General features: G+C 56.2%; 110 protein-coding genes and 1 riboswitch (2 of these 111 running past the window's edge). Of the genes, 52 read left to right on the forward strand and 58 right to left on the reverse strand.

What is annotated here, in order from left to right; translation table 11 throughout:
* Nucleotides 1–1149: the 3' portion of an amino acid permease gene (locus PGR29_RS09345; RefSeq protein WP_316424434.1), read on the forward strand. Its footprint begins 234 nt before the window's first position; 1149 of the gene's 1383 nt are visible here — the last part of the coding sequence; the start codon falls outside the window, past its left edge; the stop codon is at nucleotides 1147–1149.
* A gap of 513 nt (nucleotides 1150–1662) precedes the next feature.
* Here the strand turns inward: PGR29_RS09345 and PGR29_RS09350 are convergent.
* Nucleotides 1663–2139 (reverse strand): kinase inhibitor, encoded by a 477-nt coding sequence (locus PGR29_RS09350; RefSeq protein WP_015704792.1) that lies wholly within the window; start codon nucleotides 2137–2139, stop codon nucleotides 1663–1665.
* A gap of 70 nt (nucleotides 2140–2209) precedes the next feature.
* A complete protein-coding gene (bioA, locus tag PGR29_RS09355; protein WP_316424435.1) occupies nucleotides 2210–3499 on the reverse strand; it encodes an adenosylmethionine--8-amino-7-oxononanoate transaminase in 1290 nt (429 codons plus the stop codon).
* An 85-nt stretch (nucleotides 3500–3584) separates the two neighbouring features.
* Between bioA and bioB the strand changes: the two genes are divergently transcribed.
* From bioB to uvrB, 5 genes are all read left to right on the forward strand, one after another.
* On the forward strand, nucleotides 3585–4625 hold the full coding sequence (bioB, locus tag PGR29_RS09360; protein WP_008805734.1) for a biotin synthase BioB: 1041 nt from the start codon (nucleotides 3585–3587) through the stop codon (nucleotides 4623–4625).
* Nucleotides 4622–5779, forward strand: coding sequence for an 8-amino-7-oxononanoate synthase (gene bioF, locus PGR29_RS09365; RefSeq protein WP_087860043.1), 1158 nt, complete (start codon nucleotides 4622–4624; stop codon nucleotides 5777–5779). Before bioB ends, bioF begins: the two co-directional genes overlap by 4 nt.
* Entirely contained in the window at nucleotides 5763–6518 is a 756-nt protein-coding gene (bioC, locus tag PGR29_RS09370; RefSeq protein WP_316424436.1) for a malonyl-ACP O-methyltransferase BioC, read from the forward strand. Before bioF ends, bioC begins: the two co-directional genes overlap by 17 nt.
* Entirely contained in the window at nucleotides 6511–7191 is a 681-nt protein-coding gene (bioD, locus tag PGR29_RS09375; protein ID WP_113373895.1) for a dethiobiotin synthase, read from the forward strand. Before bioC ends, bioD begins: the two co-directional genes overlap by 8 nt.
* A gap of 609 nt (nucleotides 7192–7800) precedes the next feature.
* Entirely contained in the window at nucleotides 7801–9816 is a 2016-nt protein-coding gene (gene uvrB, locus PGR29_RS09380; protein WP_087860040.1) for an excinuclease ABC subunit UvrB, read from the forward strand.
* A gap of 205 nt (nucleotides 9817–10021) precedes the next feature.
* Here the strand turns inward: uvrB and pmrB are convergent, their stop codons facing one another.
* The 4 genes from pmrB to yvcK form a co-directional block, all read right to left on the reverse strand.
* Nucleotides 10022–11119: a two-component system sensor histidine kinase PmrB gene (pmrB, locus tag PGR29_RS09385; RefSeq protein ID WP_113373896.1), complete on the reverse strand. Its 1098-nt coding sequence runs from the start codon at nucleotides 11117–11119 to the stop codon at nucleotides 10022–10024.
* A gap of 4 nt (nucleotides 11120–11123) precedes the next feature.
* Entirely contained in the window at nucleotides 11124–11795 is a 672-nt protein-coding gene (gene pmrA, locus PGR29_RS09390; protein ID WP_032705592.1) for a two-component system response regulator PmrA, read from the reverse strand.
* Nucleotides 11792–13435, reverse strand: a complete 1644-nt coding sequence (gene eptA, locus PGR29_RS09395; RefSeq protein ID WP_213317777.1) for a phosphoethanolamine transferase EptA — start codon at nucleotides 13433–13435, stop codon at nucleotides 11792–11794. Before eptA ends, pmrA begins: the two co-directional genes overlap by 4 nt.
* 110 nt (nucleotides 13436–13545) lie before the next feature.
* The gene (gene yvcK, locus PGR29_RS09400) at nucleotides 13546–14451 is read right to left on the reverse strand and encodes a uridine diphosphate-N-acetylglucosamine-binding protein YvcK (protein WP_087860037.1); all 906 of its coding nucleotides are present in this window, start codon (nucleotides 14449–14451) and stop codon (nucleotides 13546–13548) included.
* Between the two features lie 208 nt (nucleotides 14452–14659).
* A riboswitch (molybdenum cofactor riboswitch) is annotated at nucleotides 14660–14797 on the forward strand.
* Between yvcK and moaA the strand changes: the two genes are divergently transcribed.
* The 6 genes from moaA (at nucleotide 14785) to PGR29_RS09430 (ending at nucleotide 18246) form a co-directional block, all read left to right on the forward strand.
* Nucleotides 14785–15774 (forward strand): GTP 3',8-cyclase MoaA, encoded by a 990-nt coding sequence (gene moaA, locus PGR29_RS09405; protein WP_059304916.1) that lies wholly within the window; start codon nucleotides 14785–14787, stop codon nucleotides 15772–15774. Its footprint overlaps the riboswitch before it by 13 nt.
* Nucleotides 15775–15797: 23 nt before the next feature.
* Nucleotides 15798–16310: a molybdenum cofactor biosynthesis protein B gene (gene moaB, locus PGR29_RS09410; RefSeq protein ID WP_316424437.1), complete on the forward strand. Its 513-nt coding sequence runs from the start codon at nucleotides 15798–15800 to the stop codon at nucleotides 16308–16310.
* A gap of 3 nt (nucleotides 16311–16313) precedes the next feature.
* A complete protein-coding gene (moaC, locus tag PGR29_RS09415) occupies nucleotides 16314–16802 on the forward strand; it encodes a cyclic pyranopterin monophosphate synthase MoaC (RefSeq protein ID WP_015367605.1) in 489 nt (162 codons plus the stop codon).
* Nucleotides 16795–17043 (forward strand): molybdopterin synthase sulfur carrier subunit, encoded by a 249-nt coding sequence (moaD, locus tag PGR29_RS09420; protein WP_015367604.1) that lies wholly within the window; start codon nucleotides 16795–16797, stop codon nucleotides 17041–17043. Before moaC ends, moaD begins: the two co-directional genes overlap by 8 nt.
* Before the next feature lies 1 nt (nucleotide 17044).
* On the forward strand, nucleotides 17045–17497 hold the full coding sequence (gene moaE / locus PGR29_RS09425) for a molybdopterin synthase catalytic subunit MoaE (protein WP_015367603.1): 453 nt from the start codon (nucleotides 17045–17047) through the stop codon (nucleotides 17495–17497).
* Nucleotides 17498–17541: 44 nt separating this feature from the next.
* Nucleotides 17542–18246 carry a Bax inhibitor-1/YccA family protein gene (locus PGR29_RS09430; RefSeq protein WP_015367602.1) on the forward strand — a complete coding sequence of 235 codons (705 nt, stop codon included), beginning with the start codon at nucleotides 17542–17544 and terminating at the stop codon, nucleotides 18244–18246.
* Between the two features lie 93 nt (nucleotides 18247–18339).
* Here PGR29_RS09430 and PGR29_RS09435 read toward each other — a convergent pair whose 3' ends face one another.
* The 3 genes from PGR29_RS09435 to PGR29_RS09445 are packed head-to-tail and all read right to left on the reverse strand — an operon-like array spanning nucleotide 18340 to nucleotide 21304.
* On the reverse strand, nucleotides 18340–19305 hold the full coding sequence (locus PGR29_RS09435; RefSeq protein ID WP_213317774.1) for a lysylphosphatidylglycerol synthase domain-containing protein: 966 nt from the start codon (nucleotides 19303–19305) through the stop codon (nucleotides 18340–18342).
* Nucleotides 19302–20546 carry a cardiolipin synthase ClsB gene (clsB, locus tag PGR29_RS09440; protein ID WP_113373900.1) on the reverse strand — a complete coding sequence of 415 codons (1245 nt, stop codon included), beginning with the start codon at nucleotides 20544–20546 and terminating at the stop codon, nucleotides 19302–19304. Before clsB ends, PGR29_RS09435 begins: the two co-directional genes overlap by 4 nt.
* Nucleotides 20543–21304 carry an endonuclease/exonuclease/phosphatase family protein gene (locus PGR29_RS09445; protein WP_087860032.1) on the reverse strand — a complete coding sequence of 254 codons (762 nt, stop codon included), beginning with the start codon at nucleotides 21302–21304 and terminating at the stop codon, nucleotides 20543–20545. The genes clsB and PGR29_RS09445 overlap by 4 nt, the downstream gene beginning before the upstream one ends.
* 131 nt (nucleotides 21305–21435) lie before the next feature.
* On the opposite strand from PGR29_RS09445, the gene PGR29_RS09450 reads away from it, so the two are divergent.
* Nucleotides 21436–21846 (forward strand): YbhQ family protein, encoded by a 411-nt coding sequence (locus PGR29_RS09450; RefSeq protein WP_087860031.1) that lies wholly within the window; start codon nucleotides 21436–21438, stop codon nucleotides 21844–21846.
* Here PGR29_RS09450 and PGR29_RS09455 read toward each other — a convergent pair.
* The 5 genes from PGR29_RS09455 to cecR form a co-directional block, all read right to left on the reverse strand.
* Nucleotides 21808–22914 (reverse strand): ABC transporter permease, encoded by a 1107-nt coding sequence (locus tag PGR29_RS09455; protein ID WP_316424438.1) that lies wholly within the window; start codon nucleotides 22912–22914, stop codon nucleotides 21808–21810. The genes PGR29_RS09450 and PGR29_RS09455 overlap by 39 nt on opposite strands.
* Before the next feature lie 89 nt (nucleotides 22915–23003).
* Complete coding sequence (locus PGR29_RS09460; protein ID WP_316424439.1) at nucleotides 23004–24137, reverse strand: ABC transporter permease; 1134 nt, start codon at nucleotides 24135–24137, stop codon at nucleotides 23004–23006.
* Complete coding sequence (locus tag PGR29_RS09465; RefSeq protein ID WP_316424440.1) at nucleotides 24127–25866, reverse strand: ATP-binding cassette domain-containing protein; 1740 nt, start codon at nucleotides 25864–25866, stop codon at nucleotides 24127–24129. The genes PGR29_RS09460 and PGR29_RS09465 overlap by 11 nt, the downstream gene beginning before the upstream one ends.
* Nucleotides 25859–26851, reverse strand: a complete 993-nt coding sequence (hlyD, locus tag PGR29_RS09470; RefSeq protein ID WP_316424441.1) for a secretion protein HlyD — start codon at nucleotides 26849–26851, stop codon at nucleotides 25859–25861. Before hlyD ends, PGR29_RS09465 begins: the two co-directional genes overlap by 8 nt.
* Nucleotides 26848–27525, reverse strand: a complete 678-nt coding sequence (gene cecR / locus PGR29_RS09475; protein ID WP_316424442.1) for a transcriptional regulator CecR — start codon at nucleotides 27523–27525, stop codon at nucleotides 26848–26850. The genes hlyD and cecR overlap by 4 nt, the downstream gene beginning before the upstream one ends.
* 259 nt (nucleotides 27526–27784) lie before the next feature.
* Between cecR and rhlE the strand changes: the two genes are divergently transcribed.
* From rhlE to ybiB, 3 genes are all read left to right on the forward strand, one after another.
* Nucleotides 27785–29128 carry an ATP-dependent RNA helicase RhlE gene (gene rhlE / locus PGR29_RS09480; protein ID WP_087860027.1) on the forward strand — a complete coding sequence of 448 codons (1344 nt, stop codon included), beginning with the start codon at nucleotides 27785–27787 and terminating at the stop codon, nucleotides 29126–29128.
* A 195-nt stretch (nucleotides 29129–29323) separates the two neighbouring features.
* On the forward strand, nucleotides 29324–31468 hold the full coding sequence (dinG, locus tag PGR29_RS09485) for an ATP-dependent DNA helicase DinG (RefSeq protein ID WP_015367590.1): 2145 nt from the start codon (nucleotides 29324–29326) through the stop codon (nucleotides 31466–31468).
* Nucleotides 31469–31518: 50 nt separating this feature from the next.
* Nucleotides 31519–32487 carry a DNA-binding protein YbiB gene (gene ybiB / locus PGR29_RS09490; protein ID WP_316424443.1) on the forward strand — a complete coding sequence of 323 codons (969 nt, stop codon included), beginning with the start codon at nucleotides 31519–31521 and terminating at the stop codon, nucleotides 32485–32487.
* 102 nt (nucleotides 32488–32589) lie between these two features.
* On the opposite strand, the gene ybiJ is transcribed toward ybiB, so the two are convergent.
* The 4 genes from ybiJ to PGR29_RS09510 all read right to left on the reverse strand — a co-directional run bounded on the left by ybiJ (nucleotide 32590) and on the right by PGR29_RS09510 (nucleotide 34557).
* Nucleotides 32590–32850 carry a DUF1471 family protein YbiJ gene (gene ybiJ, locus PGR29_RS09495; RefSeq protein WP_045395040.1) on the reverse strand — a complete coding sequence of 87 codons (261 nt, stop codon included), beginning with the start codon at nucleotides 32848–32850 and terminating at the stop codon, nucleotides 32590–32592.
* Nucleotides 32851–33134: 284 nt separating this feature from the next.
* Nucleotides 33135–33401, reverse strand: coding sequence for a DksA/TraR family C4-type zinc finger protein (locus PGR29_RS09500; RefSeq protein ID WP_045395039.1), 267 nt, complete (start codon nucleotides 33399–33401; stop codon nucleotides 33135–33137).
* A gap of 119 nt (nucleotides 33402–33520) precedes the next feature.
* Nucleotides 33521–33784, reverse strand: coding sequence for a DUF1471 domain-containing protein (locus PGR29_RS09505; protein ID WP_087860025.1), 264 nt, complete (start codon nucleotides 33782–33784; stop codon nucleotides 33521–33523).
* Nucleotides 33785–33942: 158 nt separating this feature from the next.
* Complete coding sequence (locus PGR29_RS09510; RefSeq protein ID WP_087860024.1) at nucleotides 33943–34557, reverse strand: flavin reductase family protein; 615 nt, start codon at nucleotides 34555–34557, stop codon at nucleotides 33943–33945.
* Nucleotides 34558–34654: 97 nt separating this feature from the next.
* On the opposite strand from PGR29_RS09510, the gene rlmF reads away from it, so the two are divergent.
* Nucleotides 34655–35569, forward strand: a complete 915-nt coding sequence (gene rlmF / locus PGR29_RS09515) for a 23S rRNA (adenine(1618)-N(6))-methyltransferase RlmF (RefSeq protein ID WP_113373910.1) — start codon at nucleotides 34655–34657, stop codon at nucleotides 35567–35569.
* On the opposite strand, the gene ybiO is transcribed toward rlmF, so the two are convergent.
* The 6 genes from ybiO to rhtA form a co-directional block, all read right to left on the reverse strand.
* On the reverse strand, nucleotides 35566–37764 hold the full coding sequence (gene ybiO, locus PGR29_RS09520) for a mechanosensitive channel protein (RefSeq protein WP_316424445.1): 2199 nt from the start codon (nucleotides 37762–37764) through the stop codon (nucleotides 35566–35568). The two genes, rlmF and ybiO, sit on opposite strands and share 4 nt — an antisense overlap.
* Nucleotides 37765–37875: 111 nt before the next feature.
* Nucleotides 37876–38598 (reverse strand): glutamine ABC transporter ATP-binding protein GlnQ, encoded by a 723-nt coding sequence (gene glnQ / locus PGR29_RS09525; RefSeq protein ID WP_015367582.1) that lies wholly within the window; start codon nucleotides 38596–38598, stop codon nucleotides 37876–37878.
* A complete protein-coding gene (gene glnP / locus PGR29_RS09530; RefSeq protein ID WP_045364618.1) occupies nucleotides 38595–39254 on the reverse strand; it encodes a glutamine ABC transporter permease GlnP in 660 nt (219 codons plus the stop codon). The genes glnQ and glnP overlap by 4 nt, the downstream gene beginning before the upstream one ends.
* A gap of 125 nt (nucleotides 39255–39379) precedes the next feature.
* Nucleotides 39380–40126 carry a glutamine ABC transporter substrate-binding protein GlnH gene (gene glnH, locus PGR29_RS09535; RefSeq protein WP_015367580.1) on the reverse strand — a complete coding sequence of 249 codons (747 nt, stop codon included), beginning with the start codon at nucleotides 40124–40126 and terminating at the stop codon, nucleotides 39380–39382.
* A gap of 379 nt (nucleotides 40127–40505) precedes the next feature.
* The gene (dps, locus tag PGR29_RS09540) at nucleotides 40506–41009 is read right to left on the reverse strand and encodes a DNA starvation/stationary phase protection protein Dps (protein ID WP_015367579.1); all 504 of its coding nucleotides are present in this window, start codon (nucleotides 41007–41009) and stop codon (nucleotides 40506–40508) included.
* A 238-nt stretch (nucleotides 41010–41247) separates the two neighbouring features.
* The gene (gene rhtA / locus PGR29_RS09545) at nucleotides 41248–42135 is read right to left on the reverse strand and encodes a threonine/homoserine exporter RhtA (protein ID WP_316424446.1); all 888 of its coding nucleotides are present in this window, start codon (nucleotides 42133–42135) and stop codon (nucleotides 41248–41250) included.
* 352 nt (nucleotides 42136–42487) lie between these two features.
* Between rhtA and ompX the strand changes: the two genes are divergently transcribed.
* The gene (gene ompX / locus PGR29_RS09550) at nucleotides 42488–43003 is read left to right on the forward strand and encodes an outer membrane protein OmpX (protein ID WP_015367577.1); all 516 of its coding nucleotides are present in this window, start codon (nucleotides 42488–42490) and stop codon (nucleotides 43001–43003) included.
* A 67-nt stretch (nucleotides 43004–43070) separates the two neighbouring features.
* Here ompX and PGR29_RS09555 read toward each other — a convergent pair whose 3' ends face one another.
* Both PGR29_RS09555 and mntS read right to left on the reverse strand, forming a co-directional pair.
* Nucleotides 43071–44648: a phosphoethanolamine transferase gene (locus PGR29_RS09555; protein ID WP_316424447.1), complete on the reverse strand. Its 1578-nt coding sequence runs from the start codon at nucleotides 44646–44648 to the stop codon at nucleotides 43071–43073.
* A gap of 268 nt (nucleotides 44649–44916) precedes the next feature.
* Nucleotides 44917–45042 carry a manganase accumulation protein MntS gene (mntS, locus tag PGR29_RS09560; protein ID WP_015367575.1) on the reverse strand — a complete coding sequence of 42 codons (126 nt, stop codon included), beginning with the start codon at nucleotides 45040–45042 and terminating at the stop codon, nucleotides 44917–44919.
* Between the two features lie 186 nt (nucleotides 45043–45228).
* On the opposite strand from mntS, the gene mntR reads away from it, so the two are divergent.
* The 5 genes from mntR to PGR29_RS09585 all read left to right on the forward strand — a co-directional run bounded on the left by mntR (nucleotide 45229) and on the right by PGR29_RS09585 (nucleotide 50263).
* Nucleotides 45229–45696, forward strand: coding sequence for a manganese-binding transcriptional regulator MntR (mntR, locus tag PGR29_RS09565; RefSeq protein ID WP_113373913.1), 468 nt, complete (start codon nucleotides 45229–45231; stop codon nucleotides 45694–45696).
* Nucleotides 45693–46805, forward strand: a complete 1113-nt coding sequence (locus tag PGR29_RS09570; RefSeq protein WP_316424448.1) for an anion transporter — start codon at nucleotides 45693–45695, stop codon at nucleotides 46803–46805. Before mntR ends, PGR29_RS09570 begins: the two co-directional genes overlap by 4 nt.
* A 107-nt stretch (nucleotides 46806–46912) precedes the next feature.
* Nucleotides 46913–47953 carry an aldo/keto reductase gene (locus PGR29_RS09575; RefSeq protein ID WP_032712937.1) on the forward strand — a complete coding sequence of 347 codons (1041 nt, stop codon included), beginning with the start codon at nucleotides 46913–46915 and terminating at the stop codon, nucleotides 47951–47953.
* A gap of 156 nt (nucleotides 47954–48109) precedes the next feature.
* Nucleotides 48110–49486, forward strand: a complete 1377-nt coding sequence (locus PGR29_RS09580; protein ID WP_316424449.1) for a glycoside hydrolase family 1 protein — start codon at nucleotides 48110–48112, stop codon at nucleotides 49484–49486.
* Nucleotides 49487–49546: 60 nt separating this feature from the next.
* A complete protein-coding gene (locus tag PGR29_RS09585; protein ID WP_087860015.1) occupies nucleotides 49547–50263 on the forward strand; it encodes a GntR family transcriptional regulator in 717 nt (238 codons plus the stop codon).
* A gap of 91 nt (nucleotides 50264–50354) precedes the next feature.
* Here PGR29_RS09585 and ldtB read toward each other — a convergent pair whose 3' ends face one another.
* Complete coding sequence (gene ldtB, locus PGR29_RS09590; protein WP_015367569.1) at nucleotides 50355–51269, reverse strand: L,D-transpeptidase; 915 nt, start codon at nucleotides 51267–51269, stop codon at nucleotides 50355–50357.
* Between the two features lie 198 nt (nucleotides 51270–51467).
* Nucleotides 51468–52250 carry a tyrosine-protein phosphatase gene (locus PGR29_RS09595; protein WP_047049100.1) on the reverse strand — a complete coding sequence of 261 codons (783 nt, stop codon included), beginning with the start codon at nucleotides 52248–52250 and terminating at the stop codon, nucleotides 51468–51470.
* 179 nt (nucleotides 52251–52429) lie between these two features.
* On the opposite strand from PGR29_RS09595, the gene PGR29_RS09600 reads away from it, so the two are divergent.
* The gene (locus tag PGR29_RS09600) at nucleotides 52430–54022 is read left to right on the forward strand and encodes an ABC-F family ATPase (protein ID WP_015367567.1); all 1593 of its coding nucleotides are present in this window, start codon (nucleotides 52430–52432) and stop codon (nucleotides 54020–54022) included.
* A 133-nt stretch (nucleotides 54023–54155) separates the two neighbouring features.
* Here the strand turns inward: PGR29_RS09600 and PGR29_RS09605 are convergent, their stop codons facing one another.
* Both PGR29_RS09605 and PGR29_RS09610 read right to left on the reverse strand, forming a co-directional pair.
* A complete protein-coding gene (locus PGR29_RS09605; protein WP_316424450.1) occupies nucleotides 54156–56519 on the reverse strand; it encodes a glycoside hydrolase family 31 protein in 2364 nt (787 codons plus the stop codon).
* A 15-nt stretch (nucleotides 56520–56534) separates the two neighbouring features.
* The gene (locus PGR29_RS09610) at nucleotides 56535–57836 is read right to left on the reverse strand and encodes an MFS transporter (protein ID WP_113374838.1); all 1302 of its coding nucleotides are present in this window, start codon (nucleotides 57834–57836) and stop codon (nucleotides 56535–56537) included.
* Between the two features lie 296 nt (nucleotides 57837–58132).
* Between PGR29_RS09610 and PGR29_RS09615 the strand changes: the two genes are divergently transcribed.
* Complete coding sequence (locus tag PGR29_RS09615; RefSeq protein ID WP_316424451.1) at nucleotides 58133–59206, forward strand: LacI family DNA-binding transcriptional regulator; 1074 nt, start codon at nucleotides 58133–58135, stop codon at nucleotides 59204–59206.
* On the opposite strand, the gene PGR29_RS09620 is transcribed toward PGR29_RS09615, so the two are convergent.
* From PGR29_RS09620 to moeA, 6 genes are all read right to left on the reverse strand, one after another.
* On the reverse strand, nucleotides 59203–60468 hold the full coding sequence (locus PGR29_RS09620; protein ID WP_316424452.1) for a DUF1479 domain-containing protein: 1266 nt from the start codon (nucleotides 60466–60468) through the stop codon (nucleotides 59203–59205). The genes PGR29_RS09615 and PGR29_RS09620 overlap by 4 nt on opposite strands.
* 139 nt (nucleotides 60469–60607) lie before the next feature.
* Nucleotides 60608–61423, reverse strand: a complete 816-nt coding sequence (locus PGR29_RS09625) for a Cof-type HAD-IIB family hydrolase (protein WP_015367562.1) — start codon at nucleotides 61421–61423, stop codon at nucleotides 60608–60610.
* A gap of 150 nt (nucleotides 61424–61573) precedes the next feature.
* Nucleotides 61574–64006: a formate C-acetyltransferase/glycerol dehydratase family glycyl radical enzyme gene (locus PGR29_RS09630; RefSeq protein ID WP_308957817.1), complete on the reverse strand. Its 2433-nt coding sequence runs from the start codon at nucleotides 64004–64006 to the stop codon at nucleotides 61574–61576.
* 3 nt (nucleotides 64007–64009) lie between these two features.
* Complete coding sequence (locus tag PGR29_RS09635) at nucleotides 64010–64909, reverse strand: glycyl-radical enzyme activating protein (protein ID WP_316424453.1); 900 nt, start codon at nucleotides 64907–64909, stop codon at nucleotides 64010–64012.
* Nucleotides 64910–65065: 156 nt separating this feature from the next.
* Nucleotides 65066–65821, reverse strand: a complete 756-nt coding sequence (moeB, locus tag PGR29_RS09640; protein WP_316424454.1) for a molybdopterin-synthase adenylyltransferase MoeB — start codon at nucleotides 65819–65821, stop codon at nucleotides 65066–65068.
* Entirely contained in the window at nucleotides 65821–67056 is a 1236-nt protein-coding gene (gene moeA, locus PGR29_RS09645; protein WP_316424455.1) for a molybdopterin molybdotransferase MoeA, read from the reverse strand. Before moeA ends, moeB begins: the two co-directional genes overlap by 1 nt.
* 179 nt (nucleotides 67057–67235) lie before the next feature.
* Here moeA and iaaA point away from each other — a divergent pair, with 179 nt between their 5' ends.
* The 5 genes from iaaA to gsiD are packed head-to-tail and all read left to right on the forward strand — an operon-like array spanning nucleotide 67236 to nucleotide 73500.
* Nucleotides 67236–68177, forward strand: a complete 942-nt coding sequence (gene iaaA / locus PGR29_RS09650; protein ID WP_087860004.1) for a beta-aspartyl-peptidase — start codon at nucleotides 67236–67238, stop codon at nucleotides 68175–68177.
* A 14-nt stretch (nucleotides 68178–68191) separates the two neighbouring features.
* A complete protein-coding gene (gene gsiA, locus PGR29_RS09655; protein ID WP_213317759.1) occupies nucleotides 68192–70045 on the forward strand; it encodes a glutathione ABC transporter ATP-binding protein GsiA in 1854 nt (617 codons plus the stop codon).
* A 33-nt stretch (nucleotides 70046–70078) separates the two neighbouring features.
* Nucleotides 70079–71620, forward strand: coding sequence for a glutathione ABC transporter substrate-binding protein GsiB (gsiB, locus tag PGR29_RS09660; protein ID WP_113374843.1), 1542 nt, complete (start codon nucleotides 70079–70081; stop codon nucleotides 71618–71620).
* A 46-nt stretch (nucleotides 71621–71666) separates the two neighbouring features.
* Nucleotides 71667–72587: a glutathione ABC transporter permease GsiC gene (gene gsiC, locus PGR29_RS09665; RefSeq protein ID WP_020079290.1), complete on the forward strand. Its 921-nt coding sequence runs from the start codon at nucleotides 71667–71669 to the stop codon at nucleotides 72585–72587.
* A 1-nt stretch (nucleotide 72588) separates the two neighbouring features.
* The gene (gene gsiD / locus PGR29_RS09670) at nucleotides 72589–73500 is read left to right on the forward strand and encodes a glutathione ABC transporter permease GsiD (RefSeq protein ID WP_087860000.1); all 912 of its coding nucleotides are present in this window, start codon (nucleotides 72589–72591) and stop codon (nucleotides 73498–73500) included.
* Between the two features lie 121 nt (nucleotides 73501–73621).
* On the opposite strand, the gene rimO is transcribed toward gsiD, so the two are convergent.
* Entirely contained in the window at nucleotides 73622–74947 is a 1326-nt protein-coding gene (gene rimO / locus PGR29_RS09675) for a 30S ribosomal protein S12 methylthiotransferase RimO (protein WP_047049075.1), read from the reverse strand.
* A 236-nt stretch (nucleotides 74948–75183) separates the two neighbouring features.
* On the opposite strand from rimO, the gene PGR29_RS09680 reads away from it, so the two are divergent.
* From PGR29_RS09680 to PGR29_RS09690, 3 genes are all read left to right on the forward strand, one after another.
* Nucleotides 75184–76074 (forward strand): Kdo hydroxylase family protein, encoded by an 891-nt coding sequence (locus PGR29_RS09680; protein ID WP_087859999.1) that lies wholly within the window; start codon nucleotides 75184–75186, stop codon nucleotides 76072–76074.
* A gap of 136 nt (nucleotides 76075–76210) precedes the next feature.
* Nucleotides 76211–76594: a biofilm formation regulator BssR gene (gene bssR / locus PGR29_RS09685; RefSeq protein ID WP_045364588.1), complete on the forward strand. Its 384-nt coding sequence runs from the start codon at nucleotides 76211–76213 to the stop codon at nucleotides 76592–76594.
* Nucleotides 76595–76698: 104 nt separating this feature from the next.
* Nucleotides 76699–77802 carry a PQQ-dependent sugar dehydrogenase gene (locus PGR29_RS09690; RefSeq protein ID WP_316424456.1) on the forward strand — a complete coding sequence of 368 codons (1104 nt, stop codon included), beginning with the start codon at nucleotides 76699–76701 and terminating at the stop codon, nucleotides 77800–77802.
* A 5-nt stretch (nucleotides 77803–77807) separates the two neighbouring features.
* Here the strand turns inward: PGR29_RS09690 and PGR29_RS09695 are convergent, their stop codons facing one another.
* Nucleotides 77808–78434 (reverse strand): glutathione S-transferase family protein, encoded by a 627-nt coding sequence (locus PGR29_RS09695; RefSeq protein WP_087859996.1) that lies wholly within the window; start codon nucleotides 78432–78434, stop codon nucleotides 77808–77810.
* Nucleotides 78435–78690: 256 nt separating this feature from the next.
* On the opposite strand from PGR29_RS09695, the gene dacC reads away from it, so the two are divergent.
* Nucleotides 78691–79893, forward strand: a complete 1203-nt coding sequence (dacC, locus tag PGR29_RS09700; RefSeq protein ID WP_045396363.1) for a serine-type D-Ala-D-Ala carboxypeptidase — start codon at nucleotides 78691–78693, stop codon at nucleotides 79891–79893.
* Between the two features lie 28 nt (nucleotides 79894–79921).
* On the opposite strand, the gene deoR is transcribed toward dacC, so the two are convergent.
* Nucleotides 79922–80680 carry a DNA-binding transcriptional repressor DeoR gene (deoR, locus tag PGR29_RS09705; protein WP_316424457.1) on the reverse strand — a complete coding sequence of 253 codons (759 nt, stop codon included), beginning with the start codon at nucleotides 80678–80680 and terminating at the stop codon, nucleotides 79922–79924.
* An 86-nt stretch (nucleotides 80681–80766) separates the two neighbouring features.
* Nucleotides 80767–81360 (reverse strand): undecaprenyl-diphosphate phosphatase, encoded by a 594-nt coding sequence (ybjG, locus tag PGR29_RS09710; RefSeq protein WP_045359985.1) that lies wholly within the window; start codon nucleotides 81358–81360, stop codon nucleotides 80767–80769.
* A 303-nt stretch (nucleotides 81361–81663) separates the two neighbouring features.
* Between ybjG and kdeA the strand changes: the two genes are divergently transcribed.
* Entirely contained in the window at nucleotides 81664–82896 is a 1233-nt protein-coding gene (gene kdeA, locus PGR29_RS09715; protein ID WP_032714142.1) for a multidrug efflux MFS transporter KdeA, read from the forward strand.
* Between the two features lie 40 nt (nucleotides 82897–82936).
* Here the strand turns inward: kdeA and PGR29_RS09720 are convergent, their stop codons facing one another.
* Nucleotides 82937–83749, reverse strand: coding sequence for a Cof-type HAD-IIB family hydrolase (locus PGR29_RS09720; protein ID WP_316424458.1), 813 nt, complete (start codon nucleotides 83747–83749; stop codon nucleotides 82937–82939).
* The gene (locus PGR29_RS09725; RefSeq protein ID WP_015704846.1) at nucleotides 83749–84951 is read right to left on the reverse strand and encodes an MFS transporter; all 1203 of its coding nucleotides are present in this window, start codon (nucleotides 84949–84951) and stop codon (nucleotides 83749–83751) included. The genes PGR29_RS09720 and PGR29_RS09725 overlap by 1 nt, the downstream gene beginning before the upstream one ends.
* 113 nt (nucleotides 84952–85064) lie before the next feature.
* On the opposite strand from PGR29_RS09725, the gene PGR29_RS09730 reads away from it, so the two are divergent.
* Nucleotides 85065–85637 (forward strand): TetR/AcrR family transcriptional regulator, encoded by a 573-nt coding sequence (locus PGR29_RS09730; protein ID WP_316424459.1) that lies wholly within the window; start codon nucleotides 85065–85067, stop codon nucleotides 85635–85637.
* On the opposite strand, the gene PGR29_RS09735 is transcribed toward PGR29_RS09730, so the two are convergent.
* Nucleotides 85612–86409: an SDR family NAD(P)-dependent oxidoreductase gene (locus PGR29_RS09735; protein WP_316424460.1), complete on the reverse strand. Its 798-nt coding sequence runs from the start codon at nucleotides 86407–86409 to the stop codon at nucleotides 85612–85614. The genes PGR29_RS09730 and PGR29_RS09735 overlap by 26 nt on opposite strands.
* A gap of 210 nt (nucleotides 86410–86619) precedes the next feature.
* On the opposite strand from PGR29_RS09735, the gene PGR29_RS09740 reads away from it, so the two are divergent.
* A complete protein-coding gene (locus PGR29_RS09740; RefSeq protein WP_271032246.1) occupies nucleotides 86620–86841 on the forward strand; it encodes a hypothetical protein in 222 nt (73 codons plus the stop codon).
* A 75-nt stretch (nucleotides 86842–86916) separates the two neighbouring features.
* Here PGR29_RS09740 and PGR29_RS09745 read toward each other — a convergent pair whose 3' ends face one another.
* The 3 genes from PGR29_RS09745 to PGR29_RS09755 form a co-directional block, all read right to left on the reverse strand.
* Nucleotides 86917–87252, reverse strand: coding sequence for a hypothetical protein (locus PGR29_RS09745; protein WP_316424461.1), 336 nt, complete (start codon nucleotides 87250–87252; stop codon nucleotides 86917–86919).
* Between the two features lie 173 nt (nucleotides 87253–87425).
* The gene (locus PGR29_RS09750) at nucleotides 87426–88124 is read right to left on the reverse strand and encodes a DUF6216 family protein (protein WP_316424462.1); all 699 of its coding nucleotides are present in this window, start codon (nucleotides 88122–88124) and stop codon (nucleotides 87426–87428) included.
* Between the two features lie 396 nt (nucleotides 88125–88520).
* Entirely contained in the window at nucleotides 88521–90206 is a 1686-nt protein-coding gene (locus PGR29_RS09755; protein ID WP_101704156.1) for an aspartate:alanine antiporter, read from the reverse strand.
* A 266-nt stretch (nucleotides 90207–90472) separates the two neighbouring features.
* On the opposite strand from PGR29_RS09755, the gene PGR29_RS09760 reads away from it, so the two are divergent.
* Complete coding sequence (locus PGR29_RS09760; RefSeq protein WP_047065001.1) at nucleotides 90473–90856, forward strand: inner membrane protein YbjM; 384 nt, start codon at nucleotides 90473–90475, stop codon at nucleotides 90854–90856.
* Nucleotides 90857–90862: 6 nt separating this feature from the next.
* On the opposite strand, the gene PGR29_RS09765 is transcribed toward PGR29_RS09760, so the two are convergent.
* Nucleotides 90863–91126, reverse strand: a complete 264-nt coding sequence (locus tag PGR29_RS09765; RefSeq protein WP_015367533.1) for a GrxA family glutaredoxin — start codon at nucleotides 91124–91126, stop codon at nucleotides 90863–90865.
* Nucleotides 91127–91312: 186 nt separating this feature from the next.
* On the opposite strand from PGR29_RS09765, the gene PGR29_RS09770 reads away from it, so the two are divergent.
* The 12 genes from PGR29_RS09770 to PGR29_RS09825 all read left to right on the forward strand — a co-directional run bounded on the left by PGR29_RS09770 (nucleotide 91313) and on the right by PGR29_RS09825 (nucleotide 102338).
* Complete coding sequence (locus tag PGR29_RS09770) at nucleotides 91313–91603, forward strand: YbjC family protein (RefSeq protein ID WP_047065002.1); 291 nt, start codon at nucleotides 91313–91315, stop codon at nucleotides 91601–91603.
* On the forward strand, nucleotides 91587–92309 hold the full coding sequence (nfsA, locus tag PGR29_RS09775) for a nitroreductase NfsA (protein ID WP_087859984.1): 723 nt from the start codon (nucleotides 91587–91589) through the stop codon (nucleotides 92307–92309). Before PGR29_RS09770 ends, nfsA begins: the two co-directional genes overlap by 17 nt.
* Before the next feature lie 66 nt (nucleotides 92310–92375).
* The gene (gene rimK / locus PGR29_RS09780) at nucleotides 92376–93278 is read left to right on the forward strand and encodes a 30S ribosomal protein S6--L-glutamate ligase (RefSeq protein WP_015367529.1); all 903 of its coding nucleotides are present in this window, start codon (nucleotides 92376–92378) and stop codon (nucleotides 93276–93278) included.
* Nucleotides 93279–93366: 88 nt separating this feature from the next.
* On the forward strand, nucleotides 93367–93852 hold the full coding sequence (locus PGR29_RS09785) for a YbjN domain-containing protein (protein ID WP_015367528.1): 486 nt from the start codon (nucleotides 93367–93369) through the stop codon (nucleotides 93850–93852).
* 330 nt (nucleotides 93853–94182) lie between these two features.
* The gene (gene potF, locus PGR29_RS09790; protein WP_032711260.1) at nucleotides 94183–95295 is read left to right on the forward strand and encodes a spermidine/putrescine ABC transporter substrate-binding protein PotF; all 1113 of its coding nucleotides are present in this window, start codon (nucleotides 94183–94185) and stop codon (nucleotides 95293–95295) included.
* Nucleotides 95296–95418: 123 nt separating this feature from the next.
* Nucleotides 95419–96552, forward strand: coding sequence for a putrescine ABC transporter ATP-binding subunit PotG (gene potG / locus PGR29_RS09795; RefSeq protein ID WP_015367526.1), 1134 nt, complete (start codon nucleotides 95419–95421; stop codon nucleotides 96550–96552).
* A gap of 10 nt (nucleotides 96553–96562) precedes the next feature.
* Nucleotides 96563–97516 (forward strand): putrescine ABC transporter permease PotH, encoded by a 954-nt coding sequence (gene potH, locus PGR29_RS09800; RefSeq protein ID WP_015367525.1) that lies wholly within the window; start codon nucleotides 96563–96565, stop codon nucleotides 97514–97516.
* Nucleotides 97513–98358, forward strand: a complete 846-nt coding sequence (gene potI, locus PGR29_RS09805; RefSeq protein WP_015367524.1) for a putrescine ABC transporter permease PotI — start codon at nucleotides 97513–97515, stop codon at nucleotides 98356–98358. The genes potH and potI overlap by 4 nt, the downstream gene beginning before the upstream one ends.
* A 58-nt stretch (nucleotides 98359–98416) precedes the next feature.
* Nucleotides 98417–98905 carry a YbjO family protein gene (locus PGR29_RS09810; protein WP_045396319.1) on the forward strand — a complete coding sequence of 163 codons (489 nt, stop codon included), beginning with the start codon at nucleotides 98417–98419 and terminating at the stop codon, nucleotides 98903–98905.
* 42 nt (nucleotides 98906–98947) lie between these two features.
* On the forward strand, nucleotides 98948–100075 hold the full coding sequence (gene rlmC, locus PGR29_RS09815; protein WP_015704856.1) for a 23S rRNA (uracil(747)-C(5))-methyltransferase RlmC: 1128 nt from the start codon (nucleotides 98948–98950) through the stop codon (nucleotides 100073–100075).
* A 77-nt stretch (nucleotides 100076–100152) separates the two neighbouring features.
* On the forward strand, nucleotides 100153–100869 hold the full coding sequence (locus PGR29_RS09820; RefSeq protein ID WP_015704857.1) for a response regulator transcription factor: 717 nt from the start codon (nucleotides 100153–100155) through the stop codon (nucleotides 100867–100869).
* Nucleotides 100866–102338 carry a sensor histidine kinase gene (locus tag PGR29_RS09825; protein WP_213317750.1) on the forward strand — a complete coding sequence of 491 codons (1473 nt, stop codon included), beginning with the start codon at nucleotides 100866–100868 and terminating at the stop codon, nucleotides 102336–102338. The genes PGR29_RS09820 and PGR29_RS09825 overlap by 4 nt, the downstream gene beginning before the upstream one ends.
* A gap of 62 nt (nucleotides 102339–102400) precedes the next feature.
* On the opposite strand, the gene artJ is transcribed toward PGR29_RS09825, so the two are convergent.
* From artJ to yahO, 8 genes are all read right to left on the reverse strand, one after another.
* Nucleotides 102401–103132, reverse strand: a complete 732-nt coding sequence (gene artJ, locus PGR29_RS09830) for an arginine ABC transporter substrate-binding protein ArtJ (RefSeq protein ID WP_015367519.1) — start codon at nucleotides 103130–103132, stop codon at nucleotides 102401–102403.
* A 179-nt stretch (nucleotides 103133–103311) separates the two neighbouring features.
* Complete coding sequence (artM, locus tag PGR29_RS09835) at nucleotides 103312–103980, reverse strand: arginine ABC transporter permease ArtM (RefSeq protein ID WP_015704859.1); 669 nt, start codon at nucleotides 103978–103980, stop codon at nucleotides 103312–103314.
* Nucleotides 103980–104696, reverse strand: coding sequence for an arginine ABC transporter permease ArtQ (gene artQ, locus PGR29_RS09840; protein ID WP_015367517.1), 717 nt, complete (start codon nucleotides 104694–104696; stop codon nucleotides 103980–103982). The genes artM and artQ overlap by 1 nt, the downstream gene beginning before the upstream one ends.
* Nucleotides 104697–104702: 6 nt before the next feature.
* Nucleotides 104703–105434 (reverse strand): arginine ABC transporter substrate-binding protein ArtI, encoded by a 732-nt coding sequence (gene artI, locus PGR29_RS09845; RefSeq protein ID WP_015367516.1) that lies wholly within the window; start codon nucleotides 105432–105434, stop codon nucleotides 104703–104705.
* 19 nt (nucleotides 105435–105453) lie between these two features.
* Nucleotides 105454–106182: an arginine ABC transporter ATP-binding protein ArtP gene (artP, locus tag PGR29_RS09850; RefSeq protein WP_015367515.1), complete on the reverse strand. Its 729-nt coding sequence runs from the start codon at nucleotides 106180–106182 to the stop codon at nucleotides 105454–105456.
* 226 nt (nucleotides 106183–106408) lie between these two features.
* Entirely contained in the window at nucleotides 106409–106924 is a 516-nt protein-coding gene (locus PGR29_RS09855; RefSeq protein WP_015367514.1) for a lipoprotein, read from the reverse strand.
* 145 nt (nucleotides 106925–107069) lie between these two features.
* The gene (locus tag PGR29_RS09860) at nucleotides 107070–108257 is read right to left on the reverse strand and encodes an OmpP1/FadL family transporter (RefSeq protein WP_087859981.1); all 1188 of its coding nucleotides are present in this window, start codon (nucleotides 108255–108257) and stop codon (nucleotides 107070–107072) included.
* A 301-nt stretch (nucleotides 108258–108558) separates the two neighbouring features.
* Complete coding sequence (yahO, locus tag PGR29_RS09865) at nucleotides 108559–108831, reverse strand: DUF1471 family periplasmic protein YahO (RefSeq protein ID WP_045396302.1); 273 nt, start codon at nucleotides 108829–108831, stop codon at nucleotides 108559–108561.
* A gap of 364 nt (nucleotides 108832–109195) precedes the next feature.
* Between yahO and PGR29_RS09870 the strand changes: the two genes are divergently transcribed.
* Both PGR29_RS09870 and PGR29_RS09875 read left to right on the forward strand, forming a co-directional pair.
* On the forward strand, nucleotides 109196–110335 hold the full coding sequence (locus tag PGR29_RS09870) for a GGDEF domain-containing protein (RefSeq protein WP_316424463.1): 1140 nt from the start codon (nucleotides 109196–109198) through the stop codon (nucleotides 110333–110335).
* Nucleotides 110323–111165 (forward strand): N-acetylmuramoyl-L-alanine amidase, encoded by an 843-nt coding sequence (locus PGR29_RS09875; protein ID WP_087859979.1) that lies wholly within the window; start codon nucleotides 110323–110325, stop codon nucleotides 111163–111165. The genes PGR29_RS09870 and PGR29_RS09875 overlap by 13 nt, the downstream gene beginning before the upstream one ends.
* Before the next feature lie 45 nt (nucleotides 111166–111210).
* Here PGR29_RS09875 and PGR29_RS09880 read toward each other — a convergent pair whose 3' ends face one another.
* The 3 genes from PGR29_RS09880 to ltaE all read right to left on the reverse strand — a co-directional run.
* Nucleotides 111211–112224, reverse strand: coding sequence for an NAD-dependent epimerase/dehydratase family protein (locus tag PGR29_RS09880; protein WP_087859978.1), 1014 nt, complete (start codon nucleotides 112222–112224; stop codon nucleotides 111211–111213).
* Between the two features lie 87 nt (nucleotides 112225–112311).
* A complete protein-coding gene (locus tag PGR29_RS09885; protein ID WP_087859977.1) occupies nucleotides 112312–113754 on the reverse strand; it encodes an SDR family oxidoreductase in 1443 nt (480 codons plus the stop codon).
* A 10-nt stretch (nucleotides 113755–113764) separates the two neighbouring features.
* On the reverse strand, nucleotides 113765–113973 hold the 3' end of the coding sequence (ltaE, locus tag PGR29_RS09890) for a low-specificity L-threonine aldolase (RefSeq protein ID WP_087859976.1). 793 nt of this gene lie beyond the right edge of the window; the window shows 209 of its 1002 coding nt (coding positions 794–1002); its start codon lies beyond the right edge, outside the window; its stop codon occupies nucleotides 113765–113767.

Consider the following 113973-nt stretch of genomic DNA (forward strand, 5'->3'; position numbering starts at 1 on the left):
AGCTACGCTCGCCAGTATCTCGGGCCGCTGGCCGGATTTATTACCGGCTGGACCTACACCTTTGAAATGGTGATCGTGGCGCTGGCCGACGTCACCGCGTTCGGTATCTATATGGGGTTGTGGTATCCCGATGTGCCGCGCTGGATCTGGATCCTTAGTATCATCTTCTTTATTGGCGCGATGAACCTGTGCAACGTACGGGTGTTCGGCGAGATGGAGTTCTGGCTGTCGCTGATTAAAGTGGTGGCGATTATCGCCATGATGGCGGCGGGCGCGGGGATCATCTTCTTTGGCTTTGGCCATAGTTTCCCGGCCACCGGGCTGGAAAATCTGTGGAGCCATGGCGGCTTTGCGCCAAATGGCTGGCAGGGGGTCATCGCCTCGCTTGGCATCGTGATGTTCGCTTTTGGCGGTGTGGAAATTATCGGCGTCACCGCGGCGGAAGCGCAGAACCCGAAGAAGGTTATCCCACAGGCCATCAACACCATTCCGCTGCGTATTATCCTGTTTTACGTCTGCACCCTGGCGGTGCTGATGGCGATATTCCCGTGGAATAGTTTTGGCGAGCAGGGCAGCCCGTTTGTGCTGATCTTCGATGGCCTCGGGATCCCGGCGGCGGCGACCGTGCTGAATATCATCGTGATTAGCGCCAGTATCTCGGCGATTAACAGCGATATTTTTGGCGCCGGACGCATGATGTACGGTATGTCGAAAGAGGGGCTGGCGCCGAAGTGCTTCCAGCGGATCGCCAGCAACGGCGTACCCTGGATGACGGTCGTGGTGATGGGCGTGGCGCTGCTGGTGGCGGTGGTGCTTAACTATCTGATGCCGGAACAGGTCTTTGTCCTGATTGCCTCGCTGGCGGCGTTCGCCACCGTCTGGGTGTGGTTGATGATCCTGCTCTCTCATTTCTCGATGCGCCGCGGTTTGTCGGCCGAAGAGCGCAGTAAGATTGAATTCCCGATCCCCTTCTGGCCGGTTGGCCCGCTGTTGACGCTACTGTTTATGGGGCTGGTGATCGCCGTGCTGGGAATGGTGGAAGAGACGCGCGTGGCGCTGTTAGCCGGGCTGGTCTGGCTGGGGCTGCTGACGGTGGTGTGGTACGCTCGCGTGCGTAAAACCGCGCTGCAGGTAGCCACTGAACAGTAAGGTTAATCTCCCCGGTGGCGCTGCGCTTACCGGGGCTACGTTTGGACCGTAGATACTGTTATCGGTTTGCAACGGTTTTGGTCGGGGAAAACATGTGCTTTGTGTTAATTCCGACACATTGCGCTCCCAATATTTCTTCTGCGTTATGTCCCTCATGGCGCAGGGAGCGCACAGGGGGCGGCCAGTCGCCGCCGCCCCCTGTACCCCCGGGCTCTGGCCGCCAAAATCGCCACTTCGTGGTACCTTCGACTTATCCCTGCAGGCTTCGGGTCGGGCCGAGGCAGCGTCCTTGCAAAACACGGCCCTCAGCCCGCATCCATGCGGGCTGCCCCGGCCTTCCGGGAACGTCTCAGCGATTTTGAGGCCGCCAACAACGGCAGTTTCAGCAAGCATGGTGAATAAATTAAAGGCAGGCCGCACGGACCGTAGGTCGGGTAAGCGCAGCGCCACCCGACAATATACCGGTGCCGCGAGTAGCCCGGATAAGGCGCAAGCCGCTATCCGGGGGGATAATTAACTGAACAGGGCGGTGATGGAAGCGCTGGCGAGCGAATGGAAATGGACATTAAAGCCGACCATCGCGCCGCTCGCCTCGGCATCGACATCAATCTTATCGATATCCAGCGCGTGCACGGTAAAAATGTAGCGGTGGGTTTCACCCTTCGGCGGCGCGGCGCCGCCGTAGCCTGCCTTACCAAAATCGGTGCGGGTCTGAATGGCCTCTTCCGGTAGCTCCGCCTGACCGGAACCGGCCCCCTGCGGCAAAACCCGAGTATCGGCAGGCAGGTTGGCTACCACCCAGTGCCACCAGCCGGAGCCGGTCGGCGCATCCGGGTCGTAGCAGGTAACGACAAAGCTTTTAGTTCCCGCAGGGACGTCGTCCCACATCAGATGCGGCGAAAGATTATCGCCATCGTACCCCATACCGTTGAATACGTGACGATTAGGCAGCTTGCCGCCGTCTTGCAGATCGTGACTGGTCAGTTTCATGCTTCATCCTCGTTGATAATACGCTGATTAACAAAGAAGTGTAGCCTTCCCGACGGCGCAATTCCGCTGTTTATTCGCTAAAAAATGTTTCTTCCCGTACCGCCGCGTTGACCGCACGGGTCAGGCGAGTCAGCTGTTGTGGGCTGATGACATACGGCGGCATCAGGTAAATCAGCCGGCCAAACGGGCGGATCCACACCCCTTGTTCAACGAAAAAGCGCTGCAGAGCGGCCATGTTGACCGGATGCCGGGTTTCAACCACGCCAATCGCGCCCAGTACGCGCACGTCGGCGACCCATTCTGACTCTCGTGCCGGAGCCAGCTCGGCCTTCAGCTGGGCTTCAATCGCCGCCACCTGCTGTTGCCATTCGCCGCTCTCCAGCAGGCGCAGGCTTTCGCTTGCCACCGCACAGGCCAGCGGATTGCCCATAAAGGTGGGGCCGTGCATAAAGCAACCGGCTTCACCATCGCTGATGGTTTTAGCTACCGTTCGGGTGGTTATAGCGGCGGAAAGGGTCATGGTACCGCCGGTCAGCGCTTTACCCAGACACAAAATATCGGCGGAAATGCCAGCGTGTTCACAGGCGAACAGTTTGCCGGTACGGCCAAAGCCGGTGGCAATCTCATCGGCGATCAGCAAAATCCCTTCCCGGTCGCACATTTTACGCACTCGCTTCAACCACTCCGGGTGGTACATGCGCATCCCGCCGGCGCCCTGGACTACCGGTTCGAGGATCACCGCGGCGATTTCGTGGCGATGCGCGGCCATCAGGCGGGCAAACGGCACCATATCCATCTCATCCCACTCGCCATCGAAGCGGCTTTGCGGCGCGGGGGCAAACAGATTATCCGGCAGGTAGCCCTGCCACAGGCTGTGCATCGAGTTCTGCGGATCGCAGACCGACATCGCGCCGAAGGTGTCACCGTGATAGCCGTTGCGGAAGGTCAGGAAACGACGGCGCGGTTGGCCTTTAGCCTGCCAGTACTGCAGCGCCATTTTCATCGCCACTTCTACCGCCACCGAACCGGAATCGGCGAGGAAAACGCACTCCAGCGATTCCGGCGTCATCGCCACCAGTTGGCGACATAGCGCCACCGCCGACGGATGGGTGATCCCGCCGAACATCACGTGCGACATCTGGTCGATCTGCGCTTTCATCGCCGCATTCAGGCGCGGGTGATTGTAGCCGTGGATCGCCGCCCACCAGGAGGACATGCCATCAATCAGCTGTTCGCCGCCGGCGAGGGACAGCTCGCAACCGTGGGCGGAAACCACCGGGTAGACCGGCAGGGGGGAAGTCATAGAGGTGTAGGGGTGCCAGATGTGGCGCCGATCGAAAGCGAGATCGTCCAGTGTCATAAGCGACTTGTAAACCATTTTGAAAACATTTAGGTTTACGAGTATAAACCGAACCGCAAATTAACAAAACCTTTTGGAGAGGCCAATGGCTCACCACGCACGCTGGACAATGTCGCAAGTTACTGAGTTATTTAATAAACCACTCATCGATCTGCTCTTTGAAGCGCAGCAAATCCACCGCCAGCATTTTGACCCGCGTCAGGTGCAGGTCAGTACGTTGCTGTCGATTAAAACCGGCGCTTGTCCGGAAGACTGTAAATATTGCCCGCAAAGCGCACGCTACAAAACCGGTCTTGAATCCGAGCGCCTGATGGAAGTCGAGCAGGTGCTGGAATCAGCGCGTCAGGCGAAAAACGCCGGCTCGACCCGCTTCTGCATGGGCGCGGCGTGGAAGAATCCCAATGACCGCGATATGCCGTATCTGGAGCAGATGGTCAAAGGCGTGAAGGCGCTTGGGCTAGAGTCGTGCATGACGCTCGGTACCCTTACCGATAGTCAGGCGCAGCGCCTGGCCGGCGCGGGGCTTGATTACTACAACCATAACCTCGACACCTCACCGGAATTTTACGGCAACATCATCACCACCCGTACCTATCAGGAACGTCTGGATACGCTGGATAAGGTACGCGATGCCGGGATTAAAGTGTGCTCCGGCGGCATTGTCGGGTTGGGGGAAACCGTGAAAGATCGCGCCGGGCTGCTGCTGCAGTTGGCTAATCTGCCAACGCCGCCGGAAAGCGTGCCAATCAATATGCTGGTGAAGGTTAAGGGTACGCCGCTGGCGGATAACGACGATGTCGACGCCTTCGATTTCATCCGCACGATCGCCATTGCGCGCATCATGATGCCAACCTCCTACGTGCGTCTGTCCGCCGGGCGCGAGCAGATGAACGAGCAGACCCAGGCGATGTGCTTTATGGCCGGGGCTAACTCGATTTTCTATGGCTGCAAGCTGCTGACGACGCCTAACCCGGAAGAAGATAAAGACCTGCAGCTGTTCCGCAAGCTGGGGATCAATCCGCAGCAGACGGCGGTACTGGAAGGTGATAATGAGCAGCAGCAGCGCCTGGAGCAGGCCTTACTCACCCCCGACACTGAGGAATACTACAACGCGGCGGCGCTATGAGCTGGCAGCAACGAATCGATCGGGCGCTGGACGAACGGCGGGCGGCGGATGCTTTCCGCCGCCGCCTGCCGGTAAGCCACGGCGCCGGACGCTGGCTGGAGCGAGAAGGGGAGCGCTGGCTCAACTTCTCCAGTAATGACTACCTGGGCCTGAGCCAGCATGATGCGATTATCGCCGCCTGGCAGCAGGGGGCGGAACGTTATGGCGTCGGTTCTGGCGGATCGGGTCACGTTAGCGGCTATAGTCAGGCACATCGCGAGCTGGAAGAAGAACTTGCCGACTGGCTGGGCTACCCGCGCGCGTTGCTGTTTATCTCCGGCTTTGCCGCGAATCAGGCGTTGATTGCTGCGCTTGCGGAAAAAGACGATCGGATTGTGGCCGATCGCCTGAGCCATGCCTCCCTGCTGGAGGCGGCAAGCCTCAGCCCGGCGCAGCTGCGCCGCTTTATTCACAATGACCCGCAACAGCTTGCTCAATTGCTGGCGAAACCGCTGGACGGCCAGCAGTTAGTCGTTACCGAAGGGATTTTCAGCATGGACGGCGACAGCGCGCCGCTCGCTGATATTCAGGCGGCAGCCCGCAGCGCCGGAGCATTATTTCTGGTTGATGATGCGCATGGAATCGGGGCGATTGGCGATGAAGGACGAGGAAGCTGTCATACGCAGGCGGTTCGTCCGGAGCTGCTGGTGGTCACCTTCGGCAAGGCGTTTGGGGTGAGCGGCGCGGCGGTACTGTGCAGTGAATCGATGGCCGATTATCTGCTGCAGTTTGCCCGTCATCTCATCTACAGCACCGCGATGCCGCCGGCGCAGGCGGTAGCGTTAAGCGCGGCGTTGCGGATCATTCGTAGCGATGAGGGCCAGCAGCGGCGGGAAATCTTGAGCGCCCGCATCCGTCAGTTCCGCGCAGGAATGGGCGATGTTTCGCTGGGCCTGACCGATTCCCGGAGCGCGATTCAGCCGTTGATCGTCGGCGATAACGCGCGAGCGCTGGCTCTGGCATCCAGCCTACGCGAGGCCGGCTGTTGGGCTACCGCCATTCGTCCGCCGACGGTTCCTGTCGGCGGCGCGCGTCTGCGCCTCACTTTGACCGCCGCTCATCAGGCTGAAGACATTGCGCGTTTACTGGAGGTGCTGCATGGCTACGGTGAATAAGCAGGCGGTGGCCGCGGCGTTTGGTCGGGCGGCCAGCGGCTATACGCAACATGATGAGCTGCAGCGCCGCAGCGCCGAATTGCTACTGCGCCAGTTGGCGAAAGGTGATTTCCCCCAGGTGCTGGACGCCGGTTGCGGCCCTGGCAGCATGAGCCGTTACTGGCGCGAAGCAGGAAGCGAAGTTACCGCGCTGGATCTTTCCGCCGGGATGTTGGCGCAGGCGCAACGCAACGTCGCCGCGCAGCATTATCTGCAGGGCGATATCGAAGCGCTGCCGCTGCCGGATGCCTGCTTCGATCTGGCATGGAGCAACCTGGCGGTGCAGTGGTGTGACGATTTGAGCGCGGCAATCGGCGAACTGTGCCGGGTGGTGCGGCCCGGCGGACGGGTGGCGTTCACCACGCTGCTCGCCGGATCGCTACCGGAACTCAATCAAGCGTGGCGGGCAGTCGACGACCATCCCCATGCCAACCGTTTTCTTAGCGAACGGGCGGTAAGGGCGACGCTGAGCGGCCTGCGCGCCGAAGGCGTCGTGCATCAGATTAGCTTACCGTTCGCCGACGCGCTAAGCGCCATGCGCTCGCTAAAGGGCATTGGCGCAACCCACTTACATCAGGGCCGGACGTCTGCGCCGCTTAGCCGCGGCAAGCTGCGCGAACTGCAGCTTGCCTGGCCGCAACAGCAGGGCCAGTGCCCGCTGACGTATCATCTTTTTACAGGAGTCATTGAACGTGACTAAACGTTTCTTCGTCACCGGAACCGATACTGAAGTCGGTAAAACCGTCGCCAGCAGCGCGCTGCTGCAGGCGGCGAATCAGCTGGGATTTAACACCGCAGGCTATAAGCCGGTGGCTTCCGGTAGCGACATGACCGCAAATGGGTTACGCAATGAAGATGCGCTGGCCCTGCAGCGCAATAGCCGGGTGGCGCTGCGCTATGAACAGGTTAACCCTTATACCTTTGCCGAGCCGACCTCGCCGCATATTATTAGCGCCGATGAAGGGCGACCAATCGCCGCGACGACGCTTTCCAACGGCTTGCGCGAACTTGAGCGCCTGGCAGACTGGGTGCTGGTGGAAGGGGCGGGCGGCTGGTTTACGCCGCTCTCGGAAACCCTGACCTTCGCCGACTGGGCGCAGCAGGAGCAATTGCCGGTGATTTTAGTGGTTGGCGTCAAACTCGGCTGTATCAATCACGCGATGCTCACCGCCCAGGCGGTACGCGAAGCCGGGCTGCCGCTCGTGGGCTGGATCGCCAACGATATCCAGCCGCCGGGTAAACGCCATCGCGAATATCTGCAAACCTTAACGCGGGTATTGCCAGCGCCGCTGCTGGGGGAAATTCCCTGGCTTGCCGACGCATCGCAGCGTAAGGAACTCGCGCAGTACCTGGATCTGAGCCCACTGCAATAACCCCCATAAGCCTGCGAGACGGCTCTATTTTTTGTTGACAGGACGATGAAATGTGGTCCAGGAAACGCAAAAAATCCAGCCGTCTTTAGCTGATAAATATCAAAAAAAATTCGATAATTTTTTTTAGCCGCGGGCTTTGGTCCGATGAGACTTTTCTGCCGGGTGGCAGACCTCGCGGCCTGCAGACAGTTATCCACTATTCCTGTGGATAACCTTGTGTATTAGAGTTAGAAAACTTGCGGTAAGCTAGAGAGTACGCGGCCTGCGAGCAAATTGGCGCGAAACCCGTCTTTTGGTAAATTATGTTTTATTTCAGCAAGTTAAATAAAAGCAATGGCTGTCAGAAAAGTGTCACCGGCTGCCATAAAAGATTCATTACCTTGCTTGACAAATGTTAAATGATAAATGTTTCTGGGGATAACCACACAGGCTGGTGGATTATTCCGCAAAGCGCGCATTTTACGCCCGCCCTCAGAGTACAACGCGTCCGTTTACCGCCATACAATAATGCGATACTGTTTTTATATCCAGTGTTATTTATTGGCAAAAGTCAAACTGAAGGGTAGAATTAAACACCTGCTGGCCAATCCCATCTTCAGGTCCTGAAATATGAGCAAACCGTTCAAGCTGCACTCCGCATTCCGTCCTTCCGGCGATCAGCCCGAAGCCATCCGCCGCCTGGAAGAGGGGCTGGAAGATGGCCTTGCGCATCAGACCCTGCTTGGGGTAACCGGTTCGGGGAAAACCTTCACCATCGCCAACGTTATCGCTGATTTACAGCGCCCGACGATGGTGCTGGCGCCGAACAAAACCCTGGCGGCGCAGCTGTATGGCGAGATGAAAGAGTTCTTTCCCGAGAATGCGGTGGAGTATTTTGTCTCCTACTACGATTATTACCAGCCTGAAGCCTACGTTCCGAGCTCGGATACCTTTATCGAAAAAGACGCCTCGGTGAACGAACACATTGAGCAGATGCGTCTGTCGGCCACCAAAGCGCTGCTTGAACGGCGCGACGTGGTGGTGGTGGCTTCGGTTTCCGCCATCTACGGTCTTGGCGATCCGGATCTGTATCTGAAGATGATGCTGCATCTGACCACCGGCATGCTGATCGACCAGCGGGCGATCCTGCGTCGGCTGGCGGAACTGCAATACACCCGCAACGATCAGGCCTTCCAGCGCGGCACTTTCCGCGTGCGCGGCGAGGTTATCGATGTCTTCCCGGCGGAATCCGATGATATTGCGCTGCGTATTGAACTGTTTGACGAAGAGGTCGAACGGCTATCGCTGTTTGATCCGCTGACCGGCCACGTGGAATCGTCCATTCCACGCTATACCATCTATCCGAAGACCCACTATGTTACGCCGCGTGAGCGTATCGTTCAGGCGATGGAAGAGATCAAAGACGAGCTGGCTGACCGCCGCAAGGTACTGCTGGCGAACAACAAACTGCTTGAAGAGCAGCGGCTGAGCCAGCGCACTCAGTTCGATCTCGAAATGATGAACGAGCTGGGATACTGCTCGGGAATTGAGAACTACTCGCGCTTTCTCTCCGGCCGCGGGCCGGGCGAGCCGCCGCCGACGCTGTTCGACTACCTGCCGGCGGATGGTCTGCTGGTTATCGATGAATCGCACGTGACTATCCCGCAAATCGGCGGTATGTACCGCGGCGACCGGGCGCGTAAAGAGACGCTGGTGGAATATGGCTTCCGCCTGCCGTCTGCGCTGGATAACCGGCCGATGAAGTTCGAAGAGTTTGAAGCGCTGGCGCCGCAGACTATCTACGTTTCGGCGACGCCGGGCGCCTATGAGCTGGAAAAATCCGGCGATGAGGTGGTAGATCAGGTCGTCCGCCCAACCGGGCTGCTGGATCCGGTTATCGAGGTGCGGCCGGTGGCGACGCAGGTCGACGATCTGTTATCTGAAATCCGTACCCGTGCGGCGATTAATGAGCGCGTACTGGTGACGACGCTGACCAAACGCATGGCGGAAGATTTAACCGAATATCTGGAAGAGCACGGCGAGCGGGTGCGCTATCTGCACTCAGATATCGATACCGTCGAGCGCATGGAAATTATTCGCGATTTGCGTCTTGGCGAGTTCGACGTGCTGGTGGGTATCAACCTGCTGCGTGAAGGGCTGGATATGCCGGAAGTATCGCTGGTGGCGATACTTGATGCCGATAAAGAGGGTTTCCTGCGTTCCGAGCGATCGCTTATCCAGACCATCGGCCGCGCGGCGCGTAACGTGAACGGCAAGGCGATCCTTTACGGTGATAAAATTACGCCATCGATGGCGAAGGCGATCGGTGAAACCGAACGCCGCCGCGAGAAGCAGCAGCGTTATAACGAAGAGCACGGTATTGTGCCGCAGGGGCTGAATAAGAAAGTGGTCGATATTCTGGCGCTGGGTCAGAACATCGCGAAGACCAAAACCAAAGGCCGCGGCAAAGCCCGTTCTCCGGTGGAAGCCGATAGCGTCGAACTGACGCCGAAAGCGCTGCAGCAGAAGATCCACGAGCTGGAAGGGCAAATGATGCAGCACGCGCAGAACCTTGAGTTTGAGGAAGCGGCACAGATTCGCGATCAATTGCATCAGCTACGCGAACTGTTTATTGCGGCATCGTGAGGGCGATACGAGGAACGGTTAAACAATGACGGCAATGCGTAATTTGCAATTGCCGTCACGCTATTATCTTAGGATCTTAATGTTGGCTTAATTTTCTTCAGCCAAACTATCCTCAGTTTAATGAGGATAGCGCCATGCAAAAACTGACCAACCGTGAATATCTGGCCATTGCGACCGCCTTTGTGATTGTGGTCGCCTTCTTACATCAATGGGTATTAACCTTCTGACGCGAACTGCGTGGGAACAGCACCCAGGCGCGGACGCCCGGTCCGGGTTGACGGTTATGTAAAAAGAATTGCGCATCGTGCAGTTGAGCGATGCGGGTGACAATGCTTAAACCGAGGCCTATTCCACCATAGCGGCTATCCATACGGACAAACGCTTTACTCAGTTCGCCGCTCTTGGCCTCATCAATGCCCGGCCCTTCATCTTCAACTGCCAGAATCGGCGTATTTCCCGGTTTTACCGAAATCTTAATCTTCGACCCCACGGGGCTATAGCGGTGCGCATTCTCCACCAGATTGCGTAAAATCACCCGCGCTAACGTCGCATCCCCGGAAATGAGATCCTCGCCGGCGCCGCTTTCTATCTCCAGCGTCTGCTGGCGCGCTTCGAGCATTGTTTTCAGCTCATCCTGCAGAGGCTCCACCACATCTTCGTGCAAATGCACCTGCTGGTAACTCCCGGCGGAAAACGACTGCCCGACGCGCGCCAGTTGTAGCAGCTGCGAAATGCTGTTGGTCATCTGATCGAGGCGTTGAATTAACGGATCAACGCTGACGCCGTGAACCTTCGCCAGCAGTTCCAGATGCAGGCGCAGCCCGGCAAGAGGGGTACGCAGTTCGTGGGCGACGTCGGCGGTAAACAGACGCTCGCGATCGAGCGTCAGGGTCAGCCGCGACACCAGTTGGTTAATCGCCATGGTTACTGCGGTTACTTCCGGCACCGACTCCTGCAGAATAATGGGTTGCAGATTATCCGGCGTCCGGCTTTCCAGCTCGCTCTGCAGATTTGATAGCGGACGGGTGATTTTCTTCACCGCCACCAGGCTGATATACAGCGCCAGACCGATGATCAGCAGGCTTGGCACCAGCAGGCTGGCGACCGCCTCGCGTACCTCATGCTCGACGTGCCTTTGATTGTTATGACCCTCAATGGCGCTGGCAACCAGCAGCTGGATTTGCTCTTTGCTTTCATGCCATAGCCAAAATACGCTGATCAGCTGGCAGACCACCAGAATCGCGCCGATGGTCAGCAGCAGGCGGTGGCGCATGGTCCAGGTTTCGGTCGCAAACAGTGCCATAGCGTTATTCTGACTCCGTATTATTCACCAGCATGTAACCAAAGCCGCGGACGGTGCGGATCCGCGCTTTACCAATCTTGTCGCGCAGATTATGGATATGCACTTCGAGGGTATTGGTGGCCGGTTCGTTATCCCAGCTGTAGATATCATTGTAGAGAATTTCGCGATGCACCGGGCTGCCGGCCTTCATCATCAGGCGCGAGAGCAGGGCATACTCTTTTGGCGTCAGCTCCAGCGATTCGCCGGCCAGCCACACCTGACGGCGGGTAACATTAAGGCGCAGGTTGCCGACGGTCAGCTCATTATCGCCCTGATTATTATGGCGACGCAGCAGCGCGCGAATACGGGCGTTGAGCTCTTCAAGCGCGAAAGGTTTCACCAGGTAATCGTCAGCGCCGGTATCCAGCCCGCTGATGCGGTCGCCCACGGTATCGCGAGCGGTGAGGATGAGCACCGGCTGGGTGAATTTCTCCCGGCGCATACGCGCCAGGAAATGCAGACCGTCTTCATCCGGCAGGCCCAGGTCGAGCACCACCAGACTGTAATGGTTGCTGGCTAACGACAGCGCGGCTTCGTGCGCGGTGGCGACGCCATCACAGACGTAGCCTTCGCTTTGCATGGCCAGGATTAACCCTTGTAACAGGAGCGCATCGTCTTCAATGACTAAGATTTTCATCTGCCGGTCTCTCTACATGGCGTTAAAAGGTCGTCTTTTGCCTGATACTCGCGGGTGTCTACCCCGAGCAGGCCAAGCAGGGTAGAGAACAGATTATCTTGAGAATAATCGTTCGTCTTAGCCTGTTGTTGCAAACACTGGCTGGATACGCCATAGCGTTGCTGATAATCCGGTGACAGCCACAGCAGCATCGGCACGTGTTTTTGCGTGTCCGGCGCTATGGAGTACGGCAGACCATGTAAATACACGCCGTCTTCACCCAGCGATTCGCCGTGGTCAGACAAATACACCAGACTGGTGGTAAATTTATCCTGTTTTGATTGCAGCAATTTTATCGCTTTATCAACTACATAGTCGACATACAAAATGGTGTTGTCGTAGGTATTGGTCAACTGTTGTTGCGTACAACTTTGGATTTCATTGGTATCGCAGGTCGGAGTGAATTTTTTGAATTCAGCCGGATAGCGGTTGTAGTAGGTTGGGCCATGGCTACCAATGGTGTGCAGAACGATAATGCCATCCTGCTGTAAATTATCGATATAGCTATCCAGATTATGGAACAGCACGTCATCGTAGCACTCGCCATCAATGCACTGGCCGCTGAGGTTCAGGTTGGTGACGTTTTGGTGCGGCACGCGGTCGCAGGCGCCTTTACAGCCGCCATCGTTGTCGTTCCACAGCACCTGCACACCGGCGCGTTGCAGAATATCCAGAACGCCTTCCTGATGGTGCGCCAGTTCTTCATCGTAATGCGCGCGCGGCATATTGGAGAACATGCAGGGGACGGAAACCGCGGTTGCGGTGCCGCAGGAGGTGGTTTTCGGGAAGTACACCACATCGTCCTGCTTCAGGCGCGGGTTAGTCTCGCGATCGTAGCCGCCCAGCGAGAAATTCTCGGCGCGTGAGGTTTCTCCAAGCACCACGATGGTCAGATTTTTACGCGCGCCGTTATGCATCACCGCTTTCTGTTTGGCATCTTCGCCAATCTTCACCAGCGGCAGGTTATCCATCCGATTATGCGCATACCATGAGTTCAGCGCCACAATGCTGTTGGATGGACTCAATGATTTCACCAGCTCTTTATTGTTACGGAATACCGACGCGTAATCTTTGTAGAACAGCGCCGCCACCAGCACAATGAGCAGCGCTGAAACGGCGATATTGAGCAGGCGCATCGCCGCGCCGCGCCAGAAAGAGGCCGGTTTGCGAATTTTAATCCACCAGGCGACCAGAACCATCAATATCCCGGAGAGACCCAGCACGATGACCATTTTCGTCGACAGCAGGGCAAAACTTTCCGCAGGCGTCGTATCGAAGATATTAGCGATCATCGAACGGTCAATCACCACGCCGAAGGTCCAGATAAAGTACTGCGCCGAGGCGCTCAGCAGAATAAACAGGCTGATGACCACCCGGTCGAGTTTTAAGAACGAGGCGAGGGTGGTGATGATGTTCATCACGCAAATTGCCACGATCGGCATGCTGAGGAAAACCAGCCAGTTATGGAGATTGTTTACCGGCAGTAGCGGGAAAACCTGGCGATAAAAGGCCAGGTTAAGAAAGATACCGATATAGCAAGCAAAGAGAATCAAATAAGCCGTGCGGCCGAGTACCGGCCGACGTAAAGAAATAAACGACATAACGAATACCCGTAGTAGGAGATGCTCGTTATGTTGACAGCGTTATTTTAAGACAACCTTAAGATTTTAATCTGAGGCGTCATCTTGTTTAAAAGGGGGCCGGTTGAGGATTAACCTAATGCCTGAATAGCGTGTTCCAGCGCCTGGCGCAGCAGCACGCGGTCATGACGATAGGTGACATCGCTGGCGTCCAGCGCGGTCTGAATCACCAGTCGTTCTTCCATACCCTTAACATCGGCTTTCGGCCCGACGATGGCGGCATCAATCACTTTTTTGCCGACGTAATGTTCCAGAATAGTCATTCTGTCCGCCAGCGTCAGATTGGCGGCTGGGCTATGTTCCTTGCCCAGGTTATCGATAAACACCATGGGCGCCGGGGTCCGCCGCAGCGCCTGGGCCATTTCGTCGAGCAGTAAAATCGGCAGCAGGCTGGTGTAGAAGCTCCCTGGCCCAATCAGGATCAGATCGGCCTCGGCGATGGCCTCAACCGCTTCGCGAGTCGCCGGTACCGGTGGGCTGAGCATCAGTTCTTGCGGGACGTGATCCAACTGATCGATATTCACTTCACCATACACTTCATGGCCTTCATGATCGAGCGCCACCAGATCGACCGGTTGTTCCGACATCGGAATCAGGAAAGCATCTACTTTAAGCAGATTTCTGATCAAATTGATGGCCTCTAAAGGCCGTACACTCAGGTGATCCAGCGCCTTTAACATCAAATTTCCGAGGTTATGTCCGGAAAGCTCGCCATTACCGCCAAAACGATATTCAAACATCGCAGAAGCGACGCTGGGTTCGGCGATTAATTGATTAATGCAGTTGCGCATATCACCCCAGGCGATCCCACCTTCCGAGCGGCGAATTCGCCCCGTTGATCCGCCGTTATCGGTGGTGGTCACGATGCCTGTCAGGCGTGAGCCGAGCGACGAGAGCGACGACATCACCCGCCCCAGACCATGGCCTCCGCCAAGGGCGACGACGCGGTCCAGATCGGCGAAAGTGCGATTGCGCATACGAATTCCTTCTGTTCAATGTTCGGGTTTAGCGTATCCGATCTACCCCTAAAAGATAATGCCCGGTTTCCGTCAAACTGACCGATATCAATGTTAAAGTGTGATTTTTGGCTATTCTGTACTGAAAATGCAAGATATTAGCGATATATAGATGATTATATAGCGAAAATGAAAATGGCGAAACCATCGTGAAAGCGCTACTATCGGCATAACCCACTAACACTCTAGCCTTAGTACCTGTGTCGCAAGATATGGTGCTCTGGCCGCGGCAGCCGCGCTGTCGCCAGGGCGTGGAAAGAAATGACCACGCCTCCCGTACTTGGAAAGGTGTATATGGCCTCACAGCTTACTGATGCATTTGCGCGTAAGTTTTATTACTTGCGCCTGTCGATTACCGACGTGTGTAACTTTCGTTGCACCTACTGTCTGCCGGACGGCTACAAGCCCGGCGCCGTGACCAACAAGGGCTTTCTTAGCGTAGACGAAGTGCGCCGCGTGACGCGCGCTTTTTCCGCCCTTGGCACGGAAAAAGTCCGCCTCACCGGCGGCGAACCCTCTTTACGTCGCGACTTTACCGAGATTATTGCCGCCGTGCGTGAAAACAGCGCGATTCGTCAGATTGCGGTGACCACCAACGGTTATCGTCTGGCGCGCGATGTCGAACGCTGGCGCGATGCCGGGCTGACGGCGATTAACGTCAGCGTCGATAGCCTCGACGCTCGCCAGTTCCATGCCATTACCGGTCAGGATAAATTCCAGCAGGTGATGGACGGTATTGACGCCGCCTTTGCCGCCGGTTTTGAAAAGGTTAAGGTCAACACCGTGCTGATGCGTGATGTCAACCATCACCAGCTCGACACCTTCCTCGCGTGGATCAAACCACGTCGTATTCAGCTGCGTTTTATTGAGTTAATGGAAACCGGCGAGGGCAGCGACCTGTTCCGCCGTCACCACATTTCCGGCATGGTGCTGCGCGATGAACTGCTGCGTCGCGGCTGGATCCACCAGATCCGTCAGCGAAGCGATGGCCCGGCCCAGGTCTTTTGCCATCCGGATTACGCCGGCGAAATCGGCTTGATCATGCCGTATGAAAAAGACTTCTGCGCCACCTGTAACCGTCTTCGCGTCTCATCCGTTGGCAAACTGCACCTGTGTCTGTTTGGCGAAGGCGGCGTAGATCTGCGCGACCTGATGGCCGAGGATGAGCAGCAGGCCGAGCTGGAAGCGCGGATAGCCGAAGCCTTAACCCATAAAAAGCAGACCCATTTCCTGCACCAGGGCAACACCGGTATTACGCAGAACCTGTCGTATATTGGCGGATAATCGTTTTCGAAAGGAGCATTCAGATGAGCCAGGCTAGCGCTGAGTTTATCCCGACCCGTATTGCTATTCTTACCGTTTCCAACCGTCGCGGCGAAGAGGACGATACCTCCGGCCTCTGGCTGCGCGATGCGCTGCACGAAGCGGGACATACCCTCGTCGATAAGGCGATTGTGAAAGAGAACCGCTACGCGATTCGCGCCCAGGTCTCGGCGTGGATTGCCAGCGATGAGGTGCAGGTGGTGCTGATCACCGGTGGCACCGGTTTTACCGACGGCGATCAGGCGCCGGAGGCGCTGTTGCCGCTTTTTGATCGCGAGGTCGAAGGTTTTGGCGAAGTGTTCCGTATGCTTTCGTTTGAAGAGATTGGTACCTCGACGCTGCAGTCCCGCGCCGTTGCCGGCGTTGCCAACCGCACGTTGATTTTCGCCATGCCGGGTTCGACCAAGGCCTGCGCCACCGCGTGGGAAAATATTATCGCGCCGCAGCTGGATGCGCGTACTCGCCCGTGCAACTTCATTCCTCATCTAAAGAAATAGTTTATGTCACAACTGACCCACATTAACGCCGCGGGCGAAGCCCACATGGTTGACGTCTCCGGCAAAGCGGAAACGGTGCGTGAGGCGCGCGCTGAGGCTTACGTCGAAATGCAGGCCGCAACGCTTGCGATGATTATCGACGGCAGCCACCATAAAGGCGATGTATTCGCCACCGCGCGTATCGCCGGTATTCAGGCTGCGAAACGTACCTGGGAGCTGATCCCGCTATGTCATCCGCTGATGCTCAGCAAAGTAGAAGTGAACCTGCAGGCGCAGCCGGAGCATAACCGCGTGCGCATTGAGTCACTCTGCCGCCTGACCGGTAAAACTGGCGTAGAAATGGAAGCGCTGACCGCGGCCTCGGTTGCCGCGCTGACTATCTACGATATGTGTAAAGCGGTACAAAAAGATATGGTGATTGGTCCGGTACGTCTGCTGGCGAAAAGCGGCGGCAAGTCCGGCGATTTTAAGGTGGAGGAAGCCCATGATTAACGTCCTGTTTTTTGCCCAGGTGCGCGAACTGGTTGGCACCGATACCCTGACACTCGACGCCAGCGAATTGCCGACCGTTGAAGCCGTGCGTCAGCAGCTTGCCGCGCGCGGGGACCGCTGGGCGCTGGCGCTGGAAGAAGGAAAATTGCTGGCGGCAGTCAACCAGACGCTGACCTCGTTTGACCATCCGGTCGCGAGCGGCGACGAAGTGGCGTTTTTCCCGCCGGTCACCGGGGGCTAAGATGACGCAAACTCGTATCGTGGTTAGCCCGGCGCGCTTTTGCGTCGGCGATGAGTATCCGTGGCTGGCCGAGCGCGATGAAGACGGCGCGGTGGTCACCTTCACCGGCAAAGTGCGTAATCATAATCTCGGCGACAGCGTGAAAGCGCTGACGCTGGAGCACTATCCTGGCATGACCGAGAAATCGCTGGCGGAAATCGTCGAACAGGCGCGGGAGCGTTGGCCGCTTGGCCGGGTGACGGTTATCCATCGCATTGGCGAAATGTGGCCGGGCGAAGAGATTGTTTTTGTTGGCGTGACCAGCGCCCACCGCGGCAGCGCCTTCGCCGCCGGCGAGTTCATCATGGATTACCTGAAAACCCGCGCGCCGTTCTGGAAACGCGAGGCGACGCCGGATGGCGAACGCTGGGTCGATGCCCGCGACAGCGATCACCAGGCGGCAGAGCGCTGGTAGTGTGATACGCTTATTGAGAGAAACTTGTTAATCAGGAGATAGTCATGGACAGATTCCCTCGTTCCGATTCCATTGTTCAGAGCCGCAGCGGCCTGCAGACCTATATGGCGCAGGTTTACGGCTGGATGACGGTCGGGTTGTTGTTAACCGCGTTTATCGCGTGGTTTGCGGCGAATACCCCGGCGGTCATGATGTTCGTCTTTTCAAGCAAAATCACTTTCTTCGGGCTGATCATCGCCCAACTGGCGCTGGTGTTTGTGCTCTCGGGGATGGTGCAGCGCTTAAGCGCGGGTATGGCAACGACGCTATTTATGCTTTATTCGGCGCTGACCGGGCTAACGTTAGCGAGCATTTTTATCGTTTATACCTATTCGTCTATCGCCAGCACTTTTGTGGTCACCGGCGGGATGTTCGGCGCGATGAGCCTGTATGGTTACACCACCAAGCGCGATCTGAGCGGCTTCGGCAGCATGCTGTTTATGGGGCTGATTGGTATCGTGCTGGCGTCGTTGGTTAACCTGTGGCTGAAGAGCGAAGCGCTGATGTGGGCGGTAACCTACATTGGGGTGCTGGTGTTCGTCGGCCTGACCGCCTACGACACCCAGAAGCTGAAAAACATCGGCGAGCAGATTGATACCCGCGATAGCGCCACGCTGCGTAAATACTCGATTCTCGGCGCTTTAACGCTGTATCTGGACTTTATCAACCTGTTCCTGATGCTGCTGCGTATCTTTGGCAACCGCCGTTAATCTTATCCCGGATAGCGGCGCGATGCGCCTTATCCGGGCTACCAATCCAGGCAATCCGCAAAAATGTCGCCCGGTAAGCGCAACCGGGCCGTTTCATCCGCGGGCCAGCTTGCGTTCGTTCTTCTGCCGCAGCTTTTTCGCCCGACTCTCCAGTACCAGGTAGGCGACGGTCGCCAGCAGCAACGGCAGAAAATAGTACAGCGCGCGCCACGCCAGCAGAGCGGCAATTATCGCCCCCTTCGAAATCGACTCGCCGGAGAGCATGGCGATAAACACCGCCTCCAGCACGCCAATTCCGGCGGGAATATGAACGATCACGCCGGCGATACTGCTCACCAGCAACACGCCCAGCACCAGAAAATAGTTAATCTCGCTGCCCAGGAGCAGCCAGATAATCGCCCCCATCACCATCCAGTTCGCCGCGGAAATCCCTATCTGTAGTAGAGCGAAACGAAAAGAGGGCAGCACCAGCCGCTGCCCCTTAATCGTCATATGGCGGCGTTTAGCGAAGGCGCAAGCGAAAAGATAGAGCAGGGTAAAAAGCAGCAGAACGCCGCCAATAATACGTAACGTAGTTTGACTGATGTACCAGTGCGGCGGCAGCGTCACCAGATTCGCGGTGAATATGACGCCGCCCAGCAGAATATAGCCCAGCCAGTTGGTGGTAATGCTAAGCGAGAAAATACGGGTAATGGTGCTGCCGTTCAGCCCTAGCCGCGAGTATAGCCGATAGCGCATTCCGATCCCGCCAACCCAGGTGCTCAGCGTCAGGTTAAAGGCGTAGCAGATAAACGATACCAGCATCACCTGTTTTTTTGCCAGCTTATGGCCGCACCAGGCGCGCCCGAGCAGATCGTAGCAGCCATAAATCAGGTAGCTGACGATAACCAACCCAACGGCGCTAAATAGCGCCAGACGATCGTAGCCGCGGATAACCCTCCATACATCCTGCCAGTCGACCTTTTGCGCGTAAATCACCAGCAATACGATGACGGCGATAAAAAAGAGCACGGTCAGCACTCTTTTCGCCATCCGCCAGCGGGGATGCGATTTGCTCATAGCGGATTGTCTCTGGTTTGCGTTTCTACCCGATCCTGGGTTTCAATTTCCGGCTGCACCGGCGGGCTGACCCTGGCCAACTGCGGGGTGTGCGCCGGCAGCCAACCGACCCAGGCGGGGAAGTGGCGCAGAAAGTGGAACGCCAGTACGCTGACGCCGAGCCGCCACCAGTTGCGTTTTGGCAGCATGGATTTATCTATTTGCTGGCAGTCCCTGGCGATAAGGCCGTTGAGGTTATCGCGCAGGGTCTGGTTGAACTCGCGGTCGTGGATAATCAGATTGGCCTCCAGATTCAGCGACAGACTCAGCGGGTCGAGGTTACTGGAACCGACGGTGGCCCAGTGGTCGTCCGCCAGCGCTACCTTGCCATGCAGCGGACGTCGGCGGTATTCATACACCTGAACGCCGCCTTTAATCAGGTAGTGGTACAGCAGATGGGCGCCAAACTTAACAATCGGAATATCCGGCTCGCCCTGGACAATCAGCTTGACCCGTACGCCGCGCCGGGCGGCATTGCGCATGGCGTGCAGCAGACGGTAGCCGGGAAAGAAATAGGCGTTGGCGATGATGACCTCGCGGCGGGCGCTGGTCAGCATCTTCAGATAGTGACGTTCAATATCGTCGCGGTGTTCGTGATTATCACGCCAGATAAACAGCGCCTGCGCTTCGCCAGGGGTTTGGTTAATTTCCGGCTGATGGCGACGGCGACGCCACCAGCGGCGGGCCTCCTCGCTGGTGGGCAGGTTCTCCAGCTCGAATTGGAGAATATCGAGCACCACCGGCCCCTCAACCTGCACGGCATAATCCTGTTTCGCCTCCGGACCGTAATCGCTCATGTGCTCGGCAGAGTAGTTGATGCCGCCGACAAACGCCGTTGTGTCGTCAATCACCACGATTTTTCGATGCATGCGGCGGAATAAATTGGTACGCATACCCATTAGCCGCGGGCGCGGATCGTAGTAGCGGAAGACCACGCCAGCGGCGGTGAGTTCGCCGACAAACTCATCGCTGAGATCCGGCGAGCCGTAGCCGTCGAGCAGCACTTCCACCTGAATACCGCGGCGGGCGGCTTTCAGTAGCACCGCATGCAGTCGCCAGCCCACCTCGTCTTCAAACCAGATAAAGGATTCAAGGATCACCTTGCGCTGCGCGCGGCCAATGGCGGCGAATAACGCCGGATAATACTGGTCGCCATTCTCCAGTAGGGTAATACGATTGCCTTCCTGCCAGCGACATTTCACAGATGTATCTCCACGCTCAGGGGCGCATGATCGGACAGATGCCGCCAGTGTTTAAGCGCCAGCGCTTTCGGATGGCTGGCATGAGCATTCTTAACGTAAATACGATCGAGTCGTAGCAGCGGGAAAGCGACCGGAAAGGTGCGTAGCGGCCGCCCGCGGGCGCGGGTAAAAATCTCCTCAAGCCCTGCCTGCGCTTTTAATGGCTGATTAGCCTGCTGGCGCCAGTCGTTGAAGTCGCCAGCTACTACCACCGGATCGTCTGCCGGTAGCGTGTTGACCCATTCCGCCAGCATCGTTAGCTGTGCCTGCCGCTGGTGCGTGCGAAGACCGAGATGCACGCAGATGACGTGGATCGTCACGCCGCTGTGCGGAGGTACGATGCGACAGTAAAGCAGGCCTCGTTTTTCGCCATTGCCGACCGAAATATCGCGATTTTCATAATATTCAATGGGAAAGCGCGACAGTACGGCATTGCCGTGATGACCCTCGGGGTAGACCGCGTTGCGCCCGTAGGCGTAATCGCTCCACATGGTGTCGGCAAGAAACTCGTAATGGGTGGTATCAGGCCAGTTTTCGATATGCAAAGGGTGCACTTCGTGCGCGCCCATCACTTCCTGTAGGCAAACTATGTCGGCGCTGACGCTGCGAACGGCCTCGCGCAGTTCGGGCAAAATAAAACGCCGATTAAACGCCGTAAAGCCTTTATGAGTGTTAATTGTCAGCACGTTCACCGAAATTCGCGACGTTGGCTCAGCCATAATTCTCCAGTTAATGTCACTTTCCTGAATAAAATAGTGTAGTAGACGTCACAAAAAGATGCGGTGATACGGAATTTTCCGTAAAGTGCGGTACTCTGAGTAGCAGAGAAAAATCCTTCAGGAGAGAAGCCATGAAGTGGCAACAACGTGTACGCGTCGCAACGGGTCTTAGTTGCTGGCAGATTATGTTGCATCTACTGGTCGTGGCAGTACTGGTGATGGGTTGGATGAGCGGCGCGCTGGTGCGCGTCGGATTAGGGCTGTGCGTACTGTACGGCGTCACGCTGCTGGCGATGCTGTATTTGCAGCGTCACCATGAGGCGCGCTGGCGCGACGTGGGGGACTTCCTTGAGGAGCTCACCACAACCTGGTACTTCGGCGCCGCCATGATAGTGCTCTGGTTGTTGTCGCGCGTGTTGCACAACAACCTGCTGCTGGCCCTCGCCGGGCTGGTCATATTGGCAGGCCCGGCGGTGGTATCGCTGCTGGCGAAAGATAAAAAACTACGCAATCTTTCTTCGGAACATCGCATACGCCGCTGAGCCGGTAGTGGCCGCTATGACTAATAGCGGCCACAAACTTCCCCACACAATCTTCAGACTCGCATCCTTCAGATAAATTTGTTTGGTGATATCGGTAAAGTGCCGGATAGGGTTGATCCAGGTGATGTCCTGCAGCCACTGCGGCATGTTTTCTACCGGTGAAACGTAGCCGGAAAGCAGAATCGCCGGCATCATAAAGACGAACACGCCGATAAATGCCTGCTGCTGGGTTGAACACAGCGAAGAAATCAATAAGCCAAAGCCCACCAGCGAGAGTCCGTAGATCAGCATGGTGAAATAGAACAGCAGCAGCGAGCCGGCAAATGGGATTTGATAGGCCCAGATGCCGATTGCCAGCACGATAGTCGCCTGCATCGTGGCGACAATCAGCGCCGGTACCGCTTTGCCAACGAAGATTTGCCAGGTGGCGAGCGGTGAAACCAGCAGCTGATCGAGGGTACCCTGTTCGCGCTCGCGTGCCACCGACAGCGAGGTGACGATCATCACTCCGATGGTGGTGATCATGGCGATAAGCGACGGCACCACGAACCATTTATAGTCGAGATTCGGGTTGTACCAGTTGCGCACCACCAGTTCGCTGTTGTTCGGTTTCGCTTTGTCCTGCAGCAGATCCTGCTGATAGTTTTTAACAATCTGCTGTAGATAGTTAGCGGCGATTTGCGCGCTGTTGGAGTTACGCCCGTCGAGCAGTAGCTGTAGCGGGGCGGTTTGGTAGTTGTCGAGATTACGCGAGAAATCCGCCGGGAAGCGCACCACGAGCAGGGCTTTTTGTTCATCGATGGTCGGCTGGATCGCCTGCGGGCTTTTCAGCAGCAGAACGTGAGTAAAGGCTTTGGCGCGGGCAAAGCGCTGGGTGAGCTCCACCGCGTGGCGGCCGCTATCTTCGTTAAAGATAGCGATGGTAGCGTTGGTCACCTCAAGCGTGGCGGCAAAGGGAAACAACAGTACCTGAATCAGCACCGGCATGATTAAAATCATCCGCGTTTGCGGTTCACGCAGTAGCGACTGCAGCTCTTTGCGGATTAATGTCCATAAACGATGAAACATAGAACCTTCCTCATGTCGGACCCGGGCGACCGAAACTTACCGTAGGCCCGGTAAGCGTAGCGCCACCGGGCAAAATTCGAGCGCCAGGGTTAATCCAGACGCCGTTTGGTTTTAAGCCACGTCAGGCCGATAAACATCACCGCCGAAGCAATCAAAAACAGCACGTTCACCAGCAGTACCACCGGAATATTGCCCGCCAGAAACAGGCTTTGCAGGGTGTTGACGAAGTAACGCGCCGGGATCACGTAGGTCACCGCGCGGATCACCGCCGGCATACTGTCTATCTGGAAAATAAACCCGGACAACATAATTGACGGTAAAAAAGCGGCGTTCAGCGCGACCTGCGCGGCGTTAAACTGGTTGCGGGTAATGGTCGAGATCAGTAACCCCATTCCCAGCGTACTGAGCAAAAACAGGCTGGTGATGACAAACAGAATCAGCAGCGAGCCGCGATAGGGCACGCCGAGAATAAATACCGATACCAGCATACACAGCAACATCGCCAGCATGCCGAGGAAATAGTAGGGAATTATCTTGCACAGCAGCAGTTCGGCACGGGTGATTTCAGTGGATAGCAGCGCTTCCATGGTGCCGCGTTCCCATTCACGCGCTACCACCAGAGAGGTCAATATCGCCCCGACCACGGTCATGATGATGGTAATTGCGCCGGGGATAATAAAGTGCTGACTGATGGCCGCCGGGTTAAACCAGTAGCGCATCTGCACGTCAATAAGTGGTTCAAAGGTCTCACCGCGGTCTTCCGCCCGCTGCTGTTGCCAGATCTGCCAGATACCTTCGACGTAGCCCTGCGCGAAGTTAGCGGTATTCGGCTCGCTACCGTCGGTAATTAATTGAATCGGCGCATTGGCGCCGGCGCGGGCCATCTGGCGGTCAAAGTCGACGGGAATGACGACCATCGCGCGAATGAGCCCGGCCTGCATCAGCTCAATCAACTGCTGGCGATTATCGCTGACGGTGGCGTCGATATAGGGCGAGCCGGTCATGGTATGGACGAAATCCAGCGCTTCTTCGCTCTGCTGTTCCAGCAATACGCCGACTCTCAGTTTGCTGGAGTCGAGGTTTATGCCGTAGCCGAAGATAAACAGCAGGAGCAGGGGGATCACCACCGCAATCAGCCAACTACTGGGATCGCGGACGATCTGTCGGGTCTCTTTGACACACAGCGCGCGAACCCGTCGCCAGGAAAGAATGCTATTGCTCATGACCGTTTTCCTTGTCCCATTGGTTAATCAGGGTAATAAACGCCTGTTCCATAGTGGGATCCGCCTGACTGTCATTCGCCGCCTGCGCCTTCAGCGCGTCCGGCGTGCCGCTGGCGATAAGCTTGCCGTGGTAGACCAGCCCGATGCGGTCGCAATATTCCGCCTCATCCATAAAGTGGGTAGTCACCATCACCGTGACCCCTTTATCGACCATGCTGTTGATATGCAGCCAGAATTCGCGGCGAGTAAGCGGGTCGACGCCGGAGGTGGGTTCATCGAGGAACAGAATGTCGGGTTCATGCATCAGCGAGCAGGCCAACGCCAGCCGCTGCTTGTAGCCGAGCGGTAGCTCGTCGGCGGCATGGCCGGCGATACTTTTCAGGCCAAAGGCATCGCTCATCCGCGCGATTTTTTCATTTTGCGCCCGGCCGCGTAGGCCGTAAACGCCGGAGAAAAAACGCAGGTTCTGCTCGACGCTGAGGTTGCCGTACAGCGAGAATTTTTGCGCCATATAGCCCAGATGCTGGCGCGCTTTACCGGAGCTAACCTTGAGATCCATCCCCAGCACCAGCGCTTTTCCGTCGGTCGGCACCAGCAGGCCGCACATCATTTTGAAGGTCGTGGATTTGCCGGCGCCGTTGGGGCCGAGCAGGCCGAAAATCTCACCGCGCTTAACCTGGAAATCGACGTGGTCGGTGGCGGCGAAATCACCAAACTTTTTCGTTAACGACCGTGCTTCAATGACCGTTTCGTCTTTGCTGCCGTCAACGTGATGAATAATCTCGCCTAACGGCGACTCGGCGGTTCCGGCGCCGCCTAACAGGTCGATAAAGGCGTCTTCAAAACGCGGCGCGGTTTCGGCCACCTGTAGCGGCGGCATGTCGTCATGTTGCTTAACCTCAGCAATGCGGGCTTCCTTTTTCAGGATCAAACGCACCGATTTGCCCTGAATCACGCCATCGCTAATTTGCGGCAGTTTTAGCGCCCGCTGCAGCAGGCGGCGGTTGTTTTCCAGCGGGCTGGAGACCAGAAAGCTGCGCCCGGCCATGGTTTGCGTCAGCGCCTTCGGTTCACCCTGGTAAAGCAATTTACCTTCGTTCATCAGCAGCACATCCCGGCACTGCTCGGCTTCATCGAGATAAGAGGTGCTCCACAAAATTAGCATACCGTCGCCGGCCAGTTCGTGCACCATCTGCCACAGCTCGCGGCGCGAAATAGGGTCGACCCCGACGCCGGGCTCATCTAACAACAGTACTTTAGGATCGCCCACCAGCGTACAGGCGAGCCCCAGCTTTTGTTTCATGCCGCCGGAGAGTTTGCCGGCTAATCGCCCGGTGAAAGGGCCAAGAGAAGTGAATTCCAGCAGGCGCTCGAATATTTTCTTCCGCGCCTCGCCGGTGACGCTGCGCAGATCGGCGTACAGATTCAGGTTTTCCATCACCGTCAGATCTTCATACAGGCCAAATTTCTGCGGCATATAGCCGAGCGCCGCGTGCAGCGCGCTGTCGTCCTTGAGCGGATCGAAGCCGATTACGCTGGCGCTGCCCTCATCGGGCTTAAGTAAACCGGCCAGCATTCGCATCAGGGTGGTTTTCCCAGCGCCATCGGGGCCGACGAGCCCTGTGACGTAGCCTGAGTGAATCGTACAGTTCAGCGGCGCGACCGCCGGCCTATCCATGCCGGGAAAACGGCGGGTCAGGCCGTTAACGGTAATGACGTCCTTACTCATGCCCGTTTCCGTTGCTGAATGAGACAGTCACCGGCATGCCCTGACGCAGGGCGCCGTCGGCGTCGTTCACCACGATGCGTAGACGGTAGACGAGATCGGTACGCAAATCCGGTGTTTCCACGGTCTTCGGCGTGAATTCGGCGCTGGGGGAGACAAAGCCGATTTTACCATGATAGGGCTTGTTCGGCCGGCTATCGGTATACAGCAGTACTTCGCGCCCCGGCTGCGCCTGGCCGAGATTTTTCTCGTCAACGTAGGCGCGTACCCAAACCGGACGGGTTAATGACAGCGTCAGCACCGTGCCGCCGGCGTTTAACATGGTGCCGGGTTCGACGGCGCGGGTCATCAGGGTACCGTCGGAAGGCGCGGTCAGCACGGTATCATGCAGGTCCAGTTTGGCCTGCGCCAGGGCCGCCTGCGTCTGTTCAAGGCTGGCTTTGGCCTGGGCAATTTCCTGCGGGCGGTTACCGGCGCGATATTGACGCAGCTTATCCTGCGCTGACTTTAAGGTCGCCTGCGCCTGATCGCGTGAAGAACGGGCGTTTTCGAGGTCGTTGGCGGAAATCGCGCTGCTGGCGCGCAGACCGAGCTGCCGTTGATAAAAATTCTGCGCGTAGACCCACGCGGCCTGCGCTTGATTAACCGCGGCCGCCGCCTGCGCAATCTCTTCGGCACGATAACCCGCCATCATCAAATCGTACTGCGCCTGGGCGGTAGAGACGTTGGCCTGCGCTTGCTGCAGCGCGTTTTCATACGGCGCGCGGTCCAGTTCGCCGAGGGTTTGCCCGCGGCGAATTTCATCGCCTTCATCGACGTTCAGGGCTGCCAGCCGTCCGCCGACGCGGAAGCTCATATTCACAGTACGAATATCGACATTGCCGTAGAGAGTGAGATCTTTCGCTTGGCTGCTTTGATACCACCACCAGCCGCCGCCGATCGCGGCGAGCACGATGACGACCAGTAGAACGACGACGGGTTTTTTCATGATCCCAGGCTCCTTTGCGCTAACCCTTGCAGAATGAAATCGATATGACAGGTAATCACCTGAAAAATTTGTTCAGCCTTTTGTTGATCGAACTGCGCCCAGCCGGTACGCAGTAAAATGGTTTCCCGCCCGAGCCGGAAGGCCAGTACCTCGCCAAGCAGGGCGTGGGTGTGCAGAATCATGTGCGTATCATTGGCATCGCGCCCGGTCCAGGCGGCGATAAGCCGGGTCAAATAGCTATGTAGCGGGGCGATAACCTGCTGGTGAATAAGCTGGTAAGCCGCGGTTGGCGAGAGCTGCTCGCGAGAGATAAATTTGCTGAGGTTGACCGTATCGTCCTGGGTTAGCAGCAGACTCATATCGCGACAGCTGCGCAGAATCAATTCCCGCAGCGCCGGTTTGTCTGGCTTCGTCTGGGCGAGCAGGGCTTCGGCCGCTTCGGCATGCGGGCGGAAATTCTCGCCGATACAGTCGGCGATCCACTGCGCGCAGGCGAGATACAGGTCGTCTTTCGAACCGAAATAATAGGTGATGGCGGCGATATTTTGCCCGGCCTGCGCGGCGATATCGCGGGTCGTCGCATGGAGGCCATACTCGCCGAATTGCGCGATAGCGGCGGCGATAAGCTGGTTTTTGGCTTGTTCGCCTTTACTGGTCACGGAAGTATTATTCATCGCGCCTAAAAAAATTAATCAATCGATTGATTAAGAATAGGGGCGATTCGCTGAACTGTCCACAATGGTGAATACTAAAAGTGACCCGGCGCAAGCGAGCATTATTTTGCTGGTAATTCCTGCGGGGATATTTTATGCGGTTCGTCACAAAATCTGCTAGACTGCGCCCCTTCATGGCATTGTGGTTTTTGCCATCTCTATCGCAATAATCTCCCTGAAAACTACGCCCTTAAACGGGCCGGGGCGGTTCGGAGTTGTTATGTCTTTTGATTCCCTTGGCCTGAATCCCGATATCCTGCGCGCCGTCGCCGAGCAGGGTTACGTTGAGCCGACCCCTATCCAGCAGCAGGCGATCCCGGCAGTACTGCAGGGCCGCGATCTGATGGCCAGCGCCCAGACCGGGACCGGCAAAACCGCCGGTTTTACGCTGCCGCTGCTGCAGCGCCTGACCCAGGAGCAGCCGCACGCGAAGGGGCGCCGTCCGGTGCGCGCCCTGATCCTGACGCCGACCCGCGAACTGGCGGCGCAGGTGGGCGAGAACGTCCGCGACTACAGCAAATATCTGAATATCCGCTCGCTGGTGGTCTTCGGCGGCGTGAGCATCAACCCGCAGATGATGAAACTGCGCGGCGGCGTCGATATCCTCGTCGCCACCCCGGGCCGTCTGCTGGACCTTGAACATCAGAACGCGGTCAGCCTGGATAAAGTTGAAGTGCTGGTACTGGATGAAGCCGACCGCATGCTGGATATGGGCTTTATCCACGACATTCGCCGCGTGCTGGCTAAACTGCCGCCGCGTCGTCAAAACCTGCTGTTCTCCGCTACCTTCTCCGACGAAATCAAAGCGCTGGCGGAAAAACTGCTGCATAACCCGCTGGAAGTCGAAGTGGCGCGCCGCAACACCGCCTCTGAGCAGATCACCCAGCACGTCCACTTTGTGGATAAGAAACGTAAGCGTGAACTGCTCTCGCAGCTGATTGGCGAAGGCAACTGGCAGCAGGTGCTGGTCTTTACCCGCACCAAGCACGGCGCCAACCATCTGGCGGAGCAGCTGAATAAAGACGGTATCCGTAGCGCCGCCATCCACGGCAATAAGAGCCAGGGCGCGCGTACCCGTGCGCTGGCTGACTTTAAATCCGGCGGCATTCGTGTGCTGGTCGCCACCGACATCGCCGCGCGCGGGCTCGACATCGAAGAGCTGCCGCACGTGGTTAACTATGAGTTGCCGAACGTGCCGGAAGATTACGTGCACCGTATTGGCCGTACCGGCCGCGCGGCGGCGACCGGCGAAGCGCTGTCGCTGGTCTGCGTGGACGAGCATAAGCTGCTGCGTGATATCGAACGCCTGCTGAAAAAAGAGATCCCGCGTATTGCTATTGCCGGTTACGAGCCGGATCCGTCGATTAAAGCGGAGCCGATTCAAAACGGTCGTCAGCAGCGTGGCGGCGGCGGTGGTCGCGGTCAGGGGCAAGGACGCGGTGGTCAGAGCCAGGGCCGTAGCCAGCAGGCGCCGCGTCGTCAGGATGGCGAAGCGCCGAAAGCGCGTACCCAGGACGGTAAACCACCGCGTCGTCGTCGCCCACGTAAACCTGCCGGCGAATAAGACGCTGTTGCCTGGGACGATAAAGCGCTCAGGCATCATCACGGCTCGTTTGTCCGCATGCGCGGCGGCGGGCCGTTTCTTTGCCGTTCATTGCGTTTTTTATCGAGCGCGATTCCACCCTCTACAGAAAGCAATACCTCCTGGCCGGCAAAAATGGCACAATAGTGGCTGTTTATACAGTATTCAGGTTTTCTCATGGCTTTGACCGCTGCGCTTAAAGCGCAAATCGCCGCCTGGTATAAGGCGCTTCAGGAACAGATCCCGGACTTTATCCCCCGAGCCCCGCAGCGGCAGATGATCGCCGATGTGGCGAAAACGCTCGCCGGGGAAGAGGGACGGCATCTGGCTATCGAAGCGCCGACCGGCGTCGGCAAAACGCTGTCATATCTGATCCCCGGCATCGCCATCGCCCGTGAGGAACAAAAAACGCTGGTGGTCAGTACCGCCAACGTCGCGCTGCAGGATCAAATCTACAGTAAAGACCTGCCGTTGCTGCGCAAGATTATTCCCGACCTGCGCTTTACCGCCGCCTTTGGTCGCGGCCGCTATGTTTGCCCGCGTAATCTGGCGGCGCTGGCCAGCACCGAGGCGACGCAGCAGGACCTGCTGGCGTTCCTTGATGACGATCTGACGCCAAAAAACCAGGCCGAACAAAAGCTGTGCGCGACGCTGAAAACCGATCTCGACGGCTATAAATGGGACGGCCTGCGCGACCATACCGATAAGCCCATTGACGACGCCCTGTGGGGGCGGCTAAGCACCGATAAAGCCAGCTGTCTTAACCGCAACTGCCACTACTACCGTGAATGCCCGTTTTTCGTGGCCCGGCGCGAAATTCAGGAAGCGGAAGTGGTGGTGGCCAACCATGCGTTGGTGATGGCGGCGATGGAGAGCGAAGCGGTGCTGCCGGAGCCGAAAAACCTGCTGCTGGTGCTTGATGAAGGCCACCATCTGCCGGACGTCGCCCGCGACGCCTTAGAGATGAGCGCGGAAATAACCGCGCCCTGGTACCGGCTGCAGCTGGATCTGTTCAGCAAGCTGGTGGCGACCTGCATGGAGCAGTTCCGTCCGAAGACCACACCGCCGTTGGCCAATCCGGAACGGTTGAACGAACACTGCGAAGAGCTGTATGAGCTTATCGCCTCGCTCAATAATATTCTCAATCTCTATATGCCTGCCGCTCAGGAGGCGGAGCATCGCTTCCCAATGGGCGAACTGCCGCAGGAAGTGATGGAGATTTGCCAGCGGCTGGCCAAGCTCACCGAAATGCTGCGCGGGTTGGCGGAGCTGTTTCTCAACGATCTCAGCGAAAAGACCGGCAGCCACGACGTGGTGCGTCTGCATCGTATCCTGCTGCAGATGAACCGGGCCCTTGGCATGTTCGAAAGCCAGAGCAAGCTGTGGCGGCTGGCCTCAATGGCGCAGTCTTCCGGCGCGCCGGTGACCAAGTGGGCCACCCGTGAGATTCGCGATGGCCAGATCCATGTCTGGTTCCACTGCGTCGGGATCCGCGTCAGCGATCAGCTTGAACGCCTGCTATGGCGCAGCGTGCCGCATATTGTCGTCACCTCGGCGACCCTGCGTTCGTTGAATAGCTTTTCGCGACTGCAGGAGATGAGCGGTCTGAAGGAAAAAGCGGGCGATCGTTTCGTGGCGCTGGACTCGCCGTTCAATCACGTCGAGCAGGGAAAAATTATTATTCCGCAGATGCGCTATGAGCCGCTTATTGATAACGAAGAGCAGCACATCGCCGAAATGGCGGCTTTTTTCCGTGAACAGGTCGAGAGCAAAAAGCATCTTGGTATGCTGGTGCTGTTCGCCAGCGGGCGTGCCATGAATCGCTTTCTGGAACATGTTACCGATCTGCGCCTGATGCTGCTGGTGCAGGGTGACCAGCCGCGCTATCGGCTGGTCGAGCTGCATCGTAAACGCGTTGAAGGTGGGGAGCGCAGCGTACTGGTTGGCCTGCAATCTTTTGCCGAAGGGCTGGATTTAAAAGGCGAGCTGTTAAGCCAGGTACATATCCATAAAATCGCCTTCCCGCCGATCGACAGCCCGGTGGTGATCACCGAAGGCGAGTGGTTGAAAAGCCTCAACCGCTATCCCTTTGAGGTGCAAAGCCTGCCGAGCGCTTCATTCAACCTGATTCAACAGGTCGGGCGCCTGATACGTAGCCATCAGTGCTGGGGCGAAGTCATTATTTACGATAAGCGTCTGCTGACTAAAAATTACGGCGCGCGATTGTTAAATGCGTTACCGGTATTTCCCATAGAGCAGCCGGGCGTTCCCGAGGTTATAGTAAAAAGCAAAGCAAAACAGACGCGTCGCCGACGCCGCTAAGCGCATAAGCGGTGCGGTCGGCGGAGCCTACCGCTGGAGGGAGCAAGTTGATGGATTACACCAAAATCATCAAAAAAGTCGGGCGCGGCAAAAATCACGCTCGCGACCTGGATTTAGTCACGGCCCGTGCGCTGTATACGCGGATGTTAAACGGCGAAGTGGACGATCTGGAACTGGGCGCTATTCTCATTGCGCTGCGCATCAAGGGCGAAGGCGAAGCCGAAATGCAGGGCTTCTATGAGGCGATGCAGCTACAGACCATCCGCCTGACGCCGCCGGTAGCGAAACCGATGCCAATTGTTATCCCCAGCTATAACGGCGCGCGCAAACAGGCCAACCTGACGCCGCTGCTGGCGGTACTGCTGCATAAACTTGGTTTCCCGGTGGTGGTTCACGGCGTCAGCCACGATCCAACCCGTGTACTGACCGAGACCATATTTGCGCTGATGGGGATCCCGGCCACCACCCACGCGGGTCAGGCCCAGGCGCGTCTCGACAGCCATGAGCCGGTCTATATCCCGGTCGGCGCGCTGTGCCCGCCGCTGGAAAAGCAGTTGGCATTGCGTTGGCGGATGGGGGTGCGCAACAGCGCCCATACCCTGGCCAAGCTGGCGACGCCGTTCGCTGAAGATGCCGCGCTGCGTCTGTCGAGCGTCTCGCATCCGGAATACGTCGATAAGGTCGCGAAGTTCTTTACTGAAATCGGCGGTCGCGCGCTATTGATGCACGGTACCGAAGGTGAGGTTTACGCCAATCCGCAGCGTTGTCCACAAATCAATCTCATTGATGCGGCGGGGACGCGAGCGCTGCATGAGCGAGCCGATGAAAGCCAGCAGGACAAGGTGGCGCTGCCGGAATCTAAAGATCCCGAAGTTACCGCGCGCTGGATTGAGCGCTGCGTGAGCGGTAGCGAGCCGGTTCCGCAGTCGCTGAAAATTCAGCTTGCCTGCTGCCTGGTCGCCACCGGTCAGGCGAGTTCGCTCGCCAATGGCCTGGCGCAGGTTGCCGAACGCTGGTAAACGGACAAAAAAAAGCCCGTCCGGTGGCTCGGACGGGCAAACAAGGGTATTTAAAAGGTCTTTTCAGGGTTAATTCAGTGGCATTTCAGAGTGTTGCTGCGATTATTTGTAGATAACCGCGGTACCGCTAACTTTGTTGTTGGTGTTAGCGGAGGTGATGCTGTAGCCGGTTGCGCCAGCGGCATCTGCTTTAGCAGCCAGTTTGGCTTCCAGGCCATCCAGAGTCGTTGCGCCTTCAGCGGAAACGACGCCGATTTTATTCATGCTTTCTGCCTGTGCGGAGGTCACCGGCTGAGCGGCGAATGCGCCGAAAGACAGAGCGGAAAGGGCGATAGCAGCGGCAGCGTATTTGATGTTTTTCATAATTAATCTCTCGCAGTGTGTTCTGTAGGGGGACGATGTTCTGTCGATGTGATGAGTATCACGTTTTTTGCCGCGAGATAAAATCGAAGGAAATTCACAGTCTTAATCGAATTTTTTGAATGATTAATAATTTATTGATTATTAATAAATTATTTTCCGCTATTGCTACGGTCGAGGGACAAACTAGTTGCCATGGCAACTAAAGGCACATATTGCTACTTTTTTCGCCAAAAAACGTGCGTGAAAAGATAGCGCAATCAGCGGTAATGAACGGTAAAGGAAGGTCAGCGCAGCTGGCTATCTTTGGAGCCGCGGCGATTATATCCTGAATATGTATTGTTATGTAAATCTTTATCCTGCTGGCACTTCACGCAGTATTTAACCCCGGGCAGCGCCTTGCGCCGCGCCTCCGGAATAGGCTCGCCGCATTCTTCACAAAATTTGTTGCTCTCGCCGCCAGGAAGCTCGCTACGGGCGCGGGCGACAGCATCGTTTACCGTGCTGTCAATTTGATCCTGGACGGCCCCATCGTTTGCCCAACCTGATGCCATGATGCGCTCCTCGTGTTTGCAATCTATAAACAGTATAGAAAATATGGGGGCGAAAAATGAGCAGCCAAGTCCCGGCAGCCGGGATTTCCGCCTGCGTATTCCCGGCGAGAGCGGAAGAATTATTTATAAATAATCGCCGTGCCGGCTAATTTATTGCCGCCGCCGGCGGCGTTAATTCGCCAGGCAATCGCCCCCTGCTGGTGGGCTTTTTGCGCCAGTTGCGCTTGTAAGTCGTCGAGGGTGCTGGCGCCGGAGGCGGAAACGGAGCCGGACGGGCGCAGCGGACCAACGGCCACCGGAGCGGTTTCAGCGGTGTTGGCCAAAGTGAATGAGGAGAGAAGGGCGAGCGCGATAAAAGCGGGTACGAACAGAAAGGTTCTCATGGCTATATCCTCATTAACAGCATGGGACATACCATAAGTTTAGGTCGTGATGCGCAGAACCACCGGATAAATAAGCGTGGGCAAACAACCACTTTACGCGCTTAATGCCGCCCGGGCATTCGCCCGCTGCGACATGCGTTAGCCTTATTACGTGAAAGTTAACGAGCGTCCGGGCGGATCATATCGAAGCGCTGGCTTTCATCAATGCTGTAGTAGGCCGTCGGCCCGCCGGCGCGTAAAATCGGCTGCGCTTTCGCGGTTTGATAGATCCCGTCTTCCAGCAGCGACTCATCAATATGTACGGCGACCACTTCGCCGAGCACCAGCCAGCTATCAATGGCTTCGCCGCTGGCGCGCGTCAACTGAATACACTGCGTCAGGCGGCATTCGAAGTGGACCGGGCTTTCCGCCACGCGCGGAGCGCGGACGATCCGGCTCGGCGCGGCGGTCAATCCGGCGCGCAGGAATTCATCTTCATGACGCGGAATAGAGGCGGAGGTTTCATTCATCGCTTCGGCGAGTGGCCGGGTAGCCAGATTCCAGACAAACTCTTTTGTTTCAACAATGTTCTGCACGCTGTCTTTCCAGCCGCCGCTGGCGAAACCGATGATCGGTGGCCGATAGTTAAAGCAGTTGAAGAAGCTGTAGGGGGCGAGATTGCGTTGCCCTGCGTTATCGAGCGATGCGATCCAGCCGATGGGGCGCGGCCCGACGATAGCATTCAGCGGGTCGTGCGGCAGGCCGTGGCCTTCGGCAGGTTGATAGAAGTACATAGAGCACCAGAAAACGAAATAAGAAGATATCCAGACTCCCTTATTTACCGCGCCGCCGTCAACGGGTATCTTACGCGGCTGTTGAAAGGAGATTGCCATGAAAGCCGAAAAACCGGGGTTGCACCCGCGTAACCGTCATCACCAACGCTATGATTTGCCAGCGCTGTGCCAGACTCATCCCGAGCTGCAAAGCTACATCACCCTGAATCCGGTCGGTGAGCAAACCATTGATTTTGCTAACCCACTGGCGGTGAAGGCGCTGAATAAGGCGCTGCTGGCGCACTTTTACGCGGTAAAACACTGGGATATTCCTGACGGCTTCTTGTGCCCGCCAGTGCCGGGACGCGCGGACTACATCCACCATCTGGCCGACCTGCTGGCGCAGGATAGCGGCGAGATCCCGAAAAATGCCAGCATTCTCGATATCGGTACCGGCGCGAACTGCATCTATCCGCTGATTGGCGCGCATGAATACGGCTGGCGCTTCACCGGTAGCGAAGTCAACCCGCAAGCCTTTGCCAGCGCCCAGGCGATTATCAACGGCAACCCAGGGCTGACGCGGCAAATTCGTCTGCGTCGCCAGAAAGAGGGCCAGGCAATCTTTACCGGGATCATTCATAAGAATGAAACCTATGATGCGACTCTCTGCAACCCGCCGTTCCACGATTCCGCCGCCAGCGCGCGTGCCGGCGGCGAGCGTAAACGCCGTAATCTGGGGCTCGGTGAAGACAGCGTACTGAACTTCGGCGGCCAGCAGCAGGAACTGTGGTGTGAAGGCGGCGAAGTGGCCTTTATTTCGCAAATGATCCGCGAAAGCCAGCAGTTCGGCCGCCAGGTTAAATGGTTTACCTCGCTGGTCTCCCGCGGCGATAATTTGCCGCCGCTGTATCGCCTGCTGACCGAAGTCGGCGCGGTGAAAGTGGTGAAAAAAGAGATGGCGCAGGGGCAGAAACAGAGCCGCTTTATCGCCTGGAGCTTTATGGACGACGCAAAGCGCCGTCGTCCATTTTAAGTCTCCGCCGCGGGGTTTGCGTTGCGCGGCGGCGGCAATACTTGCCAGGTTTGTACCGGCGCGCGCACGCCGGCGCGGTCGAAATGCTGCTTCACCTGGGTATCGAGGGCAAAGCGTACCGTCCACTGCTTCAGCGGTAGCGTCGTAAAGCTGACGCGTAAGGTAAACGCGGTATTGCTAAGCCCCACCAGCCCGGCGAACGAGGGTTCGCCAATAATCAGCCCGCGGATCTCCTCCTGCGCCATCAGATCGTCTACCGCCGCCTTCAGCGCCTGATTGGCTTTATCCAGGTCCTCCTGCCTGTCGACATCATAGTTGGCGACCACCGAACCGATCCCGCGCACAAAGTTGGCGAAGGTGGTTATCGAAGACCAGGGAATAATATGGTACGCCCCGGTATCCTGGCGCACGCCCACCGAGCGGATCGACATCCGTTCCACCGTGCCGGTTAATGGCCCGATGGTCACCAGATCGCCGGTGTTCATCCCGTTTTCAAACTGGATAAAGATGCCGGTAATAATATCTTTAACCAGCGTTTGGGCGCCGAAAGAGATAGCCAACCCTAATGCCCCGGCGCCCGCCAGCAGCGGCGCGATGTTTACCCCCACTTCCGACAATAAGATCATTATCGTAATGGTGGTAATGACCACCGCCAGCGCGTTGCGAAACAGCGTCAGCAGCGTTCTGGCGCGAGCGCTGGGCAGCGGGCGTCCATGAATGTCCGATGACAGGCGGTTCTCAATCAGGCTTGCCAGTAGGGTCCAGCCGACGGCGGAGAAGAACAGGATTAGCGCGATACGAATCAGGACATCCACCGTTTTTTGCCCGGCATCATTGTGTAGCCATTGCTGAAAATCAAACAGTCCCCAGGCGCTCAGCAACAGCATCACCGCCACGCATACCGTCAGGATCCGCGCGGCTTTCAGCGAGGCGGAGATCCAGCCGTTGAGCCGTTTTTGCAGCTCCGGATAGTGGCGTTGCGTTTCTGGCGACAGGGTGATGGTTTTGGCTATCCAGCGTGACAAAATACCGGATACCAGCGCCGCGGCGCCGACGATAGCCAGGCTACGCAGCGTCGCGCCCATCATAAATTTGAGGCTGTTGCCGGGGTCAAAGAGCGAAAAGAAGAACAGCACGATAAAGTAGGCACAGGCCAGCCAGTGCCAGATCAGCGCGAAAGCGCGAATAAACAGGCTGAAGAAAGGCAGCGAGCGGTCGGCAAGATGGATAAGCCCCTGGGTGATGGCGCGTTTGTTGTGGAAAATCAGATACAACGCCCACACCGTAATGCACAACATTATGATGACGTTGGCCAGGGCGCCAATTTGCACGTTAACCTGGTTGGAGATAATCGGCACCGCCACGATCAGCCCGTAACCAATCAGGCTACTCAGGGCGCTGAGGCGTAAGTTCCAGTAGATTGCGTGTTCGTCGCTGATATTGAAGGGGCGTAAATCGGCAATCCGTGGGCAAAAAATCACTCGCAGGATGGCTTTAAAAAACTCGATCAGCGCGAAGGCGTTAAGAAACAGGCTTTGTTGAAAAGCAATGGTGCGGTTGCCGCCGTTTAAACGATCGCTTAACAGCTGGCCGATAAACAGCGTTAGCGCCAGCAGCAGCAGGTCGATGATGAAAGCGCCAGCAATGGTTGCCGGTAACTGAAGCCAGTTATTGCGCTCACGGTTTTTGTGCCTTCCCCAATGGCCCATTTTGCGATACAGCGGCAGCGCCGCCAGGCGTACTAACCACCAGAAGGCAAAAACCAGCCCGGCCAGCAGCAGGAAGTCGCCAGCGGCATTGCGAAAAGCATCGGCATGGAAAGGCTTATGCGGCGAGCCGGTGATATTGCGCCATAGCTGCGAAAACCGCGACGACAGGCGCTCGCTATACTGACGGCTAACTTCCGTCACGCTTTCCAGAACGGTTTGCTCATCTTTGACTTCTGGCGGGGTCAGCGTGGGGGCGGTGGCAGGCGGCTGGGTGGCGGCGGCTTTGCGCAGCTCATCGATTAACTCCTGCCGCGAGTCCGGATTATCCAGAACGTCAGCCAATGCCGCCCAGGCGGCTTTTTTCTGTTCAAGGTCAGGCTCGCTGGCTGTGCTTTTGTCGGTTGTCGCCGCCGGTATGCCGGGCAATGACGCCGCCGACAGTGGAGAAATCCACAGCGCAGCGAGCAACAGTAGGATCCACGGCATGGGCGCCTCCATTGCATCTCAAACTGCTAAGTATAGAAGGGGTCACACGAGGAGGAGCGGTGGGATGAATCTGGAAAGCGGCTCTCCCTTTGCCGGGGAGAGCCGGGCGCATCAGGCTACGTGCTGTAAAAACTCGCGCAGACGCGGGCTTGGCGGGTTCTTCACCAGAACCTGCGGGTCGCCATCTTCGGCGATGCGGCCTTTATCGATGAAGATCAGCCGTGACGCCACTTTTTCAGCAAAGCCGATTTCGTGGGTTACGATGACCATCGTCATACCTTCCTCGGCCAGGTCCTGCATGACTTTCAGCACTTCATGGCGCAGTTCCGGGTCAAGTGCCGAAGTCGGCTCATCAAACAGCATCATTTTCGGTTTCACCGCCAGCGCGCGGGCAATGGCGACGCGCTGCTGCTGGCCGCCGGAGAGTTCGGATGGATAGTGGTGTGCGCGTTCCGCGAGACCCACTTTCGCCAGCAGCTCTTTCGCCAGCGTTTCTGCCGCCGCCTTCGACGCGCCGCGCACGCGCTGCGGGCCGAACATCACGTTCTCCAGCGCCGTCAGGTGCGGGAACAGATAGAACTGCTGGAATACCATTCCGGCTTCCTGGCGAATTAAGCGCTCGTCAACTTTCGGGTCGTTCACCTTCAGGCCATCGACGATAAGATCGCCGCTGGTGATCTCTTCCAGTTTGTTGATGCAGCGTAGCAGCGTAGATTTACCGGAGCCGGATGGCCCGATGATCACGACCACTTCGCCTTTGTTGATCTTCAGATCGATATCGTGCAGCACTTTAGTCGGGCCAAAGTGTTTGGAAACGTTTTTAAATTCAATCACAGGATTTTCATCCTTCTTTCAAGACGACGCAGAATGAAGCTCAACACCAGGGTGATGATCAGATAAATGACCGCAACGGCGCTCCAGATTTCCAGCGCGCGGAAGTTACCGGCAATAATTTCCTGGCCCTGGCGGGTCAGCTCGGCGACGCCGATGACGATAAACAGCGACGTATCTTTGATACTGATAATCCATTGGTTACCGAGCGGCGGCAGCATACGGCGCAGCGCCAGCGGCAGGATCACGTGGCGGATGGTCTCGCGGCGGGAGAGCCCCAGCGCCAGACCCGCTTCGCGGAAGCCTTTGTGGATGGACAGCACCGCGCCGCGGGTGATTTCCGCGATATAGGCGCCGGAGTTGATCATGATGGTCACCACCGCGGCGGTGAATGGGTCGATGCGTAAGTCGCTAAACGCCATCGGCAGCGCGAAGTAGATGAACATCACCTGCACCACAATTGGCGTGCCGCGGATGATTTCAATAAATACCAGCGCGACGTGGTTGGCTATCCAGCCGCCGAAACAGCGGGCGAAACCGGCCACCAGACCGATGATAAGGCCGCCAACCAGGCCGAGGACCGAAATCCATAGCGTCATTTTGGCGCCTTCCAGCAAAATAGGAATGGCGGGCCAGATGGCACTCCAGTCAAACTGCATAATGTGTTCCTGTTACTGTTACCGTGTCGAAAGCAGAGAAAGCCTCTGCGAATACGGCGCCGGGGAAAGAGAGCCTGGCGCCGTGGAGCCCGCGGCGGATTGGCCGCGGGAAGTCGTCCTGATTATTATTTTGGTTCAGTACCGAACCATTTTTTATAAATTTCGTTGTAGGTGCCGTTTTCACGCAGCGTTTTCAGCGCGCCGTTCACTTTTTCGCGCAGTTCGTCGCTGCCTTTCGGGAAAGCGATACCATAGCTTTGCGCTTCCAGCGATTCGCCTACCGCTTTGAACTTGCCCTGACCGGCAGTTTTAATGAAGTACAGGATGTTTGGCGTGTCGTGCAGTACCGCGTCAGCGCGGCCGGTGCCCAGTTCCATATAAGCGTTGTCAATGTTTGGGAACTGGCGCAGATCTTTGGTTTTGATGTTGGCTTTCGCATAATCAACGGAGCCGGTGCCGCTCTTCACGGCGACCACTTTGCCGTTCAGGTCTTTCACGTCTTTGATGTCATTGTTTTTCGCGTTCACCATCACCAGCAGGCCGCTTTTGTAGTAGCCATCGGAGAAGTCGATCGCTTTTTTACGCTCGTCGGTGATGGTGATCCCCGCAAGCGCCAGATCGATGTTTTTGGTCTGCAGCGCGGGAATGATGCCGCTGAAGTCCATAGGTTTCAGGGTGTAGTCCAGTTTCAGCTCTTTGGCGACCGCGGCCCACAGGTCAATATCGAAGCCGACGTATTTATCACCTTGCTTAAATTCAAACGGAACAAACGCCGTATCGGTGGCGACTACCAGTTTTTTATCTGCGGCGTGAGACGAAACCGCAAAAGCCAGGGTCAGTGCAGCCAGTGACACTTTTAATACAGACTTCATAGTATTTCCTTTTTTATCCACGGGACGAGCCCCTGCGAGAACGTGTAGCCTAATGAAAAAATCGTGCCAGTTTTACAAGCCATTGTTTTTCAACAGGAGCTCTCATATCGCTTGCACAATTTCGGTTATCCAATACGGTAAATGCACCGTGATGGGGCGTCATTTTGGTGCAATATAAACGTAGCGAATAACCAGAGCATTTTTAACGCAAACCCTGATGGGAAAACAATCTTGCTGTAACGATTGTGTGAGGTGATTATTACAAATGTTTTACTTTAGTACGTATTGTGTACAAGGTGGTGCACCAAAAGAGGGCGAGTTAAGCGGTTGTAGGGGGGGATGGAAATAGCCGCCAGCGGGCGCTGACGGCGACGGACGTTTATTCGATATTCGCTTCGATGAACCACAGGAATTTATCCAGGTCGCGGGAAGCCGCGGTAAAGATATCGGCGGTGTCTTCATCTTTCGCTTCGCTGATAGCTTTACGCACATCATTGGCCACGATGGCATAACGGTCGGCCAGCTCTTTCAGATGTTCCTGAACGGTGTGAATATCCAGCGGGTAGCTTTTCAGCGGGCTTTTGCTGTTGATGACCTGAGTGGTGCCCAGAGCGACGCCGCCCAGTTGAACGGCACGTTCAGCCATCGTATCAAGGTGATCGGTGAGTGCAGTGCGGAAACCATCCAGCATTTCATGAACGGCAATAAAGTTGGCACCGCGCATATTCCAGTGGGCCTGCTTGGTAATCAGCGACAGGTCAATGAACTGGATCACCTGGCGATTCAGCAGCTCAACGGTAGCTTTCTTCTCGTTGTCTGCGACATCGTTACGGGTATAGAGCAGGTTAGACGCTTTAGTTTTAACCAGTTTTGCGGTACTCATAGTTTCATATCCTCTTGATATTGATACTCGTCATACTTCAAATTTGAATTATGTAGAGCGTTTGTCCCAAATGACTTCGGGAATAATTATAGCAAGGGATATCGGATATGAGGCATCGGCTGTCCATATCAGTCCGATAGCGCTAAGTTGTTGGCTATTTAAAAAGTTTTGTTAAATCATATAATTAGAAGTAAGTGACTGGCTCGCTAAGACCGCGAGCCAGTGTGGTAACAAAATCTTAATTTATATCGACTTTCTCAATTTTGCTTTGCCGCTGCATGGTCAGCGTCGACCCCATTGAGGCGATGATAATCGCCCCTAGCGCCAGAGTTTGCGTCAGCGTCAGCGTCTCGCCGAGGAACACCATTCCTGAGAGCGCTGCCAGCGCCGGCTCCATGCTCATCAGCGTGCCGAAGGTGCGGGTGGGCATCCGCGTCAGGGCAATCATTTCCAGCGAGTAGGGCAGCGCGGTAGAGAGAATGGCGATGCCAAGCCCCAGCGGCAGCAGCGACCATTGCAGTAGCGTATCGCTGGCCTGGACGATGCCGATGGGCACAAAAATCACCGCCGCGATGAGCGAGCCCATGGCCACCGTCGCCGGGCCATGTTCTTCACCCGCGCGCTGGCCGGTAAGAATATAGACCGCCCAGAATGCGCCGGCGCCGAGCGCGTATAGCGCGCCGACTAAATCTACTTGCCCTACGTTTTGCCCAAGCGGCAGCAGGAACCACAGCCCGAGCACCGCCAGCGCCACCCAGACGAAATCAAGCGGACGGCGTGAACCGAAGAGCGCCACCGCCAGCGGCCCGGTAAACTCCAGCGCGACCGCGACGCCGAGCGGGATCCGCTGCAGCGATAAATAGAAGAGATAGTTCATCGCTCCTAGCGCCACGCCGTAAAAGAACAGCGGCAGCCGCTGCTGCGGGGCAAAGCGCAGTCGCCACGGCTTAAAAATAACGACTAAAATTAAAGTGCCGAGCGTCAGGCGCAGAGCGGTGACGCCCGGTGCGCCAATCAACGGGAAGAGCGATTTCGCCAGCGATGCGCCGCTCTGAATGGAGACCATGGCGATCAAAATAACCAGTATCGGCAACCACGCCGGAACTTTACGGGACGAGCCGGGCATCCTTTCTCCTGTCAGGGTTTGTCAAAAGAGGTAAAGGTTCCAGTGTACTGGAATAACCGCTTAACGGTTTAGCGATTGTTGAAAAAAGAGGGTGGAAAAACAGTACAATGGCGTAAAATGCGTAGGGGAATGCCTTCGCGACTAAGAATAATCTGGATGCGCAGCGCTTACGGCTGGTAAACGTTAAGCACTTTTTGCGCGAAAAGTGTTTGATTTCCAGATTGTTACGAAATCGTGGAAACTTTTGCTTACATGAAAAAGTATGTTAGACAATGTAAAGTCAAAAGAGTTTCCCAAAAGTTTTTGATATATTTAAGACTTAGGACTTATTAGAAACACATTTGAGGTGGTTATGAATAAAATTGCACGTCTTTCAGCACTGGCCGTTGTTCTGGCTGCATCCGTAGGTACTACTGCTTTCGCTGCAACTTCTACCGTTACCGGTGGTTACGCTCAGAGCGACATGCAGGGTAAAGCTAACAAAGCAGGCGGTTTCAACCTTAAGTACCGTTACGAGCAAGATAACAACCCGCTGGGCGTTATCGGTTCCTTCACCTACACCGAAAAAGACAACACCAGCAACGGTACTTACAACAAAGGTCAGTACTACGGCATCACCGCTGGTCCGGCTTACCGTCTGAACGACTGGGCGAGCATCTACGGCGTAATCGGTGTTGGCTACGGTAAGTTCCAGAACAACAACTTCCCGAACCAGAAATCCGACATGAGCGACTACGGTTTCTCTTACGGCGCTGGTATGCAGTTCAACCCGATCGAAAACGTTGCCCTGGACTTCTCCTACGAGCAGTCTCGCATTCGTAACGTTGACGTCGGCACCTGGATTGCTGGCGTAGGTTACCGCTTCTAATCACTTCGGTGATATAAAAAATCCGCCTCAAGGGGCGGATTTTTTTTGCCTGCGATTCGGGCCCCGCTTAGTTGACGGTAAACTCGTCGCTGCCCAGATGGTTGTAGTCCACCTTCTGTAACTGGAAATTGGTGATATACACCGGTCCGGCTTTCTGTTCCGAGATAAAGCGATAGCGTGGGGTAATTTCCTGTGCGCTGATGCCGGTCCACTGCGAGAAGAAGCTGAGGAAATCATTCGCCGAGCGGCGGGCTTTAATCATCTTATGCGCTTTATCGTCGCTGGAGAGCACCATAAACGGCACCTGGAAGTTCTGTTGATATTTGTCATCATGGGCGAGATATTGCACCGCTTTACCGCGCTCTTTAAACGCCAGACCGTGATCGGAAAAATAGGTGAGCGAGAAAGTGCTGCCGGAATTCTGCAGCTGACCGTAGAGCTTCGCCAACAGCGCGTCGGTTTGCGTCACGCTGTAGAGATAGCATGAGGTCTCCTTTGACTGCACAAAGGTGGTGTATTTGCCTTTGGTACGATCGCAGGCCTGCGGGTGTGAGCCCATGATATGCAATACGATCAGCTGGGGCTGGCTGCGCTCGACTGATAAGACTTGCTCGGTCAGTTTCAGCAGTTGCTCATCCTGAGTATTTTTATTGGCTTCAAAATCACCGTTTTTCAGGAACTGCACCTCATCGGCACGTTTGGCGATGCTGGCGATAGCGGTGTCGTATTCACCAATTTGTCCCTGATTGGAGAACCACCAGGTCTGGAAGCCTGCGCGGTTGGCGAGGGTGACGAAGTTATCCTGATACTGGGGTTTGCCGTCAACCACCCGGTTGAGGGTCAGGCCCAGCGACTTCTGCGTGGAGCCGCTGGCGGCCACGTAGTTTTTAAACAGATAGCCGTTAACCGAGCTGGCGAACGGCGTGTTGTCCCAGTGGCCGCCGAAAGCGCCAAGGGCATCGCGGCGCGCGCTCTCGCCAATCACCACGACATAGAGATGGTACTTCGGCTTCACCGCCAGCACGTGCCAGCTATCTTTCATGTTAGCCAATTGCGCCATCCGCGCCTGTTCATCCAGCACTTCGTTGTTATTAACGATCACGTCTTTTACGAAGCGCACGGCGGGATAACCGCTATCAATGACTTTAAAGACGCCGCCCCAGGCCAGATTTTGCACTGGCTGTAGAAAGAAGATACCGATGCTAAACAGCAGCCCCAGATATTCCACTTTGCCAAGGCGCGTGGGCGGCTGCGGTTTCCGCCGTACGGCAATGACGCCGAGGGCGAAGATAAATACCGCCAGCAAATAGTTGTACCACGGAAAAATAGTGAGTATTTCCGTCGATTCTTCAACGTTGGTCGCGTGCAGAGCCAGTAGCGTATTGAAGTTCGGCGCGCCGTAAGCCTGGCCGAAGGGATAGTACATTGCGGCCAGCAGGGAATAGAGGCCAACAACGCCTTTTTGTACCCGCGGGAAGGTGCGCCACAGCAGATGGAGTACGCAGGTAAACGCAACGGTATAGAGCAAGCTAAATTCATACCCAAGCGCCAGATTAATCAACAGCGACTGTAAAAAGTAGAATCCTGTCCACGGGTTCAGGGCCAGCCTGCGGGCGGCCAGCGTTTCTTTCAGAGTGACATTCATAATTCGTAATCAACAAGACGCCATGTTCGTCCCCTGGCATCAAGGGGGTAAAACCTGCTGGACAGTGCGTGAAGAGGGTCTCTGCGAGCCGCAGTAGTGGCAGGGCTGACAAACGATAGGGCCTGCGAATGGTAAGGTCAACTGTTCATAACAGATTGTTTTGCGAGAAAGCTTACAAAACTTGAAAAAAGCGCTGAAAGGCGAGGAAACCGGGTAGGTTAACGGGGAAAAATGACAAAAAAATGAAGCGGCGTACCGCGACGCCGCGTTAGTGGTTAGGTTTATCCTGCTGCGGTTTGCCGTTGATCATGTCGCACAGCATGCCGATCAGCATTAAGCGTACTTTAAAGGGTGAATGGCTAAACACGTTTAAGCACCTCTTGAATTCGTTCATGGTTATTCCTCCTGCGTTTTCGCGCCGTCAAATCCGTGATGGCTGTTTGCATTACATACAGATATAGCACAGGCTATATTTTATAGCTATGGCTAAAATGTTATTTTTTTGTGCTACGGGCGCAATCCATTACAATGTGGATCCTTTTATATGATGCTTGACGCGTCACACCAACGAGGAAGCACAATGAACCGTCGCGCAGGTAAGCCCATAACTAAAAAAGTGACGCAGCTGGTTAATGTCGAAGAACACGTAGAGGGGTTCCGTCAGGTGCGCGAAGCGCATCGTCGCGAGCTGATTGATGATTATGTGGAGCTGATCTCCGATCTGATCAACGAAGTGGGCGAAGCGCGCCAGGTGGATATGGCTGCGCGTCTTGGCGTTTCGCAACCGACGGTGGCGAAAATGCTTAAACGTCTGGCGAGCGTCGGCTTGATCGAACAAATCCCCTGGCGCGGGATCTTCTTAACCCCGGAAGGGGAAAAGCTGGCCCATGAAAGCCGCGAGCGTCATCAGATTGTGGAAAACTTTCTGCTGGCGATTGGCGTGAGTGCGGAGATTGCCCGCCGCGATGCGGAAGGAATGGAGCACCACGTCAGCGAAGAGACGCTGGCGCAATTTAAGCTGTTTACCCAGAGATTACACGCGGAATGAATCTCCCCTTTGTGCAGTCGCTCGCCCGTGACCGTTTCCTGCATCTTTTATTGCTTATCGCCATTATTCTTAGCCTGTTCGTTCCTTTCGCGCCTCGGCGCTGGGGGAAGGCTATCGACTGGCACACTATCATCACGCTCAGCGGGCTGATGCTGCTGACAAAAGGGATTGAACTGAGCGGTTATTTTGATTTACTGGGGCGTAAAATGGCGCGCCGTTTCGTCACCGAACGCCAGCTGGCCATCTTTATGGTGTTGGCTGCCGCGCTGCTTTCCACTTTTTTGACCAACGACGTCGCGCTGTTCATCGTCGTCCCCCTCACGTTGACGCTGAAAAAATGGTGCGCCATCCCGGTGAACCGGCTGATTATTTTTGAAGCGCTGGCGGTTAATGCCGGCTCTTTATTAACGCCCATCGGCAATCCGCAGAATATCTTACTGTGGGGGCGCTCCGGGCTATCGTTTCTTGCCTTTATCGGCCAGATGCTGCCGCTGGCGGCGGCGATGATGATCACGCTGTTGGTGCTGTGTTGGTTCTGTTTCCCCGCCGCTCGGCTCAATTATCAAAGTAGCGACAAAGCGCCGGAGTGGCGGCCTAAGCTGGTGTGGAGCTGCCTCGCTTTCTACCTTATCTTTCTGGCGGCGCTGGAGATGAAGCAGGAACTCTGGGGACTGGCGCTCATTGCCGTCGGGTTCCTGTTGCTGGCGCGAGCGGTGATTATCAACGTCGACTGGTCGCTGCTGCTGGTGTTTATGGCGATGTTTATCGACGTTCACCTGCTGACGCAGCTGCCGGTGCTGCAGCAGTGGCTGAACGGCGTCGGCCAGCTCTCTTCCGGCGGGCTGTGGCTAACGGCAATCGGACTGTCGCAGTTTATCAGCAACGTGCCATCGACTATTTTGCTGCTTAATTACGTACCGCCAACGATGCTGTTAGCGTGGGCGGTGAACGTCGGCGGCTTTGGGCTACTGCCCGGGTCGCTGGCGAATCTGATTGCGTTGCGGATGGCCGGCGACCGCCGGATCTGGTGGCGCTTTCATCTTTATTCCATTCCGCTGCTGATCTGGGCGGCACTCACCGGTTACGCCTTGCTCGCGCTGTGGCGCTGATTTTCAGAGGATTGGGCAAGAAACGGGCAGGAACACCCCATTCGCGATGACGACGCTCGGGCTATAACTATCTGGCTGACGTTAATCATCCGAATGAGGACACTGCTATGCGTTATCAAAAACTGGGAAATACCGGCCTGTTTGTCTCTGAGCTGTGCCTTGGCACCATGACCTTCGGCGGCGAAGAGGGGATGTGGGGAAAAATCGGCCAGCTGCGCCAGGCGGAAGCCGAACAGCTGGTGGGCAGCGCGCTGGATGCGGGCATCAACTTCATCGATACCGCCAACGTTTATTCAGAAGGACGCTCGGAGGAGATAACCGGCCAGGCGTTAAAGAATCTGAAGATACCGCGTGAAAACGTGGTGGTGGCGACCAAAGTGTTCGGCGAAACCGGCACCGCTGGGGTGAACTCGCGCGGCAGCTCCCGCTACCACATTATGGGCAGCGTGAAAGAGAGCCTGCGCCGCCTGCAGCTCGATCATATCGATCTCTACCAATTACACGGTTTCGATCCGGCGACGCCTATCGAAGAGACGCTGTCGGCGCTGGACACTCTGGTGCAGCAGGGGCACGTGCGCTACATCGGTGTTTCTAACTGGGCGGCCTGGCAAATCGCCAAAGCGCTGGGCATCGCGGAACGCCTTGGGCTCTCGCGCTTTGCTTCTCTTCAGGCTTACTACACGATTGCCGGGCGTGACCTGGAGCGCGAACTGGTGCCGATGATGCAAAGCGAAGGTCTCGGCCTGATGGTCTGGAGCCCGCTGGCGGGCGGACTGCTGAGCGGTAAATATCGCCGCGATGGGCAGGCGGAAGCGGGCGGTCGTCGCCTGGAGTTCGACTTCCCGCCGGTGAATAAAGATCGCGCCTTTGACTGCATTGACGTTATGCAGGTGATAGCCGAAGCGAAAGGGGTCTCGGTGGCGCAGATTGCGCTGGCGTGGTTACTGCATCAGCCGGCGGTCACCAGCGTTATTATTGGCGCCAAACGGGCCGAACAATTGCAGGATAACATTGCCGCCACCGCTATTCGCCTGAGTGAAGATGAGTTACGCCAGCTTGACGCGGTCAGCGCGCTGCCGCGCGAGTATCCGGGTTGGATGCTGGAGCGCCAGGGGGAATATCGCCGTAAGCAGCTTGACGCGCAGTAACGCCGTTTTTTCCGTGCTTATAAAGATCGCCGCTTGCGGCGATCTTTTTTGTTTGTATGGCTCACAGAAAACGATCCTGCTTTTGCTTCGGCGGCGGTTTTTTTGTATATGACTAGTCATAACATTTAAATGACTAGTCATATACAGAGGCGAACCATGAAAGACAAACTACCGGCCAATTTTTTATGGGGTAATTCGGTCTCCAGCATGCAGACCGAAGGGGCGTGGAATGAGGGGGGGAAGGGGATGTCGGTATACGATATCCGTGAACCGTCGGAGTTCGCCTCGGACTGGAAGGTAGCGACCGACTCTTACCATCGCTTCCGCGAAGATTTCGATTTAATGCAGGATCTGGGCATGAACTGCTATCGCTTCCAGATAGCCTGGAGCCGCGTCTGCCCGCAGGGTGATGGCGAGTTCAATGAAGAGGGGATCGCGTTCTACCATCAGTTTATTGATGAGCTCATTGCCCGCGGTATTGAACCAATGATCTGCCTCTATCACTTCGATATGCCCTTGTCGCTGGCGGAGCGCTACAACGGTTTTACCGACCGCCGGGTAATGGACGCCTTTATCCGCTATGGCCAGAAGATGATCGACTGCTACGGCGATAAGGTGAAGTACTGGCTGACCTTCAACGAACAGAATCTTTACCATTCGCCGGAGGCTTTTCTGATCACCGGTTATCTGCGTGGCGATAAAACGCTGCGCGAGCTTTACCAAATTCAGCACCACGTGATGATGGCGCACGTTCATCTCACCGACTATCTGCATCAGGCCAAACCACAGTGTCTAATGGGCGGAATGCTGGCCCATGCGCTGGTCTATCCGGCAACCTGTAAGCCGCGCGATATTCTGTGCGCCCAGCAACTGGACGAGTTTTTAAACCAGAACCTGCTGCGCGCGTACGCGGGCGAGGGCTATAGTCCGGAGGTGATGCATTTTGTCGCCCGTGAAGGTTTTGATGATATCTATCGCCCTGAAGATATCGCGCTGATGGCGAGGGTGAAGGTCGACTATCTGGCATTCAGCTACTACGCCAGCCGCGCGCTCAATAGCGATGCGATTCCGCCGGGCACGGCGGTGAATAACTACATGCTCTTCGGTAATCAGGACAATCCATACCTGAAGGCGACGGAATGGAACTGGCAGATCGATCCGCTGGGATTCCGCATGATCATTACCCGCTATTACAACGACTGGCGGCTGCCGGTCTTCCCGATTGAAAACGGTATCGGGGTAATTGAATCCTGGGATGGCGAAAATCCGGTCGCTGATGATTATCGTATTGCCTATCACCGCGATCACATTGACGCCATGAAAGCGGCAATGTTTGAAGACGGGGCGCAGGTGATAGGCTATCTCGGCTGGGGATTAATCGATATCCTTAGCTCGCAGGGCGACATGCGTAAACGCTACGGCGTGGTGTACGTCAATCGTGAAAACCACGATCTTAAGGATCTGAAGCGGGTGCCGAAGAAAAGCTACGCGTGGCTGAAGCGGGTGATTCACAGTAATGGCGAAGAGATGTAACGGCACGCGGGCGGTGTATGCCGCCCGCCAGCCCTTCACAAAATAGTAAAGGATCGGAGAATGACGGCGAAGTATCTTAATATCGCGCGGGAAATAAAAAAGCGGATCATCAGCCAGCAGTATCCTGCCAGCGCGCCGTTACCCGACCAGTTTGCGCTGGCGGCAGAGTTCAATACCAGCCGGATGACCATCCAGCAGGCAATGCGTCAGCTGATTGTCGAGGGGCTTATCTACACCCGCAAAGGGCAGGGCACCTTTGTGCGGAAAAATTTCCTCCAGCTATCGCAGTGGGAACTGCCCGGCAGCGACTATTTCGGCGCCACCAAAACCTGGGAGCATCTTGGCGAAGTGCAAAGCGTAGTTGTGCGCTTTGAGCTGCGTTTTCCCAGCGAGAAGGAGCAGAGTTCGCTGCTGATCGACGCCGATGCGCCGGTGTATGACTTCGTCCGCCTGCGGTTGCTTAACGGCGAGCCGGTTTCGCTGGATTTAACGGTGATGCCGGTAGCGCTGGTGCCGGGACTCAATAAAAGCCATCTGCAGAGTTCGGTGTTTCGTTATGTGCAGGAGACGCTGGGGCTGAAGCTGATGGGGTCGTATCGGGTGGTGCGGGCGATGAAGCCGGATGAGCTGGATAAATTACATCTTAACTGCGAGCCGACCGACCCGGTGCTGGAGGTTGAGCAGGTGATTTATCTGGAAGACGGTACGCCGCTGGAGTACGCGCACTGCCGCTACCGCTACGATCATGGCGGGGTCATTCTGGTCAATAACGGCTAACCGGGAGAGCTCCCTGCTGGCGCTGCGCTTAGCAGATGCAGATAAAAAAACGGCGGGCACCAGGCCCGCCGTTTTCATGTGGTTGCTGAACTTAGTTCAGGCGCACCGGCATCCCTGAACGGTTCTGGATCGCCTGATCCATTACGCTCTGGTCAACGTCAGGCTGGCTGGTCACCGACTGCACGGCCTGAGTCAGGCTGATAGGCACGATTTCGCCGCCTTTGAACTGCGCTTCGGTGGTCGACAGCGGGTTATGTACTTCGACGTAGCGGCTGCCATCCGGTTCGGTGGTGGCTTTCACCGGCTCATCGATAAACTGCACGCGGGTGCCGACCGGCACGTTCTCAAACAGGAATTTGATGTCTTCGTTACGCAGACGCACGCAGCCATGGCTCACGCGCAGGCCGATACCAAAGTTGGCGTTGGTACCGTGGATGGCGTACAGACGACCGATATACAGCGCGTACAGGCCCATCGGGTTATCCGGGCCTGCTGGCACGACTGCCGGCAGCGGGTTGCCTTCCGCGGCGTATTCGGCGTGCATTTTCGCCGTCGGGGTCCAGGTCGGGCCCGCTTTCTTACGCTCAACTTTGGTCGTCCAGTTGATCGGCGTATCTTTGCCCAACTGGCCGATACCGATCGGCAGTACGATGACGGTATTAGTGCCTTTCGGGTAGTAGTACAGACGCATCTCGGCGCTGTTGATAACGATACCTTCATGCACGGTGTCCGGCAGAATCAGCTGTTGCGGAATATTCAGCACGGTACCGCCTTTCGGCAGGTAGGTATCCACGCCCGGGTTCGCTTCCAGCATGTTGGACAGACCCATCTGGTATTTGGCAGCGAAATATTCCAACGGCTGTTTATTATCGTCTGGAATAGTAATGACCTGGTTCTGGCCAATCAGACGGCTGCCGTCGGTCGGCAGAGGATAGGTAACAGCTGAAGCTGTGTTGCAAAAGCCCACGATGGCGAAGGCTGCCGCTAAGAGTGTCGATAATTTCATATTCTTCATGTCGTGCGCGGTGTCAACGCCACACGGGCCTTGTTAGATATTCAGATAGTAGATGGGAGCGCATTATATGTGCTTTCCGATAAACAGGTAAATCAGATGTGTACGAAATCACAATTTTTTCCTGTTGCTACTAGTGTAGTGCGCAACGCGCCGCTTTCACGGCGAATTGTCTGGTTATCGAAACGCGGATTAATCTTCCAGCAGCCGTGACTGCAACGCTTCGCGCGCCTGCGGCGTCAGGCGATATTCCTGCTCCAGCCAGCGGTCGACATGACCGTAACGTTGTTCAATGCTGGACAACGCGGTCGCCAGATACGACTCCTGGACGGTCATGATGGCGGCGAGATTTTTACGTCCGTTATCATTAAGGCCTTCGCCGAAGGTGTCGAGCAGGAATCCTTCGACCTGCGCCAGCATCCCCTGGGTCAGCAGATACTCTTCCATGACCGTATTGCTATCGCAGCCAAGCGCGAACAGCGTCAGGGCGCAGCCGACGCCGGTACGGTCTTTACCAACCGCGCAGTGCTGCAGCAGCGCGCCGTCGAAAGGTTCCATCAACCACTGAGTCAACTGGCGATAGGCGGCGTTATCAAACGGCAACTGGCGGTAGAGTTGTAGCATAAACTGCTCGCCGTCCATGGTGTTGAGGGTCGCGGCGTTAAACTCGGTGACTTTCGCATTGACGCTGCTGGAAAGCGGATTGGCCGGAGCGTTGAGGTAGAAGGCTTCGCTATTTAGCCGGTCAGGGCTGCGATTGACCTCTGTCGGATCGCGATAATCCAGCACCCGGCTCAGCGGAATAGCGCTGAGATGATTGAGATCCTCCGGCGTCATGTTGTGCAGCGAACCCGAGCGCAGCAGTTTGCCAGAACGTACGCGCCGGCCATCGGCCGCGCGTTGACCGCCGAGGTCGCGAAAGTTGATGCCGCCTTGAAGCGAGATAAATGCAGGATGGCTGGTGCGGGTGGTCATAAATTCCCTCTGAATTGCGGATAATTATTATGTCTTAGCAATCGGTCATTTTGCGGTAAAACCCTGACCATAGCATAGTTATTGGCGGGCTTTTTACCGCAGCCCGTGAAAAGTGAACCATTTGCTGGCATAATGTCTGGTTCATCACATCCCTAATTCTCTATTTTCAGGATATCCTCGTGCTAGTATCCAGCAACGTCACCATGCAGTTTGGCAGTAAGCCGCTGTTTGAAAACATCTCCGTCAAATTTGGCGGCGGCAACCGCTACGGCCTGATTGGCGCCAACGGCAGCGGCAAATCCACGTTTATGAAGATCCTCGGCGGCGATCTTGAGCCGACGCTGGGCAACGTTTCGCTCGACCCGAACGAGCGTATCGGTAAGCTGCGCCAGGATCAGTTCGCCTTCGAAGAGTTCACCGTGCTGGATACGGTTATCATGGGCCACGGCGAGCTGTGGGAAGTGAAGCAAGAGCGCGATCGCATCTACGCGCTGCCGGAAATGAGCGAGGAAGACGGCTATAAAGTGGCCGACCTGGAAGTAAAATACGGCGAGATGGACGGCTATTCCGCCGAAGCGCGCGCCGGTGAACTGCTGCTCGGCGTCGGTATTCCGGTGGAGCAACATTACGGCCCAATGAGCGAAGTCGCGCCGGGGTGGAAACTGCGTGTCCTGCTGGCGCAGGCGCTGTTCTCCAATCCGGATATCCTGCTGCTCGATGAACCGACGAACAACCTCGACATCGACACCATTCGCTGGCTGGAGCAGGTGCTGAACGAACGCGACAGCACCATGATCATCATTTCGCACGACCGTCACTTCCTGAACATGGTCTGCACCCATATGGCGGATCTCGATTACGGCGAACTGCGCGTGTATCCGGGCAACTATGACGAATATATGACCGCGGCGACCCAGGCGCGTGAGCGTCTGCTGGCCGATAACGCCAAGAAGAAAGCGCAAATTGCCGACCTGCAGGCCTTTGTTAGCCGTTTTAGCGCCAACGCTTCAAAATCGCGTCAGGCGACTTCCCGTGCCCGTCAGATTGATAAAATTAAGCTGGATGAAGTGAAAGCCTCCAGCCGTCAGAACCCGTTTATTCGCTTCGAACAGGATAAGAAACTGTTCCGTAACGCGCTGGAAGTGGAAGCGCTGGCGAAAGGCTTTGATAACGGCCCGCTGTTCAAAGGGGTTAATCTGCTGCTGGAAGTTGGCGAAAAGCTGGCGGTACTGGGGACCAACGGCGTCGGGAAATCAACGATGCTGAAAACGCTGGTCGGCGAACTGGAAGCGGATAACGGTACCGTCAAGTGGTCGGAAAACGCCCGTATCGGCTACTACGCTCAGGATCATGCCGAAGATTTCGAGAACGACCTGACGGTCTTTGACTGGATGAGCCAGTGGAAACAGGAAGGCGATGACGAGCAGGCGGTACGCAGTATCCTTGGTCGTCTGTTGTTTAGCCAGGACGATATTAAAAAGCCGGCGAAAGTCCTCTCCGGCGGCGAGAAAGGACGCATGCTGTTCGGTAAGCTGATGATGCAGAAACCGAACATCCTGGTGATGGATGAACCGACTAACCACCTGGATATGGAATCGATCGAATCGCTGAACATGGCGCTGGAGATGTATCAGGGCACCCTGATTTTCGTTTCTCACGACCGTGAGTTCGTTAGCTCGCTGGCAACTCGCGTACTGGAGATCACCCCAGAACGCGTCATCGATTTCAGCGGCAACTACGAAGATTACCTGCGCAGTAAAGGTATCGAGTAACCCCTCTCCGTTACCCGGGTGGCGGCTACGCCTTACCCGGGCTACCAAACAGCATAGTGCTGTAGCCCCGGTAAGCGGTAGCGCCACCGGGGATTTCGAGACCACCAATACCGGCGGTTTCAGCGGGACTTGGTCAGAGTCTCCACTCGGTCCCTTCGACGCCATTCACCAGCAGTTGGCGTTTTTCTCCCGCTGGTAATAAGAGCTTCAGCGCTTTCCACGCCGGGCGATAGTTGCCGCGAGCGTTAATATTCAGGTTTACACTAGTGGCGCTGCAGGTCATTTCCCACTCCAGCCATAGCGCATCACCCTCTTTATAGCCCCAGCTTTCGCCGTCGTCTTCAAACAGCAGGCCGCGGGTTGAGCCGGTGCCTTTCAGCGGGAACAACTGCAGTTCGCGACGATCGTCTTTTTGCGCATCGACGTGGCTGATACGTTCACTGAGCGGCAGACCGGCGCCGGCGCGGACCAGCAGCGGCAGTTTTTCCAGCGGCGCGTCCAGCGTCACCCACTGACCACCGGCGAACCACTGGTGGCTGTAAAAATCGTACCAGCCGTCCTGATTATCGGGCAGCCACAGCTGGCGCTGACGGGCGCCGGGCTCTACTACGCTTGCCACCAGCAGATCGCGCCCCAGCATGAAGTCATCACACTCGGCGAATGTCTGGGTATCGTGCTGGTGATCGAGGAAGGTCGGGCGCAACATGGGTTCGTCATCGGCATGCGCCTGCCATAACAGGGTGTACAAATAGGGCAGCAGACGGTAGCGCAGCTCGATGGCAGAGCGGATCGCCGGGGTGATTTCCGGGTACATCCAGGGTTCATTGACCGTCTGGTCGTCATTCCACGAGTGAATGGTAAAGCGCGGATGCATCACGCCGTTTTGCACCCAGCGAACGAACAGTTCTGGCTCGGGTTTATCGCCGGAGAATCCGCCGACGTCATGGCCGACGTTAAACAGCCCGGAAAGACTCATCCCTAATCCCATACGGGTGTTATAGCGCAGCGTATCCCAGTTGGTGCGGTTGTCGCCGCTCCAGGTCTGTACGTAGCGCTGCATCCCGGCACAGCCGGAGCGGGAGATCAGATACGGGCGCTTTTGCGGCGCAAAACGCTGCTGCGCTTCCAGCGAGGCGCGCATCATTAATAGCGGCATCACCGGGCGAATATGCTTAATGGCGATTTCGCGGCCAAAGCCGTAGCAACGCGCTTCGCCGTCCCATACCTCATACTCGTTATTATCATTCCAGGTCGAATCGATACCCATCTCCAGTAGCTGGGTGGTTACGCCTTCTTGCCACCAGGTCACGGTGTGCGGGTTGGTGAAGTCGAGATGCGAACCTTCATCGTCCCAGAAGCTGGAACGTTCGGGAGCATCGGTTTGCGAATCGCGAATAAAGAGGCCGCGTTCCGCCACTTCGCCATAGCGCGGGTGATCCTGCAGCAGGCACGGTTTGATATTGGCAGCCAGTTTCAGCCCGGCATCGTGGAACGACTGGCTCATCACTTTTGGCTGCGGCACCTTGTCGTAGTTCCAGTTAAAGACGTAGCGTTTGCCGTTGATTGAGGTATAGCCGGAAGAGAGCTGGAACGAATCACAGGGGATCGCATGCTGCTCGCACAGGCGGATAAAGTTCATCAGCTGATTTTGCGCATCCGGCGCGTCGGTATAGTGCATCGTCGAGCCGCTATAGCCGAGGCTCCATTTCGGCCCAAACAGCGTTTTACCGGTCAGACGGACGAACGCCTTGGTCACATCCAGCACCTGCTTACCGGTAAACAGGTAATAATCGATGTCGCCGGCTTCCGCCTGCCAGCGGCGATAGGCGGTGTGGTAGTTGTCGATTTCATTACCTAGATCCAGCCAGCAGCTACTCAGGTTGTCATAGAACAGGCCGTAGCTGATATCGCTGCGCTGCGTGATGGTAAACGGAATATGTTTATACAGCGGGTCTGTGCTGACGGCGTTGTAGCCCATGGCATCGAGGTTACGCATTTCGTAGCGCTTACCGTTACGCTGCAGGTCGCCGGCCTTTTCACCCAAACCATAGAAACGCTCATCTTTACGGCGGCTGAGATAATGGGCGACGCCATCCCCGTGGGCATTTGCCAGATAGGCGCTGGTTGGGCGGTCATTGGCGAGCGTCTGCCACTCGCCGGCGTCGTCGCGATAGCTCCACTCCAGCCATAGCGGCTGGTGGACGGTGACGCGCAGCTGGCGGGTGGCGATGGTCAGTGCGTCATCTTCTTTGGTCATCTGCCAGGCCGGGAGGCTAAAACCGCTGAGGTCATCCCGCGCGCGGCCTTCCCACGGCACATCCTGCTGCGGGGCGATACTCCATGTGCGATCCAGCGCCAGTTGGCCCTGGCGCTTCAGCAGGACGCGGAATAAATTCTCTTCCAGCACATACAGACATAAAGTGTGCTGACCATCAACGGTCAGTTCAACGTGATGCTCCTGCTGTTGGTGCAAACTCCAGTGTTTCAACGTCTTCATATTTTACATCCACTCTCAGGCGCGCTTGGCGCGACGTTCAGCAATAAATGCCACCAGGAAAACGGCGCCAATCAGGTCAAAGAACCCCATGGCGATAAACAGCGGGTTGAAGCCGATTTTGTCGGCGGTCACCCCGATTAATAATGAGAACAGGAAGCTGGCGATCCACGCCGCGGAACCGCGCATACCGTTGACCGTCGCCATTTGTCCCTTGTCGAAAGACTCCACCACCAGCGCGCTGAGCATGCAGGAGATGATCTGGTGGCCGAAACCGCCAATGGAGATCAGGATGATGGTGATATAGGGATCGCGGGTAATGGCGACCAGCGCCAGCGAGATCATCAGAAACGCGCCGGTAACGGAACTGGCGATGACCGAGTTGACTCGCGTACAGCCGAACCAACGGACGTACAGGCGGGTGAGGTAGCCGCTGACCACGCTGCCAAGGTCGGCGGCGAGGAACGGCAGCCAGGCGAACATCGCTATCTGTTTAAGATCCATACCGTGCTCTTTCGCCAGGTACAGCGGCACCCAGAAGCTCAGCACCGCCCAGGCGGGCTCGGCCATAAAAGCGGGGATGGCGATACCGTAGAAACGTTTATTCTTCGAGACGGTTTTTAGCGCGGTAAAAAAGGGCAGCTTCACCGGCGGCGCTTCGTTATCCTGCTTGATGTACTCCAGCTCGCCTTGGCTGAGATTCGGGTGTTTTTCCGGGCTCTGGTAGAACACCCACCACAGCACGACCCATAGCAGCGCCAGCACGCCGGTAAACATAAACGCGCCCTGCCAGCCGAAGGAGGCGTGGGCGAAGTAGATGATAGGCGGCGCCAGCATCGCGCCGATAGAAAAGCCGACGCCAGCCCAGCCGGCGGCGATCGGCCGTTCGGATTTCGGGAACCACTCGCCGATGGTTTTAGCGTTAGCCGGGGTGGCGGCCGCCTCCGCGCCGCCCATAAAGAAGCGCAAAATAGCCAGATGCAGCCAACTGCCGGCGCCGGCGTGCGCGATACAGGCTACCGCCCACAGCGTGGCGCAAACCATAAAGCCCAGCTTGAGCCCGATGACGTCGATAAGCCAGCCGCACAGCGGTTGGAAGATGGTATAAGCCAGCTGAAATGCGCCGACGATCCACGAATATTGCTCGGTGGTAATACCGAGTGTGGCTTTCAGTTCCGGGGCGATAATCCCCAGCGAGTTACGTGTGATGTAGTTGACGGTGACGCCAAGTAAAAACAGTACCAGCACCCACCAGCGCAGGTTTTTCACTACCCGGCGCGTTTTGCTGACTGCCATATCATTGTTGAGGCCTTGACTCATAGAACTCTCCACAAGACGTTGTAGGGGGAAGTGACGATCCAGGCGCTGGGTCGTCACGTAATAGTTCTAACCATTTGAATTATTTGTTTTTATTTCAATATCCATTGGTATAACTAGTATGGAAGATATTGGACCAATTCAAAATAAGGGAGAAAGTCGGCAGGCAGTAGCGCTATTTATGCAAAATTTTTCATGAGATGACGTAGTTCTCATAATTTGGCGGAGTATTTGCTTGTTGGTCAGGGTTTGGCGACTATGAAAATTCTTTCATTTTTGAATTGGAGCTGGATCACAGAATGGACAAAAAGCTGCGAGTCGCGGAAATTGCCGCCCGCACCGGGCTGTCGGCCAGTACGGTTTCGCGTGTGTTAGCCGGAAAAGCGAATACCAGCGAAAAGGCCCGTCAGGCGGTATTGGCCTGCGCCCGTGAACTTGGGGTGATGCAGGGATTGGCTGCCGGGCGGCTACTGCTCAACAACCTGCTGATTTTTGCGCCACAGCGGGCCTTCGACGAACGCTCAGATATCTTCTACTACCGCGTCATCCAGAGTATCAATAACGCGCTGGCGCCGCATGAAGTGCGTCTGCGCTATTGCGCGCTGGAAGAAAACGACAGCGACGCCAATCTGTTTCTGGCCCGCATGAACGAGACCGATACCCAGGCGGCGGTATTGCTGGGGATCGACGATCGGCATATCCACGCGCTGGCGGCGGATCTTGGCAAACCTTGTGTATTAATTAACTGCCGGGATGAAGGGATGCGTCTCCCCTCCATTGCGCCTGACCATCGGCTGATTGGTCAGTGCGCCGCTCGTTATCTGTTTGATATGGGCCATCAGGCGGTAATGAACGTGATGTGTCTGCGCCGCTATACCATGGAGCTACGGCTGGTGGGTATCAAGGAGGCGTGGCGCGCGCGCAACCTGCGATTTACCGGTAGCCGCGACCTGATTAGCGTCGCTAATTTTAGCGCCAGAGAAACGGAAGAGCAGGTCGGGGCCTGGCTCGACGCTCTACAGGGGCGCCCGATGCCGACGGCGTTTCTGGTGGGCGGCGATTTTATGGCCGCCGGTACCGTCAGCGCGCTGCAAAAACGAGGCCTGCGGGTGCCGCAGGATGTCTCGGTGATGAGTATCGACGGTTTTAATCTGGCGGCGATTCAGGACGTGCCGCTGACGGCGATTCATGTGCCGCGGGATGAGCTCGGCAGCGAGGCGGTACATCTTCTCCAGCAGCGTCTGCTGCGCCCGGAAGCGCCGCACGGTTCGCTACTACTGCACGGCGCCATGGTGGTACGCGATTCGGTGCGGCGGATCCGGCCAGGCAAGAGCCATACCGCCGTAGAACAGCAAGGTCTGTATGATGATTAGATCTTCATGCCCAATGCGCGTTTGCCGTGATCGTTAAGATCGGCAACGGTGAAGCGCGCCTGCCAGTCGCATTCATAATCCTCGCGCGGGAAATCCCCGGGAGAAGCGCCTTTTTCCAGCGCGATTTTTACCTTCTGCGCGTAAGCGAGATTCTTCTCGCACATCGGCGCGGCCGGGATGTACATGACGTTGCCCCAGCCCTGTTGATTTTTCACCGGCGCGACCGAGTGAATGACATCGCAGTGCCACCAGACGGAATCACCGGCGTTCAGCGCTGGAATCGAGCTTAACGCTTTGATAAGCAATGGATGCCATTGCTCAGAGATCGGCAGCACCTTGCCCGGCGCGACGCCGCACAGTTCATCTTCCGGCACATCATCCAGCAGCGGGCGCAGCAGAACGTAAGCCATCGCCTCCGGGATCGGCACCACGTGCAGTAGCCCTTGACCGGGGATCATGTCCGACAGCGCCGTCCAGCCCTGGAAGGTGCGGAACACCGAACATTTGGTGGTGTTATCGACGGTGTACTCTTCCACTTCGGTACGGTGCGCCGCGTCCCACGGATCGTAGGCGTCGATATTGCCATTAAAGACGTTGGCGAAAACCTGCTGATAGGCGGGAAGCAACCAGCGCTCCAGCGCCCCGGAATCGGTATGCGCGCCCAGCCCCTTTGACGTGGTTCCCGGCGGGCGGCGGCGGATGCGGTCAGGGTAAATCACGCTGACATCCGGATCGAACCAGCGTTTGCCGTCCTGTTCAAAGCGCCACAGTCGGTTAAGGAAGGATTGTACCGCCGCCATTTCATCGCTTTGGCGCGCCTGCATTTGCGAGGGCGACCAGTAGATCGGATAGATCTCCGGGCGCGAAGCCTCCAGCGAGCCGAAGAAGCTGTCGCCAGGCCCTTTGTAAACGTCGTCGAAATGGTTCAGATCCAGGTATTCCAGCATCGCGTTATCCCAGGCCAGCGCCTGTTCGCGCGGGTAGTGGCCTTTGATAACCGCGCAACCGCGGCGCTTAATCGCCTCACGCTGCGCCTCGCTCACTTTACCCTGGGCGATATCGCTAAACGGGATTATCGGCCAGACTTCCTGACCTGCGGCTTTCAGGGCATTAATCTCGTCCAGGTGCTCGCTGATGCGCGCCGAGAGTCTATCGAATACCGCCTGGACATCGCCGATTTGCGCCCGTAGCGCCTGTTTCATCTGGCGAATCGCCGCTTTGTGGTCGGCAGGTAATGTTTCGTGGGTAGGGAGAGCAGCCATAATCACCTCGCTGTATCTTTCATTCGAAAGTATTAAATCTTACAAACGTTAATTTAAGTTAAATTAGAGTTAACGCAAGTTTAAAATTATGCAGCGGCGCACAAAATGGAAAAGCCGGGGCGGATACCCCGGCACAGGATCAGTCGTTGAAAGGGGAGGTCTTATCGAGAACGGCCTGAATCACCTTCAACGCGCCGTCGTGGTTATTGTCATCGGTGGTGAAACCGGCGATGGCTTTGATGCTGTCGGCAGCGTTGGCCATAGCAAAAGCATATTTCACCAGTTTTAACATTTCGGCGTCATTGCCGCTGTCGCCAATTGCTACGCACTGCTGCGGCGAAAGGTTCCAGCGTTTGAGCAGGCGGCTGATGCCGTTGGCTTTATGCAGGCCGGGGATAATCAAATCGACAAAGCCAAAGCCGCTGGTGACCGGCTTCATGATCCCGTCCAGCGAGACGTGCAGTTTATCAATAAGCTGTGGAATATCGCTATCCGGCAAGTTGAGGGAGAATTTGAATAGCGTATCGTCGATGCGATGGTAATCGCTTACCCGCTGCAGACGATGGTAGTGCTTCGACATCAGCTCAACAAAGGCGTCCGGGGCTTTATCACTAACGTATGCGCTTTGCAGGCCGCAGGCGACGAAGTTGAGCTGCGGATCTTTCAGCAGTTCGCCAATGACTACCTGCGACTCGTGACGGGTCAGTTCGCCGTGGAACACCTGTTTGCCATGCTCGTAAACCAGAGCGCCGTTTTCTGCGACGAATGAAATCTGCTCGCGGATTTCCGGGAAAAATGAGATCAGCTGATAGTACTGGTTGCCGCTGGCGACAACAAATTCAATACCTTGCTGTTTAAGCTGCGCAAACTGCGCGAGGAAACGCGGGCGGTCATACTGCTTGGCGTCATTGAGAAAAGTTCCGTCCATATCGGTGACGATAACTTTAACGGTCATAAGAGGTGCTCCTGGCTTAACTTCGACCAGTAACATTCTAATTACAATGTGATGGGGAGCACAAATTTATTTCGAATGAAAGTTTATCCCATTTTCAACGGGTACAGAAGATGTCACCCGGCTCAGCGCAGCGCCGGCCGGGTATTTTCCTTACAGCGTATGCTCGGTACGGGCGATAATATCGTCCTGAGTATCCGGCGACAGGGCGGTGAAGAACGCCGAGTATCCGGCGACGCGGACCACTAAATCTCGGTACTGGTCAGGGTGTTTCTTGGCTTCCAGCAGCGTTTCGCGTGACACGATGTTGTACTGAATATGCCAGCCTTTGTGCACTTCAAAGAAAGTACGCAGCAGCACCATCAGCTTCTGCTTATCGGACTCGTTCTCCAGCGTGGAAGGATTTAGCTTCTGGTTGAGCAGCACGCCGCCGAGGATCGCGCCGGTCGGCAGTTTGCCTACCGAACTGATAACCGCCGTGGGCCCCAGGTGATCGGTACCGGAGGCCGGGCTGGCCCCTTCCGCCAGCGGCGCGTGCGCTTTGCGGCCATCCGGCGTCGCCATGGTTTGCGCGCCGAACGGGACGTTCGCGGAGATAGACGACGTACCGGCGTAATAGTTACCGCCAATCGGGCCGCGGCCGTAACGCGGGTTATGGTACTGCTTCAGCTCGTCGATATAGGTCTGATAGGCCCGCGCTAGCAGAATGTCGACGCTATCGTCGTCGTTACCGTACTTCGGCGCGCCGTTGATCAAGCGCTGACGTAACTGCTCATGGGTCAGGCCGGCAAAATCTTCCGCCAGCGCCTTCGCCAGTTCCTGCTGGCCGATAACGCCCTGATCGAAGACCAGTTTTTTCACCGCCGCCAGGCTGTTGCCGAGGTTGGCGATCCCGACCTGCAGGCCGGAAACCCAGTCATATTTCGCGCCGCCCTGCTTGATGCTTTTCGCCCGTTCGATGCAGTCATCAACTAACGCTGAGCAAAGAATATCGTGGACGTTCTCTTCCAGCATGGTATCGACAACGTACTCAATCTCGATGGATTTACGGGTGTAGTAGCGGATCTGGGTGTCCCAGTCTTCCAGCACCTGGTCGAAGTTAGCGAAGTTGCCTTTCGACAGCGCATGTTGTTGGGCAAGGAATACCTGGCCGCTGGTGGCATCGCGGCCGCCTTCCAGCGTCGCCAGCATCACCCGCGCGAAGTTAATAAAGCTCATGCCGGTGCAGCGATAGCCCCATTTGCCGCCGACCGCGGTTTCGATGCAGCCGATAGCGGCGTAATCGTAGGCGTCCTGCGGCTCAACGCCGAGCTTGATAAATTCCGGAATGACGATTTCATCGTTATTAAACGCCGGCATGCCGAAACCGCAGCGGATCACCTGAACGCAGGCGTCGAGGAAGTCGTTGCTCATCCCGGCATGGTAACGCACGCTGAGGTTCGGCTGGGTAGAGCGCAGGCGGCCGCAGGATTCGAGGATCGCGTACGACAGCGGGTTGACGGCGTCCTGCGGTTGGCCGTCGACCAGATTTTGCCCGCCGATGGTGACGTTCTGGTATAGCGGGCTACCGGCAGAAGCTTTGGAATGCGAGCCAGAGCGAATTTTGTTGACCTCCAGCAGCTTCAGCCAGCAGCAATGCAGCAGCTCAATGGCCTGTTCGCGATCCAACGATTGCTGCAGTTCAACGTCGCGGCGGTAGTACGGATAAAGGTACTGGTCCATGCGGCCAAAGGAGACCGAGTGGCCGTTGGATTCAATCTGCAGGATCAACTGAATGAAGTAGCAGAGCTGCAGCGCCTGCCAGAAGGTTTTCGGCGGCTCGTGGGCGATAACTTCACAGTTTTCGGCGATCGCCAGCAGCTCGTCGCGGCGCAATTCGCGCGGCTCCTGCGCCGCCATGTCGCGCGCCAGCGTAGCGAAGCGTTTGCAGTGTTCGCTCACTGCCGCGAGCACGATATCGATCGCCTTCAAAAACTGTTCGCCGTGCAGATCTTCCAGCACCGTCAGATTAATACGCGAGCGGCGCTCAGCGACTTTCGCGCGCATGCCGTCGAGCCCTTTTTCCAGCAGCAGAGGATAGTTGACCGCCAGGTGGGCGTCGCCGGAAGTCATGTTACCTTCGGCTTTGATAATACCGGTGGCGAGCAGCGCTTTTTGTTCATCGGTAAACATGCCGTAGCAGCGGTCCTGAACGGTCTGCCCGCGCCACCATGGGCACACTTCATGTAAGACACGCTTATTCTCTTCACTGACCGAGAAGCCGGCGCCCGGACGGTCGGCGAGATCGTCTATCTCTTTCTCAATCCAGCTGACGGTATATTCCGGGAAAATCGGCGCGGCGCGAACTTCGCTGGCCTGGTTGCCGACGATCAGTTCATCGTGCTTGATCCAGATAGTGCGTTCCGCCAGATGATGCGCCAGCGCCAGCGCGCGACGCACCGGGATGGGTTTATCGAGATGTTGCTGATAGGCGGCGGTATAGTGTTGGGCGCGCTCGGTACAAACCGGCGGCTTAACGATATGCACCAGCGCCATTTTATGCGCCTGAATGCGAGCGCTCAGAGTATCCAGTTTTAAGGTGGTCATAAGTTATCCTCGTAGGGTCGCCGTTAAACCTTTGCTTTGCGCGTACTGCTGCGCAAAGGCCAGTAGCTCGGGAGCGGCCAGCGGTTTTTCCGGTGCGGTATAGGGCTGACTGAGTAATTGGTATTTATTCATTCCCAGCGTGTGGTACGGCAGGAAATGGATTTCGCTGACCTGAAGACGGTCGGCGGCAAAATCGGTAATCGCGGTAATGTCGGCTTCGTTGGCGTTAAATCCCTGAATTAATGGGACGCGAATGATGATTTTTTTCCCTGCCTGCGCCAGGCGCTGCAGGTTATTCATTACCCGGCGGGCGCTGCCGTCGGTCCACTGCTGGAAGACGGCATCGTCAACGTGCTTCAGGTCGGCCAGAAACAGATCGACAAACGGTAAAGAGGGTTCAATGTACTTCCATGGTACGTGCAGGCAGGTTTCCACGGCGGTGTGAATGCCCGCCTGATGGCTGGCTTCGAACAGCGCCTGCGCAAGCGTCGGGTTCATAAAGGGCTCGCCGCCGGAAAGGGTAATGCCGCCGCCGCTGCGATCGTAAAACGGCTTATCGCGTAGCACCGTCGCCATAATTTCCGCCACGCTTTTTTCCTCGCCGCAGACCGTCAACGCGGTAGTGGGGCAGCAGTCGCGTAGCGCGGCAATATGGCGCTCGTTGACGTTTTGCCGATGGATAATCAGGCCGTCGAGGGTACGTGTAATCACCTCCGGCGCCGCCTGCTGGCACAGCTCGCAGCCGTCAAGACATAGCCGCGCGTCGTACAGCAGGTCTTCGTTGCGGGCGCGGCTTTCCGGGTTCTGACACCAACGGCAGCCCAGCGAACAGCCTTTAAGGAATACGACGGTACGGATCCCCGGGCCGTCATGGGTGGAGTAGCGCTGGATGTTGAAGATCATGATTTACCCTCTTATTTGCATATGAAGATTAAATAACTTTCGAATGAAAGTTATATTGACGCAAATCAACAATCAGAGTGGGTAAAAGAGACGGGAAGAAAAAGAACGGCGTGGTTCACAAAATAACCGGCGACCTGCCTCGCCGGCGGCTGGAATTTAATGCGAACCGCACACCTCGCACTGGGGGTGACGCATCAGCTTCATTTCGCGAAACTGGCAGCTCATCGCGTCATACATCACGATTTTGCCCCTGGCGGGGGTGCCGTAACCGGTCAACAGTTTAATCGCCTCCATGGCCTGCAGCGAACCGATAGTGCCGACCAGCGGCGCCATCACCCCGGCTTCGACGCAGGTGAGGGCGTTTTCGCCGAACAGGCGGCTCAGGCAGCGATAGCATGGCTCGCCGTCCTGATAGGTAAAGACGCTGATTTGCCCCTCCATACGAATCGCCGCGCCGGAGACCAGCGGGGTTTTGTGCTGGAAGCAGCCGGCGTTAAGCTGGTTGCGAATAGCAACGTTGTCGGTACAGTCGAGCACCAGATGGTGGTCGGCAATCTGCGTTGCCAGCGCCGCGTCATCGAGCATTGCATCGATGGTGACCAGCCGGACGTGCGGGTTAATACGCGCCAATGCGTCGCGGGCAGAATCCACCTTCGGCTGGCCGATGGTCGCGTCGCTGTGCAGCGTCTGACGTTGTAGATTGGATAACGAAACGGTATCGAAATCCAGCAGGGTGAGCTGACCCACCCCGGCTGCCGCCAGATATTGAGCGGCGGCGCAGCCGAGCCCGCCGAGGCCGACGACCAGCACGCGAGCGGCTTTTAACCGCTCCTGACCGTCGAAATCAAACCCTCGCAGTACGATCTGCCGGTTATAGCGCAGCATCTCCTCGTCGCTCAGCTCAACGGCCATTACAGCCCCCCAAACAGATGATTAAAGGGCTCGACTTCGACCCATTCGCCCGCTTCGACGTTGCCGCGTTCGCGCTCCAGTACGATAAAGCAGTTACCGAGGCTGAATGAGCTGAAAATGTGCGAGCCCTGATGGCCGGTGGTGCTCACCACCAGTTCGCCTTCCGGATTGCGCTGCAGCACGCCGCGCTGGAAGTCGAGGCGGCCCGGCGATTTTTTCAGCCGGCTGGCGGCGCGCACGCGCAGACGCATCGGCTGGGTTTGACCGCGGTTGCCGGAGAGCTTGGCCAGCAGCGGCTGTACCAGTTGATAGAAGGTTAAGGTGGCGGAAACCGGATTGCCCGGCAGGCCGCAGAACCAGCTGTTGCTGAGCTTGCCGAAGGCGAACGGTTTACCCGGCTTAATCGCCAGCTTCCAGAAGCCGATCTCGCCCAATTCTTCGAGGATAGTTTTGGTGTAATCGGCTTCGCCCACGGAGACGCCGCCTGAGCTTATTACCACATCGGCCTGCTGGTCGGCGGCGATAAAGGCGTCGCGCAGCTTCGCCGGATCGTCAGGAATAATGCCGAGGTTGATCACCTCGCAGCCCAGCTGTTCGAGCATCAGATGTACCGCCAGGCGGTTAGTATCATAAATCTTGCCGTCGCCGAGCGGTTGGCCCGGCAACTGGAGTTCATCCCCGGTCGAGAAGACCGCGACGCGCACTTTACGGACTACCTCGACGTCGGCAATACCCAGCGATGCCAGCACCGGCAGTTCCGCAACGGTAAGACGAGTCCCTGCCGGGAATACTACCGCGCCGTTGGCGATATCTTCGCCGCGACGGCGTATATTTTGCCCGGCTTTCACCGGCGCGATGAAGCGCACGCCCGCATCGCTTTGTTCCGTTTCTTCCTGCATGACCACCGCGTCGCAGCCTTCAGGCACCGGCGCGCCGGTCATGATGCGGATACAGGTGCCCGCCGGCCAGGGGTCGTGGAACGGTTGGCCGGCAAAGGCCTTACCGGCAACCGGCAGCGACGCGCCGTCGGTGAGGTCGGCCAGGCGCACGGCATAGCCGTCCATCGCTGAGTTATCAAAACCGGGTACGTCCAGCGGCGAAACGACATCATGGGCGGTCACGCGCGAAAAGGCCTGCAGCAGCGGCAGGGTTTCCGTGGCCTTCAGCGGCGAAATACGGTCGAGCATCTGAGTCAGGGCTGTGTCGAGCGGCATCAGTCCGGCGGTAAAATCCATGGGTTACTCCTGCTGGCAAAACGTCGAAAACGCCTATTATGGCAGAAAAGCGCCGGCGACTGTATGCCACTGCGGTACGAGGCTTTACATCACCGGATGCTCTTTCTATATTCAAAAAATGTATAAAAGTTTAGTCAGTATAATGATATCTATACAGTTTATGGCAAAGGAAAGATCGAATGGGTAAGGCGGTAATAGCAATCCACGGCGGCGCCGGCGCGATTAGCCGAGCGCAGATGTCGCCGGAGCGCGAACGCGAGTATGTAGCCGCGCTGTCGGCCATCGTCGACAGTGGGCAAAAAATGTTGGCAGCAGGCGCCAGCGCGCTGGATGCGGTGACAGAAGCGGTACGTCTGCTGGAAGAGTGCCCGCTGTTTAACGCCGGGATAGGTTCGGTATTTACCCACGATCAAACGCACGAACTGGATGCCTGCGTGATGGATGGCTATAGCCTGCAGGCCGGCGCGGTGGCTGGCGTAAAGCATCTGCGTAACCCGGTGCTGGCGGCGCGTCTGGTGCTGGAAGAGAGCCCGCACGTGCTGCTCATCGGCGAAGGGGCGGAAAAGTTTGCCGCCTCGCGCGGGATGACGCTTGTTGAAAACGAGTTATTTTCTACCACCGAGCGGCTTCTGCAGTTACAGCAGGCGAAAGAGGGCGGCGAGATTATTCTCGACCACCATGCCGCGCCGCTCGACGAACGCCACAAAATGGGCACCGTTGGCGCGGTGGCGCTGGATCTGGCCGGTAATCTGGCGGCAGCGACCTCCACCGGCGGAATGACTAATAAACTGCCCGGTCGCGTCGGCGATAGCCCGCTGCCGGGCGCCGGCTGCTATGCCAATAATGCCAGCGTCGCGGTCTCCTGCACCGGCACTGGCGAAGTGTTCATGCGCACGCTCGCCGCTTACGACATTTCGGCGTTGATGGAGTACGGCAATCTCAGCCTGTTTGAGGCCTGCGAGCGAGTGGTGCAGGAAAAACTGCCGGCGCTGGGCGGCAGCGGAGGCCTTATCGCCGTTGACCGCGAGGGGAATGTGGTGCTGCCATTCAACAGTGAAGGGATGTACCGGGCGTGGTGTTATGCGGGCGATACGCCGACGATTGGAATTTATCGCGAATAAAAGGAGAAGCGAGTTTGCCGCAAAGTCATGAGATTGATGAAGACGATGTGCTGGTGGTACGCGATCTTAACGTCGCCTTTAGCCAGCAGCGGCAGCGCGTTTCTGCGGTGCGTAACCTGTCATTTAGCCTCCGCCGCGGCGAGACGCTGGCGATTGTCGGCGAGTCCGGTTCCGGAAAGTCGGTGACCGCCCTGGCGCTGATGCGCCTGCTCGACGAGGCGGTTAGCGAGGTCAGCAGCGAGGCGTTGCTGCTGCGCCGACGTAACCGTCAGGTGATTGATATCAACGCGCAAACGGCAGGTCAAATGCGTCAGGTTCGCGGCGCGGACGTGGCGATGATTTTTCAGGAGCCGATGACCTCGCTGAACCCGGTATTCACCATCGGCGAACAAATTGCCGAGTCTATTCGGCTACATCAGGGACTGCGGCATGACCAGGCGCTGCGGGAAGCTAAAAAGATGCTCGAACGGGTGCGTATTCCGGAAGCGGAAGCGATGCTTTCACGTTACCCGCATCAGCTTTCCGGCGGCATGCGCCAGCGGGTGATGATCGCCATGGCGTTATCGTGTCGACCGGCGGTACTGATTGCCGATGAACCTACCACCGCGCTGGACGTCACTATTCAGGCGCAGATCCTGCAGCTTATCGCCGCATTGCAAAAAGAGATGGCGATGGGGGTGATGTTTATCACTCACGATATGGGCGTGGTGGCGGAGATCGCCGATCGTGTGCTGGTGATGTATCGCGGCGAAGCGGTTGAAAGCGGGCGCGTCGACGATATTTTTCGCGCCCCGCAGCACCCTTATACCCAGGCGCTACTGGCGGCGGTACCGAAGCTCGGCTCAATGCGCGGCAGCGATTTACCGCGGCGCTTCCCGCTGCTCAACGACGGTGTGACCCAGCAGCCGGAACAGAATACCGTGGTCGCCGGCAAACCGATTTTACAGGTGCGCGATTTGGTCGCGCGTTTCCCGATCCGCGGCGGTATTCTCAACCGCGTCACCCGCGAAGTGCACGCGGTGGAAAAAGTGAGTTTCGATCTGTGGCCGGGCGAAACGCTGTCGCTGGTCGGCGAATCAGGCTGCGGTAAATCGACTACCGGGCGGGCGCTGCTGCGGCTGGTGGAAGCGCAGGGCGGCAGTATCACCTTTAACGGCCAGCGTATTGATGCGCTGTCCGGCGGCAAGCTGCAGACGCTGCGCCGCGACATTCAGTTTATTTTTCAGGATCCTTACGCCTCGCTCGATCCGCGGCAGACGGTCGGTTATTCCATTATGGAGCCGCTGCGCGTGCATGGTTTGCTGGAAGGGGATGCGGCTCGCGAACGCGTCGCCTGGCTGTTGCAGCGCGTGGGGCTGGAGGCGGAACACGCGTGGCGTTATCCGCATGAGTTTTCCGGCGGCCAGCGGCAGCGTATCTGTATCGCCCGCGCACTGGCGCTCAATCCGAAAGTGGTAATCGCCGATGAGTCGGTGTCGGCGCTGGACGTGTCGATTCGCGCGCAGATTATTAATCTGCTGCTCGATTTACAGCGTGAAATGGGCATCGCATTTCTGTTTATTTCCCATGACATGGCGGTGGTGGAGCGCATCAGCCACCGCGTGGCGGTAATGTATCGCGGGCGGATCGTGGAGATTGGCCCGCGTCGCGCCGTGTTTGAAAACCCGCAGCATCCTTACACCCGTAAACTGATGGCGGCGGTGCCGGTCGCCGACCCGGCGCATCGTCAACCGCAGCGCGTATTACTCTCTGACGAGCTGCCGGGGAATATCTATAAACCGGGAGAAGAAATCGACAGCGCGCCGTTACAGCTGGTAGCGCCGGGACATTATGTCGCCCGCGAGCCCGCCGATGTACTGAGCCGATAACAACCTAACGCACTCTTGCAGGAGCATAACAACATGACTCAACCTGTTACACGCAAATGGCTACTGGCGCTTGGCATCGCCTCGGCGCTGGCGGCGACGCCGGCCTTCGCCGCGAAAGATGTGGTGGTCGCGGTCGGTTCCAACTTCACGACCCTCGATCCCTATGACGCGAACGATACCTTATCGCAGGCGGTGGCGAAGTCGTTTTATCAAGGCCTGTTCGGCCTTGATAAAGAGATGAAGCTGCAAAACGTACTGGCGGAGAGCTATACCGTCTCGGCGGATGGGCTGGTGTATACCATCAAGCTACACAGCGGGGTGAAATTCCAGGATGGCACCGATTTTAACGCCGAAGCGGTGAAAGCGAATCTCGACCGCGCCAGCAATCCGGATAACCATCTCAAACGCTATAACCTGTATAAGGATATCGCCAGCACCGAGGCGGTGGATCCGACGACGGTCAAAATCACGCTCAAACAACCGTTCTCGGCGTTTATCAATATTCTTGCCCATCCGGCGACGGCGATGATTTCGCCGGCGGCGCTGAAAAAATATGGCAAGGAGATCGGCTTCCACCCGGTAGGTACCGGGCCGTATAAGCTCGACACCTGGAATCAGACCGATTTCGTCAAAGTCAGCAAGTTTGATGGTTACTGGCAGCCGGGGCTGCCGAAGCTGGATTCCATTACCTGGCGCCCGGTGGTCGATAACAACACCCGTGCGGCGATGCTGCAAACCGGCGAGGCGCAGTTCGCTTTCCCGATCCCTTACGAGCAGGCGCCGCTGCTGGCGAAAAACAGCAAGCTGGAGCTGGTGGCCAGCCCGTCGATTATGCAGCGCTATATCAGCATGAACGTAACGCAGAAGCCGTTCGATAATCCGAAGGTGCGGGAAGCCATCAACTACGCGATTAACCGTCAGGCGCTGGTTAAGGTCGCGTTTGCCGGATACGCCACCCCGGCGACCGGCGTCGTGCCGCCTTCTATTGCCTACGCCCAGACCTACAGCGCATGGCCTTACGACCCGGCGAAGGCCCGTCAGTTGCTGAAAGAAGCCGGTTTCCCTAACGGCTTCAGCACCACGCTGTGGTCATCGCATAATCACAGCACCGCGCAGAAGGTGCTGCAGTTTACCCAGCAGCAGCTGGCGCAGGTGGGTATTAAAGCGCAGGTGACGGCGATGGATGCCGGACAGCGTGCGGCGCAGGTTGAAGGCAAGGGGCAGAAAGAGAGCGGGGTACGGATGTTCTACACCGGCTGGTCAGCGTCGACTGGCGAAGCCGACTGGGCGCTGTCGCCGCTATTCGCCTCACAAAACTGGCCGCCGACCCTGTTTAACACCGCCTTTTACAGCAACCCGCAGGTCGATAAAGACCTGAGCGAGGCGCTGAAAACGACCGATGCGCAACAGAAGACCAAATTCTATAAAGATGCGCAGGACATTATCTGGAAAGAGTCGCCGTGGGTGCCGCTGGTGGTGGAAAAGCTGGTATCGGCGCATAGCAAAAACCTGACCGGGTTTTATATTCAGCCGGATACCGGTTTTAGCTTCGAGCAGGCGGACTTAACGCAGTGATAATGCTTATGCTCACGCGTTCCCTCTGCCGAAATGGGAGGGGGCGATGCTGAATTACGTTCTGAAGCGCCTGCTGGGGCTCATTCCGACGCTGTTTATCGTCGCCGTGCTGGTGTTCCTGTTTGTGCATATGCTGCCGGGCGATCCGGCGCGGCTGATTGCCGGGCCGGAAGCCGATGCGCAGGTGGTGGCAATGGTACGCCAGCAGCTGGGGCTCGACCAGCCGCTGCATGTCCAGTTCTGGCACTACATCACCAATGTATTGCAGGGTGATTTCGGTATCTCGATGGCTTCGCGCCGCCCGGTGACCAGCGAAATCGCCAGCCGCTTCATGCCGACGCTATGGTTAACGCTTGCCAGCATGAGCTGGGCGGTGCTGTTCGGCATGGCTGCGGGGATTGCCGCGGCGGTGTGGCGCAATCGCTGGCCGGATCGGCTGGGGATGGCGCTGGCGGTAACCGGTATCTCCTTCCCGGCGTTCGCTCTCGGTATGCTGCTGATGCAGGTCTTTTCCGTGGAGCTCGGCTGGCTGCCGACGGTCGGCGCCGACAGCTGGCGGCACTATATTCTGCCGTCGTTGACCCTTGGCGCCGCGGTGGCATCGGTGATGGCGCGCTTCACCCGCGCGTCGTTCGTTGACGTGCTCCATGAGGATTACATGCGTACCGCGCGGGCCAAAGGGGTGAGCGAAACGCTGGTGGTGTTGAAGCACGGCCTGCGCAACGCGATGATCCCGGTAGTGACCATGATGGGGCTACAGTTCGGTTTTTTGCTCGGCGGCTCCATTGTGGTGGAGAAGGTCTTCAACTGGCCGGGGCTTGGGCGACTGCTGGTGGACTCCGTGGAGATGCGCGATTACCCGGTGATTCAGGCGGAAGTGCTGCTATTTTCGCTGGAGTTCATTCTTATCAACTTAGTGGTGGACGTGCTGTATGCCGCCATTAACCCGGCTATCAGGTACAAGTAAGGTGAGATTGCTCAACTGGAGAAGGGAAGCGGTTATCAACGCCATGCCGGGCGTTAAGCCCGGACAGATCCGCACGCCGTGGCATGAGTTCTGGCGGCGTTTTCGTCGCCAGCCGGTGGCGATGGCGGCGGGCATATTTGTGCTGTTGCTGATTGTTGTCGCGATTATCGCGCCGTGGATAGCGCCGTATGACGCGGAAAACTATTTCGATTACGATCGCCTGAACGAAGGGCCGTCAATGGTGCACTGGTTCGGCGTTGATTCGCTGGGGCGCGATATCTTCAGTAGGGTGCTGGTCGGCGCGCAGATTTCGCTGGCCGCTGGGGTACTGGCGGTACTGATTGGCGCGCTGATTGGCACCGTGCTCGGCCTGCTGGCCGGGTACTACGAAGGCTGGTGGGACCGTATCACCATGCGCATCTGCGACGTGCTGTTTGCCTTCCCCGGCATTCTGTTGGCGATTGCGGTGGTGGCGGTGATGGGCAGCGGGATGGCCAACGTGATTATCGCGGTGGCGATTTTTTCAATTCCGGCGTTCGCCCGCCTGGTGCGTGGCAATACGCTGGTTCTGAAGCAGCAGACGTTTATTGAGTCGGCGCGCAGTATTGGCGCCAGCGATTCGACTATTCTGTTCAACCATATTTTGCCCGGTACGGTGTCGTCGATAGTGGTCTATTTTACCATGCGCATCGGCGTGTCGATTATCTCCGCCGCCAGCCTGTCGTTCCTCGGCCTTGGCGCGCAGCCGCCGACGCCGGAATGGGGGGCGATGTTGAACGAAGCGCGCGCGGATATGGTGATGGCGCCGCATGTGGCGTTATTCCCGGCGATCGCCATTTTCCTGACGGTGCTGGCGTTTAATCTGTTGGGCGACGGCCTGCGCGATGCGCTGGATCCGAAGATAAAGGGATAGGAGACAAGTACGGCGGTAGCAAAGTTGGTAGGTTAGCCCAGCCTGCGCTACGCCTGGCTGGGCTACGGGGTTGAGCGGTGGTAGCCCGGATAAGGCGCAAGCCGCTATCCGGGAAGCGGGATTAGACCCGGGTACCCCACAGGTCGTATTCGTCGGCGTGCTCGACTTTCACCCGCAGCACGTCGCCCGGTTTAACGTTGGTTTCACCGTTTAGATAGACCGCGCCGTCGATTTCCGGGGCATCGGCCATACTGCGGCCGATCGCGCCTTCTTCATCGACTTCATCGACCAGCACCATAATTTCGCGGCCCACTTTTTCCTGCAGACGCTCGGCGGAAATCTGCTGTTGCAGCTGCATAAAGCGGTTCCAGCGCTCTTCTTTCACCTCTTCCGGTACCTGATCCGCCAGTTCGTTGGCGGTGGCGCCTTCAACCGGGCTGTACTTGAAGCAGCCAACGCGGTCCAGACGCGCTTCTTTCAGGAAGTCGAGCAGCATCTGGAAGTCTTCTTCCGTTTCGCCCGGGAAACCGACAATAAAGGTGGAACGCAGAGTCAGATCCGGGCAGATCTCGCGCCACTGTTTAATACGCGCCAACTGACGGTCTGCGGAACCTGGGCGCTTCATCAGTTTCAGGATGCGCGGGCTGGCGTGCTGCAGCGGAATGTCGAGATACGGCAGGATCTTGCCTTCCGCCATCAGCGGGATCACATCGTCAACGTGAGGATACGGGTAGACGTAGTGCAGACGTACCCAAATACCGAGTTTCGCCAGCTCTTCACACAGGCTGACCATACTGGTTTTCACCGGCATGCCGTTGTGGAAACCGGTGCGGTGCTTGACGTCAACGCCATAGGCGGAGGTGTCCTGCGAAATCACCAGCAGTTCTTTCACCCCGGCATCGGCCAGGCGTTTGGCTTCCGCCAGCACTTCGCCAATTGGGCGGCTCACCAGATCGCCGCGCATTGACGGGATAATGCAGAAGGTGCAGCGATGGTTGCAGCCTTCCGAGATTTTCAAGTACGCGTAGTGACGCGGCGTCAGCTTGACGCCCTGTTCCGGCACCAGGCTGAGGAACGGGTTATGCTTCGGCTTCGGCGTATAGTGGTGAACGTGCTCCAGCACCTGCTCGTAGCTATGCGGACCGGTAATTTCCAGCACCTTCGGATGCACCTCGCGGATTTGATCTTCTTTCGCGCCGAGGCAGCCGGTAACGATCACTTTGCCGTTTTCTTTTAAGGCTTCGCCGATCGCTTCAAGCGATTCCTGCACGGCGCTGTCGATAAAGCCGCAGGTGTTGACGATAACCATATCGGCGTTGTCGTAGCTGGGAACCACGTCATACCCTTCGGTACGCAGTTCGGTGAGGATACGTTCTGAGTCTACCAGGTTTTTCGGGCAGCCCAGGGAGACGAAGCCGATTTTCGGCTGGTGCGTGACATTGCTCATAGCTTAAAAAATGTTCATTTATTGGAATGGTCAGGGCAGGAATTCTACAGATCTTTGCGAAAAAGAGTATAGCCAGGGGACGATGAATGATGAAAAAGCTTTACGGCAAAAAAACTCAGCTATGGTATTTAAAACCATTATCTCCTTTACATTGACCTTACGTTTAATAACATTCTGTTAACCTTGCCTATGGCCGGAGCCAAAACTGATAAACCCATGCGGCAAGGAGCATAACAATGACCACGAGCAGTCCGCTGGCCCTTACTACATTACCCTTTACCCATCTGGATATTCCGCCGCAGCCATCGTCAATTCAGCACTCGCTGGAAGAGGGCAACGTCCTCTATTTACCGAATCTGGATTTTTCGCTGACTGCCGAAGAGCGCGAATTACTCAATACCGATTTAGTATCGCCGAAGCGTAAGAACATTAGCTATCAGCCACAAAAGCGTGAAATTAAAGGCGTAGCGGACGCGGCGAAAGCCCCGGCGGTACTGCAGCTGACCGAACGTTACTATCAATCCACGTTGCGCCTGATTGATGCACTGCTGCCCGGATACCGCGAAGCGCTTTATCGCCCGCAAACCAGCCTGCGGCTGCATCCGATAACCGCCTGGCGCGACACGACCTCGTGGCGTAAAGATGATACCCGCCTGCACGTCGACGCTTTCCCGTCGCGCCCGGTTTATGGCGATCGCATTCTGCGCGTATTTTGCAACATCAATCCGCACGGTGAACCGCGTTTGTGGCGCACCGGCGAACATTTTGAAACGCTCGCTGCGCGTTTTCTGCCGACGCTGAAACCGTGGTCGCCGTTCGCCAGCTGGCTGCAATCGGCGGTGGGGATCACCAAAAGCAAACGCAGCCATTACGATCATCTGATGCTGGCGTTGCACGACAAAATGAAAAGTACGCCGGAATATCAACAGCACGGCGTACAGCAGGCGGTAGAGTTTGCCGCGGGGAGTACCTGGATCTGCTTTTCCGATCAAACGCCGCACGCGGCGATGGGCGGCCAGTTTATGCTGGAACAGACTTTTCAACTGCCGGTGAGCGCGATGCATAATCCGCATTATTCACCGCTGAAGGTGCTGGAAAAGTTGATGAACCAGCCGCTGGTAAGTTGAACAACGCGGCGTGACCTCTGAAGTTGTAACATTGTAAATAATGTTAATTGCTGTGGGATTATTGACCTTGCTCATGATTCCGCGCAAAAAATGACCATACTATGATTATGGTAATGGACGACAGAGGAGGACCGTGATGAGCGTTGACAGACGTTACACTAACCTTTTGAATAAGCTGATTAATGCCAATATCGATCTGGCGGCTTATCTCCAGCTTCGTAAAGCGAAAGGCTATATGTCAGTCAGCGAAAATGACCATCTGCGTGATAACTTGTTTGAGCTATGCCATGAACTGCGCGTACACGCGCCGCGTTTGCAGCACGCCATCGCGCCGGAAGAGATGGAAGCCTTCCGCCTTGCCGGCGAGTCCGTCGCTTCGGCGGCGGTTTGCCTGATGAGCGGGCATCATGATTGCCCGGCTTATATTGCCGTTAACGTAGAGAAGCTAGAACGCTGTCTGTCGGGATTGACGATGAATATTCACATTCTGAATAAATCCGCGCCAATTGCCCACGCCTGAATCCAGGGGGAGGCGACTCCCCCTGTTAAAGTTTATGTAAAAATCCCCGCCTGACCGCCCACGCTGGCTACCCTTATCAGCAATGCTGACGAAAGGAGTGCGCCATGCGCCGATATCTCAAAATAACTCTCATGACTGTGCTGCTGCCCATGGCGGCGATGGCCGCGCCGCGCGTTGAGGTGCTGCAGGATAACCTTGACCACCCCTGGTCACTGGCGTTCCTGCCGGACAATGAAGGCGTGCTGATTACCCTGCGCGGCGGCGAACTTAAACGCTGGCAGCTCGATAAAGGATTATCGGCGCCTATTCGCGGCGTGCCGAAGGTGTGGGCCAACGGCCAGGGCGGCCTGCTGGATGTGGCTCTGGCTCCGGACTTTGCTCAGTCGCGCCGGGTATGGCTGAGCTATGCCGAAGCGGGCGATGACGGCAAAGCGGGTACCGCGATGGGGTACGGCCGCCTCAGCGCCGACCTGCAAAACCTGGACGATTTTAAAACCGTTTTCCGCCAGCAGCCGAAGCTCTCCACTGGCAATCATTTCGGCGGGCGGATGGTCTTCGATGGCAAAGGGCATCTGTTTATTGGTTTAGGTGAAAATAATCAGCGCCCGACGGCGCAGGAGCTCGATAAACTGCAGGGGAAAGTGGTACGCCTGACTGACCAGGGGGAAATCCCCAAAGATAATCCTTTCGTCGGCCGTACTGGCATCAGACCGGAAATTTGGGCTTATGGTATTCGCAACCCGCAGGGGATGGCGATGAATCCGTGGAGCGATACGCTGTGGCTGAACGAACATGGCCCGCGCGGCGGCGATGAGATCAATATTCCCCTGGCCGGAAAAAACTACGGCTGGCCGCTGGCGACGCACGGCATTAACTATAGCGGTCAACCTATCCCGGAAGCTAAAGGAAAGAGCGCGCCGAATACCGAGGCGCCGCTGCATGTCTGGCCCGTTTCCCCGGCGCTGAGTGGGATGGCGTTTTACAACGCGTCAACTTTTCCGCAGTGGCGGCACAAGTTGTTTATCGGCGCGCTGAAGGATGAGTCTTTGATTGTGCTCTCGGTGGACGGCAATACCCTCAGCGAGGAGACGCGGCTGTTAAAAGATCGCGGCAAACGCATTCGTGATGTGCGTGTCGGGCCCGACGGTTATCTGTATCTGTTAACCGACGAGCCTGACGGTGAACTGCTCAAGGTCAGCCCGGAGTAATCACCTCAGGTGACCGGGATCATGACCACGTCGCGGAAGGCCTGACGCTGCTGGATTTGCTGGTACCAGCGCTGCAGATGGGGCCGCGGCTGCCAGCTGTCGAGGATGGACAGCAGGTTATAAACGAACGGCGCCACCGCCACATCGCCAAGGCCGAACTCATCGCCGGAAAGCCAGGCATGCTTCGCCAGTTCATCGTCGAGCATAGCGAACAGCCCTTCACAGGCGTGAATACCTGCCTCAATGGCCGCCGGATCGCGCTGGTCCGGCGGCGTTCTGACCAGCCCCATTAATACCGGACGGTGCGCCGGCGATAGCGTGGCGTTGGCCCAGTCCATCCATTTTTCACCCTGCGCGCGCTGCGCAGGCGACTCTACCCACAGCCGGTTTTGCCCGTACTGCGCGGCAAGATAGCGAATAATGGCGTTGGATTCCCACAGCACCAGCCCATTGGTATCGTCTTTGAGTAGCGGCACCAGGCCGTTCGGGTTCATCGCCAGATACTCCGGGTCGTGATTGAGACCATACTCCAGCCCCGCCAGAATCTGCTGATAAGGAAGATCCAGTTCCGCCAGCACCCAGCGTACTTTCTTCACGTTGGTCGAATTATTTCTGCCCCATAACGTAATCATATCCGCTCCTGCATGTTATTTAATCGCCGTTGCAACATGGTGAGCAATCATGTTGGAATAAAGTTAATATTAAGGCAATCACGATCAAAAAAATTGCCTTGTTTTCAGCAGGCAGCGTCGTTATTGCGTAAACTTTAAAAACTTTACCAACTCGCTGTTTCTTTAAGGTCATTTGTACGCTTTACTCACCGCCTTGTGCTGTGCGGCAAGAGTGTTGCGGCATATTTTGTTTGGAAAGGATACTTGGGTGGCTCTTATGACGCATGATGCTTTTTCCCTTCGCGGCCTCGCGGCAGGCTGCGCGCTTTTACTTCTCGTGGCCCCTGCTGTGCAGGCGGCGGATCAACTTCCGGATGCGCCATCGATTGATGCGCGAGCCTGGATCCTGATGGACTATGCCAGCGGCAAAGTATTGAGTGAAGGCAATGCCGACGAGAAACTCGACCCGGCCAGCCTGACCAAAATCATGACCAGCTACGTGGTAGGCCAGGCGCTGAAAGCAGGCAAAATCAAACTGACCGATACGGTCACCGTCGGCCGCGATGCGTGGGCCACCGGTAACCCGGCGCTGCGCGGCTCCTCGGTGATGTTCCTGAAGCCAGGCATGCAGGTATCGGTTGAAGACCTCAATAAGGGCGTGATAATTCAGTCCGGTAACGATGCCAGCATCGCCATTGCGGATTATGTCGCCGGTAGCCAGGATTCGTTTGTCAACCTGATGAACGGCTACGCGCAGAAAATCGGCCTGACTAACACCACCTTTAAAACCGTCCATGGGCTGGACGCGCCGGGGCAGTTCAGCACCGCTCGCGATATGGCGCTGCTGACCAAAGCGATGATCCATGATGTGCCGGAAGAGTACGCGGTACACAAAGAAAAAGAGTTCACCTTCAATAAAATCCGCCAGCCAAACCGCAACCGTCTGCTGTGGAGCACCAACCTCAATGCCGATGGTGTGAAAACCGGCACCACCGCCGGTGCGGGCTACAACCTGGTCTCTTCCGCCACCCAGGGCGATATGCGCCTTATCGCGGTAGTACTGGGCACTAAAACCGACCGTATCCGCTTTAATGAGTCCGAAAAACTGCTGACCTGGGGCTTCCGTTTCTATGAAACCGTTACCCCAATCAAACCGGATGCCACCTTTATTTCTCAGCGCGTGTGGTTCGGTGACAGTAATGAAGTCAAACTGGGCGCCGGCGAAGCCGGATCGGTGACTATTCCACGCGGGCAGTTGAAAAACCTGAAAGCGAGCTACAGCCTGACTGAGCCGCAGCTCACCGCGCCGCTGGCGAAAGGGCAGGTGGTGGGCACCATTGACTTTAAACTCAATGACAAAACCATTGAACAGCGCCCGCTGATCGTCATGGAAGAAGTGAAAGAGGGCGGCTTCTTCAGCCGCATGGTCGACTTCGTGCTGATGAAACTGCACGGCTGGTTCGGCAGTTGGTTCTCTTAAGCGACAGGCCGCGCCCTATGGGGCGCGGTTAGTACAGCAGTGAAATTTGCTTTTCTTTCGCCAGCGCCAGCAGATCGTCATCCGGGCGAACGTCGCTGGTGATGACGTCAAAACGCGATAACTCCCCCATCCGCGCCGGCCGCACTTTGCCAAACTTACTGTGATCGACAACCAGCACATGGTAGCGAGCATTATTCATAGCCCAGTGTTTCACCGGCAGCTCTTCCAGGTTATAGCAGGTCGCGCCTTGTTCGCAGTCGATCCCGGCGGCGGAGTAGTAGGCGATATCCGGGCTGAGGTGGCTCAGGGTATCCTGCAGGCTAAGCGGCAGAAAGATGGCGTTGCTGGCGTGGAATTCGCCGCCGCAAAGAATAGCGCGGCACAGCGGTTTTTCCTGCAAGGCGAGAAAGGTATTTAACGAGTAGCACACGCCGGTAAACGGCAGCTCGTTATCGATAGCGTCGATTATCCATGGCGTCGTGGTGCCGCAGTCAAAAAAGGCCATCTGATGCGCTTCAAGCAGCCCGGCGGCGTGGCGCGCGGCGCGGCGTTTTTCATCCACCAGACGGGTTTTCTGATCGCTCAGCAGGTAGTGCGTGGCGCTACGCGGCTCCAGCACAATATACCCGCCCAACAGCACCACCGGGCCGCTGTGGCCGTTCAAATCGCGACGAATGGTCATTTCCGACACGCCAAGCAGCGAGGCTGCTTCTTTCAGGTGAAGTTTATCGCTGCGCTTGAGTGCCTGAATGAGCTGGTTAATGCGTTCGTCACGACGAGTTTCCATATACCCTCTGAGCTAAAATCGCCCTGCAAGGGCAGGGCGTCAGCTTGATTTTACCCGGCAGCGAGGGGTTCGTCACCTGTCAGACGTTAGCCACGTACCCAGCCTTTACGAATCGGCAGCGAGAAGCAGAGACGATACAAACGTTGCAGCCATTGGTAGAGGCCATGACCGCCGCTCTGCCACAGCAGTTGCGCCCCAAGGCAGCCGCACATGCCGGCCAGCAGCCCGCCCAGCATGTCCAATGGCCAGTGTACTCCGAGATAGACGCGCGACCATGCAATCGCCGAGGCGATGACCAGCAGCAGCGCACCGGACCACACCCGGTGCCAGAATAAAAACGCCAGCGCGAAGGTAAAGATGACGGTGCCGTGATCGCTTGGGAACGAGTCATCCGCCGCATGATGCAGGAAGTTATAGCCGACGCCGTCAACAAACGGCCGGTCATGCGGAAACAGATGACCGATAACCCACGAAATAGACAGGCTCAGGGCCAGGGCCAGCATGACCTTGAATACCAACTGACGCTGGTTTGGCCCCCATAGCCACAGCGCCACCACCAGCAGCGGCACAATGATAATTAAGTCTTTGGCAATAAACGTGGCGACCTCAATCGCCCACCACGAGGAGGCCGGGGTGGCGTTAATCAGGGCAAACAGCGCGTAGTTGATATTTTCCAGCATGCTTCCAGTCTCTGGTTACGATGGCAATAAGCCGCTCACCTTATTGAAAGGAAACGATAAGGTAAAGCAGCATTGTCTTAATTATCAGTTTGTTACGAAATATACCTGTCAGATGCCCTTGCCAGCATGTCGACCGAGAAAGTATATCGGCTGTAATCTCATTGAAACATAAACGAAATATAAATATTCGTTTCATGCCGGAATGTGGGCTGGCGATATTTTTCATTGTCACTCACAATTCACTATCTCCACGGGTCGACTTTCATTAAACTTTGCGCGATTTTTTTTTAATTAAGAGATTGCATGCAGAATTATTCGCTATCAGGTAAACGCCTCGGTCGTCAGGCGTTGCTGTTCCCGCTGTGCCTTGTGTTATATGAATTCTCCACCTATATCGGCAACGATATGATCCAACCGGGTATGCTCGCGGTGGTGCAGGAGTTTCAGGTCGGCAATGAGTGGGTTCCCACCTCTATGACCGCCTATCTGGCGGGGGGGATGTTTTTGCAGTGGCTGCTGGGGCCGCTGTCGGATCGTATTGGCCGCCGTCCGGTGATGCTGACCGGGGTGGTGTGGTTTATCGTCACCTGTCTGGCGACGCTGCTGGCGCAAACCATTGAACAATTTACCCTGCTGCGTTTCCTGCAGGGCATCAGCCTGTGCTTTATCGGCGCGGTGGGCTATGCGGCTATCCAGGAGTCATTTGAGGAGGCGGTATGCATCAAAATTACCGCCCTGATGGCTAACGTCGCGCTAATTGCCCCGCTGCTCGGGCCGCTGGTCGGCGCTGCCTGGGTGCATATGCTGCCGTGGGAGATGATGTTTGTGCTGTTCGCCGTGCTGGCGGCCATCTCCTTTGTGGGGCTGCAGCGGGCGATGCCGGAAACGGCGACGCGGCTGGGCGAAAAGCTATCGGTAAAAGAGTTGGGGCGCGACTATCGTCTGGTGCTGAAAAACCTGCGCTTTGTCGCCGGGGCGCTGGCGACCGGTTTTGTTAGCCTGCCGCTGCTGGCGTGGATTGCGCAATCGCCGGTCATTATTATCAGCGGCGAGCAGGCCACCAGCTATGAGTACGGCATGCTGCAGGTGCCGATTTTCGGCGCGCTGATCGCCGGCAACCTGGTACTGGCGCGTCTGACCTCGCGCCGCTCGGTACGCTCGTTGATTATTATGGGCGGCTGGCCGATTATGTTTGGCCTGCTCCTGTCGGCGGCGGCCACGGTCGTTTCGTCCCATGCTTATCTGTGGATGACCGCTGGTTTAAGCTTCTACGCTTTCGGAATTGGCTTGGCTAACGCCGGGCTGGTGCGCTTAACGCTGTTCGCCAGCGAGATGAGTAAAGGGACGGTATCGGCGGCGATGGGCATGCTGCAGATGCTGATCTTTACCGTAGGCATTGAGCTTAGCAAGCATGCTTATGAGCTTGGTGGCAACGGCCTGTTCAGCCTGTTTAACCTGTTGGGCGGGGTGCTATGGCTGGGGCTGATTATTTACTTCCTGAAAGATAAAAGCGTCGGCAGTTCGCAGCAGGCGTGATACTTAGCAACCCGGATGCCCAAAGGCATCCGGGGTTTCATCAGGCGAACGGCGCTTCGCGATTCAATACCTTATCGATAATCTGCAATACGCCTTCTTCGTTATTATGCGGCGCATGATGACTGGCGACGGCTTTGACCTCCGCTTTGGCATTCGCCATGGCGAAACCAAAACCGGCATGCTGCAGCATTTCAATATCATTACCGCTATCGCCGAAGGCCACCACTTCATGGTTCTCAATGCCCCAGCGCTCTTGCAAAATGCGCAGGCCGTTGGCTTTATGCACGCCAGGGATGATTAAATCGATACTGCCGTAGCCGGTGGCGACGGCGGTAACCATATCGCCCAGCGCCGCGTGCAGCTTCGGTTGAATTTGCGCAATCAGATGATCCGGCACGTTCAGGCCGAATTTGAGGATCGCGTCATCGAGATGGTTAAAATCATCCACCAGTTCGAGACGGTGATAGTACTTTGCCGCCACCGCTTTTAGCTCGTCGTTATAGCTATTGAGCGTATAGGCGCTGCGTTTGCCGCAGGCGATAATTTCGATATGCGGCAGCGTTTGCAGGTGGTCGACGACGGCGTTGAAATGCGTCGTCGGCAGCTGGCAGTTAAAGATATCCTCTTTACCGCTCACTACCCAACCGCCGTTTTCGGCGACGAAGGCGATTTCGTCGACCAGCTCGGGGAAGAACGATATCAGCTGGTAATACTGGTTGCCGCTGGCGACCACGAAGCGAATGCCCTGTTCGCGCATGCGCTGATACTGCGCCAGAAAACGTGGCCGATTATAGGTCTTGGCATCGCTTAAAAAGGTGCCGTCCATGTCTACCGCAATCAGTTTGATGCTCATTAGCTATTCTCCATCACAGGTTCAGGCTGCGGTTTGGCTACCGCGCGGGCTACCAGCGCCGCCACCATGACCAGACCCAGTACTACCATCATGGCGCTACGCAGGCCAAAGTGTTCGCCAAGGAAGCCCAGCAGCGGCGGCCCGACGAGGAAAGCCAGGTAGCCGGTAATCGCCACGACGCTCACGCGTTTCGGCGCATCCGGGCCGGTATCGCTGGCGGCGGAAATGGTAAGCGGGAAACCGAGCGACGCGCCGAGTCCCCACAGCAGTACAGATACCCCGGCAACCCAGGTACTGTCGACAAAAATAATCAGCCCGATACCCAGCGCGCCCATTACCGCGCTGGCGCGTACGACGGTGACGCGACTGTAGCGGTCGATAAACCAGCCGCCGGTGAAGCGGCCGAGGGTCATGCCGAGGGTGAAACCGGCGTAAATCAGCGAACCGGAAGTAGGGCTAAAGCCATGGCCGTCGACCATCAGCAGGGGCAGCCAGTCGTTAGCGGAACCTTCGGCAAAGGCCATTGCCAGCACGATCACCCCGATCAGCAACAGCTGCACGTCGCGCCAGACCGGTAGGCCTTTGGCCTCGCTATGGGCGGATTCGGCGGCGTTTTTGCCGGTACCGTCGGGGATGGCGCGAATAGCGATAACGATGGGGGCAATCGCTACCAGCGCGGCGATCAGAATATGCGGCGCGGCGGGCAGGCCAAAACCGGTCACCGCCATACCGATGCCGGCGCCCACCAGGGTGCCGAAGCTGTAAAAACCGTGCATCATCGGCAGCACGGTTTTATTCATTTCCCGTTCAACGGCGGCGCCTTCGACGTTAATCGCCACTTCCGCCGAGCCGAAGCTGGCGCCGAAGATAGCCAGCCCAAAGGCGAACAGCGGCGCGGAGGCGAGCCACAGCGCCAGGCTTAACACCAGCATGCCCGCCACGGCGCACAACATAGTTGTGCGGATGACTTTACGGGTACCGAAGCGCTTCACCAGCCATGCTGAACAGAGAATGCCGCTCATCGAACCAATCGACAGGCCAAATAGCACCATTCCCATTTCAGCAGTGGAAAGGGTTAGTAAATCGCGAATCGCGGGCGTACGGGTGGCCCAGGAGGCCATCAATAAGCCGGGAATAAAGAAGAACATAAATAGCGCCCACAGCCGAAGCTGGAGGGCTTTGCGAGAAGTTTGCGCCGTCATCCATAAACGCCCGAGAAAGAAGAGTTGCAGACAACAGTAACAAGGTTGTGTACATTTGTACACATTCTGCTATCGCTTGATTTGCATAGCGCACAGAGGGGAAAAACACATCGATGATCCGCAGACCGAACGATCCGCAGCGGCGCGAGCGCATCCTGCAGGCGACGCTGGATACCATCGCCGCACACGGTATTCATGCGGTAACACACCGTAAAATCGCCAGCTGCGCCGGGGTACCGCTGGGCTCGTTGACCTATTATTTTAGCGGTATTGAGCCGCTAATTGAGGAAGCGTTTCGTAACTTCACCGTCGAAATGTCGGCGCAGTATCAGCAATTTTTCAACGGCGTCGGCAGCCGCCAGCAGGCCTGCGACGCTATCGCCGAGCTTATATTCAGCGCTCAGGTGACCACTGCGCGTAATATGGAGTTAATGTACCAGCTGTACGCGTTTTGCAGCAGCCGACCAGCGCTGAAAGCGGTCATGCAGAGCTGGATGCTGCGCAGCCAGCAAACGCTGGAGCAGTGGTTTGAACCGGCGACGGCGCGTGGACTGGATGCGTTTATCGAGGGGATGACGCTGCACTTCGTTACCGATAGCGCGCCGCTGTCGAAAGCGGCGATTCGCCTGATGGTCGCGCGGCTGGCAGGGGAGAATGGCGCTAGCTACGCGTCGCCCCCGCGGTGACGTTAACCACCGTGGCGGTCATCGCCGCCGCCGACGGTGAGGCGAGAAAGGTGATGACCCCAGCTATCTGCGCAAGCGTTGGCAACCGCTGCAGCATCGTGCCGTGCGCCGCACCACCCAGCCACTGTTCAACGCTCAAGCCCAGCGCCTGCGCTTTAGGCGCAAACACCTCGGCAGTATAAGAACCTGCCAGCACCGCATCCGCTATTGCGTGCGACCGCACGCCGAGCACGCGGATATTTTTCGCCCCCAGTTCGCTGGCCAATGCTTTGATAAAGGCTTCCATTGCGGCGCAGCCGACGATATGGCCAAGGTGTCCAGGAACGGCCATCGTCGCGGAAGGAGGAATAGTGGTAATAATGACGCCCGCGCGTTCGCCACCCATCCACGGCGCTACAGCCTTAGCAATAGTAAATTGGGCATCAAGAAAGGGGACAAAACCCTGGCGATACTCGACAAGAGATAATTGTGCCAGCGTTTTCCCCTGATCGTGGTGAAAGCCGGTGGCATTAACTACGATATCAATCCCGCCGGTTCTCCCGGCCAGGTTGGCCACCTGCGCGGTGGTTTGCCCGCCATCCAGCACATCGAGTTGCAGAGTCTCGACGATACCTCCAGCGGCGCGAACCTCAGCCGCCGCCTTTTCCAGCTTATCCGCCCGCCGGGCGGCCAGAAAGATCCGCGTGCCTTCTTTCGCCATGGCAAGCGCCGCCGCGCGGCCAATCGCGCCGCTGCCGCCGAAAATTACCACGGTCTTATCTTTAAGCAACATGGAGAGTGCCTTATGTGGGACTGGATCAGCAAAGTATGGGTGAAAAAATAGACTGTGCAAGGAGGGGGTACTTACGTTTAGTGATTGATTTTCCTATTAGGTGTTTGTTTAACTTGTTGATTTAATAAGGAAGTATTTTAATTATTACTGGCTAATAGACGCGCTTTTGATTAGCCTTGGGTTACCTGATGCAGGGATAAGAGAGAGCCAATGAAACCAAAAAGATTCTCTTCAAGCTATGTATGTAAAAAGATCTGTATTCATGCAATCAATATATTTGAAGCTGTCGGAACAGGCAGCTTCTCTATCGCCGCTGTGGTTTGTTTTATTGCTCTGGATGGCTGGTTATTCAAGCTGGGTGGTTTCGCCATCTGTTTTGCGCTGGTGTGCTTGATAAGCTTTATCGCCGATTATTTAAGAGGGGATATTTAAGTGGCATGTTGAGGACATATCAGTTATACAACATAGGGAGAACGTATCGTACTGATGAAAAAATTGCTTGTTAAATTAATTTGGGTAGAGTTTCTTTCTTAAGAATGTTATCGCTTTCCATGAAAGCGGATAAGGGGTAGCTATTAGTGCAAAGGCGCAGCAAACTGCAGTCACAGCAAAGTAAGCCAGCCCATTACCGGTATCATTAGTCAGCATCGCGTAGCTACAAAAGATAAGCAGGGCAATGATGATGATACAGGACATGTAAAAACGACGTCTCAGTTCTTTCAACAAGGCCTGCAGGCTTTGATCTTTACGTTGTGGACTCTCAAGTCCTTTTCGCAGCATATTAATCTCTTTGCTGGTAAAACCGTGCTCCTGAAGTGTTTGTTCCTGCTGTACATCAATCATATTTTTACCTTCAACCGAAACACCTCTTAATCGTTGCGGACAATAATATCAACAATTATTGCAGGATGATAGGCTCTGCAGTTCCAGTAACAATATTACCGGAACTGGTAATATACGTCGTGCAAATGACAAATGTAACAGAGTTCTCACCCCCTAAGCTAAAGGCTGGAGTGCTATGTTAGATAGTCATAGGCTTTTTCATGCTCCCGGATAATAAATTTTTTAAGTCTGAGAGTATATATTAACGTCAATGTTAAGCTGGTTATGAACCATAGACAGCCAACGGTAATGATCGAGATGAGAAAGGTGATGACAGGTTTGTTATGAGTGGTATCTTTAATAGATTTCATTATTTTCTCTTTGTCATCCGCATTGGTGAAGGAATCACAAATAAATCTCCCCAGTTGTGGCGTTATTATTTTATTATTTACCAGGTGCGAGGCCTCGCCAGAGATACAGCTTTTTTCTGTGAGATGCCAGGAGGGATGGAATGCGTGTTCTGATGCTTCTGTTTCCGAGATTAAAAACCACTCATCCGTTTCTTTAAGAATTAAAGATGTCCAGCCCGGACGTATTTGTAATAGCTTCACGCCATAATATGAACTGGTTGCTAAGCTGCCGAAAAGAAATAATAAGACGATGGAAAACAATATCACATTTGCGCGAGTCAGCCTGGGTATCTCTTTTGTCGATATTTTGATCATGAAAAAGCGAATTCTCCATGTGCTTAATTTGGCTTTTTTATATATATCATCGATGTCATCTAAAGGTTTGTTTAAGTAATTTAAGATGGCTTTTATGATGGGCAAGGCGGCGATAACCGTCCCTATCATTTCTTTGCTGAATATATTAATCAGACTTTGAGTTAACATCTGAATTCCTTATCAGTAGAAGTAAAGTATCAACACTACGTTTTTACATAGCAAGATAAGTACGTCAATTCAATAGCAGTAACTATCAAATGTTAAGGAAGTGCTTCTCTGCGAGGCGAAAGCAAGACCAGAGACTTTTGTTAAGAGTGGGGCGGTTCTCACGGGAAGGTCATCGCATGCAGAAACGAGTTGTCAGCTAAGAGACTGGTTCTAATGAAGCTGAATTTCAGGCAACAAAAAACCCATCAACCTTGAACCTAAACGGCGGGGTTGATGGGCTCCACAAAATGGGGACATCAAAGAAAAGCAGTGGCACTAGTTATGACTGACATCCTGGGAAAAAGTTCTGTTCATCACCGATTTTTTTGCGAAAAAGTTAAAAATTTTCGGCAGGGACTAGCCAAGGCCCGGCCAGATGATGACGATCAGCGTACCGGCAAGGGTGAGCAGCACGTTGGCGATAGCGTAGGTGCCAGCGTAGCCGAGCGCGGGAATATTGCTGCGTGCGGTATCGCTGATAATTTCCATCGCCGGGGCGCAGGTGCGCGCGCCCATCATCGCGCCGAACAGCATCGCGCGGTTCATGCGCAGCACATAGGCGCCGAACAGGAAGCAGATCACCACCGGCACCAGGCTGACGATAAGACCGGCGGCCAGCATTTGCCCGCCAATGGCCCCCAGACCGTTATTAATACCCGCGCCGGCGCTCAGGCCGACCCCGGCCATAAACACCATCAGGCCGAATTCCTTCACCATATTCAACGCCCCCTGCGGGATATAGCCGAAGGTCGGATGGTTAGCGCGCAGGAAACCGAGCATAATGCCGGCGAATAGCAGGCCGGCAGCGTTACCGATACCGAAGCTGAACGAGCTGAACTGGAAGGTGATCATGCCGATCATCAGGCCGACGATAAAGAAGGCGCAGAAAGCCAGCAGGTCGGTCACCTGGCTGTGAATCGAAATAAAGCCGATGCGGTCAGCGACGGTTTTTACGCGGCGGGCGTCGCCGCTCACCTGCAGCACGTCGCCTTTATTAAGCACCACGTTATCGTCGATTGGCATTTCAATCTGGCTGCGGATCACCCGGTTTAAGAAGCAGCCGTGATCTGTCAGCTTCAGCTGCGCCAGGCGGCGGCCGACGGCGTTATGATTCTTAACCACAATCTCTTCGGTGACGATACGCATATCGAGCAGGTCGCGGTCAAACACCTCTTTACCGTTACGGAAGCTTGGGTCGAGGCGGGCATGGGCGTCCGGGTAGCCAACCAGCGCGATATCGTCGCCCATCTGCAGTACCGCGTCGCCATCCGGGTTCGCCAGGATACCGTTACGGCGAATACGTTCGATATAGCAGCCGGTCTGGCGGTAAATCCCCAACTCACGAAGATTTTTGCCGTCCGCCCACGCGACCAATTCCGGGCCGACGCGGTAGGCGCGGATAACCGGCAGATAGACTTTACGCTTGGAGTCGGTATCCAGACCGCGCTCGCGGGCGATCTGCTGGGCGCTGGTCTGCAGATCCTGATGCTGCAGCTTCGGCATATAGCGCGCGCCGACGATCAGGCTCACCAGGCCAACCAGGTAGGTCAGGGCGTAACCGAGGCTCAGGTGGTCAAGCGACTGCGCCAGCCGATCGCTGGGCATGCCGAAGTGGCGCAGGGTATCGCCGGCGCCCACCAGCACCGGGGTGGAAGTCATGGCGCCCGCCAGCATCCCGGCGGTCAGGCCGATGTCCCAGCCAAACAATTTGCCCAACCCCATAGCGATTAACATCGCGCTGGCCACCATCACCAGCGCCAGCATCAGATAGTTTTTGCCGTCGCGGAAAAAAATCGAAAAAAAGTTGGGGCCAGCTTCGACGCCGACGCAGAAAATAAACAGCATAAAGCCAAGATTTAGCGCATCAGTGTTAATGGCGAAGTGCTGCTGACCTAATAATAAAGAAACGACTAAAACGCCAATGGAATTACCAAGTTGTACTGACCCGAGGCGAAGTTTCCCCAGGCAAAGACCCAGTGCGAGTACAACAAACAATAACAGGATGTAATTCCCGTTTAACAAATCTGCGACGTTTATATTCACGAAAGCCAACTTCTCGTTTACTAGTAAGTTGTTGAAGGAAATGGTTTTTTGGTCTAAGGTTGCTCAAGCGTTCGCACTATGCCGAACGTTATTCTGGCATCCCGTTAATACCGATAAAACAGTGCCGCTAGTTTAATCTTTCCTGGTTGCTGCGGCTAGTCACAATCGTTTTACTCTGACGGGAGCGTTATAAGCATGGACTGCCAGAATGCTATTTCTGACTGGATGAAGTGAAAGATAGTTAGAGGCGAAATCAGGAGGATGTCGTGAAATCTGAGCGCGCGTGGGCCGGTATAATTTGTGGGTTCTTTCTGTTTATTGTGGTTTGTTTATCGCTGTTGCTGCATATGAAAGGGGCTTTTCGGCAAACGGGCAACCCCGAGCTTGGGCTGCTGTTCTTTGTGCTACCTGGCGCGGTGGCGAGCTGTTTATCCCCAGGCCGGCGCGTCATACGTCCGCTGATTGGCGCCATGCTGGCGGCACCGGTTTGTCTGGTGGTGATGCGGATGTTCTTTATTACTCATCGATCGTTTTGGCAGGAACTGGCGTGGCTTTTTAGCGCGGTGTTCTGGTGCGCGCTCGGGGCGCTATGCTTTTTATTTATTAGCGTCTGGCTGGACGCCAGACGCAGGCACTCAATGGAAGAGTGAAGTCTCTCAAGCAAACAGGCCGAGATTTTCTTTCGCCCAGGCTTCGAAATCCGTGCAGCCGCCGATGTGTTTCTGATCGACGAAAATCTGCGGTACGGTTTCTACCGGCTTACCGACGGTTTTTTCCAGATCGGCTTTGCTGATGCCTTCCGCGTGGATATCAATGTAGCGATAGCTGAAGTCATCGCGCTCGGTGCTCAGTTTTTCAGCCAGTTCTTTAGCGCGAACGCAATACGGGCAACCTGGGCGACCAAAAATAACGGTAAACATGCTTCTCTCCTTAAATCTCAGCCGGATGGCGAATGTGGCTATGATGCCGCGTTCCGTTAGCAAGGGGAAGAAGGTTTTACCTTTTATAGCGATGGTTGCGGGTTATGCTTGATAAATATCATCTGCTGCAAGACCCTATACAGACCCGCCAGCGATGTGCGCGGCATGAGTATATTGAGGAGCGTTATGCGATCGCCTGCCGCATTACCCAAAAGTATTCTGATTGTTGAGCTCGTCGGCATGGCGCTGCTGACGCTGGCCTGGCTGTCATTGAACCAGTATGTTCAGCTGCCGGCGCCGTTTGCCAGCCCGACGGCGGCGCTCATCATGATCTTTGCCGGGATCCTGCTGATGATCCCGGCGGCGATAGCCCTAATGTGGCGAATAGCGAAAATTGTCGCGCCGCAGTTGACCGATAATAAGACCTCATCTTCTACCCCGTCCGAAAGAGAAAAACGCCATGACGCCGACCATTGATCTGCTGCGCAACCACCGTTCCATCCGCCATTTTACCGACGCGCCGATTAGCGACCAACAGCGTGAGGCTATCATCGCCGGGGCGCAAGGGGCATCCAGCTCCAGCTTTTTACAATGTACCTCGATTATTCGCATTACCGACCCGCAGATGCGTGAGCAGCTGGTTCCGTTGACCGGCGGCCAGCAGCATGTGGCGCAGGCGGCGGAGTTTTGGGTATTCTGCGCCGATTTCAACCGCCACCTGCAAATTTGCCCGCAAGCGCAGTTGGGACTGGCAGAACAGCTGCTGCTGGGCGTCGTCGACACCGCGCTAATGGCGCAGAATGCCTTAATCGCCGCGGAATCCCTGGGATTAGGCGGCGTCTATATTGGCGGCCTGCGTAATAACATTGATGCGGTAACCGAGCTGCTGCAGCTGCCGAAACACGTGTTGCCGCTGTTTGGCCTGTGCCTCGGCTGGCCTGCCGACGACCCGCAGGTTAAGCCGCGTATTCCGCCTGCGATGCTGGTGCATGAGAATCACTACCAGCCGCTTGATCAACAGGTGCTGGCGCAGTACGACGAACAGCTGGCGGACTATTATCTGTCGCGCGGCAGCAATACCCGCCGCGATACCTGGAGCGACCATATCCGCCGCACCATCATCAAAGAGAGCCGGCCGTTTATTCTCGATTATTTGCATAAACAGGGCTGGGCAACGCGCTGATTCCCTATACACTTCACCCTGCAAACGCAGAGTGCTGGCTGCCAGTTATTTTCTAAGAGGTGTTGGGTGAAAATCGCTATATTATCCCGGGATGGAACGCTTTATTCTTGCCGCCGCTTGCGTGAAGCCGCGCAAAAACGCGGGCATCAGGTCGAGATCCTCGATCCGCTCTCCTGCTATATGAGCGTCAGCCCGGTTGCCTCCTCGATTCACTACAAAGGGCGACAGTTGCCCCATTTTGATGCAGTCATTCCGCGCATCGGCACGGCTATCACCTATTACGGCACCGCCGCGCTGCGGCAGTTCGAACTGCTGGGCAGCTATCCGCTAAACGAGTCGGTGGCGATTACCCGTGCCCGCGATAAGCTGCGCTCGCTGCAGTTGCTGGCGCGTCAGGGAATCGATCTACCGGTCACCGGCATTGCCCATTCCCCGGACGACACCAGCGATCTGATCGCGATGGTGGGCGGCGCGCCGCTGGTGGTTAAACTGGTGGAGGGGACGCAGGGGATCGGCGTGGTGCTGGCGGAAACGCGGCAGGCGGCGGAAAGCGTGATTGACGCCTTCCGGGGCCTTAATGCGCACATTCTGGTGCAAGAATATATCGCTGAGGCAAAAGGGTGCGATATCCGCTGCCTGGTGGTTGGCGATGAGGTGGTGGCGGCGATTGAGCGGCGGGCGAAGGAGGGCGATTTTCGCTCTAACCTGCACCGCGGCGGCGTCGCCACTACGGCCACGCTTAGCGATCAGGAGCGGGAGATGGCGATTAAAGCAGCGCAAACGCTGGGTCTGGACGTGGCTGGCGTGGATATCCTGCGCGCCCATCGCGGTCCGCTGGTGATGGAAGTTAACGCGTCACCGGGGCTGGAAGGGATTGAAACCACCACTCACGTCGATATTGCCGGGCGAATGATCGCGTGGATCGAGCGTCAGGCAACGCCTGGATATTGTCTAAAAATGGGAGGGTAGCGTCACTTCGTTATCCTTTCATGGAATGCGACGCATTTTTTGCGTAAGCTATGCGTCGTTTTTTATCCAGCAAGAGGTCACAGGCACTATGGATTCACTGGTCGTTCCGGGTCTTGATACGTTACGTCATTGGCTCGACGAGTTAGGCATCAGTTTTTTTGAGTGCGACTCCTGCCAGGCGTTGCACCTGCCGCATATGCAGAATTTCGACGGTATTTTCGATGCCAAAATCGACCTGCTGGACAACGTGGTGCTGTTTTCGGCGCTGGCGGAAGTGAAGCCTTCGGCGCTACTGCCGCTATCGGCGGACCTGTCGGCGATTAACGCCAGTTCGCTGACCGTAAAAGCGTTCCTTGATATTCAGGATGATAACCTGCCGAAGCTGGTGGTTTGCCAGGCGCTGCCCGTTGGCGCGGGCGTCACGCTTGAACAGTTTGCCTGGTTCTTCCGCCAGAGCGAAGAGCAGGTCTCGATGGTCATTCTGGAAGCCGGCGCCAATCAACTGCTGTATAAAGCGGAAGAGCAGGAAGAAGAGGCCGCAGCCGAAGAAGTGCAATACCATTTTCTGCACTAATTAATAAAAGCAGCCGCTGCGATGGCGGTTGCTTATTTATTCTGTCACAAACCCTCATTTAAAGAATTATTCACTGCTGTTTTACCGCTTCGCTTTTATCTCGTAGACCTTTATTGGCTGGAAATATGATCCAGGGCGTTTTTTTGCCTGGGCTATATCCTCTTATTCTGGCTACAGTTATTCTGGCGAGGCGTCCATTTGCGGGCAGCCAATCAGGGAGAGGTTTCCTCTCCTTATCTCAGGCAATGAAAAATATGCATGATTCTTGCATGCGTTCAGGTTCGTCTATTGCGTCCGTGAATTAACGGGCCTTGAGAAGGAAACAGAGATATGACCGCCTTGGGTAAAAAATGGTTAACAGGTGTGATTACGGGTGCGCTGATGGCCGTTTCTGCCGGCTCGCTCGCAGCGGAACAAAAAACGCTGCACGTCTATAACTGGTCTGATTATATTGCGCCGGACACGGTCGCCAATTTTGAAAAAGAGACCGGAATTAAAGTGGTGTATGACGTATTTGATTCCAACGAGGTGCTGGAAGGTAAATTAATGGCCGGCAGCACCGGGTTCGATCTGGTGGTGCCGTCGGCAAGCTTCCTTGAACGCCAGCTGGCGGCCGGAGTGTTCCAGCCGCTTGATAAAAGTAAACTGCCGAACTGGAAAAACCTCGACCCGAAAGTTTTACAACTGGTGGCGCGTCACGATCCCGATAACAAATATGCGATGCCGTACATGTGGGCGACCACCGGCATCGGCTATAACGTCGATAAAGTGAAAGCGGCGCTGGGTAAAGACGTGCCGTTAAACAGCTGGGATCTGGTGCTGAAACCGGAAAACCTTGAGAAGCTGAAAAGCTGCGGCGTCTCCTTCCTTGATGCCCCGGAAGAGATTTTCTCGACGGTGCTGAACTATCTCGGTAAAGATCCAAACAGCACCAAAGCCGATGATTACACCGGACCGGCAACCGATCTGCTGCTGAAGCTGCGGCCCAATATCCGTTACTTCCACTCTTCGCAATATATTAATGACCTGGCAAACGGCGATATCTGCGTCGCGATTGGCTGGGCGGGCGATGTCTGGCAGGCGGCGAATCGGGCGAAAGAGGCGAAGAACGGCGTCAATATCTCCTACTTCATTCCGAAAGAGGGGGCGCTGGCCTTCTTTGATGTCTTCGCCATGCCGGCGGATGCCAAAAATAAAGACGAAGCCTATCAGTTCCTGAACTATCTGCTGCGCCCGGAGGTCATCGCCCACATCAGCGATCACGTCTACTACGCTAACGGCAACAAAGAGGCGACGCCGCTGGTCAGCGCCGATATCCGTAACAACCCAGCGATTTACCCGCCGGAGGATGTCTTCGCCAAGCTGTTCACCCTCAAGGTGCAGGATCCGAAGATTGATCGCGTGCGCACCCGCGCATGGACCAAAGTGAAAAGCGGAAAATAACGCCATCAGGCCCGGTACGCCGGGCCTGTAAAGGTCTGACCTGCTGTTCGCTGGCGGACATAGAACTGAAGAATGTATGGCAACCGGGCCATACGGTGATTGTATTTGCCGGAGAGCACCCGAGTGAATGACGCAATGCCCCGCCCACAGGCGAAAGCCCCCAAAGCGCTGACCCCGCTGCTGGAAATCCGTAATTTAACCAAATCCTTCGATGGGCAACACGCCGTCGATGATGTCAATCTCACCATTTATAAAGGCGAAATATTTGCCTTACTGGGCGCGTCCGGCTGCGGGAAATCGACGTTGCTACGCATGCTGGCAGGTTTTGAGTTGCCCACCGCCGGGCAGATTGTGCTGGATGGCGTCGACCTGGCGCGCGTGCCGCCGTATCAACGGCCGATCAATATGATGTTCCAGTCTTACGCGCTGTTTCCGCACATGACTGTTGAGCAAAATATCGCCTTTGGTCTCAAGCAGGACAAGCTGCCGAAGGCGGAGATTAACGCCCGCGTCCAGGAGATGCTGGCGTTGGTGCATATGCAGGAGTTCGCCAAACGCAAGCCGCACCAGCTTTCCGGCGGCCAGCGTCAGCGCGTGGCGCTGGCGCGTAGTCTGGCGAAGCGGCCGAAACTGCTGCTGCTCGATGAACCGATGGGCGCGTTAGATAAAAAACTGCGCGACCGGATGCAGCTTGAGGTGGTGGATATTCTTGAGCGCGTCGGCGTCACCTGCGTGATGGTCACACATGACCAGGAAGAGGCGATGACCATGGCGGGTCGTATCGCCATCATGAACCGCGGCAAGTTCGTGCAGATAGGCGAGCCGGAGGAGATCTATGAACATCCGACGACTCGCTATAGCGCCGAGTTTATCGGTTCGGTAAACGTCTTCGAAGGGCTGGTCAAAGAGCGGCTGGAAGATGGTCTGGTACTGAATGCGCCGGGGCTGGTACATCCGCTGAAGGTCGATCCGGATGCCTCGGTGGTGGATAACGTGCCGGTCTGGGTGGCGCTGCGTCCTGAGAAAATCATGCTCTGCGACGAACCGCCGGCGGACGGCTTTAACTTTGCGGTAGGCGAGGTTATCCATATTGCCTACCTCGGCGATCTGTCTATCTATCATGTCCGTCTCAAAAGCGGGCAGATGATAAGCGCCCAGCTGCAAAACGAACATCGCCATCGCAAAGGCATGCCGACCTGGGGTGATGAAGTTCGCTTGTGCTGGGACGCCGATAGCTGCGTTGTTCTGACGGTGTAAGGAGAGGGCGATGAGCACATTAGAACCTCCAGCCGGCGGCAAAAAGCCCGGCGGTTTTGCCCTGTGGCTGGCGCGCCAGCAGATGGCCCACGGGCGTAAGCTGGTGATTGCGCTGCCGTATCTGTGGTTAATCCTGCTGTTTTTACTGCCATTCCTGATCGTTTTTAAAATCAGTCTGGCCGAAATGGCGCGGGCGATCCCGCCCTATACCGAGTTACTGTCATGGGCCGACGGTCAACTGACGTTGACGCTCAACCTCGGCAACTTCCTGCAGCTGACCGACGATCCGCTGTACTTTGAGGCTTATCTGCAGTCGCTGCAGGTGGCGGCCATTTCCACCTTTTGCTGTCTGCTATTGGGCTATCCGCTGGCGTGGGCGGTGGCGCATAGTAAACCATCGACGCGAAATATCCTGCTACTGTTGGTGATATTACCTTCGTGGACCTCGTTCCTCATTCGCGTTTACGCCTGGATGGGGCTGCTGAAAAGCAACGGGGTGCTCAATAATTTCCTGTTGTGGCTTGGAGTTATCGATCAGCCGCTGGAGATTTTGCATACCAACCTGGCGGTGTACATCGGTATCGTTTACGCCTACCTGCCGTTCATGGTGCTGCCGATTTATACCGCGCTGACGCGTATCGACTATTCGCTGGTGGAAGCGTCGCTGGATCTCGGCGCCCGGCCATTAAAAACTTTCTTCCAGGTGATTGTTCCGTTAACGAAAGGCGGCATTATCGCCGGTTCGATGCTGGTGTTTATTCCGGCGGTGGGCGAGTTCGTGATCCCGGAACTGCTCGGCGGCCCCGACAGCATTATGATTGGCCGCGTGCTGTGGCAGGAGTTCTTTAATAACCGCGACTGGCCGGTAGCATCGGCGGTGGCTATTGTGATGCTATTGCTACTGATCGTGCCGATCATGTGGTTCCACAAACATCAGCAAAAACAGATGGGGGATCATGGATGAATGACTTACCGGTAGTACGTTCGCCGTGGCGGATTCTGATCCTCGTGCTCGGTTTTACCTTCTTGTATGCGCCGATGCTGATGCTGGTTATCTATTCATTTAACAGTTCGAAGCTGGTGACGGTATGGGCGGGGTGGTCGACTCGCTGGTATAGCGAGCTATTTCATGATGACGCGATGATGAGCGCGGTGGGGTTAAGCCTGACCATTGCCGCCTGCGCGGCGACGGCGGCGGCGATCCTCGGCACGATTGCCGCGGTGGTGCTGGTGCGTTTTGGCCGTTTTCGCGGTTCCAACGGTTTTGCTTTTATGATCACCGCGCCGCTGGTGATGCCCGATGTGATTACCGGGCTGTCGCTGCTGCTGCTGTTCGTCGCGCTGGGGCATTCCATCGGCTGGCCATCGGATCGCGGCATGTTGACGATATGGCTGGCGCATGTCACCTTCTGTACCGCCTATGTGGCGGTGGTTATCTCTTCACGTCTGCGCGAATTGGACAGGTCAATCGAAGAGGCGGCGATGGATCTTGGCGCCGCGCCGCTGAAGGTGTTTTTCGTGATAACCTTGCCGATGATTATGCCCGCGGTCATTTCCGGCTGGCTGCTGGCGTTTACCTTGTCGCTTGATGACCTGGTCATTGCCAGCTTCGTTTCCGGGCCGGGGGCGACGACGCTACCGATGCTGGTTTTCTCCAGCGTGCGGATGGGCGTTAACCCGGAAATTAACGCCCTGGCGACCTTAATCCTCGGCGTGGTGGGAATTGTCGGTTTTATCGCCTGGTATTTAATGGCTCGCGCAGAAAAGCAGCGCGTGCGCGATATCCAGCGTGCAAGAAGGGGCTGAACCCACTAAAATCGCTAACAGAGCCTATTATCGGCGCCGCACTCGTGGCGCCGTTTTCATGGATGACTTTACGTTGGGATTGTTTACAAAAACTCGATCGTCTCATGCTCGTCTTAACGTCCCTGTGCTGGTACAGGTGGCGGCCTTCGCTATTATCTTAATTCGCGGTCTCGATCTGTTAATGATCCTCAATCAGCTCGGCGTGCAGGGGATTGCCGATTTTATTCATCGTAGCGTGCAAACCTGGGCCCTGACGCTGGTGTTTCTGGCGAGCCTGGCGCTGGTGTTTATCGAGATCTGGTGCGCCTTTTCGCTGGTGAAAGGCCGCAACTGGGCGCGCTGGCTCTACCTGTTGACGCAAATTATCGTCATCTCTTATCTGTGGGCGGCCTCGATTGGCTACGGCTATCCAGAACTGTTCAGCGTGGCCGGGGAGTCAAAGCGGGAAATTCTCCATGCGCTGTTTCTGCAGAAGCTGCCGGATCTGCTGGTGCTGGCGCTATTGTTTATCCCTGCGTCGTGCCGACGATTTTTCCGCTTGCAATAACGGTGATACAATCCCCGCCCCGGTTTTCTTGAAGGTCTTCTTATGCATTGCGCACTTTACGACGCGGGCCGCTGCCGTTCTTGTCAGTGGCTGGAATTGCCATTGACGCAACAGCTCGCCGATAAAATGGCTAACCTGCGCGAACTGCTGGCGGGTCATCCAGCGGCGACATGGCTTGCTCCGGTTTCAGGTCCGGAGACGGCGTTTCGCAACAAAGCGAAAATGGTCGTAAGCGGTAGCGTAGAGCGCCCGCTGCTAGGCATGCTGCATCGTGATGGCACGCCGGAAGATCTCACCGATTGTCCGCTGTATCCGCCGAGTTTTGAACCGGTTTTCGCCGCGCTGAAGCCGTTTATCGCCCGCGCCGGACTCACCCCCTATAACGTTGCCCGCAAGCGCGGCGAACTGAAGTATTTGCTGCTGACAGAAAGCCAGCACGGCGGCATGATGTTGCGTTTCGTTCTGCGCTCTGCGGCAAAGCTTGAACAGTTGCGCGCCGCGCTGCCGTGGTTACAGCAGCAGTTGCCGCAGCTAAAGGTGATTACCGCCAATATTCAGCCCGTGCATATGGCTATCATGGAAGGGGAGCAGGAGATTTTCCTCAGCGATCAACAGGCGCTGGCGGAGAACTTTAACGGCGTACCGCTGTGGATCCGCCCGCAAAGCTTTTTCCAGACCAACCCGACGGTGGCGAGCCAGCTCTATGCTACCGCCCGCGACTGGGTACGCGCGCTGCCGGTCAACCACATGTGGGATCTGTTTTGCGGCGTCGGCGGTTTCGGCCTGCACTGCGCAACCCCGCAGATGCGCCTTACCGGTATCGAAATCGCCCCGGAAGCCATCGCCTGCGCGAAGCAATCCGCGGCCCAATTGGGATTAACCAATCTTCATTTTCAGGCGCTGGATTCCACGCAATTCGCGACGCATGAAGACGATATTCCACAGCTGGTGCTGGTCAACCCGCCGCGGCGCGGCATCGGCGCCGAACTGTGCGATTATCTAAGCCGCATGGCGCCGCCGTATATCATTTATTCGAGCTGTAACGCCCGGACGATGGCCGCAGATATTGATCGTCTGCAGGGCTATCGCCTTGAGCGAGTGCAGTTGTTCGATATGTTTCCACATACCGCGCATTATGAAGTGCTGACGCTGCTGGTTCGTGAAGTTTAAACAAAATGTGAACTCTTTAAGCGGCTGAAATCGGGTAAGCTTTATGAAACGAGCGTGAAATTCGTGGAGCGAATCTGATGAGTAAAAAAATCCTGCTGGTGGAAGATGATGATGATATTGCGGCTTTGTTGCGCCTGAATCTGCAGGATGAAGGGTACCAAATCGTGCACGAGGCGGACGGCGCGCAGGCGCTGCGCCAGCTGGATAACGGCGTCTGGGATGCGGTGATTCTTGACCTGATGTTGCCCAACGTCGACGGGCTGGAGATTTGCCGTCGCATCCGTCAGCAAACGCGCTATCTACCGGTGATTATTATTAGCGCCCGTTCGAGCGAAACCCAGCGCGTGCAGGGGCTGGAAATGGGGGCCGATGATTATCTGGCGAAACCTTTTTCTCTGCTGGAGCTGATTGCCCGGGTGAAGGCGGTTTTCCGCCGTCAGGAAGCGATGGGACAAAATCTCTTGATGGATGCCGGACGTATCGCCTGCCACGGCCTGAATATCGACCCGCTGTCCCGGGAGGTCAGGCTGCGCGGTGAACTGGTTGACCTCACGCCGCGCGAATTCGATCTGCTGTATTACTTTGCCCGCCATCCCGGTGAAGTTTTTTCGCGTCTGGCGCTGCTGGATAGCGTCTGGGGCTATCAGCATGAAGGCTACGAACATACGGTCAACACGCATATTAATCGTCTGCGTACGAAAATAGAGCGCGACCCGGCAGAGCCGGACATTATTCTTACCGTCTGGGGGAAGGGGTATAAATTTGCGCCCTATAGCGCCGGGGCGCAGTCATGATCCGCCGACTCAGCCTCAGCCAGCGGTTATCGTTGGTGTTTATCGCCTTGCTGCTGCTGTGTGCGCTGTCCGTTTGTCTGCTCCAGCTCTATAGCAGCGCGCAGTACGGTAACGTCATGGTGCAACGGCTTTCCGCCGGTCTGGCGCAGCAGATTGCCACCCGCGAGCCGCTGCTCAACGCCCACGGCGAGGTGGATCGCGCGGCGTTGAAACCACTCTTCGACCGTCTGATGGTGTTTAACCCAAGCGTCGAGCTGTACCTCGTTTCGCCGGATGGCGAGCTGCTGGCGGATGCCGCGCCGCCGGGGCACATTAAACGCCAGCGCATTGCCATGGCGCCGGTGCAGACGTTTCTCTCCGGCGGCGCGTGGCCGATTTATGGCGACGATCCGCGCAGCGTGGACCAGCAAAAAGTATTTAGCGCCGCGCCGCTACGCCTTGACGGCCAGCTACGTGGCTATCTTTATATTATTCTGCAGGGCGAAACGTTTAATGAACTGGCACAGAGCGCCTGGCAGAAGACGCTGTGGAGCCTGCTGCTATGGACCCTGCTGCTGGTGGCGTTGTTTGGCCTGTTGGCCGGAGGCCTGGCGTGGTACTGGGTGACACGCCCTGTACGCCAGCTGACGGCACTGGTGGCGGCGGGTGATAGCGACAGCATTCGCGCGATTAAGGCGCTGGCGGCGCAGGCGCCGGACCCGCATCCCGGAAATGAAGTGGCGCTGCTGCATAACCGGTTTATCGAACTGGCGCAGCAGATCGCCGGGCAATGGGATCGGCTGGCTGATAGCGATCGTCAGCGCCGGGAATTTATTGCCAATATTTCGCATGACCTGCGCACGCCGCTGACTTCGCTGCTGGGATATCTGGAGACGTTATCGCTTAAGGATGATCGCCTGACGGCGCAGGAGCGCAAGCAGTATCTGAATATCGCGCTACGCCAGGGAAATAAAGTCCGTCATCTCTCACAACAGCTATTTGAGCTGGCTCGCCTTGAACATGGCGGTATTAAGCCGCAGCCGGAAAAGTTTATCCTTGCTGAGCTGATTCAGGACGTGGCGCAAAAATTCGATCTGGCGATTGCCACCCGCGAAATCCGTCTGCGCCTGGAATTGGCGTCAGGCTTGCCTTTGGTTGAGGCAGACCTTTCGATGATGGAGCGGGTATTAACCAATCTGCTGGATAACGCCATCCGCCACACTCCGCATGGGGGCGAAATTCGTCTGTCGTCGCGCCTGCAGGGGACGCAGGTGGTGGTCGAGGTGGCCGATAGCGGCCCGGGCGTCGCCGGTGAATTACGGGCCAATCTGTTTGAGCGGCCATCGGTACTGGAACCGGGGCAGCAGAGCGCATCACGGGGCGGGCTGGGGTTGATGATTGTTCGCCGGATGCTGCAACTGCACGGGGGCGATATTCGCCTGCTGGAAGTACCGGCAGGGGCCTGTTTCCAGTTTACCCTGCCGCTGTGAGGGAGAGCGCTGCCGATAGGCCCGGCTCAGACGGTTGCACCGTAAGCCGGGAAGCGCAGGTCTTACTCCGGGAACCACTGGTTGCTAATTTTCTGGTAGGTTCCGTCAGCTTTAATCGCTTTCAGCGCGGCATTGAGTTTTTCCAGCAGCGCTTTATTATCCGGGCGCACCGCAATGCCGAGGCCGGTACCGAAGTACTGCGGGTCGGTTACTTTCGGCGTCGCCGCGCCTAACTGCGGGTTGGTCTTCAGCCATTCGTTGACCACCGCGGTATCGCCGAAGACGCCGTCGATACGGCCGTTTTTCAGGTCGATAATGGCATTCTGGTAGCTATCGTAAGCGACGGTTTTGACTTCCGGGTGCTTATCCTGCAGGTATTTCTGGTGCGTGGTGCCGTTTTCCATGCCGATACGCTTACCCTTCAGGTCATCAAAAGAGTGGTACGCGTCTTTTTTGGCGATCACCAGCGCCGAGTTGGCATAGTACGGGTCGGTAAACGCGACCTGTTTGCTACGCTCAGGCGTGATGTCCATGCCGGAAATCACCGCATCATACTTTTTAAATTTTAGCGCCGGGATCAGGCTGTCGAAAGCGTGGTTGGTAAAAGTACAGTCGGCCTGCATTTGCTTACACAGCGCTTTGGCCAGATCGAGATCGAAACCGACAATCTGGTTATTCGCATCCATGGATTCAAATGGCGGATAGGTCGCGGAAACGCCAAAGCTGATTTTCTCCGCGGCAGCGGCGCCAAAGGCGAAAGAGCTAAGCAGTGCGGCCAGAACTAACTTTTTCATAGTGGGACTCCCGTCGGTCAATCTTATGATGTTGTGCCGGTTTACGGCTGAAGTTCACAATGCCACTAAATGAATTTATATGCAATAAAGTTGTATGTTTATTTTATTGGTTATAAAAAAAACGGGTAAGCATTAGTACTTACCCGTTTCATTGTTTACTGTTTATGCATTTCGTGATGTTAGTTACGGCGCTCGAAGGCCAGCGCTTTTCTTTCCACCAGACGCATCAAGAGCGTCAGCAGGCCGTTCACTACCAGATAAATGATGCCGGCTGCGCCGAAGACCATCACGTCATAGGTGCGCCCGTAAAGCAGCTGGCCATGGCCCATCACTTCCATCAGCGTGATGGTGTAAGCCAGCGAGGTGCTCTTAAAGACCAACACCACTTCGTTAGAGTACGAGGAGAGGGCGCGTTTAAAAGCATACGGTAGCAGAATCGCCAGCGTATCCTTCTTGCTCATCCCCAGCGCGCTGCAGGACTGCCACTGGCCGTCCGGAATGGCGCGGATGGCGCCATAGAACAGCTGGGTGGTATAAGCCGCGCTGTTTAACGACAAGGCGATCAGCGCGCACAGCCAGGGCTCAGAGATGAGATGCCACAGCACCGGGTAATTCTGTAATGACGGGAACTGTCCTGGCCCATAGTAGATCAGGAAGATCTGTACCAGCAGCGGCGTACCGGTAAACAGCGTGATATAGCCGCGGACGATCCATACCACCACCGGCGTTTTTAACGTCAGGACGATGGTAAAGATCAGCGCCAGGATCAGCGCCACGACGATCGATGCCGCCGTCAGCGTCAGGCTAGTATGCAGCCCTTTCAGCAGTTCGGGTAAGTAATCGAGCATCAACCTGGTCTCCGTTCGAAGCGCGTCGCACGCTGGTCAATACGCTTGAGGATGTATTGACTCAACAGGGTGATGACGAGATAAATCGCTGCTGCAATGATGTACCAGTTAAACGGCTCCTGAGTACGGGTAGCAATACTTTTGGTTTGCAGCATCAGGTCGTTGACGCTGATAAGGCTGACCAGCGCGGTATCTTTCAGCAATACGAGCCACTGGTTGCCCAGGCCCGGCAGTGCATGGCGCCACATCTGCGGCATCACCAGGCGAAAGAATATCGCCGCCTTTGACAAACCCAGCGCTTGTCCGGACTCCCACTGCCCCTGCGGCACCGCTTTCAAGGCGCCGCGCAGGGTCTGCGAGGCATAGGCGGCATAGAGCAGGGAAAGCGCAATGGCGCCACAGAGGAACGGGCTGACGTCGAAGTTTTCAATTTGCATCTGTACCGGAATCTGCACAAACCCAAGATTGAGAGTAAAACCGTCAGACAGCGTCAGCAGCAGCTGTGAGGAACCAAAGTAGATAAACAGCACCACCAGGATTTCCGGTAGGCCGCGTAAAATCGTTACGATGCCGGTCGCCAGCCATGCCACAGGGCGCCATTTCACCGACTCCAGCACGGCGAAAAGCATCGCCAGCACCAGGCCGATGACCAGCGCGCAAACGGCAAGGCCGACGGTCATCCCGGCGGCGCTTGCTAATGGAAAAAATTCGTTCATTCAGCGTTACTTCTGGAACCATTTGCTATAGATGGTCTGGTACGTCCCATCTTTCTTCACTTTTTCCAGCGCAGCGTTAAATTTCTGCTGCAGCTCGGTATTGCCCTGACGAACCGCAATGCCGAGGCCGGTACCGAAGTAGTCTTTATCCGTCACTTTATCACCCACCGGGGCCAGCTTCGGATTGCTCTTCAGCCATTCGGTCACTACCGCCGTGTCGCCAAAGACGGCGTCAATGCGGCCGTTTTGCAGATCCAGTTTGGCATTCTGGTAGCTGTCATAAGGAACGGTGGTGATTTCCGGATGTTTATCAGTAATAAATTTCTGATGGGTAGTACCGTTCTGCACGCCAACTTTTTTGCCTTTCAGCTGGTCAATGCCGGTGAACTTGCCCTGTTGGCCGACGAATAGCGCCGAGTTTTCATAATACGGGGTGCTGAACAGCACCTGTTTTTCACGCTCAGGGGTGATATCCATACCGGCCATGACGGCGTCGAAGCGGCGGAATTTCAGCCCTGGGATCAGGCTATCGAAAGCCTGGTTAGTAAAGGTGCAGGTCGCGTCCATCTCTTTACACAGCGCGTTAGCCAGATCGACGTCAAAGCCGACGATTTTGTTGTTGGCGTCTACCAGCTCAAACGGAGGGTAGGAGGCCTCGGTGGCGAAACGGATAGTCTGGGCTGCGGTAGCGGAAAGGCTCATGCCCGCGAGCAGAGCGGCAATCAGTACTTTTTTCATCGTTATTTCCCCGAAAACATCAATGTGAAAGATAGTTTTTAAAGGCGTCGGTTTGCGGATGCGCGAAGCAGTTAGCATCCCCTTGCTCAACGATATGCCCGTTTTCCATATACACCACGCGGCTGGCGGTTTTACGCGCCACTTCCACTTCGTGGGTAACGATAACCTGGGTGATTCCGGTTTCCGCCAGTTCGCGAATGATGCTGACGATCTGGGCGGTAATTTCCGGATCCAACGCGGCGGTGGGTTCATCAAACAGCAGCACCTGCGGCTCCATCATCAGCGCGCGGGCTATCGCTACGCGCTGCTGTTGACCACCTGACAGATGCAGCGGATAGCGATCGCTGTAAGGTTTAAGGCGTAAACGCTCAAGTAGTTTTTCGGCGCGCGCCAGCGCCTGATCTTTGGTTAAGCCCAGCACGCGGCACGGGGCTTCGATCAGGTTTTGTACCACGGTCAGATGTGGCCACAGGTTGTACTGCTGGAAGACCATCCCGACATTCTGGCGCAGCTCGCGAATAGCTTTGTCAGACGGCGCTTTGGTGAAGTCGAATTGATTACCGGCGATGTTTAAGGTACCGGAACGCGGCATCTCCAGCAGGTTGAGTACGCGAAGCAGCGAGCTTTTACCGGCGCCGCTTGGGCCGAGGAGCACCAGCGTTTCCCCCTGCGGGCAATCCAGCGTGATGTCGAACAGCGCCTGGTGCGCGCCGTAGAAGCAATTAATGCCGTTTAGTTTAATACTCATCTGGGCAGTCTGATACAAATAGCTATTGAGGCCGCAAATAGTACCTTTGACAGAATAGTTATGCAATATTTATGCGTTAAAAGTTAAATGTAAACCACATTTATCACTAAAGTTAGCACAAAATATGGGTTCGTGTGGTAGGGGGGAACAAATGTCGGCATTACCGCACGGAATACCGACATTTTACCGGGGTTATCGTTTCAGCGGGGTGGCTTTAACGCCGAAATTAGCGTTTCTCAAGACTCTGACGCAGCGAGCCGGCCGGAGCGTGGCTGTTTATGCCAAGATAGCGGACATCATCAACCGCCCAGCACTGGCCTTCCTGAATCATCAGCACTTCATCTTTCCAGCTCTGAGTACCCTGTTTCAATTCGACGCGCAGCGGAATATTGCGCGCATCGCGGTTCGGGATGGTTGAGGCGCTGGCGACGTCGGCGCTATCCGCCGGGGTGGAACTGCTGGAGAATGGATTCGATTGCAGCAGCGCGTTGCGCGACGGGTCCTGACGGGCGTCGTTCAGCAGTTTTGCCAGATCGTCGCTCAGATACGGGCGCAGCGCGGTGAGATCGTTATTACGGTGCTGGATTTGATAATCATAGAACTGCTGCGCTACCTCGTCCGGGCCGCCCTCGATGCAGGAACCGCTGCGGGTGCCGTTGTCTTTATAAGCCGGGGTCACGGTGGTACAGGCGCTCAGCGCCAGTGCGCAAGGCAAAACAAGTGCAAGAATGTTGTAGCGCATGATGATTTCCTTATGAACTCACTACGTTGTTAGATTCTGCTAAAGCATAGCGTAAGCGCGACAATTGTACTTGACGCAAAGAGCTAAGACCTTGATGTGACAACGACCATCGGCGCCCGCGCCTCTTGCGCGGGCAGCCGGCGCATCAGAACTGATAACTATAGTTGACGCTGGCGAACCACAGATAAGGGTGATCGTAGCTGCCGGCGATAATTTCCGGAGATTTTACGTGGGAAGATTGCATATGTAGATAAGATACCGCGACGCCGATATTGCTGGCGGGGGTTATCTGGTATTGCGCGCCGGTAGCGAAGCGCCACTCATCGCCGGTTGGCAGGGAGAGCGCCGTGTCGCTTTGCGAATCATAAACCGTACTGTCGAAACCGACGCCGGCGTTCAGACGCCATTGCTCGGTCGGCCGGTACTGCACGCCGACGGCGCTATGCCAGGAATCCTTCAGGCGGTTATTTTTATGACTTTCGTGACCGGCAACGGTGATTTGCGGGCTGCCGAACTGGCTCCAGTCCTGCCAGCCGAGATCGCCCATCACCGACCACTGTTTATTAATATCGTGGACCATGCTGAGCATGATCTGCTGCGGCGCGCGGACCTGGGCGGAGAGTGGCAAATCATACGCAACGTTCGGTAAATTGGGGAAACGCGCTTTGCCCTTAACGTTAAAGTCATAATCGGTTTTACTGTTCCAGGTGATGCCGGCGCGCGTCTGGTCGGTCAACTGCATCAACAGGCCCAGACGGTAGCTCATCGCCCAGTCATGATCTTTATCTTTCTCATCATTACCGTCGACGTTGCGCGTCAGCGATAAATAACCGTAGTTCAGGTTGGCCGATGCGCCGACAGAGAGCCGATCGTTAAGTTTCCACGCCAGCGACGGGCTCAGCGTCATCGCCACCATGGTACTTTTCTTGATAAGACGGTCGCCGGCCCAGTTGCCAAAATCAATGCCTAAACCGTAGTTGCCGTACAGACCGATCCCGGCATAAATATCATCACTAATCTTCTGTGCATAAAAGCCGCTGGCGTTCGGGAACAGATTCATCACGTTACCAGGGCTATTGCCGCCGTGGTCGTTATTCATCTGGTACGGGATATCGCCGCCCATGACCTGCGCGCCGCCGGTAAACATATGGTCAGGCAGCCGGGTCATGCCGGCTGGGTTGGTGACGATGGTGGAGGCGTCCTGCGCGCGGGCGGCCTGACCTGCGCCTGCCAGGCCGACGTCTTCGGTGCCGATTTCATAAAAATAGAGTGCGCTGGCATGGCTGAAGCCAGAGCAGAGCAACCCAGAAATAAGGAATGCGATTTTTTTCATTTGCCACCTGCGGTAATGTAAAACGCGAGCATATTCTTATGCCACAAAAGTATAGTGGGCATATCTGTTATAGCATCGGATTTATATTGATAGTCCGGGGGATGTATTGCGAGTCCGATAACGGAGTGGTTTAGCTATTTTAAACGTTATGCGAATGACCATCCTGATGATGGCGCATATTTGATATGACTATTAACGAGGGGTAAATGGAAAAAGAGTATAAAAATAAATGTTCGCCGAGTAATAAGTAAGAAACATTATCACCATGCGATGATAATGTTTCTATATCAGTAATAACTAATTATTTCTTCTTATAGATATTCGCGGATACGTGCAGTTTCTTATCGGTATTGCCGGAAGAGAGAACCACAACGTCAGCGCCTTTTTCATCGGCTTTTTTGATCAGTTCTTCGCGCGCATCACTCGGCGCAGTTTGTCCGGTAGAGGAGATGGTACCAATTTTGTGGTATTGACCCTGTACTTTAGCGAAATCTTCTTTGCTCAGAATTTCTGCAGAAAATGCGTTCGCGGTTAAAAACAATGCTGCACCTGCCACTAAAGCTGCATATTTCATATTATTAATCTCCATTGTTTATCTTGCTATCATCATGCCCTTGTTTTAACTAACCAATGAGCGCCCTCAGAGTGAATCAAGCCCGTCTTTTTTTCAAGCAAAATGCTGCATTTTTATGACCTTTAATTAACGATTTTTTAAAGAAAAGATGACGTGGTTCTCATTGATAACGCTTGCTTTTTATTGCGCAATAGACTGTATCGGGTCGTAAGACCTTTTTTATCTGTCGTTAGCTGAAAATGACGTTAAGCAGCGAGTGGCTGAAGCGGCCGGCAACAGACATTCCCGGGCTGATGGTTTATCATATAGAAAAGTCACCGCAGGCAGCTTAACGCATTGTCCGGAAGCTGAAAAAGGAGTAGCTATGCCGACAGAACAACGGCTGGATCCGCGCGAAAATCGAACGATGCTGTGGGCCAATCGCGAAAATGTACAAAAGCACGCGCTGTCGCGCAGCATGCCGTGGCTGGCGTTCGTCAATATCTCCTTTGCCTTGATGGTCATCTTCCGCAACGTTCTGTTCACCGAGTTCGATCACCAAAGGTTGTCTAACCATTATATTATTCCTTATCTGGAGATGGCGCTTGGGGCCATTATTGTTTTCTCGCTGGCGCTTTGCCTGATGGTTATCTCCGGGCGGATATTAAGTGGTACCTATGCTACAAAAGTGATTTCCGCTATCTTGTTGATCCTCAGTTTATGTTGGTCGATGAGTAGTTACTGCTTCATCATTTTCTGGTCATTGCCGTTCGCGTGGCCGCTGCTGGTTATTTTAATGACCACCGGTCTTGCCGCGCTCTATTATTTCCCGGTGGGCATTGCGGCTTATCTTGTTCCTTTATGGGTTACCTCGTTGCTTGCAGGGGTGCAAATACATCACGGCGTCGATTTACGTTTTTTAATCCTTTGGGGAATATGTACCGCTATTATGGTATACGGCCGTCAGATCTTGCAGCGCTGGTATGACGAGGCCTGGAACACCCATCAGGAGAATATTCAGCTGATTAACCGTCTGGAAAACATGGCTAATCAGGATGCGTTGACGGTGACCGCGAACCGCCGGGCGTTGGACAATTTTTTAGCTCAGGCGTGGGAAGGTAAAGAGCCGCTGGCGCTTATTATTCTCGATGTCGATTTCTTTAAACGTTATAACGATCACTACGGGCACCAGGCGGGAGATTATTGCCTTTCCTGTATCGCCTCGGTATTGAAAATGTCGGTGCGCGCGCAGGATGATATGGTGGCGCGCTATGGCGGCGAGGAGTTTGTGATTGTTCTGCCGCTGCAATCATTAGATAACGCTACGGCGGTGGCGCAGCGGATCCAACAGAAGATTCGCGAAGCGGCGCTGCCGCATGCCAAATCCGATGCCGGGCCGCTGGTGACGGTCAGTATGGGAATTGTTGCCTCAGAGGGAAGCACTCCACCTTCAGAGTTGATCGCGCAGGCGGATGCTGCGCTGTATAAAGCTAAGCAGGAAGGGCGTAATCGATGGTCTTATTAGGAAAGCGTATTCTCCAGCTTGCGCTTGCCGCTTTGCTACTGGCAGGCTGTGCGCAGGAGCAGGGTATTGTCGACAAACAGGGTTATCAGTTGGATACCCGCCATCCGGCACAGGCGGCCTATCCGCGTATTAAAGTCCTGGTCATTCACTATACCGCCGATAACTTTGATGTCTCGCTGGCGACCCTGACCGACAAAGAGGTCAGTTCACACTATTTAATTCCCGAGCAGCCGCCGCTGCACCACGGTAAACCGCGTATCTGGCAACTGGTGCCGGAGGAAGATTTAGCCTGGCATGCCGGCATCAGCTTCTGGCGCGGCAGCACGCGCATCAATGATACCTCGATCGGTATTGAGCTGGAAAATCGCGGCTGGCAAAAAAATGGCGATATAAAACGTTTTACCCCATTCAATCCGGCGCAAATTGAAGCGCTTATCCCGCTGGCGAAAGATATCATTGCCCGCTATCACATTCAGCCGCAAAACGTCGTCGCTCATGCCGATATCGCGCCGCAGCGCAAGGATGACCCTGGCCCGCTGTTCCCGTGGCGAGCGCTGGCGCAGCAGGGGATTGGCGCCTGGCCTGATGATTCACGTGTCGCCTTTTATTTGCAAGGGCGTCCGAGTTGGCAACCGGTTGATAGCGGAGAATTGTTAGACCTGCTGTCGCGCTACGGCTATCAGGTCACCCCAGAGATGACTCCGGCGCAGCAAAAACGGGTGATTATGGCCTTCCAGATGCACTTCAGGCCGGCACGCTGGGACGGCGTGGCCGATGCGCAAACGCAGGCCATCGCCGAGGCGTTGCTGGAAAAATATGGGCAAGGGTAAACCTTTGGCAGCAAACAGGATGGTTTGCTGCCGTAAGCGATGGTTTTAATCGTGCAGTTTGCCGTGGTCCTTTAACCACGCGGCGGTACGGGTAACCCCCTCATCCAGGGTAACGATCGGCTGATAGCCAAGTTCCTGCTGAGCGCGGGAGATATCGAGGGTAAAGTCGAAATTGAGCTTCGAAACGCCGTAATGGGTGAAAGCCGGTTCTTTTGCCGATTTATTACCGAAATGCTCCATGCTGCGGGCAATAATATCCAACATCGGATAGGGCACCGAGCGGATTCGGCACTTGATGCCCAGCTCGTCGATGAGCTTCTGCACAATGCTGCGCAGCGTCTGCGGCTCGCCGTTGCTGATATTCCACGCCCGCGCGGAAGGTAAGTGGTCGCACTGCGGCTGACTGGCAAGCCACATCGCATGCACCGCGTTTTCGTAGTAAGTCATGTCCACCAGCGCGTTACCGCCGCGCGGCAAGAGCACGCTGCCGTAGTGGCGCATCATCTGCACCATGCGCGGAATAAAGACTTTATCATGCGGCCCGAACAAGCTTTGCGGGCGCAATATCGTAAAGCGGGTATGCGGGTTCGCCTGCGCCAGCAGGTTGATAACCTCTTCGCTGGCCGCCTTGCTGCGGGCGAACTCATTGGCGAAGCGGTGCGGGCGGAAATCTTCCTGAATATCGCGATGGTGGTGATAATCGAAATAGAGCGAAGGCGATGAAATATGGACGAAATTGCGTACGCCCCAGGCAACGGACCATTCGCCAAGACGACGAGTCGCACGAACGTTGGCTAAATCGAAGGCTTGCTGGGTACCCCACGGCGAGGTAAAGCTGGAACAGTGCCAAAGCGTATCAATACCGGCGAGCATCACTTTAGCCTGCGAAGAGACCAGTTCGGTTAGATCAGCGGGAATAAATTCCGCGCCCATTTTGCTCAGAAGCTTACCCATCGCTTCGTTGCGCCCGGTCGCTCGCACGCTGATGCCCTTGTTGCGCAGATATTCCACCGCATTACGGCCTAATCCGCTGGTCGCACCGGTAACCAGTACCTTCATATCAATCTACTGTCCCAGAAAAGAATTTCGTGCGCATTTTTCCGTGATTCTCCCGAGTATGCAATGAGAATCATGAAAGAATAACGCTTAATCTTCGTTTTTGCCTGTGATTTGCTCGGCCTGGCGGGCGATGCGTCGCGCCATGCCGCGAAAAATAAACAGATGCGCCGGGATCATCAGTAGCCAGTAGAACAGGCCGGGCATGCCGTGTGGATGCCACCAGGCGCGAACGTCGAGTTCGCGATGGTCGCCTTTATCGCTAATAGTAAAGCTTAAACGACCCAGACCGGGAGCTTTCATGCCAAACAATAGGGTTAACTGTTGTTCTTCTTCCACAATAATCACCTTCCAGCTATCTACCGTATCGCCGGTTTGCAGATAATCATGCTGCGGTCGCCCCTTGGCCAGGCGGTGGCCGACCAGCAGGTCCATAGCGCCGCGGATTTTCCACAGGATATTGCCGAAGAAGTAGCCCTCTTTGCCGCCGATTTGGTTCACCACCTGCCACAGTGCCTTACGGCTCGCCTGGGTGCTGACGGTGCAGCCTGCCTGCTTTGGGTAGTAGCCATACTCCGGCCGCCAGCGGGCGAAAGCCTGAGCGTCGTAGCCCCAGTCGCTGGAGTTCACCAGCTGTTCTTCCTCTTTCAGGGTACGACGCACCGCCTGATCGAAGGGAATCAACGTTTGCGGGATCAGCGCGCGTAGCGAACGATCGTCGGCGATCAGATCGTGTTTTAGCCCCTGAATCAGCGCTTTAGCGATGGTGGGGGGGACCGAGGTGATAACGTTCAGGAACCACACCGAAATCCAGCGGGTCGGAAAGGGGATAGGGATCAACAGGCGATGCTTGCCGCTGACCGCCATAAAATGGGTGAACTGCTGCTGATAGCTCAGGACATCCGGACCGGCAGCCTCGAAGACGCGGTGCTCGCGAGCCGGATGGTTAAGTAACTCCACCAGATAGTAGAGCAGGTTTTCCAGCGCGATGGGCGTGGTGCGCGATCGTACCCAGCGCGGCGGCGTAAGCACCGGCAGGTTGTAAACCATGTCGCGCATCACTTCAAAAGCGGCGGATCCGGCGCCGACGATGATACCCGCCCGTAACTCGGTAACGGGGATCCCTGACTCGCGTAGGACATCGGCCGTCACCTGGCGGGCGCGCAGATGGTCGGACTGCTCCTGGGCTGGCGCCTGCAGCGAGCTGAGAAAGATGACCTGGCGCACCGGCGTCTGACGCAAGGCATCTCGCACGTTAACGGCGACGCGGCGTTCATGGGCGATGAAATCGCCGCCTTCGCCCATGCCATGTACCAGGTAGTAAAGGGTATCAACCCCGCGAAGCAGAGCAGGGAGATCCTGCGGCTGATTGAGGTCGATAGCGTGGCAGGTGACGCCGGGAAGATCGAGCTTCTGCAGCCTGTCGATATGGCGTGCCGCCGCCAACACCGGATAACCTCGTGCGCTTAATTCGCGCACCAGATGCTGGCCAATATAGCCGCTGGCGCCGAGCACCAGAATAGATTGCGACACGCCTGACTCCTTAGCGTTGTAAAAAGGCTTGCCAGTGGCCGACCACTTCCGTCAACTGCTGGCGGTTAACATCGAGATGCATGACCAGACGCACGACTGGCGAGGCGTTGATCAACACGCCGCGAGCCTGCATGAATTCGCCGAGGGCGCGTGCCTGCTCCTCACCGACGCGCACGAACAGCATGTTGGTGTCGTGGCGCATCACGTCAGCACCGACGG

The organism is Klebsiella sp. 141203, assembly GCF_032601985.1.
Taxonomy (GTDB): Bacteria; Pseudomonadota; Gammaproteobacteria; order Enterobacterales; family Enterobacteriaceae; genus Klebsiella; species Klebsiella aerogenes.

Coding starts and splice junctions, on each gene's coding strand:
- potF (WP_032711260.1), top strand. CDS start 94,183: ATGACCGCCTTGGGTAAAAAATGGTTAACAGGTGTGATTACGGGTGCG.
- PGR29_RS09585 (WP_087860015.1), top strand. CDS start 49,547: ATGACGGCGAAGTATCTTAATATCGCGCGGGAAATAAAAAAGCGGATC.
- yvcK (WP_087860037.1), bottom strand. CDS start 14,451: ATGCGCAATCGCACTTTCGCCGATCTGGACCGCGTCGTCGCCCTTGGC.
- PGR29_RS09615 (WP_316424451.1), top strand. CDS start 58,133: ATGGACAAAAAGCTGCGAGTCGCGGAAATTGCCGCCCGCACCGGGCTG.
- PGR29_RS09610 (WP_113374838.1), bottom strand. CDS start 57,836: ATGAGTCAAGGCCTCAACAATGATATGGCAGTCAGCAAAACGCGCCGG.
- glnP (WP_045364618.1), bottom strand. CDS start 39,254: ATGCAGTTTGACTGGAGTGCCATCTGGCCCGCCATTCCTATTTTGCTG.
- PGR29_RS09435 (WP_213317774.1), bottom strand. CDS start 19,305: ATGAGCAAATCGCATCCCCGCTGGCGGATGGCGAAAAGAGTGCTGACC.
- PGR29_RS09605 (WP_316424450.1), bottom strand. CDS start 56,519: ATGAAGACGTTGAAACACTGGAGTTTGCACCAACAGCAGGAGCATCAC.
- kdeA (WP_032714142.1), top strand. CDS start 81,664: ATGCAGAATTATTCGCTATCAGGTAAACGCCTCGGTCGTCAGGCGTTG.
- PGR29_RS09880 (WP_087859978.1), bottom strand. CDS start 112,224: ATGAAGGTACTGGTTACCGGTGCGACCAGCGGATTAGGCCGTAATGCG.
- rimO (WP_047049075.1), bottom strand. CDS start 74,947: ATGAGCAATGTCACGCACCAGCCGAAAATCGGCTTCGTCTCCCTGGGC.
- PGR29_RS09725 (WP_015704846.1), bottom strand. CDS start 84,951: ATGACGGCGCAAACTTCTCGCAAAGCCCTCCAGCTTCGGCTGTGGGCG.
- PGR29_RS09695 (WP_087859996.1), bottom strand. CDS start 78,434: ATGATTACGTTATGGGGCAGAAATAATTCGACCAACGTGAAGAAAGTA.
- artQ (WP_015367517.1), bottom strand. CDS start 104,696: ATGAACGAATTTTTTCCATTAGCAAGCGCCGCCGGGATGACCGTCGGC.
- PGR29_RS09455 (WP_316424438.1), bottom strand. CDS start 22,914: ATGTTTCATCGTTTATGGACATTAATCCGCAAAGAGCTGCAGTCGCTA.
- PGR29_RS09720 (WP_316424458.1), bottom strand. CDS start 83,749: ATGAGCATCAAACTGATTGCGGTAGACATGGACGGCACCTTTTTAAGC.
- PGR29_RS09625 (WP_015367562.1), bottom strand. CDS start 61,423: ATGACCGTTAAAGTTATCGTCACCGATATGGACGGAACTTTTCTCAAT.
- pmrB (WP_113373896.1), bottom strand. CDS start 11,119: ATGGCACTGTTTGCGACCGAAACCTGGACCATGCGCCACCGCCTGCTG.
- PGR29_RS09460 (WP_316424439.1), bottom strand. CDS start 24,137: ATGAGCAATAGCATTCTTTCCTGGCGACGGGTTCGCGCGCTGTGTGTC.
- PGR29_RS09595 (WP_047049100.1), bottom strand. CDS start 52,250: ATGACCACCCGCACCAGCCATCCTGCATTTATCTCGCTTCAAGGCGGC.
- PGR29_RS09745 (WP_316424461.1), bottom strand. CDS start 87,252: ATGATTGATGTACAGCAGGAACAAACACTTCAGGAGCACGGTTTTACC.
- PGR29_RS09690 (WP_316424456.1), top strand. CDS start 76,699: ATGCGCCGATATCTCAAAATAACTCTCATGACTGTGCTGCTGCCCATG.
- moaB (WP_316424437.1), top strand. CDS start 15,798: ATGAGCCAGGCTAGCGCTGAGTTTATCCCGACCCGTATTGCTATTCTT.
- artJ (WP_015367519.1), bottom strand. CDS start 103,132: ATGAAAAAGTTAGTTCTGGCCGCACTGCTTAGCTCTTTCGCCTTTGGC.
- mntS (WP_015367575.1), bottom strand. CDS start 45,042: ATGAACGAATTCAAGAGGTGCTTAAACGTGTTTAGCCATTCACCCTTT.
- bssR (WP_045364588.1), top strand. CDS start 76,211: ATGAGCGTTGACAGACGTTACACTAACCTTTTGAATAAGCTGATTAAT.
- dacC (WP_045396363.1), top strand. CDS start 78,691: ATGACGCATGATGCTTTTTCCCTTCGCGGCCTCGCGGCAGGCTGCGCG.
- PGR29_RS09820 (WP_015704857.1), top strand. CDS start 100,153: ATGAGTAAAAAAATCCTGCTGGTGGAAGATGATGATGATATTGCGGCT.
- PGR29_RS09730 (WP_316424459.1), top strand. CDS start 85,065: ATGATCCGCAGACCGAACGATCCGCAGCGGCGCGAGCGCATCCTGCAG.
- PGR29_RS09785 (WP_015367528.1), top strand. CDS start 93,367: ATGGATTCACTGGTCGTTCCGGGTCTTGATACGTTACGTCATTGGCTC.
- PGR29_RS09870 (WP_316424463.1), top strand. CDS start 109,196: ATGCCGACAGAACAACGGCTGGATCCGCGCGAAAATCGAACGATGCTG.
- rhtA (WP_316424446.1), bottom strand. CDS start 42,135: ATGCCCGGCTCGTCCCGTAAAGTTCCGGCGTGGTTGCCGATACTGGTT.
- bioC (WP_316424436.1), top strand. CDS start 5,763: ATGGCTACGGTGAATAAGCAGGCGGTGGCCGCGGCGTTTGGTCGGGCG.
- PGR29_RS09630 (WP_308957817.1), bottom strand. CDS start 64,006: ATGACCACCTTAAAACTGGATACTCTGAGCGCTCGCATTCAGGCGCAT.
- artM (WP_015704859.1), bottom strand. CDS start 103,980: ATGCTCGATTACTTACCCGAACTGCTGAAAGGGCTGCATACTAGCCTG.
- hlyD (WP_316424441.1), bottom strand. CDS start 26,851: ATGAAAAAACCCGTCGTCGTTCTACTGGTCGTCATCGTGCTCGCCGCG.
- potI (WP_015367524.1), top strand. CDS start 97,513: ATGAATGACTTACCGGTAGTACGTTCGCCGTGGCGGATTCTGATCCTC.
- mntR (WP_113373913.1), top strand. CDS start 45,229: ATGAACCGTCGCGCAGGTAAGCCCATAACTAAAAAAGTGACGCAGCTG.
- moaC (WP_015367605.1), top strand. CDS start 16,314: ATGTCACAACTGACCCACATTAACGCCGCGGGCGAAGCCCACATGGTT.
- nfsA (WP_087859984.1), top strand. CDS start 91,587: ATGACGCCGACCATTGATCTGCTGCGCAACCACCGTTCCATCCGCCAT.
- bioF (WP_087860043.1), top strand. CDS start 4,622: ATGAGCTGGCAGCAACGAATCGATCGGGCGCTGGACGAACGGCGGGCG.
- PGR29_RS09810 (WP_045396319.1), top strand. CDS start 98,417: ATGGATGACTTTACGTTGGGATTGTTTACAAAAACTCGATCGTCTCAT.
- artP (WP_015367515.1), bottom strand. CDS start 106,182: ATGAGTATTAAACTAAACGGCATTAATTGCTTCTACGGCGCGCACCAG.
- potH (WP_015367525.1), top strand. CDS start 96,563: ATGAGCACATTAGAACCTCCAGCCGGCGGCAAAAAGCCCGGCGGTTTT.
- gsiC (WP_020079290.1), top strand. CDS start 71,667: ATGCTGAATTACGTTCTGAAGCGCCTGCTGGGGCTCATTCCGACGCTG.
- PGR29_RS09505 (WP_087860025.1), bottom strand. CDS start 33,784: ATGAGAACCTTTCTGTTCGTACCCGCTTTTATCGCGCTCGCCCTTCTC.
- PGR29_RS09750 (WP_316424462.1), bottom strand. CDS start 88,124: ATGTTAACTCAAAGTCTGATTAATATATTCAGCAAAGAAATGATAGGG.
- PGR29_RS09875 (WP_087859979.1), top strand. CDS start 110,323: ATGGTCTTATTAGGAAAGCGTATTCTCCAGCTTGCGCTTGCCGCTTTG.
- PGR29_RS09635 (WP_316424453.1), bottom strand. CDS start 64,909: ATGATCTTCAACATCCAGCGCTACTCCACCCATGACGGCCCGGGGATC.
- PGR29_RS09445 (WP_087860032.1), bottom strand. CDS start 21,304: ATGGCTGAGCCAACGTCGCGAATTTCGGTGAACGTGCTGACAATTAAC.
- PGR29_RS09825 (WP_213317750.1), top strand. CDS start 100,866: ATGATCCGCCGACTCAGCCTCAGCCAGCGGTTATCGTTGGTGTTTATC.
- PGR29_RS09765 (WP_015367533.1), bottom strand. CDS start 91,126: ATGTTTACCGTTATTTTTGGTCGCCCAGGTTGCCCGTATTGCGTTCGC.
- PGR29_RS09770 (WP_047065002.1), top strand. CDS start 91,313: ATGCGATCGCCTGCCGCATTACCCAAAAGTATTCTGATTGTTGAGCTC.
- glnH (WP_015367580.1), bottom strand. CDS start 40,126: ATGAAGTCTGTATTAAAAGTGTCACTGGCTGCACTGACCCTGGCTTTT.
- dinG (WP_015367590.1), top strand. CDS start 29,324: ATGGCTTTGACCGCTGCGCTTAAAGCGCAAATCGCCGCCTGGTATAAG.
- ybjG (WP_045359985.1), bottom strand. CDS start 81,360: ATGCTGGAAAATATCAACTACGCGCTGTTTGCCCTGATTAACGCCACC.
- gsiB (WP_113374843.1), top strand. CDS start 70,079: ATGACTCAACCTGTTACACGCAAATGGCTACTGGCGCTTGGCATCGCC.
- pmrA (WP_032705592.1), bottom strand. CDS start 11,795: ATGAAAATCTTAGTCATTGAAGACGATGCGCTCCTGTTACAAGGGTTA.
- bioA (WP_316424435.1), bottom strand. CDS start 3,499: ATGACACTGGACGATCTCGCTTTCGATCGGCGCCACATCTGGCACCCC.
- ybiB (WP_316424443.1), top strand. CDS start 31,519: ATGGATTACACCAAAATCATCAAAAAAGTCGGGCGCGGCAAAAATCAC.
- PGR29_RS09450 (WP_087860031.1), top strand. CDS start 21,436: ATGAAGTGGCAACAACGTGTACGCGTCGCAACGGGTCTTAGTTGCTGG.
- PGR29_RS09735 (WP_316424460.1), bottom strand. CDS start 86,409: ATGTTGCTTAAAGATAAGACCGTGGTAATTTTCGGCGGCAGCGGCGCG.
- PGR29_RS09465 (WP_316424440.1), bottom strand. CDS start 25,866: ATGAGTAAGGACGTCATTACCGTTAACGGCCTGACCCGCCGTTTTCCC.
- cecR (WP_316424442.1), bottom strand. CDS start 27,525: ATGAATAATACTTCCGTGACCAGTAAAGGCGAACAAGCCAAAAACCAG.
- PGR29_RS09430 (WP_015367602.1), top strand. CDS start 17,542: ATGGACAGATTCCCTCGTTCCGATTCCATTGTTCAGAGCCGCAGCGGC.
- ybiO (WP_316424445.1), bottom strand. CDS start 37,764: ATGCCGTGGATCCTACTGTTGCTCGCTGCGCTGTGGATTTCTCCACTG.
- PGR29_RS09350 (WP_015704792.1), bottom strand. CDS start 2,139: ATGAAACTGACCAGTCACGATCTGCAAGACGGCGGCAAGCTGCCTAAT.
- moeB (WP_316424454.1), bottom strand. CDS start 65,821: ATGGCCGTTGAGCTGAGCGACGAGGAGATGCTGCGCTATAACCGGCAG.
- PGR29_RS09570 (WP_316424448.1), top strand. CDS start 45,693: ATGAATCTCCCCTTTGTGCAGTCGCTCGCCCGTGACCGTTTCCTGCAT.
- eptA (WP_213317777.1), bottom strand. CDS start 13,435: ATGTCGTTTATTTCTTTACGTCGGCCGGTACTCGGCCGCACGGCTTAT.
- moaD (WP_015367604.1), top strand. CDS start 16,795: ATGATTAACGTCCTGTTTTTTGCCCAGGTGCGCGAACTGGTTGGCACC.
- artI (WP_015367516.1), bottom strand. CDS start 105,434: ATGAAAAAAGTACTGATTGCCGCTCTGCTCGCGGGCATGAGCCTTTCC.
- bioB (WP_008805734.1), top strand. CDS start 3,585: ATGGCTCACCACGCACGCTGGACAATGTCGCAAGTTACTGAGTTATTT.
- PGR29_RS09860 (WP_087859981.1), bottom strand. CDS start 108,257: ATGAAAAAAATCGCATTCCTTATTTCTGGGTTGCTCTGCTCTGGCTTC.
- ompX (WP_015367577.1), top strand. CDS start 42,488: ATGAATAAAATTGCACGTCTTTCAGCACTGGCCGTTGTTCTGGCTGCA.
- moeA (WP_316424455.1), bottom strand. CDS start 67,056: ATGGATTTTACCGCCGGACTGATGCCGCTCGACACAGCCCTGACTCAG.
- iaaA (WP_087860004.1), top strand. CDS start 67,236: ATGGGTAAGGCGGTAATAGCAATCCACGGCGGCGCCGGCGCGATTAGC.
- rlmF (WP_113373910.1), top strand. CDS start 34,655: ATGAAAGCCGAAAAACCGGGGTTGCACCCGCGTAACCGTCATCACCAA.
- yahO (WP_045396302.1), bottom strand. CDS start 108,831: ATGAAATATGCAGCTTTAGTGGCAGGTGCAGCATTGTTTTTAACCGCG.
- moaA (WP_059304916.1), top strand. CDS start 14,785: ATGGCCTCACAGCTTACTGATGCATTTGCGCGTAAGTTTTATTACTTG.
- PGR29_RS09620 (WP_316424452.1), bottom strand. CDS start 60,468: ATGGCTGCTCTCCCTACCCACGAAACATTACCTGCCGACCACAAAGCG.
- PGR29_RS09680 (WP_087859999.1), top strand. CDS start 75,184: ATGACCACGAGCAGTCCGCTGGCCCTTACTACATTACCCTTTACCCAT.
- PGR29_RS09580 (WP_316424449.1), top strand. CDS start 48,110: ATGAAAGACAAACTACCGGCCAATTTTTTATGGGGTAATTCGGTCTCC.
- uvrB (WP_087860040.1), top strand. CDS start 7,801: ATGAGCAAACCGTTCAAGCTGCACTCCGCATTCCGTCCTTCCGGCGAT.
- moaE (WP_015367603.1), top strand. CDS start 17,045: ATGACGCAAACTCGTATCGTGGTTAGCCCGGCGCGCTTTTGCGTCGGC.
- PGR29_RS09500 (WP_045395039.1), bottom strand. CDS start 33,401: ATGGCATCAGGTTGGGCAAACGATGGGGCCGTCCAGGATCAAATTGAC.
- PGR29_RS09510 (WP_087860024.1), bottom strand. CDS start 34,557: ATGTACTTCTATCAACCTGCCGAAGGCCACGGCCTGCCGCACGACCCG.
- ldtB (WP_015367569.1), bottom strand. CDS start 51,269: ATGAAATTATCGACACTCTTAGCGGCAGCCTTCGCCATCGTGGGCTTT.
- rlmC (WP_015704856.1), top strand. CDS start 98,948: ATGCATTGCGCACTTTACGACGCGGGCCGCTGCCGTTCTTGTCAGTGG.
- deoR (WP_316424457.1), bottom strand. CDS start 80,680: ATGGAAACTCGTCGTGACGAACGCATTAACCAGCTCATTCAGGCACTC.
- dps (WP_015367579.1), bottom strand. CDS start 41,009: ATGAGTACCGCAAAACTGGTTAAAACTAAAGCGTCTAACCTGCTCTAT.
- ybiJ (WP_045395040.1), bottom strand. CDS start 32,850: ATGAAAAACATCAAATACGCTGCCGCTGCTATCGCCCTTTCCGCTCTG.
- PGR29_RS09855 (WP_015367514.1), bottom strand. CDS start 106,924: ATGCGCTACAACATTCTTGCACTTGTTTTGCCTTGCGCACTGGCGCTG.
- PGR29_RS09555 (WP_316424447.1), bottom strand. CDS start 44,648: ATGAATGTCACTCTGAAAGAAACGCTGGCCGCCCGCAGGCTGGCCCTG.
- PGR29_RS09740 (WP_271032246.1), top strand. CDS start 86,620: ATGAAACCAAAAAGATTCTCTTCAAGCTATGTATGTAAAAAGATCTGT.
- PGR29_RS09575 (WP_032712937.1), top strand. CDS start 46,913: ATGCGTTATCAAAAACTGGGAAATACCGGCCTGTTTGTCTCTGAGCTG.
- rhlE (WP_087860027.1), top strand. CDS start 27,785: ATGTCTTTTGATTCCCTTGGCCTGAATCCCGATATCCTGCGCGCCGTC.